The organism is Cohnella abietis (assembly GCF_004295585.1).
In the GTDB taxonomy this organism is placed as follows: Bacteria; Bacillota; Bacilli; order Paenibacillales; family Paenibacillaceae; genus Cohnella; species Cohnella abietis.
Window position 1 is genome coordinate 3,966,446 of sequence record NZ_AP019400.1, and the last position, 115,343, is coordinate 4,081,788.

The 115,343-nt window shown below is 44.1% G+C and carries 105 protein-coding genes, 2 riboswitches and 1 other annotated feature (2 of these 108 running past the window's edge); of the genes, 18 read left to right on the forward strand and 87 right to left on the reverse strand.

Annotation, left to right across the window (positions count from 1 at the left end; genetic code table 11):
* Nucleotides 1–683, forward strand: partial view of an arsenic transporter gene (locus KCTCHS21_RS17240; protein WP_130610936.1) — the 3' portion only. It extends 658 nt beyond the left edge of the window; only the last 683 of its 1,341 coding nucleotides appear in the window; the start codon falls outside the window, past its left edge; it ends in the stop codon at nt 681–683.
* 469 nt (nt 684–1,152) lie between these two features.
* Here the strand turns inward: KCTCHS21_RS17240 and KCTCHS21_RS17245 are convergent, their stop codons facing one another.
* The 18 genes from KCTCHS21_RS17245 to KCTCHS21_RS17330 form a co-directional block, all read right to left on the reverse strand.
* Complete coding sequence (locus KCTCHS21_RS17245) at nt 1,153–1,794, reverse strand: hypothetical protein (protein WP_130610939.1); 642 nt, start codon at nt 1,792–1,794, stop codon at nt 1,153–1,155.
* Entirely contained in the window at nt 1,787–2,338 is a 552-nt protein-coding gene (locus tag KCTCHS21_RS17250) for an RNA polymerase sigma factor (protein ID WP_232057864.1), read from the reverse strand. Before KCTCHS21_RS17250 ends, KCTCHS21_RS17245 begins: the two co-directional genes overlap by 8 nt.
* 332 nt (nt 2,339–2,670) lie before the next feature.
* On the reverse strand, nt 2,671–3,084 hold the full coding sequence (locus KCTCHS21_RS17255; protein WP_130610942.1) for a hypothetical protein: 414 nt from the start codon (nt 3,082–3,084) through the stop codon (nt 2,671–2,673).
* A 144-nt stretch (nt 3,085–3,228) separates the two neighbouring features.
* Nucleotides 3,229–4,599, reverse strand: coding sequence for an alkaline phosphatase (locus KCTCHS21_RS17260; RefSeq protein ID WP_130610945.1), 1,371 nt, complete (start codon nt 4,597–4,599; stop codon nt 3,229–3,231).
* Nucleotides 4,600–4,738: 139 nt separating this feature from the next.
* Nucleotides 4,739–5,209, reverse strand: a complete 471-nt coding sequence (locus KCTCHS21_RS17265) for a GlcG/HbpS family heme-binding protein (protein ID WP_130610948.1) — start codon at nt 5,207–5,209, stop codon at nt 4,739–4,741.
* Nucleotides 5,210–5,283: 74 nt separating this feature from the next.
* A complete protein-coding gene (locus KCTCHS21_RS17270) occupies nt 5,284–6,399 on the reverse strand; it encodes a Ger(x)C family spore germination protein (protein ID WP_269472714.1) in 1,116 nt (371 codons plus the stop codon).
* The gene (locus tag KCTCHS21_RS17275) at nt 6,396–7,496 is read right to left on the reverse strand and encodes a GerAB/ArcD/ProY family transporter (RefSeq protein WP_130610954.1); all 1,101 of its coding nucleotides are present in this window, start codon (nt 7,494–7,496) and stop codon (nt 6,396–6,398) included. Before KCTCHS21_RS17275 ends, KCTCHS21_RS17270 begins: the two co-directional genes overlap by 4 nt.
* Complete coding sequence (locus tag KCTCHS21_RS17280; RefSeq protein WP_130610957.1) at nt 7,493–9,052, reverse strand: spore germination protein; 1,560 nt, start codon at nt 9,050–9,052, stop codon at nt 7,493–7,495. The genes KCTCHS21_RS17275 and KCTCHS21_RS17280 overlap by 4 nt, the downstream gene beginning before the upstream one ends.
* Before the next feature lie 170 nt (nt 9,053–9,222).
* Nucleotides 9,223–9,852, reverse strand: coding sequence for a YkoP family protein (locus tag KCTCHS21_RS17285; RefSeq protein ID WP_232057865.1), 630 nt, complete (start codon nt 9,850–9,852; stop codon nt 9,223–9,225).
* A 249-nt stretch (nt 9,853–10,101) separates the two neighbouring features.
* The gene (locus KCTCHS21_RS17290) at nt 10,102–10,431 is read right to left on the reverse strand and encodes a rhodanese-like domain-containing protein (protein ID WP_179952619.1); all 330 of its coding nucleotides are present in this window, start codon (nt 10,429–10,431) and stop codon (nt 10,102–10,104) included.
* Nucleotides 10,432–10,450: 19 nt separating this feature from the next.
* Entirely contained in the window at nt 10,451–10,732 is a 282-nt protein-coding gene (locus KCTCHS21_RS17295) for a YciI family protein (protein ID WP_130610960.1), read from the reverse strand.
* Nucleotides 10,733–10,765: 33 nt separating this feature from the next.
* Nucleotides 10,766–12,133, reverse strand: a complete 1,368-nt coding sequence (locus tag KCTCHS21_RS17300) for an LLM class flavin-dependent oxidoreductase (RefSeq protein WP_130610963.1) — start codon at nt 12,131–12,133, stop codon at nt 10,766–10,768.
* On the reverse strand, nt 12,130–13,524 hold the full coding sequence (locus KCTCHS21_RS17305; RefSeq protein WP_130610966.1) for an LLM class flavin-dependent oxidoreductase: 1,395 nt from the start codon (nt 13,522–13,524) through the stop codon (nt 12,130–12,132). The genes KCTCHS21_RS17300 and KCTCHS21_RS17305 overlap by 4 nt, the downstream gene beginning before the upstream one ends.
* Before the next feature lie 52 nt (nt 13,525–13,576).
* Nucleotides 13,577–14,647, reverse strand: coding sequence for an ABC transporter substrate-binding protein (locus KCTCHS21_RS17310; protein ID WP_130610969.1), 1,071 nt, complete (start codon nt 14,645–14,647; stop codon nt 13,577–13,579).
* A gap of 56 nt (nt 14,648–14,703) precedes the next feature.
* Entirely contained in the window at nt 14,704–15,492 is a 789-nt protein-coding gene (locus KCTCHS21_RS17315; RefSeq protein ID WP_232057866.1) for an ABC transporter permease, read from the reverse strand.
* 1 nt (nt 15,493) lies between these two features.
* Nucleotides 15,494–16,249: an ABC transporter ATP-binding protein gene (locus KCTCHS21_RS17320; protein WP_130616560.1), complete on the reverse strand. Its 756-nt coding sequence runs from the start codon at nt 16,247–16,249 to the stop codon at nt 15,494–15,496.
* Nucleotides 16,250–16,533: 284 nt separating this feature from the next.
* On the reverse strand, nt 16,534–17,175 hold the full coding sequence (locus KCTCHS21_RS17325) for a TetR/AcrR family transcriptional regulator (protein WP_130610975.1): 642 nt from the start codon (nt 17,173–17,175) through the stop codon (nt 16,534–16,536).
* A 153-nt stretch (nt 17,176–17,328) separates the two neighbouring features.
* Nucleotides 17,329–17,760 (reverse strand): universal stress protein, encoded by a 432-nt coding sequence (locus KCTCHS21_RS17330; RefSeq protein ID WP_130610978.1) that lies wholly within the window; start codon nt 17,758–17,760, stop codon nt 17,329–17,331.
* Between the two features lie 126 nt (nt 17,761–17,886).
* On the opposite strand from KCTCHS21_RS17330, the gene KCTCHS21_RS17335 reads away from it, so the two are divergent.
* The gene (locus KCTCHS21_RS17335) at nt 17,887–19,173 is read left to right on the forward strand and encodes a class II aldolase/adducin family protein (protein ID WP_130610981.1); all 1,287 of its coding nucleotides are present in this window, start codon (nt 17,887–17,889) and stop codon (nt 19,171–19,173) included.
* On the opposite strand, the gene pflA is transcribed toward KCTCHS21_RS17335, so the two are convergent.
* From pflA to pdaA, 8 genes are all read right to left on the reverse strand, one after another.
* Entirely contained in the window at nt 19,163–19,894 is a 732-nt protein-coding gene (gene pflA, locus KCTCHS21_RS17340; protein ID WP_130610984.1) for a pyruvate formate-lyase-activating protein, read from the reverse strand. The two genes, KCTCHS21_RS17335 and pflA, sit on opposite strands and share 11 nt — an antisense overlap.
* A 30-nt stretch (nt 19,895–19,924) precedes the next feature.
* Nucleotides 19,925–22,201 (reverse strand): formate C-acetyltransferase, encoded by a 2,277-nt coding sequence (pflB, locus tag KCTCHS21_RS17345; RefSeq protein ID WP_130610987.1) that lies wholly within the window; start codon nt 22,199–22,201, stop codon nt 19,925–19,927.
* 32 nt (nt 22,202–22,233) lie between these two features.
* A complete protein-coding gene (gene adhE, locus KCTCHS21_RS17350; RefSeq protein WP_130610991.1) occupies nt 22,234–24,843 on the reverse strand; it encodes a bifunctional acetaldehyde-CoA/alcohol dehydrogenase in 2,610 nt (869 codons plus the stop codon).
* A gap of 1,208 nt (nt 24,844–26,051) precedes the next feature.
* On the reverse strand, nt 26,052–26,615 hold the full coding sequence (locus KCTCHS21_RS17355; RefSeq protein WP_130610994.1) for a hypothetical protein: 564 nt from the start codon (nt 26,613–26,615) through the stop codon (nt 26,052–26,054).
* Nucleotides 26,616–26,683: 68 nt separating this feature from the next.
* Complete coding sequence (locus tag KCTCHS21_RS17360; protein ID WP_130610997.1) at nt 26,684–27,361, reverse strand: hypothetical protein; 678 nt, start codon at nt 27,359–27,361, stop codon at nt 26,684–26,686.
* 122 nt (nt 27,362–27,483) lie between these two features.
* Nucleotides 27,484–27,813, reverse strand: coding sequence for a hypothetical protein (locus tag KCTCHS21_RS17365; RefSeq protein ID WP_130611000.1), 330 nt, complete (start codon nt 27,811–27,813; stop codon nt 27,484–27,486).
* Nucleotides 27,814–27,981: 168 nt separating this feature from the next.
* Nucleotides 27,982–28,719 carry a spermidine synthase gene (locus KCTCHS21_RS17370; protein WP_130611003.1) on the reverse strand — a complete coding sequence of 246 codons (738 nt, stop codon included), beginning with the start codon at nt 28,717–28,719 and terminating at the stop codon, nt 27,982–27,984.
* Nucleotides 28,720–28,893: 174 nt separating this feature from the next.
* Nucleotides 28,894–29,682: a delta-lactam-biosynthetic de-N-acetylase gene (gene pdaA / locus KCTCHS21_RS17375; RefSeq protein WP_130611006.1), complete on the reverse strand. Its 789-nt coding sequence runs from the start codon at nt 29,680–29,682 to the stop codon at nt 28,894–28,896.
* Nucleotides 29,683–29,860: 178 nt separating this feature from the next.
* On the opposite strand from pdaA, the gene KCTCHS21_RS17380 reads away from it, so the two are divergent.
* A complete protein-coding gene (locus KCTCHS21_RS17380) occupies nt 29,861–30,415 on the forward strand; it encodes a superoxide dismutase family protein (protein ID WP_130611010.1) in 555 nt (184 codons plus the stop codon).
* Between the two features lie 1,064 nt (nt 30,416–31,479).
* Here KCTCHS21_RS17380 and KCTCHS21_RS17385 read toward each other — a convergent pair.
* Together KCTCHS21_RS17385 and KCTCHS21_RS17390 are read right to left on the reverse strand one after the other, a co-directional pair.
* Nucleotides 31,480–31,896, reverse strand: a complete 417-nt coding sequence (locus tag KCTCHS21_RS17385; RefSeq protein WP_130611014.1) for a VOC family protein — start codon at nt 31,894–31,896, stop codon at nt 31,480–31,482.
* Nucleotides 31,897–31,918: 22 nt separating this feature from the next.
* Entirely contained in the window at nt 31,919–32,320 is a 402-nt protein-coding gene (locus tag KCTCHS21_RS17390) for a VOC family protein (protein ID WP_130616561.1), read from the reverse strand.
* A gap of 246 nt (nt 32,321–32,566) precedes the next feature.
* On the opposite strand from KCTCHS21_RS17390, the gene KCTCHS21_RS17395 reads away from it, so the two are divergent.
* Nucleotides 32,567–33,199 (forward strand): rhomboid family intramembrane serine protease, encoded by a 633-nt coding sequence (locus tag KCTCHS21_RS17395; protein WP_130611017.1) that lies wholly within the window; start codon nt 32,567–32,569, stop codon nt 33,197–33,199.
* An 86-nt stretch (nt 33,200–33,285) separates the two neighbouring features.
* On the opposite strand, the gene KCTCHS21_RS17400 is transcribed toward KCTCHS21_RS17395, so the two are convergent.
* Complete coding sequence (locus KCTCHS21_RS17400) at nt 33,286–34,227, reverse strand: DMT family transporter (RefSeq protein WP_130611020.1); 942 nt, start codon at nt 34,225–34,227, stop codon at nt 33,286–33,288.
* A gap of 143 nt (nt 34,228–34,370) precedes the next feature.
* Here KCTCHS21_RS17400 and KCTCHS21_RS17405 point away from each other — a divergent pair, with 143 nt between their 5' ends.
* Nucleotides 34,371–35,714 (forward strand): aminotransferase-like domain-containing protein, encoded by a 1,344-nt coding sequence (locus KCTCHS21_RS17405; protein ID WP_130611023.1) that lies wholly within the window; start codon nt 34,371–34,373, stop codon nt 35,712–35,714.
* Between the two features lie 18 nt (nt 35,715–35,732).
* On the opposite strand, the gene srtB is transcribed toward KCTCHS21_RS17405, so the two are convergent.
* From srtB to KCTCHS21_RS17470, 13 genes are all read right to left on the reverse strand, one after another.
* Complete coding sequence (srtB, locus tag KCTCHS21_RS17410; RefSeq protein WP_130611026.1) at nt 35,733–36,575, reverse strand: class B sortase; 843 nt, start codon at nt 36,573–36,575, stop codon at nt 35,733–35,735.
* 84 nt (nt 36,576–36,659) lie between these two features.
* Nucleotides 36,660–37,448: an LPXTG cell wall anchor domain-containing protein gene (locus tag KCTCHS21_RS17415; RefSeq protein WP_130611029.1), complete on the reverse strand. Its 789-nt coding sequence runs from the start codon at nt 37,446–37,448 to the stop codon at nt 36,660–36,662.
* Nucleotides 37,449–37,764: 316 nt separating this feature from the next.
* Nucleotides 37,765–38,094: a hypothetical protein gene (locus KCTCHS21_RS31175; protein WP_130611032.1), complete on the reverse strand. Its 330-nt coding sequence runs from the start codon at nt 38,092–38,094 to the stop codon at nt 37,765–37,767.
* Nucleotides 38,075–38,533, reverse strand: a complete 459-nt coding sequence (locus tag KCTCHS21_RS17425) for an SRPBCC family protein (protein ID WP_130611035.1) — start codon at nt 38,531–38,533, stop codon at nt 38,075–38,077. Before KCTCHS21_RS17425 ends, KCTCHS21_RS31175 begins: the two co-directional genes overlap by 20 nt.
* A gap of 125 nt (nt 38,534–38,658) precedes the next feature.
* Entirely contained in the window at nt 38,659–39,351 is a 693-nt protein-coding gene (locus tag KCTCHS21_RS17430; protein ID WP_157994069.1) for a thioredoxin-like domain-containing protein, read from the reverse strand.
* Nucleotides 39,352–39,384: 33 nt separating this feature from the next.
* Nucleotides 39,385–40,245 carry a M56 family metallopeptidase gene (locus tag KCTCHS21_RS17435; RefSeq protein ID WP_130611041.1) on the reverse strand — a complete coding sequence of 287 codons (861 nt, stop codon included), beginning with the start codon at nt 40,243–40,245 and terminating at the stop codon, nt 39,385–39,387.
* The gene (locus tag KCTCHS21_RS17440; protein WP_130611044.1) at nt 40,242–40,664 is read right to left on the reverse strand and encodes a BlaI/MecI/CopY family transcriptional regulator; all 423 of its coding nucleotides are present in this window, start codon (nt 40,662–40,664) and stop codon (nt 40,242–40,244) included. Before KCTCHS21_RS17440 ends, KCTCHS21_RS17435 begins: the two co-directional genes overlap by 4 nt.
* Before the next feature lie 136 nt (nt 40,665–40,800).
* Nucleotides 40,801–41,253 (reverse strand): hypothetical protein, encoded by a 453-nt coding sequence (locus tag KCTCHS21_RS17445; protein WP_130611047.1) that lies wholly within the window; start codon nt 41,251–41,253, stop codon nt 40,801–40,803.
* Nucleotides 41,254–41,311: 58 nt separating this feature from the next.
* A complete protein-coding gene (locus KCTCHS21_RS17450; RefSeq protein WP_130611050.1) occupies nt 41,312–41,764 on the reverse strand; it encodes a hypothetical protein in 453 nt (150 codons plus the stop codon).
* Nucleotides 41,765–41,788: 24 nt separating this feature from the next.
* The gene (locus tag KCTCHS21_RS17455; protein ID WP_130611053.1) at nt 41,789–42,310 is read right to left on the reverse strand and encodes a hypothetical protein; all 522 of its coding nucleotides are present in this window, start codon (nt 42,308–42,310) and stop codon (nt 41,789–41,791) included.
* Between the two features lie 19 nt (nt 42,311–42,329).
* Nucleotides 42,330–42,527, reverse strand: coding sequence for a hypothetical protein (locus tag KCTCHS21_RS17460; protein ID WP_130611056.1), 198 nt, complete (start codon nt 42,525–42,527; stop codon nt 42,330–42,332).
* Nucleotides 42,528–43,350: 823 nt separating this feature from the next.
* Nucleotides 43,351–44,115 carry a MerR family transcriptional regulator gene (locus KCTCHS21_RS17465; protein WP_130611059.1) on the reverse strand — a complete coding sequence of 255 codons (765 nt, stop codon included), beginning with the start codon at nt 44,113–44,115 and terminating at the stop codon, nt 43,351–43,353.
* Nucleotides 44,116–44,415: 300 nt separating this feature from the next.
* Nucleotides 44,416–45,072 carry a hypothetical protein gene (locus KCTCHS21_RS17470; protein WP_130611062.1) on the reverse strand — a complete coding sequence of 219 codons (657 nt, stop codon included), beginning with the start codon at nt 45,070–45,072 and terminating at the stop codon, nt 44,416–44,418.
* A gap of 150 nt (nt 45,073–45,222) precedes the next feature.
* Nucleotides 45,223–45,363, reverse strand: a riboswitch (cyclic di-AMP (ydaO/yuaA leader).
* Between the two features lie 164 nt (nt 45,364–45,527).
* On the opposite strand from KCTCHS21_RS17470, the gene KCTCHS21_RS17475 reads away from it, so the two are divergent.
* Nucleotides 45,528–46,691 (forward strand): AI-2E family transporter, encoded by a 1,164-nt coding sequence (locus KCTCHS21_RS17475; protein ID WP_130611065.1) that lies wholly within the window; start codon nt 45,528–45,530, stop codon nt 46,689–46,691.
* 167 nt (nt 46,692–46,858) lie between these two features.
* Nucleotides 46,859–47,266 carry a FixH family protein gene (locus KCTCHS21_RS17480; RefSeq protein WP_130611068.1) on the forward strand — a complete coding sequence of 136 codons (408 nt, stop codon included), beginning with the start codon at nt 46,859–46,861 and terminating at the stop codon, nt 47,264–47,266.
* Nucleotides 47,267–47,286: 20 nt separating this feature from the next.
* Here KCTCHS21_RS17480 and KCTCHS21_RS17485 read toward each other — a convergent pair whose 3' ends face one another.
* From KCTCHS21_RS17485 to KCTCHS21_RS17525, 9 genes are all read right to left on the reverse strand, one after another.
* A complete protein-coding gene (locus KCTCHS21_RS17485; protein ID WP_232057867.1) occupies nt 47,287–47,970 on the reverse strand; it encodes a sulfite exporter TauE/SafE family protein in 684 nt (227 codons plus the stop codon).
* Nucleotide 47,971: 1 nt separating this feature from the next.
* The gene (locus tag KCTCHS21_RS17490; RefSeq protein WP_232058250.1) at nt 47,972–50,155 is read right to left on the reverse strand and encodes a heavy metal translocating P-type ATPase; all 2,184 of its coding nucleotides are present in this window, start codon (nt 50,153–50,155) and stop codon (nt 47,972–47,974) included.
* A 196-nt stretch (nt 50,156–50,351) separates the two neighbouring features.
* On the reverse strand, nt 50,352–50,552 hold the full coding sequence (locus KCTCHS21_RS17495; RefSeq protein ID WP_130611074.1) for a twin-arginine translocase TatA/TatE family subunit: 201 nt from the start codon (nt 50,550–50,552) through the stop codon (nt 50,352–50,354).
* 32 nt (nt 50,553–50,584) lie between these two features.
* Nucleotides 50,585–51,349 (reverse strand): twin-arginine translocase subunit TatC, encoded by a 765-nt coding sequence (tatC, locus tag KCTCHS21_RS17500; protein ID WP_130611077.1) that lies wholly within the window; start codon nt 51,347–51,349, stop codon nt 50,585–50,587.
* Complete coding sequence (locus KCTCHS21_RS17505; protein ID WP_130611081.1) at nt 51,346–53,067, reverse strand: GMC family oxidoreductase; 1,722 nt, start codon at nt 53,065–53,067, stop codon at nt 51,346–51,348. Before KCTCHS21_RS17505 ends, tatC begins: the two co-directional genes overlap by 4 nt.
* Nucleotides 53,068–53,079: 12 nt before the next feature.
* The gene (locus tag KCTCHS21_RS17510) at nt 53,080–53,853 is read right to left on the reverse strand and encodes a gluconate 2-dehydrogenase subunit 3 family protein (RefSeq protein WP_130611084.1); all 774 of its coding nucleotides are present in this window, start codon (nt 53,851–53,853) and stop codon (nt 53,080–53,082) included.
* 161 nt (nt 53,854–54,014) lie between these two features.
* Nucleotides 54,015–54,650, reverse strand: a complete 636-nt coding sequence (locus KCTCHS21_RS17515; protein WP_130611087.1) for a DedA family protein — start codon at nt 54,648–54,650, stop codon at nt 54,015–54,017.
* A gap of 483 nt (nt 54,651–55,133) precedes the next feature.
* Nucleotides 55,134–56,444: an FtsW/RodA/SpoVE family cell cycle protein gene (locus tag KCTCHS21_RS17520; RefSeq protein ID WP_130611090.1), complete on the reverse strand. Its 1,311-nt coding sequence runs from the start codon at nt 56,442–56,444 to the stop codon at nt 55,134–55,136.
* Nucleotides 56,441–56,773 (reverse strand): PadR family transcriptional regulator, encoded by a 333-nt coding sequence (locus tag KCTCHS21_RS17525; RefSeq protein WP_130611093.1) that lies wholly within the window; start codon nt 56,771–56,773, stop codon nt 56,441–56,443. The genes KCTCHS21_RS17520 and KCTCHS21_RS17525 overlap by 4 nt, the downstream gene beginning before the upstream one ends.
* 290 nt (nt 56,774–57,063) lie before the next feature.
* Here KCTCHS21_RS17525 and gdhA point away from each other — a divergent pair, with 290 nt between their 5' ends.
* Nucleotides 57,064–58,437, forward strand: coding sequence for an NADP-specific glutamate dehydrogenase (gene gdhA, locus KCTCHS21_RS17530; RefSeq protein WP_408621711.1), 1,374 nt, complete (start codon nt 57,064–57,066; stop codon nt 58,435–58,437).
* 73 nt (nt 58,438–58,510) lie between these two features.
* Here gdhA and KCTCHS21_RS17535 read toward each other — a convergent pair whose 3' ends face one another.
* From KCTCHS21_RS17535 to lepB, 10 genes are all read right to left on the reverse strand, one after another.
* Nucleotides 58,511–59,581, reverse strand: coding sequence for an acyltransferase family protein (locus KCTCHS21_RS17535; protein WP_130611099.1), 1,071 nt, complete (start codon nt 59,579–59,581; stop codon nt 58,511–58,513).
* Nucleotides 59,582–59,602: 21 nt separating this feature from the next.
* Nucleotides 59,603–60,172 carry a TetR/AcrR family transcriptional regulator gene (locus tag KCTCHS21_RS17540; RefSeq protein ID WP_130611102.1) on the reverse strand — a complete coding sequence of 190 codons (570 nt, stop codon included), beginning with the start codon at nt 60,170–60,172 and terminating at the stop codon, nt 59,603–59,605.
* Nucleotides 60,173–60,380: 208 nt separating this feature from the next.
* Nucleotides 60,381–60,905 (reverse strand): hypothetical protein, encoded by a 525-nt coding sequence (locus KCTCHS21_RS31180; protein WP_162309346.1) that lies wholly within the window; start codon nt 60,903–60,905, stop codon nt 60,381–60,383.
* A 125-nt stretch (nt 60,906–61,030) separates the two neighbouring features.
* Nucleotides 61,031–61,753, reverse strand: coding sequence for a hypothetical protein (locus KCTCHS21_RS17550; RefSeq protein ID WP_130611108.1), 723 nt, complete (start codon nt 61,751–61,753; stop codon nt 61,031–61,033).
* A 97-nt stretch (nt 61,754–61,850) separates the two neighbouring features.
* Nucleotides 61,851–63,038: an aminotransferase class I/II-fold pyridoxal phosphate-dependent enzyme gene (locus tag KCTCHS21_RS17555; RefSeq protein WP_269472715.1), complete on the reverse strand. Its 1,188-nt coding sequence runs from the start codon at nt 63,036–63,038 to the stop codon at nt 61,851–61,853.
* Between the two features lie 39 nt (nt 63,039–63,077).
* Nucleotides 63,078–63,318, reverse strand: a binding site (T-box leader).
* 191 nt (nt 63,319–63,509) lie between these two features.
* A complete protein-coding gene (locus tag KCTCHS21_RS31950; protein ID WP_269472716.1) occupies nt 63,510–63,644 on the reverse strand; it encodes a hypothetical protein in 135 nt (44 codons plus the stop codon).
* Nucleotides 63,645–63,752: 108 nt separating this feature from the next.
* Entirely contained in the window at nt 63,753–63,899 is a 147-nt protein-coding gene (locus tag KCTCHS21_RS30925; RefSeq protein WP_157994070.1) for a hypothetical protein, read from the reverse strand.
* 136 nt (nt 63,900–64,035) lie between these two features.
* Nucleotides 64,036–64,977: an EamA family transporter gene (locus KCTCHS21_RS17560; protein WP_130611111.1), complete on the reverse strand. Its 942-nt coding sequence runs from the start codon at nt 64,975–64,977 to the stop codon at nt 64,036–64,038.
* A 77-nt stretch (nt 64,978–65,054) separates the two neighbouring features.
* Nucleotides 65,055–65,154: riboswitch (purine riboswitch) on the reverse strand.
* A gap of 66 nt (nt 65,155–65,220) precedes the next feature.
* Nucleotides 65,221–65,919, reverse strand: a complete 699-nt coding sequence (locus tag KCTCHS21_RS17565) for a cupin domain-containing protein (protein WP_170211431.1) — start codon at nt 65,917–65,919, stop codon at nt 65,221–65,223.
* 137 nt (nt 65,920–66,056) lie between these two features.
* Nucleotides 66,057–67,826 (reverse strand): signal peptidase I, encoded by a 1,770-nt coding sequence (gene lepB, locus KCTCHS21_RS17570; protein WP_130611114.1) that lies wholly within the window; start codon nt 67,824–67,826, stop codon nt 66,057–66,059.
* 1,685 nt (nt 67,827–69,511) lie between these two features.
* Here lepB and KCTCHS21_RS17575 point away from each other — a divergent pair.
* Entirely contained in the window at nt 69,512–69,721 is a 210-nt protein-coding gene (locus tag KCTCHS21_RS17575; RefSeq protein WP_232057868.1) for a DUF6199 family natural product biosynthesis protein, read from the forward strand.
* A 19-nt stretch (nt 69,722–69,740) separates the two neighbouring features.
* Here the strand turns inward: KCTCHS21_RS17575 and KCTCHS21_RS17580 are convergent, their stop codons facing one another.
* From KCTCHS21_RS17580 to KCTCHS21_RS17605, 6 genes are all read right to left on the reverse strand, one after another.
* The gene (locus KCTCHS21_RS17580; protein ID WP_130611117.1) at nt 69,741–71,924 is read right to left on the reverse strand and encodes a YhgE/Pip family protein; all 2,184 of its coding nucleotides are present in this window, start codon (nt 71,922–71,924) and stop codon (nt 69,741–69,743) included.
* A gap of 127 nt (nt 71,925–72,051) precedes the next feature.
* A complete protein-coding gene (locus KCTCHS21_RS17585; RefSeq protein WP_162309347.1) occupies nt 72,052–73,914 on the reverse strand; it encodes a patatin-like phospholipase family protein in 1,863 nt (620 codons plus the stop codon).
* Nucleotides 73,915–74,069: 155 nt separating this feature from the next.
* Nucleotides 74,070–74,696, reverse strand: a complete 627-nt coding sequence (locus KCTCHS21_RS17590; RefSeq protein WP_130611123.1) for an FMN-dependent NADH-azoreductase — start codon at nt 74,694–74,696, stop codon at nt 74,070–74,072.
* Between the two features lie 172 nt (nt 74,697–74,868).
* Nucleotides 74,869–75,528 carry a response regulator gene (locus KCTCHS21_RS17595; RefSeq protein WP_130611126.1) on the reverse strand — a complete coding sequence of 220 codons (660 nt, stop codon included), beginning with the start codon at nt 75,526–75,528 and terminating at the stop codon, nt 74,869–74,871.
* A complete protein-coding gene (locus KCTCHS21_RS17600) occupies nt 75,525–77,186 on the reverse strand; it encodes a sensor histidine kinase (RefSeq protein WP_130611129.1) in 1,662 nt (553 codons plus the stop codon). Before KCTCHS21_RS17600 ends, KCTCHS21_RS17595 begins: the two co-directional genes overlap by 4 nt.
* A gap of 57 nt (nt 77,187–77,243) precedes the next feature.
* Nucleotides 77,244–78,149: a VanW family protein gene (locus tag KCTCHS21_RS17605; RefSeq protein ID WP_130616566.1), complete on the reverse strand. Its 906-nt coding sequence runs from the start codon at nt 78,147–78,149 to the stop codon at nt 77,244–77,246.
* Nucleotides 78,150–78,341: 192 nt separating this feature from the next.
* Between KCTCHS21_RS17605 and KCTCHS21_RS17610 the strand changes: the two genes are divergently transcribed.
* Nucleotides 78,342–79,505, forward strand: a complete 1,164-nt coding sequence (locus KCTCHS21_RS17610) for a hypothetical protein (RefSeq protein WP_130611132.1) — start codon at nt 78,342–78,344, stop codon at nt 79,503–79,505.
* Between the two features lie 9 nt (nt 79,506–79,514).
* Here the strand turns inward: KCTCHS21_RS17610 and KCTCHS21_RS17615 are convergent, their stop codons facing one another.
* The 6 genes from KCTCHS21_RS17615 to KCTCHS21_RS17640 form a co-directional block, all read right to left on the reverse strand.
* A complete protein-coding gene (locus tag KCTCHS21_RS17615; protein WP_130611135.1) occupies nt 79,515–81,005 on the reverse strand; it encodes an outer membrane protein assembly factor BamB family protein in 1,491 nt (496 codons plus the stop codon).
* 433 nt (nt 81,006–81,438) lie between these two features.
* A complete protein-coding gene (locus tag KCTCHS21_RS17620) occupies nt 81,439–83,157 on the reverse strand; it encodes an ABC transporter ATP-binding protein (protein ID WP_130611138.1) in 1,719 nt (572 codons plus the stop codon).
* A 293-nt stretch (nt 83,158–83,450) separates the two neighbouring features.
* A complete protein-coding gene (locus KCTCHS21_RS17625) occupies nt 83,451–84,326 on the reverse strand; it encodes a DUF8832 domain-containing protein (protein WP_130611141.1) in 876 nt (291 codons plus the stop codon).
* A gap of 19 nt (nt 84,327–84,345) precedes the next feature.
* Entirely contained in the window at nt 84,346–86,580 is a 2,235-nt protein-coding gene (locus KCTCHS21_RS17630; protein ID WP_130611144.1) for a heavy metal translocating P-type ATPase, read from the reverse strand.
* An 85-nt stretch (nt 86,581–86,665) separates the two neighbouring features.
* Entirely contained in the window at nt 86,666–86,866 is a 201-nt protein-coding gene (locus tag KCTCHS21_RS17635; RefSeq protein ID WP_130611147.1) for a copper ion binding protein, read from the reverse strand.
* Between the two features lie 21 nt (nt 86,867–86,887).
* Nucleotides 86,888–87,247, reverse strand: a complete 360-nt coding sequence (locus KCTCHS21_RS17640) for a metal-sensitive transcriptional regulator (protein ID WP_130611150.1) — start codon at nt 87,245–87,247, stop codon at nt 86,888–86,890.
* 275 nt (nt 87,248–87,522) lie between these two features.
* Here KCTCHS21_RS17640 and trhO point away from each other — a divergent pair, with 275 nt between their 5' ends.
* Both trhO and KCTCHS21_RS17650 read left to right on the forward strand, forming a co-directional pair.
* Complete coding sequence (gene trhO, locus KCTCHS21_RS17645) at nt 87,523–88,428, forward strand: oxygen-dependent tRNA uridine(34) hydroxylase TrhO (RefSeq protein WP_130611153.1); 906 nt, start codon at nt 87,523–87,525, stop codon at nt 88,426–88,428.
* Nucleotides 88,429–88,458: 30 nt separating this feature from the next.
* Nucleotides 88,459–89,085: a helix-turn-helix transcriptional regulator gene (locus tag KCTCHS21_RS17650; RefSeq protein ID WP_130611156.1), complete on the forward strand. Its 627-nt coding sequence runs from the start codon at nt 88,459–88,461 to the stop codon at nt 89,083–89,085.
* A gap of 79 nt (nt 89,086–89,164) precedes the next feature.
* Here the strand turns inward: KCTCHS21_RS17650 and KCTCHS21_RS17655 are convergent, their stop codons facing one another.
* Nucleotides 89,165–91,438: an ATP-binding protein gene (locus tag KCTCHS21_RS17655; protein WP_232057869.1), complete on the reverse strand. Its 2,274-nt coding sequence runs from the start codon at nt 91,436–91,438 to the stop codon at nt 89,165–89,167.
* A gap of 228 nt (nt 91,439–91,666) precedes the next feature.
* Between KCTCHS21_RS17655 and KCTCHS21_RS17660 the strand changes: the two genes are divergently transcribed.
* The 3 genes from KCTCHS21_RS17660 (at nt 91,667) to KCTCHS21_RS17670 (ending at nt 94,573) form a co-directional block, all read left to right on the forward strand.
* Nucleotides 91,667–92,731 carry a Delta(5) desaturase DesA gene (locus KCTCHS21_RS17660; protein WP_130611161.1) on the forward strand — a complete coding sequence of 355 codons (1,065 nt, stop codon included), beginning with the start codon at nt 91,667–91,669 and terminating at the stop codon, nt 92,729–92,731.
* Nucleotides 92,732–92,825: 94 nt separating this feature from the next.
* Nucleotides 92,826–93,971, forward strand: coding sequence for a sensor histidine kinase (locus KCTCHS21_RS17665; protein ID WP_130611164.1), 1,146 nt, complete (start codon nt 92,826–92,828; stop codon nt 93,969–93,971).
* On the forward strand, nt 93,968–94,573 hold the full coding sequence (locus KCTCHS21_RS17670; RefSeq protein ID WP_130611167.1) for a response regulator transcription factor: 606 nt from the start codon (nt 93,968–93,970) through the stop codon (nt 94,571–94,573). The genes KCTCHS21_RS17665 and KCTCHS21_RS17670 overlap by 4 nt, the downstream gene beginning before the upstream one ends.
* Nucleotides 94,574–94,587: 14 nt before the next feature.
* Here the strand turns inward: KCTCHS21_RS17670 and KCTCHS21_RS17675 are convergent, their stop codons facing one another.
* Entirely contained in the window at nt 94,588–95,616 is a 1,029-nt protein-coding gene (locus tag KCTCHS21_RS17675; protein ID WP_130611170.1) for a glucosaminidase domain-containing protein, read from the reverse strand.
* A 348-nt stretch (nt 95,617–95,964) separates the two neighbouring features.
* Between KCTCHS21_RS17675 and KCTCHS21_RS17680 the strand changes: the two genes are divergently transcribed.
* On the forward strand, nt 95,965–96,612 hold the full coding sequence (locus KCTCHS21_RS17680) for a metal-dependent hydrolase (RefSeq protein WP_130611173.1): 648 nt from the start codon (nt 95,965–95,967) through the stop codon (nt 96,610–96,612).
* Between the two features lie 513 nt (nt 96,613–97,125).
* On the forward strand, nt 97,126–97,782 hold the full coding sequence (locus tag KCTCHS21_RS17685) for a transposase (protein ID WP_130611176.1): 657 nt from the start codon (nt 97,126–97,128) through the stop codon (nt 97,780–97,782).
* An 86-nt stretch (nt 97,783–97,868) separates the two neighbouring features.
* Here the strand turns inward: KCTCHS21_RS17685 and KCTCHS21_RS17690 are convergent, their stop codons facing one another.
* The 10 genes from KCTCHS21_RS17690 to KCTCHS21_RS17740 form a co-directional block, all read right to left on the reverse strand.
* The gene (locus tag KCTCHS21_RS17690; RefSeq protein ID WP_130611179.1) at nt 97,869–98,222 is read right to left on the reverse strand and encodes a PH domain-containing protein; all 354 of its coding nucleotides are present in this window, start codon (nt 98,220–98,222) and stop codon (nt 97,869–97,871) included.
* Nucleotides 98,223–98,314: 92 nt separating this feature from the next.
* Nucleotides 98,315–102,775, reverse strand: coding sequence for a DEAD/DEAH box helicase (locus KCTCHS21_RS17695; RefSeq protein WP_130611182.1), 4,461 nt, complete (start codon nt 102,773–102,775; stop codon nt 98,315–98,317).
* Between the two features lie 16 nt (nt 102,776–102,791).
* Nucleotides 102,792–104,531, reverse strand: a complete 1,740-nt coding sequence (locus tag KCTCHS21_RS17700; protein ID WP_130611185.1) for an ABC transporter ATP-binding protein — start codon at nt 104,529–104,531, stop codon at nt 102,792–102,794.
* A 108-nt stretch (nt 104,532–104,639) separates the two neighbouring features.
* Nucleotides 104,640–105,152, reverse strand: coding sequence for a GNAT family N-acetyltransferase (locus tag KCTCHS21_RS17705; RefSeq protein ID WP_130611188.1), 513 nt, complete (start codon nt 105,150–105,152; stop codon nt 104,640–104,642).
* Between the two features lie 49 nt (nt 105,153–105,201).
* Nucleotides 105,202–106,062: a M15 family metallopeptidase gene (locus KCTCHS21_RS17710; protein ID WP_197726475.1), complete on the reverse strand. Its 861-nt coding sequence runs from the start codon at nt 106,060–106,062 to the stop codon at nt 105,202–105,204.
* A 277-nt stretch (nt 106,063–106,339) separates the two neighbouring features.
* Nucleotides 106,340–106,612, reverse strand: coding sequence for a YqkE family protein (locus KCTCHS21_RS17720; protein WP_130611195.1), 273 nt, complete (start codon nt 106,610–106,612; stop codon nt 106,340–106,342).
* A 49-nt stretch (nt 106,613–106,661) separates the two neighbouring features.
* Nucleotides 106,662–107,567, reverse strand: a complete 906-nt coding sequence (locus KCTCHS21_RS17725; protein ID WP_130611198.1) for a glycerophosphodiester phosphodiesterase — start codon at nt 107,565–107,567, stop codon at nt 106,662–106,664.
* 918 nt (nt 107,568–108,485) lie between these two features.
* Nucleotides 108,486–109,649, reverse strand: coding sequence for an alanine racemase (alr, locus tag KCTCHS21_RS17730; protein ID WP_232057870.1), 1,164 nt, complete (start codon nt 109,647–109,649; stop codon nt 108,486–108,488).
* 23 nt (nt 109,650–109,672) lie between these two features.
* Complete coding sequence (locus KCTCHS21_RS17735) at nt 109,673–111,070, reverse strand: UDP-N-acetylmuramoyl-tripeptide--D-alanyl-D-alanine ligase (RefSeq protein ID WP_130611204.1); 1,398 nt, start codon at nt 111,068–111,070, stop codon at nt 109,673–109,675.
* 9 nt (nt 111,071–111,079) lie between these two features.
* Nucleotides 111,080–112,156, reverse strand: a complete 1,077-nt coding sequence (locus KCTCHS21_RS17740) for a D-alanine--D-alanine ligase (protein WP_130611207.1) — start codon at nt 112,154–112,156, stop codon at nt 111,080–111,082.
* A 210-nt stretch (nt 112,157–112,366) separates the two neighbouring features.
* Here KCTCHS21_RS17740 and KCTCHS21_RS17745 point away from each other — a divergent pair, with 210 nt between their 5' ends.
* Nucleotides 112,367–113,095: a DUF421 domain-containing protein gene (locus KCTCHS21_RS17745; protein WP_170211432.1), complete on the forward strand. Its 729-nt coding sequence runs from the start codon at nt 112,367–112,369 to the stop codon at nt 113,093–113,095.
* Between the two features lie 91 nt (nt 113,096–113,186).
* Here KCTCHS21_RS17745 and KCTCHS21_RS17750 read toward each other — a convergent pair whose 3' ends face one another.
* Complete coding sequence (locus tag KCTCHS21_RS17750) at nt 113,187–113,732, reverse strand: NADPH-dependent FMN reductase (protein ID WP_408621713.1); 546 nt, start codon at nt 113,730–113,732, stop codon at nt 113,187–113,189.
* A gap of 61 nt (nt 113,733–113,793) precedes the next feature.
* Nucleotides 113,794–115,343, reverse strand: the 3' portion of a protein-coding gene (locus tag KCTCHS21_RS17755; RefSeq protein WP_130611210.1) for an ATP-dependent DNA helicase. 397 nt of this gene lie beyond the right edge of the window; only the last 1,550 of its 1,947 coding nucleotides appear in the window; its start codon lies beyond the right edge, outside the window — the gene reads right to left on this strand; its stop codon occupies nt 113,794–113,796.

Sequence of the window (115,343 nt, forward strand, 5' to 3'; positions counted from 1 at the left end):
ACAAAAGTCATCCGCTTAAAGAAGAAAGCTCGATCATTCCTAAAGAAAAGCAATCGAAATTCATGCGCAATATTCTAATCTTCGTTTTTGGTGTACGTCTCAGCCTATTCGCTGCTTCTTATATCCATTTTCCAGTCCCATTAATGGCTGTTATCGGCTCTTCCTTCCTGCTAGCATGGCGTTGGTATTTCTTAAGGATTTCTCCTCTTGATATGGTGAAAAAGACGCCTTGGTATATTCTTATTTTTGCCTTTAGTATGTATGTAATCATTTATGGCTTGCACAATATCGGTTTAACAGAAATGCTTATCCATTTTATACAGCCAATAATATCCGGTAGCTTGCTTCATGCGAGTATCATTATGGGCGTACTTCTATCTGTTTTATCGAATCTCTTCAATAATCATCCTGCACTAATGGTTGGCACTCTGACTTTAACAAATATGGGGCTCGATCCACTTACCTTGAAAATTTCATATCTCGCTAGCGTTATTGGCAGCGATGTTGGCTCACTCCTACTGCCGATTGGGACGCTTGCTACTCTAATGTGGATGCATATCCTTAAAAAAGGAAATGTAAGATTTACTTGGTCTGACTATCTGAAGGTAACTTCAATAGTTATCCCAATTACAGTGCTGTTCACCTTAGTCATCCTCTCCTTCTGGGTTTATTGGGTATTCTAAAGAGAAAAGAAAAACGACCCTCGAAAGATGAAGGTCGCTCGAAAAAGGTTGATTTATGCGCAAGAGAGCACACCATAATTTATGTAATAAAGGTTTGAAAGGTTTGGATAAATACCCCCACTCTGCGAATACGAAAAAAAATCAGGTTCCTTGAGAAAACCATTTAGGAACCTGATTTTACATAACGGATAATGCTAATGCGTTCATAACCATGCCGAGATAAATTAACTCTTAGCAGCCAAGCAACGTTATCGGACTTTCCGCTTACGAACTCAGTAACTCTTATTTGATCAAAATCTAATGGTTTTATTTTGTAATGAACTCCAGACACCTTATATCCACCAAAGTAACTCCGTTCCTCCTGAATATTACACTATAACACCTCTGGAAATCGTTAGACTAAAAAAGAAGCCATTTTATCGGTAATAAGCTCAATACGGTTTGTTAGCACAACAAAGGTTCTACATCCTTACTCCCCGTCCTGAACATTCAGAACGACCTCACCGAATGGTGCGCCATCAAGCTCCATCTGAAACAGCCATTTTCCGGCCAAAGGCATAGCCATTTCAGATACAAATTGAGTCTTCGTAACCGCACCACCCACTGACACAACTAGTCTGTTGATTTCAATCGCCGTATGCTCAGTTATGATCATCTCTGGAAGCTCCTCCAGTACCATCCCGGTATCTTGATGGTAAGCCACAATTTTTACTTTATGATCTAGTAATTCCGCAATCGGTTTGTTAATTAGCCATCTAGCACCTGCGGGCTTACCCGCGATCAAGTGATCTCCCCCAGGGAATACCTCCCATTGTACAACGCCATTGATTGAATAATCATTGTGAGCATTCCAAGACTGGTCTTCTCGAATTCCGATATTGTTTGTATTTTCTCCTGGTCGAGTCAACACTACAATTACAATAATTAATGATGTTAATAACGTTAAAGAAGCTAGCTGTATTGATAAACGCCGGATTTTCCGACCTGTTCGAATGGGATGACTAAAGCTTCTCAATAAATCACTACCCTGCTGCTCGATAGACCACTGAGGACGTCCAAATGGCTGCTTTGATAGCTCATCATACCAACTCGGCTTTGAATCTTTATTCATATTCAAGGCACTCCTTCTCATCGTTAAGCATGATTTCCATTTTTGCACGAGCTCTGTGCAAGCGAGATTTGACTGTTCCTTCCGATACTTTAAGCAACTGGGCCATCTCTATGTAGGAAAGCTCATAATGGGCATCTAAAACTAACACTTCTCTTTGCTTGGCAGGTAGCTTCATAACCGAATGCCAGATTGATCTTATTCCCATCTGCTCCAAGACTTCCTGTTCAGCCGATCTATGCGTGTCTTTATGAAAGCTAAATCCAACCAATATGACCCGCTTGATGAAGGATGATTTGAGCCAATTAAGTGATGAATGACGAGCTATCGTTAATAGCCAGGTTCTATGTGAGCTCCTGCCTTCAAATCCTTTAAGACCTCTATAGGCGTTATAAAATACATCCTGAGTAATGTCATCAGCTGCATCACGGTTTTTAACCATCATAAAGGTGTAATTCCATACGTCATTCCCATAGGCGGTCATCAGATCCGCGATAATAGAATTCACGTTGTTATCTGTAACGATGACACTTTTCAGGTACTCCAATCCGATCACCTCATGATATTAGACAACCAACACCCTATTTTGTTCCATTTTCCACTAAAAATAAGGGTATTCCTTTCGATTATAGTTTTTGCGGGGAAATATCTCCTTCCGGTTGTTGGTTGAGATCGTGAAATCTGAATGAGTAAGCTCTTAACAAGGAGATTTCACAATCTCAAAGACAAACGCTTCGCTCCTACAGGAGATACTTCCCCTCTTTTCTCATCGATTACGGTTAGTAAAAATACAAAAAACCACTCTTTGTAAAATGGAAGTGTTGAACAACCATCTAAAAAGAAAGTGGCTATGAGATCAAGTATTGTCCTTATCGAAAATCAATCGTTCTTTCTTGAATCAGCACTCGTCTTTTTGAAACCAGCAAGATGATATTGAACTGATCCAGTATCATTTTTTATATACAATTCAACCGATTCACCGTCAGGTCTACACAACCCGATTGTTATTTCAAAATACTTTGCTCCATGTATGGCACCGACAGGTCTTGCTTTATTATTTCTATTTTTAATAGCTACCCGCTCATTAATTGATAATATCCTTTCGCAACTAAATTGAGAGTACTTTTCATTGTAAATACTTCTCAGGGAAGACAAAATAACGGGATGCAATTGTTGCAATAATGCCCCCTCCAGTTGATTTTCTCTTGGCTTAGAATGAACTACCGCTTTGGGACTTGTTATTAGAATGCACAGCAAAATCATTAAGAAATTGACAGCAAATTTTCTGTTCAAGTTATCTCACCATCTCCATTTCAGACTATCATCCCCTAGATTGGTAAAATTAATTAATTATAAAAAACAAAAAGGCATTGGCACAGGAACGACTCCTGAACCAACACCTTTTCGTTTGTACGTCATTTTGATAAAAGTGAACTATTACTTCTGAGCTTTGTTGCCATTAATAATACTGAAGATTATCTTGGCATGATCTGTGTTATCAAGCAAACCTGCGAATCTTTCTTTACCAGGTCCGAAAGCATATACAGGTACATCTTCACCCGTATGACCACCGGTTGTCCAGCCTGTGAAAGAGCGAACATTAAAGATGTTCTCAATGGCGTTATCGATTTTCGTTAAATCCTTCTCAACGGCTGCGTCCTTAACGGATTGAACTTCTTCAGCAGTTAATTGTAGATCGATATATTTTTTCAAGGTTTCCTCAACGCCTGCACCTTGAACGATTTGGGCTGCCATGTAATCTGGAGTGCGTTTAGCAGCTTTAATTGGAGCAACATCGAAGTTATAAATTCCGTTCGTACCTACCGATAAGCCACCTGTTGAATGGTCGGCAGTAGCAACAACCAGCGTATGTCCATCTTTTTTGGCAAAATCGATTGCTTCTTTGAAAGCTTTCTCGAAATCTGACATTTCACTCATTGCAGCAACAATGTCGTTATCATGTCCGGCCCAATCAATCTGGCTTCCCTCAACCATCAGGAAAAATCCGTTCTTATTCGTACTTAGGCGCTGAATAGCTGCTTTCGTCATCTCTTGCAATGATGGTGTTTGGTCATTGCGATCAATCATTTTATCCATGCCACCTGTAGCAAACAAACCAAGAATTTGTTTATTCGTATCCTTCAATAAATCTGCGCGATTGGTCACATAGCTGTAGCCGTCTTTCTTAAATTCATTCGTCAGGTTGCGATCCTTACGTACAAAATTGTTCAAACCGCCGCCAAGCAGTACATCGATCTTGTGCTTTTTGTTAATTTTCTCGTCAAAATAATCATCTGCAATCGCGTCCATGTTTTTACGGTTAACGTCATGAGCACCATAGGCTGCAGGAGTAGCATGAGTAATCTCAGAGGTTGCAACCAATCCTGTTGACTTCCCCTTTTCCTTGGCGAGCTCTAGCACTGTTTTAACCTCAGAAAAATCATTATCAACGGCAATGGCAGCATTGTATGTTTTAACACCAGCAGACATGGCAGTAGCGGCAGAAGCTGAATCTGTTATGTTCTGATGCTCGTCCTCTGGATAGGTTGTCTGATTTCCTACCAAATACTTATCGAATTCCGTCTTTTCCATAAGTGGTGTTTTAGGATTATCTTTCATATAACGGTATGCTGTCGTGTAAGAAACTCCCATCCCATCACCAATTAGAAATATTACATTTTTAATTTGAGGACTCTTGTCTTGTTGACCCTTTGCAAAAGCTGGTGTAAACCCAGATGACAATGCAGCAATCGCTAATGAAGAAACAAGTGCAACCGGGATAACCTTCTTAATCAACTTCTTATTCATAATCATCCTCCTTAGTTACTTCCTAAGGAATACTATAGACCTGTGTTGTTAAAAGAAATCGCTCGGAATATTAAGTGCAAGTTAATTTAAGTGTATAAGCACAACATTTAGCCTGCCGCTCAGCGCGACAGGCCATTCATTATCTAATAGACTGAATCGATCCTATTCGAGCTGTAGCTAATGCTGGTTCTCCCGCTCCCCGCATGCTTTCGAAGGCTTGGATAGCCGCATTGGCAACTTCAATATCCTGGGCGCTTGAGCCACCGCTTACCCCGATACCCCCGATAATTCTACCGTCACTTACGATCGGAATACCGCCACCAAGAATAACAAGCCTGCCATGATTAGTTGTGTTTATTCCGAAAGTGGGACCGCCAGGAAGTGCCGATTGCGCAAGATTGGACGTTGGCATCTGCATAGCTACACTCGTCCAAGCTTTATTTTGTGAAATATCAATGCCAGCGATTCGAGCATTATCCATGCGATAGAATGCAATGAGATTTCCACCCTCATCAACAATTGCAATATCACTGGAAAGTCCCATCTGCCGGGCCTTCTGCTCCGCTGCGGCTAGCATTCTTTTGGCAGTCTCCAAAGTAAGCTTGTTCATTTGTCCACTCCTTAGTATACCGATCCCTATAGGATATGGTCATTCCCCTAGAACGGTGACGGTCATACCCCCTTCTATCTGATAGCCCCCATCGACATGATTCTAATATTCACCTTTACCTTCACATCTGCCTTGGATAAAGCTTCCCCCCATTGATCCTTCACTTCCTTCCAATGCTTATACTGTCTAGCCCGAGCATATAGACCGAGACCTATAGGATCTATTTTAGCTTCCTGTATTTTTGCTATTAGCTGCTCATATTGGTCCTCAAGCTGCTGCCCTATTTCCTTCTCCAATTTATCCGCATTTTTCTCTACATTGAAGCGAAAGAGCTGTTCGGATAAATTAATCCTCATTTTTACATTAATATCAAAGCGGAATCTATCCTCTACATACTTCACTTTAGTTTTAGTTGAAATATCTGTTGCCGTGAAGCTTAATTTATTGAGTTTAAAGAAGCTGCTTTTCGATTGAGAAGGAAGCTTGACAGTGAACGGAAATTCTCCTTTACGGTGAGGATTTAATATGCTGAGAATTTTGTTGTCTGCAGGATCAATAGTGAAAGCGTAGCGACCATCTTTTCTCAATAAAGCTGTTCCCATTACCCTTAAATCATCTTCTCTGCGCAATTCCGTAATACTCGGGGTCATTCCCTTCTCAAGCATATGTCTGTGTAACTGTTGTAGCGTTGTATTCACAGTTATATTCCTGCGATGAGCAGTAATGAGCAGCTGAGATAAATAGGTGGGAAGACGCGGCTTATCATCTGGCGCAAAATTAATAATATCAGACACTTTACCGTCCACTTCGACCACGAACGGAAGTACTGTATTTTTGTTATCACGATAAAAAACATCCAGAAGGTCAAACCATTTTTTGTGCTGAAGAACTCGTTTTCCAAGGAGGATCGCCTGTACTTTCCCCCCTACGGTCATGGCCACCACACTCCGATCGAACTCTTCTCTAGACAGCCTCATCGAATTTGTTCGGACTGTGACCTCCTCCTCCTTCTTCTTAGCCTCTTTGCTAAATACAGGACTTGATACAGAGTAAAGAAGCCGATCCTCATCATCCAGATCGATTCCAATGAGTAGAGAGAAGGTGACATCTTCAACGCTAGTGCGGTCACTACAGCCCATAAGAAATACAGCTAATATAAGCACTAAGCTGCTTATTTTTCTATAACTCAATGTGCATCCCCCTTGCGAACTCTTACATACACCTGAATGGATGCCCACAGCATTATAGGAAGTAAAAAAACAATTCCAATTGCATAATAATTCAGCCACTTCTGCCATTCATTCGTCTGATTCCATGAAGGATGAATGAAGAACACCATCAGTAGGAATACAACGATTAGCACCATCACATAGGGACTATGATCTTGTTTACGCAGCAATTGGCTTACACCGAATGCCGCAAAAAACATATAAGGAATCCATGTTGACGAAAGCATGAATAAAAAGATAGCCAAAAAGATAAGGTCGAATCGCACCAAAAAACGGAACTGAATTACTTTAAGCAAGCTTAGCAAGGGTTGGTTATAACCAGTAATTTCGTCAGGACTAAAAAAAGCGAAACAAATGATGGTAACGAGAAGATAAGCGAGTATCGTTAGCGAATTAGCTACAACGATTCCGAGTACTGCCTTTTGTTTGTTCTTTAAGAACGGATACAGTAAAAACGTCGTTTCAAATCCAACAGTAAAAAATACCGTCGTTCCCACGCCTTTAAACACTGGCATAATCCCTTCCTTTAAGAAAGGTAGGAAATGTATCCAGTGGCAGTCATTTAGAACAAGCAAGAGAATGGCTGGCATCCAGACTGTCATATAAAAAATGAGCTCGCTGTATCTTCCCACTACTCTTAAACCATTTCGAGCAAGCATAAAGGTCGGGATGGAAAACAAAAGAAACACGATATAATCGGGGCTTTGTGGTAAAAACCATGCTTTGATATACTGAATCGATTCGATGAGAACGAGCCAAGCACAGAAAATATAATAGAGCGCAAGTGGTATTGAGAAAATAAGAGATAGCCATTTGCCAAAAAGTCGCTTGAGCAAATCATACGCCGTATCATCTGGAAAACGCTTGAACACTTGAATAATCACTAAACTTACCAACACATTGATTACCCAAGTGATAATGAACGACATCCAGCCATCCGTTCCTGCTTTTCCTGCCAGCTCTCTCGGAAGAGAAATAATTCCCGCCCCAACCTGAACCCCGTGAATAATGAAAATAAACTGCATCAGTGTAATTTCGTTCAGGGCATATTTCCTCATGGTTTGTCCCCATTTCCCCGATTGTCCCCTGCACGCCTTGGTTGGATTGCTCGCGAGCTTTTCGGTCGATTAACCATTGACCAAATAGGCAACCGCACGAACGCATCCTTCATATCTGCCCAGCGGAATGGCGCCAGAGGACTGCCGTAAGGGGTACCTAGAGACTCAAGCGCAACAAGATGCGCAAGCAATATCATAATGCCAATAACAATACCTACTATTCCGAACATAAAGGCGATAATCATCATCGGAAATCTCAGCAGCCGAATAGCCGTCCCCATGTCATAATTAGGAATAATAAAGGAAGCAATGGCAGTCGAAGCAACAACAATGACCATAATATTACTAACGATTCCTGCCTGTACGGCAGTCTGTCCGATAATAATCCCGCCGACAATTCCAACAGTTTGCCCTACTGGTGCAGGCAATCGGATTCCCGATTCTCGCATCATTTCGAGCGTTATTTCCATTAGCATAGCTTCAAGCAGCGGTGGGAAGGGTACAAGCGTTCTCGACTCAGCAATGGATAACAAGAGTTGAATCGGAAGGACCTCATAATTAAAGGAAATAAGTGCGATATATATCGCAGGTAATAGTAATGCAATAGAAAATGCCAAAAAGCGAAGTAGTCGAATAAACGAAGCAATCATCCACCGCGTACTGTAATCATCTATGCTTTGGAAAAAAGAGATAAACGTAGTAGGGGCAACTAGAACACTCGGAGAACCGTCTACTACTACAGCAAATCTTCCCTGAAGAAGCTGGGACACGGTGGAATCCGGACGTTCTGTGAGTATGAATTGGGGAAAAGGAGAATAGGGATTGTCCTCGATGTATTCGACCAATTCACCAGTATTAATAATGGAATCAACGTTGATTGAAGTTAGCCGTGTTTCTAGCTCTTTCAGCACTTCAGGATGAGCCACATCAGCTAGATAAAGAATCCACACTTTGGTCTTTCCCCGAGTTCCGATGGATAGCTGTTTGATTTTAAGCTCACGGTCTGGAATATACCTGCGAATTAAAGCAATATTCTGTGTTCCCGTCTCCAGGAAGCCTTGATGGGCACCTTTAAGAGAGGTTTCAATCTGCGGGTCCTCAATTGTCCTCTGCGGCCACCCTTTAGTATCCAGAATGAAAGCTTCTGCTCGTCCATCTATGAGAATTACAGTATCTCCTCCAAGAATAGCCGTTTCTACCTGACTCCATTGTGTACCCTTACGGATATCACCCACATTGACTATGAACGGAATATTAGCAGGATAAGTAGAAACCTCGTTCATAAGTGGTGTTATTATATCGTTATTAATGGTTGACTTATCAGTCAGACCATCCAAGTATACGAGAACAGCCTCTTCTCCTTTAACATGAATCCGCAAATGACGGACAATTAAGTCAGGTGTTAATTGAAAGAGCTTATGCATCTCTGCTAAATTAGTGGATAATTGGCTATCGAGCTTTTTATCTGCTGTTGGTTCCTTACGCCCATTCGTTTGTGCAGATTTAGGGGGGTTAGAATATTGATTTCTTCTAAGAAACTTGCGATAAAAAACCATTCGACACCCATCCCTGCTACAATGACTTTCCCTATATTTTGGCTTTTTTCCAGAAATTTATCCTGTTCTCGTAATGATCAAGTAAAATGGTTAAAAAAAAGCCCTCCCTGATCAAAAAACGATCTAGAAGGCTTTATCAATCATAAAATTATGCAATCCATTCCCTAACGTCAAAAGGAAGCCCTTTGCAGCGATTCTCTCGTATAGATGAGCATCAATGGAGTAAGCTTATTCTTGCAGTGTTCAACACGTTTAAGACCATCAGGATGCATAAAACGTAATAGCAGCCTTAAATAGATCGTTGACAGCTTCTCAAAACGCTTCGAGGGAAGCTTGTGTAATTCAAAGCCTAATCCATGTATAAGGCCCCTGTGCAGCAGCGTAACTCCGACCAAAGCTTTAACCTGAGCCAGCTCTATATGTGTATCTAGCGCTTCCTTGATTTCCTTTAACGAAGCTCGTATTAAGCGCGCAGTTTTAATAGCTGCCCGATTCGCACCGACTTCCCGAGTTAACTTCTGCAAAGTCCGATTGTTCAAATGCAGCTCGCCGATTCGGTCGCCCTTCTCAATCCAAGTGCCATCCTTGCATAAAATAGGGTTTCCCGTATGCCTCTTGACCATCAACTTGAAGATTCCGAATTCCAATGTGTATTCACTCCGGATTGCCATCATCCAGCCTATGACATTTTCCCAGCCAAGCCACAAGGTTTGTCCTAGCGTACTCCCACTTCGCTTCTGCTTGGGTACGGAATTTCCTACTCTATGAGCTACAGCCACTGCATCCTGTTTGCTAACCACCGTCAATTCCCACCTCATCCTCATCTGCCAATTCCGTTCTCAATTCCACCAGCTTTGTTCTATTTTCATTGTATCCCAGCACACTTCTCATGCCCATCGCTTCGCGTCGGGTTCGACGATTATCTTAAGTCTAGTTATTAATAGACTTAAGTCTTGGTTGGAAAGTTGAAAAAAGGACTATTCCACGGGTTTTTAGGTAACCCGGAAATAGTCCTTGGAATAATAGCGTTTATTGATGAGGATATTGATTTAGACAGTAGGCCGTTCATCTTCCGGCAGCAAATCTGCCCACTCACGCATGCCCCCGGTTAGGTTGACCAGCTTCTTATAGCCTTGATCTGCTAGAAATTCGCATGCCTTTAAGCTGCGACTGCCGCCGCGACAAACGAGAATAAGCTCTTCATTTTTCGGCAGCTCCTCGAAACGAGCAGGTAAATCTCCCAGCCGTATATGGATCGCTCCCGGAATAATTCCTCCAGCTACTTCGTCGTCCTCGCGCACGTCGACTATGAATGGCGTTTCGCCTTCGTCCAGCCTAGCTTTCAAATTTTCCGGAGCAAGCACTTGAATCAAGCTCATCGTTGACCCTCCCCTAGTTCTAGCTAATCGTCACGTTCGGCGCCCACTTCGCATCCCATTCAAATATCTCATAGCTGCGCACTTCATGTATGACGAACGGATCCTGCTTAACGAGCTCAAGCACTTCATCCAGATTAGAACCTCGAAACAGAACGATTCCGCCCCAGCCCTCGAGTAAGCGACCGTTAGCAAGTACTTTTCCCTCTGCACGCAGGCCAGATAAGTAATCGATGTGCGCTTGTAGATGCTCTTGAGCGTGCTCCTGATTTTGATTCCTCAAAAATACGGCAAAAAGCTTCATATAAATCCCCTCCCCAACTTCACATCATTAAATTTACTCCGGAATCTGAATGTTCGCTCCCGGGTGATCCGACAATAAGTGCGGACCCTGCCCGAACAGCTTGTCCCTATACGTGCCTTCGCCATACTCAGACTGAACGAGTCCCCTGCGTTGTAATTCTGGAACGACCAAATCAACGAAATCGCTAATCGTTCCTGGCTGAACAATTTGCCCAACACTGAAGCCATCGACGCCAGTTGCGTCCACGAACTGCTCCATCTGCTCCGCAATCTGCTGAGGGGTACCGATAGATAAGGAGCTGGTGCCGAATGCGCAGAAGTTGGCGAGCTCTGTCTCCGTCCATTTGTGTCCCGGGTCCTGAGCCTCCGCTTCAGCCATCACTCCGCGTGTATCGAACTTCTTCACGAACTCTTTAAGCTTATCCGGGCCAGCCTTCGCAAAGTCGATACCCGACCAGGCTCCGAACAGAGCGAGAACGCCTTCCGTGCTAGAATAACGCAAGTAGCTCTCATACTTACTTTGCGCCTCTGTCTCCGTGTTCGCTACGATTGGCGTCAGCTTCGGATAGAAGAGAATATGGCTTGGATCGCGTCCATAACGTTCGGCCCGCTCACGAATGTCCTTAACAAGTGCACGAGTCGCTTCTATTGTAGGTGTATTAATGTAGATGCTTTCCGCATGCTTGGCTGCGAACTCGCGCCCACGTTCGGAGTTGCCCGCTTGGAATAACACTGGTGTCCGCTGTGGCGAAGGCTCGCTCGAATGAATGCCCGGCACTCGGAAATGCTTTCCTTCATGCCGAATATCGTGTACCTTCGACGGGTCGATATAGATTCCATTTTCCCGGTCCTGCACTACCGCGTCCTCTTCCCAGCTACGCTGCCAAAGCTTGTAGACGACCTCCATATATTCATCTGCACGGTTGTATCTCTCTACTTTATCGATTTGCTCATCCAAACCGAAGTTAAGGGCGGCACTCTCTAAAGCGGAGGTAACGATATTCCAGCCGACACGCCCCTTGGTCAAATGATCAAGTGTAGAAAACTTCCGTGCCAAAGCATATGGATTCTCGTAAGTCGTCGAATAAGTTACTGCAAAGCCTAGATTTTTAGTAACTGCTGCCATCGCAGGAATGAGATACCCGGGATCGTTAAGCGGGATTTGAATCGCTTGGCGAATTGCCGCATCGCGTTTTCCTTGATACACATCAGGTACGCCAAGCATGTCCGCGAGGAACAAAGCGTCAAAGTGGCCCCGCTCCAATGTTTTGGCAAGCTCCGTCCAATAGCTAAGACTTGTATACTGACTGCCTCGATCATCCGGATGTGCCCACATTCCCGGAGCAGGAGCGACGCCATTAATTGTAATCGCATTTAGAAATATTCTTTTGCGTTTGCTCATGATGATGGATTCTCCCCCCGTGTTACACGTGATCCCGGATGCTCCGGCGGCAAACGATCTCCTTGGCCAAACAGCTTATTCCGGAAAGTGCCCTCGCCATATTCCGTTTGCACTCTACCCCGACGTTGAAGCTCTGGCACAACCTTATCGATAAATTCTTCGAACGTTCCTGGACGCGTAATATATGCGATATTAAAGCCGTCCACTCCCGTATTGTCCATAAATTGCTCCAGCTTGTCCGCAATTTGGGTCGGTGTACCGACCACAAGAGAGCCGACTCCTCCGAAAGCGAAAAATTTGGCCAAATCCTCAATGCGCCATTCCTTGTTCGGCTCGTTCCGGGCGAAAAACTCCAGCAAATAATTCGTTCCGCTGCGTTTCTCCCCCTTCTGAATAAATTCGAGCAGCTCTTGAGCGCTAAACTTGGAGAAGTCGGTTCCGATCCATACGGAAAGCAAAGATAGCGCACCTTCTGGGCTTGAGTAGGACAAGTAGCTTTCCAGCTTCGCTAGTGCATCTTCCTCCGTAATTCCGATGACTGGATTCAGCTTCGGAAAGAACAGCACATCCTCTGGCTTGCGTCCGTAACGAACTGCACGCTCACGAATGTCGCTTACCAAAAATTTGGTTTCCTCCTCGGTCATCGCATTGAGGAAAATGCACTCCGCATGCTGAGCCGCAAACTCCCTACCCCGGTCAGATGAGCCCGCTTGAAACAACACAGGCGTGCGTTGGAGCGACGGCTCAGATAGATGAACTCCAGGCACTCGGAAATACTTGCCTTCATGCCCGATGTCATGAACCTTGGCCGGGTCCGCGTAAACGCGATTAGCCGCATCCTTCACGACCGCGTCTTCCTCCCAACTCGTCTGCCAAAGCTTATAGACGACATCAAGGTATTCGTCGCCCCGATCATATCTCTCGTCATGATCGAGCTGATGCTCACGCCCATAATTGCGAGCTGCGCTCTCCAGGTTGGACATGACCATATTCCAGCCAATTCGGCCATCGGTCAAATGGTCCAGTGTTGACATTTTACGAGCAAGCGCATAAGGATGCTCATACGATACCGACGCCGTCAGCGCAAATCCCAAATGCTTGGTGACGGCAGCCATCGCAGGAATTGCAAACGACGGATCGTTGCTCGGCGAATACATACCCTCACGTAAAGCTGTGTCGCGACTCCCCCGATAGACATCATAAACACCTAGAATGTCAGCGAAAAATACCGAGTCAAACCTTCCACGTTCCAGTAGCTTTGCGAGCTCAATCCAATAATCCAAATCCTTATAGCGATCTACTTTGTTATCTGGGTATCTCCACAAACCCGCATTATCCTGAACGGGATTGGCCATCTCGACTGCATTTAAGCGAATTCTTTTCTTACTCATGGCAATCTCCTATCCAGCGCTCTGTTACCCAGCAAGCGCTTCTCGTTGTGAATTATTTAGGCAAATATTCTGTAGTAAATACTTGATTAACGTCGAGGTCCTTCTTCAGAACATTAAGCTGACGCAATTGATCATACAGCTTCGTCCAGCGCTCATTGCTCATGTACCCGAAGCCGTTTGTAGCGGCATCTCCGCCAAAAATAAAGTCCTTCAGCGCATTACCCGAATAATCAAGCTCGTCCAGCTTAGCATCCTGAATATTTTCAGCTAGCACCTTGTCGACTTCGCCCACATTGTCCTTAAAGTAATTCCAGCCTTTCGCGCTTGCCTTCAGGTATGCCTTGACCACTTCTGGGTGTTCCTTCAAATAAGATTCAGTCGTAAAAATAATCGTATAGTACGGCTCGTAGCCAGAATCGGCGACTAGCAAATGATCAACATCTACGTTCTGCTTTTCAAATGTATAAACATCGCTTGTAGCATAACCTTGAATAACAGCGTTTTTATCGTTGAGGAAGTTGGCATATTGGCCGTTGTACTGCATCTCCTTCACCTTATCAAGCTTGTATGCGTCCTTCAAATAAGTCCAATAAGGAGAAGTCAGCGCGGCTTGTACGGTATGACCGTTCAGATCAGCAAAATCCTTAATGTTTGCGCCTTTATGGAAAAAGAGTGCATTCGGTGCTTTTTGCAGCGTAGCAGCAAGACCTACAACAGGAATGCCTTGCTCTCTAGCAAGAAGCAGTGCATCAGCGCTCTCCACACCGAAATTCGCTTTACCGGAAGCCACGATTTGAATAGCAGATACTTGTGGGCCTCCTGCTTCGATACTAACTTCTAAATTTTCATCTTTATAAAAGCCTTGCGACTGAGCCGCGTAAAATCCTGCATGAGTGGAGCCTGGAAACCAATCAAGTGCTTGTGTAATCTTTGTGAGCTCGATCGGCTTCTCCGGCTCAGTGCTAGCGGAAGATGAAGGCGACTCGGAAGCTGTAGCTGATGAGGTCTCCGAAGGTGTGGCAGGCGAAGTGTTGTTATCTTTACCGCAAGCAGCTAGAACTTGAGAAAGCAGAATAAGCATGCTTAAAGTCACAATTGTTTTACGAGAAAATAGTTTCAACATAGTTAATTCCTCCAGGTGTAGGTTTGTAGATGAAAATGTAAGTTTATAGATAAGTTTTATTTCTCCACTTTCATTTCCGACTCATGCCATGAGCCGAGCAGGCGCTTAGATAACGCGTTTACGATTAGAAAAAATACGATACCAAGCACGGAAGCCGCTAGTCCGCAGGCGAATAGATACGGCGTCTGTAGACGCATAGCTGCGAAAGTAATCGCGTAGCCGAGCCCACCTTTACCTCCCCCAACTCCAGCGACATATTCACCGACAATGGAGCCAATAACCGACAGCGTACAGGAGATTTTCAATCCCGCGACGATGTAGGGAAAGGCGGCAGGAATGCGCAACGACCACATTGTCTGCCAGGGTGATGCGGAATACAGATGAAACAAGTTTTTCAAGCCCTGATCCGTTGAATTAAGGCCAATTAATGTGTTGGACAAAATAGGAAAAAAACAGACGAGAAACGTAATACAGACGATCGCGTTCATCCCAGACCCAAACCAGATGACGATAAGGGGGGCAATGGCGACGATTGGAACGGTTTGCAGGACGATAGCATAAGGATAGACACTCTTCTCAATCGGCTTGGATAAAGCAAGCACAATCGCTCCCAGCACGCCGACAACGATACTTAACAGGAAACCGAGTACTGATTCGATAGCTGTTGTGGTAACAGACTCTAGCAAAGCTGGACCGTTTTCTGTTGCCGCTTTAAACACGTCGGTTGGCTTCGGAAATAGATACGCAGGAGTACCGAGCAGCGCTATGCCAAACTGCCAAAGGCTAATGACAACTACAAAAGCAATGACCGGTGGCAAAATGGAGCTTCTCCATTTGATTGTCATCTTATAGCGCCCTCCTGTCAGTGCCATGCAGCGCTGTTGAGACTTGCCGGACGTAATCGCCGAAATCCGCTGTTGCGCGAAACTCCTCTTGCCTCGGATAAGAAAACGGCACATCTACAAGCTGCGAAATTCCTCCTGGGCTTGGCGTCATTACTGCGATTCGAGTCGAAAGGTATACGGCCTCGAACACATTGTGCGTGACGAACAGTACGGTCATATCCTTTTCCCGTTGCCATATCGTTAACAGCTCTTCCTGCAGCGTCTGACGAGTCATCTCGTCAAGAGCCCCGAACGGCTCGTCCATCAATAGCAGCTTAGGTTGGGCTACAAGTGCACGGGCGATGGATGCCCTCATCTTCATTCCGCCCGATAACTGGCGAGGCAACGCCTTGGCGTAATCTTGGAGACCAACCAATTCAAGTGCCTTGCTTCCTTCCAGCTGTCTTAGCTTAGCGGGCACTCCCTTAAGCTTCAAGGGAAGGGTCACGTTATCCATAACACTGCTCCATGGCATTAACGTAGCATCCTGAAAAACGAAGGAAACCAAGTTGCTCTCTCTTGCTTGCAGGGATGTTCCGCCTAACACCTCGATGCTGCCTTCGCTTGGTCGCGTCAGGCCAGCTATCATTCGGAACACCGTCGACTTCCCGCAGCCTGAAGGACCTACGAAGGAGATGAACTCTCCTTGGCGAATGTCCAAATTCACGTCCCCGACTGCTATTTTGCCATTTTCATAAGCCTTGCTCACATCGGACATCTTGACGACAATCGGCGCATTTGTCGGTTTCAGCTGGGGGGATATTCCAAGCTGCTGCTTATCTGGAACGCTCAAGTCTGACACTCTCCTTCGCAGGGAAATACTCTAGTAGCACATATCCCTAGTAAATCACTATGAATATATGCTATTAGAATAAGACTAGTGTCGATGGATGTCAACAAAAAATTAAACATACGTTTGTTTATGTAAATATATGTATTAAAAATAAATACGATTGACATACAAAACAGACGCTATCAAGACTTAGCAGTGGCTTGAAAAAGCTAATTGGATAGAGGAATTTGGGGAACTGTATTCGAGTGAATTGAGGATTGTTGCACGCCTAAGCCCCTTAACACATAAGCAGTCAAATCTCTCAACAGCTCTTCATAAGTGGGCTGCCCTTCTTCAGTCGCTATCAGAGCAATCTGGCTACGGCTCGAATGGGCAAAAATAGAGGCCATAACGAAGAGAAGAATCGTATCGAGGGATTCAAAATGAAAAACATTTGCTGCTCTCCCACGCTGAAGAACACCTTGAATTTTGGCGTACATAGGCAAAATATGGCGCTGTACAATTTCGTAGCGCACAGTCCGTAAATTCATTTCATGGCGAAGAATGTTAATAATCTCAGGGTCCTTAAGTCGAAACTCTAGCATGTCCCCCATCAGCAAGCGAAGCTCCTCGGCAGGCTCATCTTGCTGAGAGACCCCCATTTTATCCACACGATCAAGAGGCATAAAGGTCTCAAACAACGCTTCAAAAATTTGATCTTTTCCTCCGAAGTAGTAAGAAATCATCGCCAAATTAGTTCCGGCTTCCTTACTGATCTCCCGGACGCTCGTTCCATCATAGCCTTGCTTGGCAAACAGCTTCTTGGCTGTTACCAGAATACGTAATCTAGCATCCATTAAAGTTAAATTCATTTTGAACTCCTTAACATATCCCGACAAAAGGGGGATGAATAGCTACTCTTTTTATTCAGTATACAGGATGTCCTAACTTTATGCCCTATCCAAATAATAAGAACCTGAAACCTTCTTTGCAGAAGAGCTCCAGGTTCTTATCGTTTGTTAATGCTACTTGATAATGAGCACGGGAATTTTCGCTTGCTGTACGACCTCATGACTGACGCTTCCGAGCATCCATTCCCGGATAGGACCGAGACCACGGTTGCCTATGATGATCAGATCACAGTTGTTCTCGGTCGCATGCTCAAGAATAGCTGTAGCTGCATTACCCTTTAATACAGCGATGCTAGCATAAGGCAAGGATTCGATTTTGTCCGTCATCTGCTGAAGCAGTGTGTTCTCATATTCCTGTATTTTCTCCTGAATGCCGTCCGTCAATACCAAGCCATAGCCTGCAAGAGAATAAGGAAGACGAGTTACAACGTGCGCAACCGTCAACCTGCTACCCGGATGGCTTCCTACGATTTTAACGGCATGAGTTAAAGCTTTCTCAGAAGCCTTAGAACCATCGTACGCTGCTAAAATATGATGATAATTCATCCTGACTCCTCCAATTCGTTGATAGCTTTACTTTAACGCTAATTTACATTGTTCGATGTGAAAACCCTCACAGTTAGCCGCAGTCATATGTGGTAAAGTAAGGAAAAATAACAAGGAGCTGAGACAATGAAGGTGGAATTATTGCATCCGGCAGACCAAATTCTGCTCATGATGGAACGAATTTATGGATACGGCATGACGACGACCTCTGGCGGAAATTTATCCGTCATGGATGCGTCCGGGGATATTTGGATTACACCAGCAGGCATTGATAAAGGTACACTTACAAGAGGAGACATCGTTTGCGTCAAAGCAGATGGGACTGTAGTTGGTCATCATAAGCCTTCCAGTGAATATCCCTTCCATCGTTTAATATATGATTGCAGGCCTGATCTGAAGGCTGTTGTTCATGCTCACCCTCCAGCTCTCGTATCCTTCAGCATCGTCAGAAGGATTCCGGATACAAGGCTATTGCCAAATGAACGCCACATTTGCGGTGATATTGCTGTAGCTGATTATGCATTGCCAGGCAGTCAGGAGCTAGGGGAAAACATTGCAACCGTTTTCAAACGTGGCATCAATGCTGTCATGATGGAAAATCACGGTGTCGTTGTAGGTGGGTTAGACCTCTTCAAAGCTTTCCAATGCTTCGAAACACTTGATTTTTGTGCGCGTCTTGAGATAAAAGCTAATCGGATCGGAATCCCTTCGCTCATTACCGATGAGCAATTTGTAGCTGCACAAGTGGCGGATACCGTTCATTTGGACGAATATGTCGCCACTGAAGTAGATACCCAAGAACGCGGAATCCGGAGAGATATGTGTACATTTATCAAAAGAGCCTATGACCAGCGTTTGTTTACAAGCACGCAAGGTACATTCTCGCAACGACTTTCAGATGATACCTTTATCATCACACCTTATGGCCTAGATCGTAAATATATGGAGCCAGAGGATTTAGTCACAATTAAGAATGGAGCTGTCGAAGCCGGGAAAGCACCAAGCCGTTCCTTCCTGCTGCACCAGAGCATTTACAAGCTTCATCCGCATATTAACAGTGTCATCATCGCACATCCGCCTAACATTATGGCATTTGCAGTAACTGACAATGAGCTGGATTCAAGAACGATTCCCGAGAGCTACATCCTCATGCGCCAAACACCAAAGCTTCCCTTCAACTCGGTATATAACAACATTGAAGGTACAGCAGCTAAGTTTACTAAGGATACGCCGATCGCCATCGTTGAGAACAACTGTGTCATTGTCACTGGCCAAAGCTTGCTAAATACCTTTGACAGATTAGAGGTTGCGGAATATAGCGCCAAGGCAATCATCTCTACCGAAAGCCTTGGCGCAATCATTCATATCGACGATCAGAAAATACGCGATATTGAAACGGCATTTAAGCTGTAACAGTACGTCCTTGATTGATCAGACGGTAGGCTCGGGTCACCTCCTCCGGGCTCGGCTCGGCAATCCCATCCAGCGGATAGGGAATGCCGAGCTGCTGCCATTTGAACACACCCATTCGGTGGTAGGGGAGCACCTCTATCTTCTCTACCCCCATTAGCTCATTTACGAAGCTCCCCATTGCCATTAAGTCCTCTACGCCATCTGTCCAAGAAGGTACGAGCACCCGACGAATCCACATTCTGGACCCCCGAGCAGATACATACTTCGCGAATGCCAATATACGATCATTCGGCTGACCTGTCAGCTCTCGGTGGCCTTCACGGTCCATTAGCTTTAAGTCCAATAACACCAGATCGGTTACGTCTAACAAGGCACCGGCATGCTCAGGATCACAGAAGCCAGATGAATCCAATGCCGTATGAAGCCCCCATTTTTCTTTGCAGGCACGAAATAGCTCTGTCACGAAATTCGCTTGAAGCGTTGGTTCTCCGCCAGTAACGGTAATACCTCCACCTGATCGCAAATAGTATTCGACATAGGGCTCAATCTCTCGTAGAATATCGTCAACACTTTTCAGGCTCCCGTTCTGGGGGTTCCACGAATCTGGGTTGTGACAGTAACGGCATTGTAATGCACAGCCCTGCATGAACAAGACGAACCGGATACCCGGTCCGTCAACTGTTCCAAATGTTTCAAGAGAGTGGATTCTCCCTGTATGCATAATCCTCTCACTCCCTTCGACTTGCCGGCATTATACAGCGCCGTGAAACGTACGATTGATGACATCAAGCTGTTGCTCGCGAGTCAGCTTAATGAAGTTAACGGCATAGCCCGATACGCGAATGGTTAGCTGAGGATACTGCTCAGGATGCTCCATGGCATCTAGAAGCTGCTCCCTGTTGAATACATTAATATTCAAGTGATGCCCTTTGTTTGCAACATAACCGTCCAACAGTGATACCAAATTTAGAACTCGGGTATCCGCCTCTCTGCCAAGCGCCTTGGGAATGATGGAGAAGGTGTTCGATATTCCGTCCAAGCAGCTATCGTAAGGAAGCTTGGCGACGGAAGTCAGTGAGGCAAGCGCCCCTTTCCGATCCCTTCCGTGCATCGGGTTTGCGCCTGGTGCGAATGGCTCTCCTGATTTCCGACCATCTGGTGTACTGCCCGTCTTTTTCCCATACACGACATTAGAAGTAATCGTAAGCACAGACAGAGTTGGAATGGCCGCGCGGTAGGTCTTATGCTTGCGCAGCTTGCTAATGAACGTTTCCGTTAGCATAACGGCAATGTCATCCACACTTGCATCATTGTTACCGAATTGCGGATATGGACCTTCAATTTCGAAGTCAATTGCAAGTCCTCGCTCGTTGCGGATTGGACGAACCCTGGTATGCTTAATGGCACTTAGCGAATCGGCCACAACAGACAATCCAGCTATCCCACACGCCATCGTTCTTACAATGTCTGTATCATGAAGCGCCATCTCAATCCGTTCGTAGCTATATTTATCATGCATATAGTGGATGACGTTCAGCGTGTTCATATATAACTTAGCCAACCACTCCAGCATTTCGTCAAAGCGCTTCATGACTTCTGCATAATCGAGAATGTCACCTGTCAGTGGCGCAATCGTGGGTCCGACCTGAATGTTGAGCTTCTCGTCCACTCCGCCGTTAATGGCATACAGCAACGCTTTGGCCAGATTGGCGCGTGCTCCGAAGAACTGCATCTGCTTACCAATACGCATGGCAGACACACAGCACGCGATTCCATAATCTTCTCCGAAGAGAGGGCGCATAAGATCATCGTTCTCATACTGAATGGAGCTCGTATCAATGGACACCTTAGCACAATATTCCTTAAAGCCTGTCGGCAGCCTTGTCGACCAGAGCACCGTTAGATTAGGCTCCGGAGCTGGGCCTAGATTGTATAGGGTGTGCAAGAAGCGGAACGAGCTTCTCGTTACCCTTGTGGAGCCATTATTGTCCATTCCACCGATTGATTCGGTTACCCATGTCGGATCTCCACTGAACAGCTCATTGTAATCTGGAGTCCGCAGGAATTTAACAAGTCTAAGCTTCATGACTAGATGATCCACCAGCTCCTGCGCCTGTATCTCAGTCAAGACTCCTTCTTTCAAATCTCGTTCAATATAGATGTCTAGGAAGCTAGATATACGCCCGATGCTCATAGCCGCGCCATTCTGCTCTTTAATTGCTGCCAAGTAGGCGAAGTATAGCCATTGAACAGCTTCACTGGCGGATGTTGCAGGACCGGAGATATCATAACCATACGTTGCAGCCATTTTCTTCAGCTCATTAAGGCTGCGTATTTGCTCTGCAAGCTCCTCGCGTGTTCTTATTACGTCCTCAGTAATCACATTCAAATCCATTTGAACGAGATCTGTTTTTTTGGCAGTGACCAGAAAATCCACGCCATAGAGAGCCACCCTACGGTAGTCGCCGATAATTCGTCCACGTCCATAGGCATCTGGTAGCCCCGTAATAATGGCAGCCTTACGTGCTAGCTTCATCTCACTCGTGTACCCATCAAACACACCTTCATTATGTGTCTTCCGGATATCCGTGAACACTTTTTGAATATCATCGGAAAGCTTATAACCATAGGCTTCACAAGCATCAATTACCATACGAATGCCACCAAATGGCTGTACAGAACGTTTAAGCGGCGCATCCGTCTGCAGTCCGACTACCTTTTCCAATCCTTTATCTATATAACCTGGCTTATGGGACGTAATCGTCGATACCGTATGGGTATCGATATCGAGTACACCACCACTTTCACGTTCCTTCTTCATCAGCTCAAGAACGACATCCCATAACTGCTTCGTTTCGTCAGTAGGACTTGCTAGAAAAGCCTCGTCCCCTTCATAGGGCGTCAGGTTCAGCCCTAGAAAATCATTGACGTCAATGTGCCGCTGCCATCTTCCTGGTTGGAATTCTCTCCAGCCAAGTGATTGGCCAGAGAGGGGTGTGTTCTGTAGATCATTTTCGGTTGTTGCCATCGTGTGTGCCTCCCAGCTATGCTACGTTTTTGTTATTCGAATTTCCCATAGAATGCATTACGATAGACATCCGCTAGCTCTGTTACTAATGGCATGCGAGGATTAGCCGTTGTACATTGGTCTTCGAAGGCACGATCTGCCAAATGATCAACCTTTGCCTCGAAATCTTTAGCGTCAAAGCCAAGTGCTTGGAACGATTCTGGAATTTCGAGCGAACGATTGAGCTTACGAATAGCTTCAATAAGGCTATTCACTCCCTCCTCTGCCGTCCGGCAAGGCAGCCCTAACAGTCTAGCGATATCTGCATAGCGTTTGTCCGCGATGAAATGATCGTATTTAGGAAACGAAGCAAATTTCGTTGGCTTACTCGCATTGTAGCGGATGACGTGCGGTAGCAAAATCGCATTCGTCCGACCGTGAGCGGTATGATATTGTCCGCCCCACTTGTGCGCTAGACTGTGGTTAATACCTAGAAAAGCATTGGCGAATGCCATACCAGCAATGGTCGAAGCATTGTGCATTTTCTCCCGGGCCTTCGGATCCTGCTGGTGGTACGAGGCTTCTAGATGCTCGAAAACAAGCTGGATAGCTTTAAGTGCAAGGCCATCTGTATAATCATTAGCCATAACAGAAACATAAGCTTCGATGGCGTGGGTAAGGACGTCCATCCCCGTATCGGCAACTGCCGTCTTAGGTAAGCTGTACACGTAATCCGGATCGATGATGGCAACGTCTGGCGTCAGCTCGTAATCCGCAAGGGGATACTTTGTATTACCCTTGTTCTTGTCGGTAATAACGGCGAAAGACGTCACTTCCGAGCCCGTGCCAGATGTAGTCGGAATAGCAACAAATTTCGCCTTCTGACCTAGTCGCGGATATTTGTAAATCCGCTTGCGGATGTCGAGAAACTTCATTTTCAGAGAGTCGAAGCTCGTCTCCGGATATTCATAGAACAGCCACATTGCTTTAGCGGCATCCATCGGAGACCCCCCACCTAGCGCGATAATACAGTCCGGCTTAAACTGAGCCATAATACGAGTTCCGCGCTCCACTGTATCTGTCGAAGGGTCCGGCTCCACATCAGAGAAAATCTCAATAGCGACAGCAGATTTCCGTTTGCGAAGATAGTACTCTACCTTCTCAGCGTACCCAAGCTTCACCATAGCAGCATCTGTAACGATCATCACCCGGCTAATATCGGGCATTTTCTCAAGATACTGAGTGGAGCCCCGTTCGAAGTAAATTTTCGGTGGAACCTTGAACCATTGCATATTTAGTGTTCTGTAAGCTACCCGCTTTATATTAATCAGGTTCACCGCAGTAACATTTGATGTCGTAGAATTATGTCCGTAAGAGCCGCAGCCTAGCGTGAGTGAAGGAAGATTAGTATTATAAATGTCCCCTATCGCCCCATGCGTGGAAGGTGCGTTGACGATAATACGTCCTGTTTGCAACCGTGCGGAAAATGCGGCAATAATCGCCTGATCGTTGGAATGAATGACAGAGGAGTGACCCATGCCGCCATATGCAACGACTTGTGCTGCACGTTCGATGCCTTGCTCTGCATTCTTAACCTTATAGCAAGCCAGAACTGGACTTAGCTTCTCGGCCGACAGCGGATATTTCTCGCCTACGCCTGCAAGCTCTGCTATGAGAATTTTCGTACCCTTCGGAACCGAGATACCAGCCATGGCTGCGATTTGGTCGGCTGATTGACCAACGATAACCGCGTTAACAGCGCATTTTTCTGGATTAATAACGAGTCCTGATACCTTCTCGGTTTCCTCCTTGGTCAAGAAATAACAGCCGTGATGAATGAGCAGCTTCTTCACCGCATCATAGATCGGTTCTTCCAGGATAACAGCCTGCTCAGATGCGCAAATCATGCCATTGTCGAATGTTTTAGATAGAATGAGGTCCGTTACAGCCTGATCCAGATCTGCTGTGCGCTCTATGAAGCATGGAACGTTACCTGGGCCAACTCCTAGCGCTGGTTTACCGGTGCTGTAAGCAGCCTTAACCATTGCGGAGCCGCCTGTTGCAAGCACTAGTGCCACATCTTTGTGGTTCATAAGCAATTGAGTAGCTTCCACGGATGGATTCTCGACCCACTGAATACAATTTTCCGGTGCTCCTGCTGCTACTGCTGCCTCTTGTAATGTCTTTGCCGCTGCTAGGCTGGAGCGTTGAGCGGATGGATGGAAAGCAAAGATAATCGGATTTCGTGTCTTGGCAGCAATCAATGCCTTGAACATCGTCGTAGATGTTGGATTGGTGACGGGAGTAATTCCCGCAATAATACCGACAGGCTCGGCGACCATCTGATAGCTCTCGTAGGCATTGTCTTCTATAACACCAACCGTTTTCTCGTTCTTTATACTGTGATAGATGTACTCCGTCGCAAACAGGTTTTTCGTAATTTTGTCCTCGTACACGCCTCTTCCTGTTTCCTCCACAGCCAGCTTAGCTAGTGACATATGTTGATCCAGACCAGCTAAAGCCATTTGCTTAACGATATGATCTACGCTCTCTTGGTCCAGCTTGAGATAAGCATCCTGTGCTTTCCTAGCTCGCTCTGCAAGACCGTTCACTTCATTTTGCGCGGTAACAAATTTTTGTTGCTCTTGTTCTTTTGCTGCCATAGGGATAAGCCTCCTTTTTTATATGAAACACAATCTTCAATCTCGTCGATTAGCCGTTCTTCCTCCCCAATCGTTTCTAATTGCGTTTAAGCTTGGCTCACTTCAGTCCGGATGATGGACGATTCGAGCATCAATTGGTTTATGCCGGCTCCTGGTGGAATATTACTCTCATTAGGGACATGTGACTTCATCATGTAATCACTCCATCTCTTGTTTGTTGAGTTAAGCATAACGCCGCAGCTGGAAATTTACTGTGAAAAATATCACAAAATAACAGCCGATTGGATGAGCATTTTTCAGGTGGATTGGATGGTTACATATTGATGAGGTGGCCTTACATTGGAGGTAATGGGGATTCGCGATTCCCAACTAACCAGAGAGGGAGGCGCTCAACATGTTCTACTTCACTTTTTTGTTTCTCCTCATGATCCTTGGGGTTGTCCTTGTCTTGCTATGTGGCAAAAGTATTATTAGTTCGGAGGAATAAGCTTTAAATTGGGATTTATTTAACCATATTAATAATATTTTTGGGTACAAGCATAAACGTTGAACGCCGTCCTTCGCGGCTTTCAACGTTTATGTCGGAGATTCTTCAGAAATGGATTGCGTGACTTATAATTGCGAGACTATGGCTTGCGTGACTTCTGCTTGGCTTGCGGGACTTCTACTTGGCTTGCATGGCTTATGGCTTGCGGGACTACGGCTTACGAACTCAGCAACTCTTATTTGATCAAAATCTAATGGTTTTTTATTTTAACGAATTCCACACATCTTAAATCCAATAAAGTAGCGCCTTTCCTCGTATATTTTCCTCAATAGCGCCACTGGAGTTCGTAAGAATAAATAAGTAGTCAATTTATCAGTAATAAACACAATTCGGTTCGTTAGCTCGGACACACATTGCCCTCTTGCATGCTCTAAGCCGCAGGCGAGATCGTAATCGGTTGGCGGAATGTTGCAGGATGCGATATGGCGTAAGCGGTATATGGATTATAGTGGGATGCGTGAGGGTCGTAAGCGAGTTTGTAATCGGTAGACGAATTGTAGTGGATTGTGAGATGCCGCAAGCGAGGCTGTGTAATTGGTAGGCGAATTGTAGTGAGAACCGTCCCCCCGCGCGGTTTCGCGGAGCACCGTCATCAAACAACAAGAGAAACATGTTTTCTACAGTAACAGACCTGCTGATTAAATAATTATATGACGTAGCTTCAACTAATTTCATCTAAATTAATTTCTAAATCAATTACTTTCTTTTCATCATTACTTGTGAAAAATGCCTGAGTGTAAAGAATTTTATCTTTGGACCCAATTTCAAAAACCCTCTCCTTACCATCACTATAAACTTGATTTTTCTCTAATGTCCCCGAAGTTCCTACAAAACTATATATGATATCTGGACGAGTAATACCATCTCCAAGAGCTGCACCCACTAGTGGGTCTGAATGAACAAACTTAATGGATTTATCGCCTTTATACACCAATTCTGAAGAAACTCTGATTTGTGATTTTTCTATTTGTTCTATCTTTACTCGAAGTGTAAATAATTCGGACGACACTTCCTTTACGTAAGGCTTATTTTCCTTGCTTTGACATCCCATCATCAAAATGATTAAAAAACATAAAATTATTACATTCCTCATCTTGATACACCCTTTCATAATAAGGATAATGAGACTCTGATAAACATAGCCTTTATTTTCTGAGATTATCGGACTAAATTTAACAAAATCAGTTAACATAAAGGGTTCTACATATTGATACGAGGAACCCATTATATCTATCCTCCCTTATCCTATTTCGCCTCTGCCCTTCCGATATTCGAGAGTTTGTTGTCGTTGCACTATCGTTCCCCATTAAAACATCCAGTTTTAATAAGGATCCCTTCCTTATCAAGCCTTTTATGACTAAAAGGAATATGACTTAATTTTTTATATTTTTCATTCCATATAATATCTATAAAATGTGATGGTTCTTTAAGAAAATGGTCAGGAGACACGTTCTCGTAACGATAATTTTCGTTAGGGAATGTTTCGTTAGAGTTAAATAAGTCAAGAACATCTTTTTCAATTGCAATTCCACCAACTTTATACTCATAAGCTAAAAATAACTCATTTAGAAAATCTGTAAAGTCCTTAATTTCATCCTCTTTTATTCCAATTTGGTCCCATTCTGGGGCATCAAACACAGAGCCAAAAAACCAGAAATTTACCATTAGCGCATTAGAAGAAGCCTTCTCTATTTGTAATGTCACCTTTCGTTTCCTTGTTAAACAAACAAATAATCTTAATTGTAAAGAGTGTAAGTAAAATGATTTTGGGTCTCCTTCATCATAAGGGTAACCTCTTTCGAAAAAATCAAAAATTTCATCAATATTTTTGTCAACAATTTCTATTTTATATGTGATTTTAGATAACTTAGTAATAATATCTTGAATAGTTTTCTTTCTCTCTTCTTTAATTTCCATCAAAAAACTAACTTCAAGGAAAGGACCGCCTTGCAGCCATTGTGACCACTCCATCAATGATTCCTCCAAAGTTGTTGGATAATAAACTATAAATTCGATATCCAGCTTAAATAACCTGCCCGTTCAAAAGGCTACCGATTATCGGTAGCCTTTTGGTGTTGTGCAATCATTCCTCGTTAGCGCAATCTTCTCTTCAAAATCATACCATCAAAATCAAAAACAACAGGCGTTCCTTTTACTTGTGGGGTCCACCCTTGATCGAGCGCCTGACAAATAAAGTATTCAACATCTCTAGGTCTTATAATTTTCATATTCAGATGTTCTGTATTAGGGAAGTTTACCCAAGCGCTGTCGATATCAGAAATAACATAAACTTCAAGGTGCATCCCTCTAATGATTTCATGTTCGGCTATCATGACGATATATCCGCTTCCTGGAGAAACAGTCCATATATAATTGTCATTTCTAACCGATATTCTTCTGGTGCTCTTTTTGTTTATTGTCATTCGTTTCTCCCTTAATTAAAGCATCATTTCAGCAAGAGTGTTTTGAATGAAAGGTGTTTTCTTCAAATGCCATCCCTTCTACCTTCGCCACCGAGAAGTCTGTACAACTGAGTTACCAATTAATACAGCATTGTAAAACTGCCCGTTGAGTAAGGCTGATTAATTAACCTACTTAAATTCATTCGGCCTACTGTCCCTGATGATATGCCCTTCCGCTAAATCAAGCTCATATAGCCCTTCCATCTCCCGCACATCGAATTCGATAGCAGCATTGCTTGCCATAACAATTATATTTCTTATTTCTGCCTCACTTGTTGCTGGACATGAAAAAACTTTAGTGAACATATAGGATTCCCTGAGCGTCGTATGTATGGCATTCATTAGCCTGTCATTTTTACTCTTCCCCATTAGATTCATAATGAGGGCTCCTCTTGGAGCGAGCTTTTCACTTGCCATCCGGAAAAATTCTCTCGTTGTTAAATGAAGTGGAGTACCCTTGCTGTTGAAAGCATCCAAGATAATATAATCGTATGTACTCTCGTCTGATTGGCTGAGAATTTGGCGCCCATCTCCAATCACAACATCGTCCTTGCTGTAGTTAAAATAAAGCTTGCTTAGCTCCACGATCTTCTCATCGATTTCGGCTACCTTAAATTGCTTATCTCCGTAATGGCTAGAAAATGTTCCAACCCCGTGTCCGATCACAAATACGTGCTTAAACGACGGTTTATTTAACTCCATTAAATAAATGATTGCCCGTTGATACACTAGTAAAATGCGTTTTCGATCCTTCAAATCTACCGCACCTTGTATACTATCATCGGCAAACTGTAAGCACCGAAATCTCCCCATTTCACCATATAGCTCGGATGTATCGTAAACCGTTATTTCATTAAATGCACTCATTTCCTTAGCAAGGATATGCAAGTAGTCGATCTCCCTCGTAGCTTATTCCAATTAGCTTTTTTATCACATTGTCCCTATTCTATCGATATGCAGGTGGAAAATGCAATAAGGGACCAGAAGCAAGTCATTAACGACTTGATCTAGTCCCTTGCCCTACTCGACTACTATTCTTCTTTACCTGTATTGTTTCATTTCCATCTGGTTCAAGCTCTTGAATTCATATCCTTGTAGCCTTGCATCAACTATAATTTTCTTAAGCGCCTCTGCATTATCTTTGGAAACGGAATGGAGCAAAAGTACCGCGCCTGGATGCAGCTGCTCCATGACATTAACGTAGGCATAGTTCCAGCCTTTCTGCTGTTTGGGCTCCCAATCTCTATAAGCAATGGACCAAAACACGTTTATATAACCAAGCTCATTACAAACACCCAACATGCGATCACTGAATATTCCCCGGGGTGCTCGTACAAAACGCATTTCTTGTTGACCCGTAAGCTTCTCCACTTCTACCCTTACCTTCTCGAGCTCATCTTTGATTTGTATTTTCGATACTTGCGACATATCGGGGTGACTCCAGGAATGGTTTCCGACGAGATGACCTTCTGCAACCATTCTCTTCACTAATTCCGGTTGATCCTTAACGAAATGACCCGTGACAAAGAAAATCGCAGGAACCTTCAATTCCTTTAGATCATCTAAGATTTTTGCTGTATACCCATTCTCATACCCATTGTCAAAAGTAAGATATAACTCCTTTTGCCCCGTATTCCCCAGGAAAATGGCATTTTGCTTTTGCAGTATACCCATAAAACCTTCTTCGGCTATAGACGGAAGCTTGCCTCCCTTGCTTTTCTTAAAGCCAAAATGAAAAGGCTGGTTCCCTTGAGCGCTTGCGGGAATAGAGGTACATAAGAAACTAATTAATATGGTTAATGAAATAACCGACTTGATTGTTAGCTTCATAATCGCTCACTCCTAGGTTGTAATTAAGAATATCCTTCCACAATTGCAGATAAGCTACTCATCATTATTTGTACTGGCTAGTCTTTTCAGTTTTATGTAAGGGCACATGTTTTCTTTTTCTAGAAAAGGGTGATCCTATACAGGAACGAAAAACAGTACATACATCTAGGAGGACAAAATGGAAATGAAAAAATTGTTCAAGTTAGTTTGTTTGGGTGCTCTTGGTTTTCTTCTGTTAGGTGGGATCGTATTCGTTAATACAGACGCAGATGCAAGATCCCCAAAGCAGCAAGCTTCGGTGAAGATCATTAATTCGAAGGGTGAAGAAATTGGAACAGCACGAATTACCCAAAAGCCCGATTCTGTCCATATCCATATAGAAGCGAAGGATCTGCCTCCAGGCATACATGGCATTCACTTTCATGAAACAGGCAAATGTGAAGCACCTGATTTTACTTCAGCAGGAGCGCATTTAAATCCCCAAGGAAAGCAGCATGGGTTTAACAATCCGCAAGGCTTTCATGCTGGTGATTTACTTAACATCCAGGTCGGGCAAGATGGAACCGTCAAAGCGGATTTGGAAAGCAAAAGCGTCACTTTGGTGACCGGCTTATCCAATTCTTTGCGGAAGCCCGGTGGAACAGCAATTGTTATTCACGAAAAAGAGGATGATTACGTAACAGATCCTTCCGGAAACTCAGGGAACCGTATTGCCTGTGGACCTATCCTATAATAGGCTTAGCTACTTATAGTTCAGAGTCTAGAAACCCGGTGTACAATGAATTCACGAAAATGGTGACCAAATCGGTTGCCATTTTTTTGTTGAGCTTGTACATTAGTCGGCAACTCCGACTATTTACCTCCACCGGTGGCTGTTTCACGAGGAGTTAGGCGGCAGCTCCGACTATCTACCTCCACCAGCGTTGCTTCGCGGGGAGTTAGTCGACATCACCGGTTATCTATCTCCATCAGCGGCTGTTTCGCGGGGAGTTAGGCGGCTTCTCCGACTATCTATCTCCACCGGTGGCTGCTTCGCGGGGAGTTAGGCGGCAGCTCCGACTATTTACCTGCACCGACGACTGTTTCGCTAGGAATTAGGCGGCTTCTCCGACTAATTTTTCTCCACCAGCGCTGTTTCGCGGGGAGTTAGGCGGCAGTTCCAACTATTCCTTCCAAGGAGAGTCACGTTTAAGGGGCGTTACAAGATATTTTCGTACGGCGAGGGTGCGGTAAAGCCGTCTTTGGAAGGCAGTACTCGTTTTGTTCGTACTACGGGGGCACGGAGGAACGCACTCAGCAGGAGACACTCGATTTTTTCGTACTACGGGAGGCACGGAGGAACGCAATTGGCAGGACTTACTCGATTTGTTCGTACTACGAGGCCACGGAGGACCGCACTCGGCAGGAGATACTCGATTTGTTCGTACTACGGAGGCACGGAGGAACGCACTCGGCAGGAGATACTCGATTTGTTCTTACTACGGGGGCACGGAGGACCGCACTCGGCAGGAGATACTCGATTTGTTCGCACTACGGGGGCACGGTGGAACGCACTCGGCAGGAGATACTCGACTTTTTCGAACTACGAGGGCACGGTGGAACGCAATTGGCAAGAGATACTCGATTTGTTCGTACTACGGGGGTTAAGCACAGTTGCGCGACAAGTTAAACCGCATATCCGACTTAATCCCGTCCTGCCCTGTCACCTACCAAGGGTCAAGACGACATTAAAAAAAGGCACAGCGGGTTCCAATGCAATCAATCGCATTGAAACCCACCATGCCATTTTAGACGATGTTAGCCTTGGTTAACTGCGCTCTCATCCATGTGCATAAGCTCCCACAGATGATTGTCAACATCTTGAAAGCTCCAAGTGTACATAAAGCCGTGATCAATAGGATCATTAAAAGGCTTACCGCCAGCTGCAAGAGCTTTATTAACAAGATTATCTACTTCAGCCTTGCTGCTCACAGATAAGGCTACAATAACCTCTGTACTAGTTGTAGAATCCACAATTTCCTTCTTAGTGAAGGTCTTGAAGAAATCTTCAACCAACAGCATAGCGTATATACTCTCGCTAATAATCATACAGGTTGCATTCTCATCGGTATATTGAGGATTGAACTCAAAACCCACTGCAGTAAAAAAATCGATGGATTTCTGCAAATCTTTAACGGGCAAGTTAACAAAAATTTTATCCGCTTTAGCTACCATTATCTATCACCCCATCGTTATATTAGCTCTGTTTCGACTCATTACCAATCATCCACGCTATGCCATATTTGTCTTCAATTTGTCCGAACAGGCCGCCCCAAAATGCGGGCCCTAACGGATGCTTAATCGTTCCGCCAACAGCTAGCTTATCGAACGCTTCTCGGGCTTCCTCTTCCGTCGCAAACTCAAGACTTAGATTTATACTGCTTCCTCGGTCAACTGGATCAAAAATATCACACATAAGAAAGGTAATTCCCCCGGCAACAAGACTAAGGTGCATGACCTTGTCCTTAATCTCTTCAGCAGCATCCGGGCGCTGACCATGTGTCATAACAGATAGGATTTCCCCTCCAAGCGCATGTGTATAGAACTCAGCTTGAGCTCTTGCGTCCTCGGAGAAAATGTAAGGCGTAAGCTTTGCCAACATTCAACATCCCTTTCATCCTAAGTTTGGTATCCAGCCTTGTCATTCAAAATCCATACTCAACTCAAAGAACATTTGTTCCCATTCATTTTAACCCAATTACATTGAAAAAGAAACAACAATCTTATCATCCTAATTGTACCCTAAGTTAAATACAAAAACCCCGCAACTCACGCGAGGTTAAACAGACTGCTTCCTCCCGATAAGTCTGATATACTAAGGAGAAGCATATTTGGAGGGATAGTCATGATATTCATACGGTACGAAAATTTCCGGAGCTACATCCGCATGTATCCAGTAACGACACTCATTCTTGCGATCAACTTGATCGTTTTTTTAGCTGATTTGTTATTAGACGGTAGGTTAACGATTGAGGGCGTTTTCTATCAGCACCCTGATTTTAGCAAGTATGGATTATTCGAGCCTTGGCGGTATGTAACATCCATTGTTCTGCACGCAGGCTGGGATCATTTATTATTTAACTGTTTCTCAATTCTCGTATTTGCTCCCCCATTGGAAAGATTGGTCGGGCACTTCCGATATTTCATCCTATACTTATTAGCTGGTATTGCAGGTAATGCGTTAAGTGCTATCGTACATGCTGGTTCCGTATATCTCTCAGTAGGAGCGTCGGGAGCGATCTATGGTATATTCGGCGCATTCCTCTATTTAGCTGTTTTCCGTAAAGCTGATTTAGACGAAGGGTCTCGTAAAACGATATACAGCATGCTGATCTTTGGATTGATTTATTCTTTAATACTTCCAAACATTAATATTTGGGCTCATGTTGGCGGTGCTATTGCAGGTTTGGCCATAATGGGAATATGGGTTAAAACGAACCTGGCTAAAAAGCTGCAAATGCATAACCAGAACTCTTAAGCTTGAAATATACCCGCCATAATGATGAAATTTTTGATCTCATTCTGCAAGTGAACTTTTTCATCATTATGGCATTGGGTATTTGATTACGAGTCTGTTCTCACCCCGGCATCGACCTTATTATTTATTTTTTTACTCCCCCGATAATTAACCCCTACTACACCAATAATAATCAATGCTGCACCGATAAGATGATAATAACCAAGCTGCTCATTCAAGAAAATGACCCCTGCCAATATGGAAATGAGATTACCCAGATTAACGAATACACTCATCGTAGTCGCCTCAATTTTGGACAAAATATAATTAGATAACAATGATGACACTAGTGAAGACAATATTGCTATATACAAAATGGAAAGAATAAAATGCGGCTCAGCTAACGGTTTAATCAAATCGTGCATTGTTCCGCCAACAGCATGCTTAGTAATCGATATAGCGTTGAAGCTAATACATCCGAAAAGCATCATCACATAAGTCATCTGAATCGCGGTAAAGCCATCCCTTAAGTAACGGGCAATTACGCCATATAATGAAAGTAACAATGCCGATAAGAGCAATAAAAATATGCCTAAAGCGCTTGTGCCCTCTACCGAAGCTCCTCCCATTGCAATAATGAAGACCACTCCACCTACCGAACACAGTACGGACAATTTTTGAATCCAAGTTGTTCTTTCTTTCAAAAATAACGAAGCAAGAACCAGTGTGAAAATGGGGGAAGAAGCGGAAATAATACCTCCAATGGACGATGCAGCATGCGCAAGGCCGAAAGCTTGGAATCCGAAGAATGCTGTAGGATACACTAATCCAAGGGGCAATAATTTTAGCCAATTGCGACCTTTTATTTTTATTTTGATCCATCCAAACATGACGGGTATAGCTAAAGCGACAAACGAAACAGTAAACCGATAAGCAATCGTGTCAATAGGATCTGCGAATTCCAAAGCCATCTTCGTGAATAAAAAGGAAAACCCGATAATAAATGCGTATAATAGAGCCAATAGATAAACTTTTTTTTGCTCCAGCATTTTTAATTCCCACCTTTCAAATCTTCTAGTTGCTCTAGCCGGCAAGCAAGCTCATGTGTTAAAGCATACGGTTTAGCGAGCATCTCTACAACACTAATATGAGCTATCTGTACCGGTACAGATAGCTGTCAGGAGCATAACACTTGAAGGAATATGCTAAAGTTATGATCGATATCGAGCGGCAGATCGAAGAAGGGTTAATCCGTGGAGGCCAGAAGCTCCCGTCCATTCGTGAATTGTCCCTTCATTATTCCTGCAGTAAAAGCACGATTATTCGTGCCTATACAGAGCTCGAAAAACGCCATTTCATATACTCCATCCCACAAAGCGGATATTATGCAGTACTCAAGAAGGTGCAGCCGGAGCATGGTCCTGATCCCTCCGTTATCGATTTTTCATCTGCTTCACCTGACGCTGATCTGTTCCCTTATTTGGATTTTCAGCACTGTCTCAACAAAGCGATAGATATGTACAGAAGCCATTTGTTTACTTATGGAACACCGCAAGGTCTTCCATCACTGCTTAATGTCCTAAGCAAGCACCTCACTAGTCACCAGGTATTCACTTCGCCAGACAATATTATGATTACATCGGGTGTGCAGCAGGCTTTAGCGATTCTATGTACGATGCCTTTTCCCAACGGAAAAAGTACGGTGCTCATAGAACAGCCAAGCTATCATCTTATTATCCAATTGCTCGAGTGCCACGGCATTCCGGTTAAAGGAATAACGAGATCTGAAAGCGGCATTGATCTTGATGAGCTGGAGCATTTATTCCGTACGGGGGATATTAAGCTGTTCTACACGATCCCGCGCTTCCATAATCCACTAGGAACTTCTTATTCGGAAAAAACAAAAAAAGCGATCGGCGAGTTAGCCAAACGCTATGACGTGTACGTTGTAGAGGACGATTATTTAGCTGATTTAGAGTCGGACACCAAATCCGATCCTATCTTTGCTTATGAGTCGTCACATGTCGTTTACTTAAAAAGCTACTCCAAAATTTTATTCCCAGGACTCAGGGTAGGAGTTGCCGTCCTCCCTCCAGTCCTTCAAGAAACCTTTAGCACGTACAAGCGTTTGTCTGATATCGATAGCTCCATGCTGTCGCAGGCTGCATTAGAAATCTATATCCAAAACGGAATGTTCGAGCGAAGGAAGCAAAAAATAAAGACCAGCTATCATAATCGAATGCAAAAGCTAAACCGAGCATTGGACGCCTACAATGATACCGAGGACATCCATCATGCCCGTTTGACATTAGGTGTCCACACGCACCTCGTATTGCCAGATCGCATGCACGTCCCAACCTTGCTAAATAAGTTAAGTAAAAAACGAGTTGTCGTAAAAGAAATAGAGCCCTCTTATTTGCCTTTGTTCGAGCAGCAGCAATCCCTACTTAAGCTGAGTATCACTAAAGTTTCAGAGGATGATATTGATGAAGGAATAAGCATCCTCTTCTCAGAAATTAAGAAAATGCGACGTTAAAATTGACTAACCGCTACACTATTCATGTATTGAGGGGCTTATCAATCTCGCATGTACGACAAACCTTGCGTCATCGTGCGAATTCGAACAAGTGGAAAGCGTTAGAATAGGATCATTTTCATGCAATATTACATCTGTCTTGTGCAGGGATTTGCTTTGCAGACTAACCGCGAAGTCTTTGAATTGTTCATCGGTTTTGAAATCTGTCTTAAGGTAATCGTCCTTAGCGTCTGTATAATAAGCTGAGAAAACCTGCCACTTCTGATTTCCGTATAAGGTGTCGAACTGTATAATTGAATGGTGGTCAAAATACCATCTGCTCTCGTAATTTAATAATGCCATGAACATCGACTTATTTTTCATATTATGGCCATACAGGATCAGGTGTTTATCCTCTTTATCAATAGCATTCCGATAGTCCATGAAAATACTGCCGTTTACGTTATTCTTGCCGTGCAAATCCCTTGTGAGATAATAGCTATTGTCATCAGATTGAACAACTGGATAATCAATATTGGAATCATCAATTTTGACCCAGCCAATAATATCTTTGTTGATTTCGAGCAAAGGTTTAAAATGATCTTGAATAAGCAGCTGAGCTGGCTTTTTGTCCACTAAGGGAACAATATGGGGAGTCGCAGCAGTCTGGGTTACCGATCCGATCTCATTAAGAGGAGTTACTTGCGGTATAATATTTCTATCGTTATTCGGAACAGGGTGATATAGCTCCCTTGCTTCTTTTATTTGTTCGTTACTCTGACGGGCATCTAAGAAATATAAGGTTAATTTAACAGCAGAAAACATAAAAACAGCAATCGCCGTTGTCAGTATGCCACAGTAAGCCCATTTTCTCCAGTTCAACCTTACTCCTCCGTTCACCAAAGGATTAGAAACCGCATAGACCCCTGTGGGACTATGCGGTTTCTGATTACGACACTCATTTAATTACGATTTTGCTCTTCTCAATTTAATAGCGAAGGCTAGAGCAGCTCCACCGGAAAGCAATGCAATTAAACCATACAAGGTCACATTCATTGTATCGCCAGTTTTAGGATTGGCTTCAGCACCGGCACCATCGGTAGCAGCTGGTTCTGACTTTTCTCCATCATCTTTCTTTGGTTCTTCTTTCTTAGGCTCTTCTTTCTTCGGTTCTACTTTAGCAGGCTCGGCTTTCTTTCCATTCGAATTTGTGAAAGAAATGTCATCGATCCAGATTGTGCCGCTTTTGCCGTCTTGGAAATTAAAATGAAGCGCTTGGATGCCCTTGTCGATCTTATTAGCAGCCAGGTCAATGTAAATGTCCTTATAGTCCTTCGTTATAGCTACACCAGAAAGATCCGCAAAGTTTTTACCAATTGTTTTAACAGTTTCGCCAACTGCATAGTTTAGGTCGAAATCCGCACCTTCACCACCAGATGCTCCTTTAATCGTAATCTTCAGGTATTTGTATTCGCTAGCATCGATTCCGCCACCAGTACCAAACCAGCCTTTGCTAGCGTATTCAAGCTTAAGTGCATTGTCTTCGATCGTTGCACTTTTACCTGCATCGCCGCCAGTCCATTGTGCGCCTACTTTGGCGCCTGCGAAATCCGATAATGTTGCACGATTATAATTGTCAAATACAAGGTTGTCAGATGCAGCCATAGCGGTCAGTCCCGTAACGAACAATAAATTAAGAGCAACTAGCAAAGATAGCGACAATTTGAAAGACTTTTTCTTTAACAAGCTTGTCATAGAAAACCTGCCTCCTCTAATTTTTGAACATTTTCGGCATTACTATTTCTTGACCTAAACCACTTCTGACACCACCTCTTGATCTACATATATTGGAAGTTATTCACACTTCTGATATTAAGTCTTAACTGTATACAAAGTGAGTTGTATTATTACGTAAATCGTGCGCGTTACTATGCAACGTAGGCATAAACAGCTTCCACTGTCTTTTGGAAAGCTTAGATAATTTGAATAACGAAAAAACCCGCTGCTTATGCGAGCGAGTTCATTCATCGAATACGACTACTTTATATGACTTCATTTCTTTTTAGCAGAATCATAGCTCGTCATAGTCGCGTTTTGCTACTTTCAGCTGGACCGAGCGCCTCTTTCGCACACCATAGTCGCGTTTTGCTACTTTGAGCAGACCCGAGCGCCTCTTGGGCTCGCCATAGTCGCGTTTTGCTACTTTGAACAGGCCCGATCCCCTTTTCGGCTCGCCATAGTCGCATTTTGCTACTTTGAGCGGGGTCGAGTGCCTTTTTCGCTCACCATTGTCGCGTTTTGCTACTTTGAGCGGGGCCCAGCTCCTCTTCGACTCGCCATAGTCGCGTTTTGCTACTTTAAGCGGGGGGTGGATGTATTGTTCATCCCCTACCTTCAGCAAATAGCTTTAATTGATGGTTTCGATGCTCCAAAAATCTCTTCATGTAGCGCTTAAGTATAACTCTCTCCGTGATCCACCCAATAATTCCGAATGGAGCTTCAAAGGTTAGCGTATCTTTCATAAGTGTCTTCCCCTGCTGCTCTTCAAATGTGTGTTCATGTCTAAGACTCTTAAATGCGCCTTTCACCATCTCGTCAACAAAATAAAAAGGCCTGTTATAGGATACAATTTGAGACTTCAGCTTCTGTCTGATGAGGAAATGAGTTGCCTGAAAGGTTACGAATTCCCCTCCACTAATCATGCCTTTAGTTGTACCTTCTATTGCTCTTTCTTTCGTATGCTTCCACACGGTTTGAGTATGTACTTCAATATCCCTAGCTAAGTCAAAGCAATGTTCCAGTGGAGCATCAATGAGCACTTCGGTTGTCACAATAACCACACGATCACCTCGTTAAGAGAGATTAATATGTTCTATTTGATATGTTCTATCTGGTATGGTTCTATTCTAACCCATACCGAAAGAACCGACCTCTATAGGCCGGTTCTCTCCCCAATTTATTTTAGTTACATTGTACCGCCACCAAGCCGGATATTAGCTGGAATTTTCTCTGGTCCTTGGTTAATATGCTGGTAAATGAATGCGCCAGCCTTTAAGTCATCATAAGTTGTAAGCTCCATCGTTTTCGTCCAAGCGTTCAGCACTACCTCTTTACCCTCGGGAATATCCTCACTAGGCACGGCCAATACACCCGCTCCTGCTTTCGTGAAATGCGATAAATTTTTAACCGCATCGATGATGTCAGCACTTGCATCTGGACGATAGTATATCAGAATGTCACCATGCTCCAAGTTGTGAACAAGAAGCTCAGTTGCCGGCTTTTTCTCATAAAATCCAAACTTCAAATCATGCGGACTATGCGTACCAGAGGTCGGGAGCTTCATCTCGTACTGAACTGGCATCTCTGAATGCCCTCCACCATAATCCTTATCATTAGTTACCTCAAGAGCAACATCATGATTAAGGCTTTCTATATTGTAATTATTCGAATTATTCAGTATTAAAGCAGCTAACAGAAGAATGATCCCGCCCCCAAGCATCGTGTGAGCGATTAAGCTCATCTTGCGGCTTTTTTGTTTTAATGCTGCTTTCATTTCCTTCTTCAGCTGGCTTGTGTTTCCTTTATTGATTTTATAAGCATAACTATAACCCATAATAGCGAGTATAAATAAAATAACCCCAACTAAGCCCAAAATCATAGTCGTATCTCCCATCCATTTTCAATATTTAACTTAAGCTCCTGTTAGCAAAATCATCCCCATCAAAATAATCAGCACTAAAACAGAAATCATAAGCGACTTGGAATCTAACCTCACTGGAATAGCACGCCGCGGATTCACTAGCTGACTCAATCTATAATTAATAGAAACATCGGCAAAATGAACAAGAACCGGCATTTCATTTTTACTAGTATCTAATTTAATCATCTTCAACAACGCGCTGCCTAAACTGATCTCATTCCCCATTGTACGAATGGCATGATCATCGGCGGACAATTCACTTATAATCCGATAATTGTGATAAGACCATTTGGTTACTGGAATAAACCACAAAGCTTGTGAAATCATCTGCAGTAAAAAAATTTTCGCCGCGTCATGGTTTAATTGATGGTACGATTCATGCTCTACAACTGCTTTAAGCTCCTGCTCGTCCAACAAATCCAGCAAGCCGGTTGAAAGAACGATACGCGGTTTGCGGAAGCCCATTGTGAGTGCAAGTAATTGATCATTCCTAACAACTATAATGTCTTGCTTCGCACGGCGGAACTTGTCATTCATTTGAGCAGTTAATGGTTTGTGTACTAACATGGAAAGCCTGACCCTGAATTTTCTGATTAAGTAAAATTGCTGTATGCTTCTAAACAAACCAATCGCAAGCGTGTAAGCCACAAGTAGATTCAAGAGAACAGAGATCAAATAATAGGAAAGCGGATTGGAACGGAATAAACTTGCACAAATATCAAAAAGATTGCGATGAAGCTTAACTCCTAGAAGAAGATGAGCTTCATACATTGCCATTTGACTCAATACCAGCACCGCAACTACAACGCTCACAGCCATCACAACAGAGGATTGCTTTCTCCATTGGATCATTCGGAGTCCCTCTTTAATTGTTGTATTTTGTTCGCCAGCTGATTCAGTAAGTCTTGATCCACGTCTTTAAGAACATCAATCATATGGTTGACGACAAGCCCACCAAACTCCTCGTAAAGATTCTCGGTCAATTTCTTGGATTGCTCATCAATAAACCGCTCCTTAGACTGGTTCGGCCGATATAATGAGTGCCTAGCTTCCGTTCTCTTGACTAACATTCCCTTATCCACCAAGCGGTTCATCACGGTCATGACGGTGTTGAAGTTAAGAGGCTTGTCTTGCTCGAGCTTCAACTGAACCTCCTTGATACTCATCTCTTCTATTTCCTCTTCCCATAATAGCTCCATAATTTTAGCTTCCAGGGTTCCGAAGAAACGATTAAGCCCAACCTCATTGTACTTAAAATTTTTAATATTCAATGGCTCTCACCTTCCACTACACATTATAGTGTAACTACCGATACGTGACAACTGTTTTCCAAGTCAAACGTGTATCGCCATCCTCGGGACGGCGATACGTTTGTATAGAGTGGTCAAAAGATGTAAAAGAACTATTTTATAGACTATCAATAACTTTACTTAATTCACTCGTTGCTTCTGTATCTGCAGGATTTACATTTAGCTTCACAAAAATTTCTCTAATTGTTACAGCATTGTGGATTACATTCTCTTTCTTATCCGAATTCAACATAGCTCTATATAAACTATCAAGCGCCAAATCTATTAGATCATTGTCGTCCTCATAGGATGATAGATTAGCTACGGAGGAAGCTGCCGCTACAGAAGCAACACAGTTTTCATAATCACTGTTATCATCGTTTGAAAGATCCCTACCAAAGCTTGAAGCAGCCTCACCTAACTGATACACAAATGTCTTATCAATCCTATCTTGAATAGCTTCTGCTTTGTTATCGCTACTTACTTTTGAATTTATACAAAAGCCGAGTAAAACCATTAATATTATGATGATAGCAATTAATGATGCCGTTCCTCTTCTTGAATTGTTCATCAAAATGCCCCTTTGTATCAAGTTACTGTGGTTGTGCAAAAAGCAGCAAATTAAACGCTTAGTCCCAATTATTGAATACAATTTCTTCGATCGTCCGTGGCTTCCAGTACTCTGCCTGTTTTATTTCCATCTCATCCAATTGCTCGATTTCATCCCTCAATATCTCTTCCTCAAGATCTTCCTTACCTAATACTTGATAATTATATTGACTCAGTTTAGGGAACAGCTCCTCTAACTCAACTGCCGTCAAATAGCCAAATTCACTCTTAGGTGATTCAATTCGGATAGCAACAAGTGGAAAATAGGCGTTCAAGAAAAAGCTGATTTGCTGCTGGTCAGTCGAAACAAGGATCCAGTAGTAGTTTTTACCGACAATATCAACGTCCTTCCACTCCACCTGCCCCTTTACTATGGCATGAATAAAGCTAAGAAAACTTTTTACATCTTGAGGGTCAACGCCATTCTGCTCAGTAGCAAAACCGGTAATTCCTCTTTTTATTAAGCCCTTCATTAACATGTGCCCCCTTAGCGGTAGTTAAATTTGTTTAAGTTCATCTATATGTCTTTGTGCTTCGATATTAAGAGCCTTTTTGTCCTTCAGGTTGAACTGCTCTAGCTCATGACCGGGGTCTAAAATGAGTGGTTTGGCAATCGTATCTTCTAAAAGGTTTAATGTACTTGTGTAGGCTTTGCGGAGAACCTCGACTGAGACTTCCTTCTTGAATAATTTAATCAATTTGATCATTTTCTCTGCATAGATAAGTTTAACCACGCTATCTGCACTCATGAGATGGCGGGAGGCGAAAGTAGCTACATTTTCAAGTATTGTTGGGTTTGGATAGCTTCTTGCCAATGATTCCAATCCAACTACCCCAGTCCAGCTCATAATCGATAATTGCTTAGTAAACTCATTAACCATCTCATCGAGCCACTCGGTTTCCTTCTCTTTAGCAATTTCAAATCCCTTATACTCGTCGAGAACGCCTTCACGATACATATGTATAAAGCTACCCTGATAAAATGTAAATAACTCCTTGGCTCTTTCCCAATCTGCCATGCTCTACCCACTTCCTTGCCTATATATCAAACTGATCGAATATATAATTAGTAACGACTCTCATAGCTGTAAACATCAATAAATACAAAATAAATGCTTTCCAGTTAGCTTTTATATTTTTAGAGAAGAAAATAACGAAAGTAATCGTCATTAACATAACCCATATTCCATCTTTAATAATCTCTTCCTTAATCATCGAGCCAACCTCTTTCTGCACATCGTACTTAAAACACACACAATCCTTAGCGATGAAAATGCGGGCACTGTCGGTAAACGGTGGAACGAATTAGTCGGACCACTTTGCGCTTATCTTCTAGCAAATTTGCACTGGTAGCCGCTCCGACATGAAGCCGGTTCGCCCCCCCTAAATCCGTAGAGTGTCGTGGGATTACTTTAACATGCACTGTCATCTGCTAACAAGCATAAATGGCTGCGGTCAAGTCGTTACGACAACCGGTTTTCCATCAAATTAGTCCGTTCTCAGCGGCTTGCAACTCACCGACACCAAGTTTTCCACCATTTAGTCCGCCCACAGCGGTCTACAGCGCACCTACACCCGGTTTCCCACCATTTAGTCCGTTCTCAGCGGTCTACAGCTCACAGAAACTCGGTTTTCCGCCAATTAGTACGCCCACAGCGGTCTACAGCTCAACAACTCCCGGTTTCCCACCAATTAGTCCGTTCTCAGCGGTCTACAGCTCAACAACTCCCGGTTTTCCACCATTTAGTCCGTTCTCAGCGGTCTACAGCTCAACAACTCCCGGTTTTCCGCCATTTAGTCCGCCCACAGCGGTCTAAAGCACACCTAAACTCGGTTTTCCGCCATTTAGTCCGTTCTCAGCGGTCTACAGCTCAACAACTCCCGGTTTTCCGCCAATTAGTCCGTTCTCAGTGGTCTACAGCTCACAGAAACTCGGTTTCCCACCATTTAGTCCGCCCACAGCGGCCGAAAGATATACTTCCCAGAAAATACTTCCCTGAAAAAGTAAAGAAGCTGCCCATAATTTAGCTTATGGAACAGCCTCCCACTATTATAAGCTTTACTTGTTCTGACCTGTATAGATGTGGATCGCATCTCTTAGAAATTGTGCTGAGCCTGGCTGAGCAGCGTCATAGTATGCGCGGAATCGTTCGTCATCCACGTACCCTTGGGCAAGTCCCGCATGGGCTTCTTTACTGTATTCGCTCCAATAATACATCAACCATTTTTTGTGCAGATCTGCGGCCATCTGAGCAATATCACTAGCAGGGTCACCCGTCTTGTATGCCTCTGCCAAAGTAGCATGCACTTCCTCGGTAAGGCGTGTGTGCTCATCGTGCTCCTGCTGCGTCATGTCCAGCTGCTTCTTATTCGACCTGTTAACAGTATCATCACCATACCGCTTGCGAATTTCTGTGCCATACAATGTCTCATTGTCATTAATGAGCTTCTGCTTAAACCCTTCAAATCTTTCTTCATCTGACATAGTAAGTCTCCCCTCGTTCAGAGCTATTGTCTTTTCCACGTTGGCAATTAGCTGATCCAGTTGTTTTCTCTTGTCGAGAAGCTGCTCGCGATGTTCTAGAAGGGCTTTAGCACCGTCGAAAGAAGAGTCATTAACGATCTCTCTGATGCTGTCCAGGCTGATCCCCAGCTCCCTGTGAAAAAGGATTTGCTGCAGCCTTTCCACTTCAGATTGACCGTAGATTCGATAACCTGATGAGCTCATTCTTGCCGGCTTAAGAATGCCAATCTCATCATAGTAACGAAGTGTTCGCGTACTGACCCCCGCCAATCGACCTAGCTTTTGCACCGTATATTCCATGCGGTCACCTCCTGACAACATAACTGTACAGCTTTACGTAACGTCAAAGTCAACAGCTTTGTTTGAAAAGGGAGTTTCCTAAGAGCTTTGATGTGCGAACCTTTAATTTGCTTACCTTTGATTTGCTCGCCTTGGTTACGTGAATTCCCTATCTAGTTGCGCATTCATCCACTTAACCGCGACGCCATGCGACAAATGGATCCCAATTTCCCCACCCATACTGCGCAATCATCCACTTAGCCGAGAAATCCTACAACAAATGGATGCCCATTCACCAACCCAAGCCGCGCAACCAACCACTTACCCATTACGCCCGACAACAAATTGATAACCTACCCACTCGTGCTTACGGTATGGAAGAAGCTGCACTTCCAAATCAGCATAGGAACGCTCCAAGTTGTCTTTGATCATTTTATCGACGATTACTAGGCCGTTCGACATGCTTGCATACTCCATAGCACTCTTAATTCCCTCACCGTAGTAAAGGCTTTGAACAGGAGATTCTAATCCCGTCTGAATACCCTGCACGGACCCCAAGCTAATGCCAACAGCGCAGCGATACTGCGAATCTATTCCTTCACGTTCAAAAGACGGAAGAATAACATTATTAATAGCATTGATGATCTGCACTCCACAAATGCAGCTATGAAGACTCGAATCCGGCTTCGATAAGGGGAAGATTGCTGTATACGCATGATGGTTGCCCTCAATAAGTAAGCCGCCCCACCCTATAACAATTTGAGAAATAACGGAAATAAATCGGTATACTGCTGTTTGCGTATGGGCAAAATCATAATCTTGCGACTCTCTATTCGTATTTTGAATAATTAGGTGCAAGACAGCATATCTCTCCTCATTAGGATCTAACGCGGGGTTCGATACGTTCTGTTGAACGATTAACTGTGACTGCTCCATCAGACTATTGTAATTACTTTTTACTGAAAGGGCTTGATCCATAACACTCACCTCCATTAATTTCTTGTCGGGTGACAAATACAAAAAAGAACCTCAAGCTAAGGAACGCAAATACGTTCCAGCAGTTAGGGTTCAAAAATAACAAAAAGAACCCCGTTACAGGGTCCGAAGGTTTCTCCAAATGAAGTTAGAAACAGACCCATCTACTGCTGACGAGGTTAGCTGACGGACTTGGGTAAGATGGTACCCTACATTCTTAACGAATGATTCGCCCCACTAGACTGGTTCCCCCGCTTTTCGAAACGTAATTCGAAAATTAAGCGTATTATAATTTTAGGCTTAATAAATTGGAATGTCAACGTCTCTTAATAAGTCTCTTTACAGCTTGATTTGAATACACATGTGCGGAAACGTTATGATCAGTACATAGTGACAACCAACGGCCTTATTTTCACGAATAATTCTCCACATTTTTACCAGAATTAGGAGGAAGAGATATGCAACAGTCTCGTAAATGGTCAGATCGATTCAAATGGATGGTTCTAAATCAGAAGCTCATCCTGTTTCTCGTTATTGTTCTCTTACTTACGCTTAACATCTTTGTCATTAACAAAATTTCTTACGTGTTCCACCCGTTTATTGTCATCTTAGAAACTGTATTTCTGCCTTTCCTGCTCACTGGAGTCGCCTTCTATTTGTTAAATCCTATTGTTGATTTCTTTGAACGAAAGAGATTTCCACGAGTGTATTCCATTGTCATATTGTATCTGATCATTATCGGGATTATTACATTAGTCGTTATGATTGTGTTTCCGTTACTTCGCGATCAGATTTTTAGCTTAATTGAAAACTTTCCGGCCTATAGCCGAGTTGCACAGGAAAAATCCGAGGAGCTTATCGGCAGTGAGTTTTTCAGTCAGCTTCAGCACACGATCGGTTTCGATTCCACAAAGCTAGCCGATGATTTCTCATCTCGAGCATCAAGTTTACTTAGTAACACTTGGTCAGGACTAGGAAGCTTGCTCGGTAGAATAACTGAAACGGTTCTTGCAGTCGTTACCGTACCTTTCATCTTGTTCTATCTGCTCAAGGATCGTAGGAAATTAACTCCTTTCGTTCTTGGGTTTGTACCTACACCCCTGCGTAAACGTTCATTCCGGGTCTTGCTTGAAATGAACCATCAAATCAGCTCCTATATACGTGGGCAAATTATCGTAAGCTTCTGTATAGGGTTTCTACTGTACATCGGTTACCTCATAATCGGGTTGGATTATTCCCTCGTACTGGCCGTAATCGCAGCTTGCACGAGTATTGTTCCTTACTTAGGACCTGCAATTGCTATTACTCCAGCATTGATCGTAGCTATGGTTACCTCGCCTGTCATGCTTCTGAAAATGATTGTGATTTGGACAATCGTCCAGCTTATAGAGGGGAAATTTATTTCTCCTCAAATCATGGGAAGATCCATGCATATTCATCCTGTGACGATAATCTTTGTTATTCTTACTGCTGGCAACCTATTTGGTATTCTCGGGATTATACTAGCCGTACCTGGATATGCCATTCTGAAGGTAATAGGTACTCATTTATTTAAATGGTTTAAGGAAAAAACACAATTGTACGAACCAGCACTGGAACAGGATGAAAATTCGCAAGCATAAACAGTTTTCTCATGTCTTTGGATTAGCGAAAGAATGCTTTTGTCGGAGGTTATTTGAAAATAAAGAAGCAGGTCAATCCTCCTATAATGGCGGGCTGACCTGCTTCTTTTCTTTCCTTTGCCCTCATACACTTGAGAGCAGCATACGCAGAGGAAGGAAGGGTGAGAATGAAAAAGATTGTCTACTCCCTTGTCATTTTGTGCGCATTTCTTGGAGCCTGGATGTATCTTCCTTCATCTACAAATCAAGCCGCATTAAACACAAAGTTTAGTGACGAAAATATACGAATGGAGATCGTCTCCAACCAACAAGTGGCTAAGGTCATGCATGAAAATTCCTTCTCACTCACCCTCACCGACCTCGCAGGGAAGCCACTTGACCAACCCGATATGAAGGTTAGCTTGGAGATGCCTAGTATGTTCTGCGGTGTAATCCCCACGACTTTGAATGAGGTTGAGCCGGGTAAGTACAATATCATAGGAATTCCTGTGATGTCAGGCAAGTGGGAGGCTACAGTTACTCTCGTTACACCAACCGAAACTTTACATGTAAAGCATCCTTTTATATCAAAATAAATCTCGGCTACAGTTCTACCTCACCAAATCCACGGATGAATGCTCGGCACCCAGCCATTCGCCGCTAAGCCCTTCATAATAGACAGAAAGCCCATCAGATAAGCTAACGACGCTCCAGCATTTCGCATGCCCTTTCGCCATTTCTTACGAATGCTTCCAGCAAACAAAGCAACAAGCAGCAATATCGGCATAGTTGAAATTCCGAACACCAGCATGATCACCCAACCATCAAACCAAGATCCGGATGCTGCGGCGTTCATCTGCATCGCATAGGTCAAACCACAGGGAAGAAAACCAAGCATAATCCCTGTCAGAAATACACCCGTTAATTCGTATTTTTGCCGAAGGACGGATATTCGTGCGTTCATTTTACGACTACCCGGTATAAAATGATGAGGAATCGGCAACGTATAACGCCAATAGGTCCATATTAAAATAAAAGCTCCTCCTACAAAGCTTGCAATACTTTGAACGCCTACAAAATCTCCTGCAACGTTGATGAAAGATCCCACCAGCCCCATGAAAAGGCCCGTAAGCGAGTAAGTTGTGATTCGGCCTGCATTATAGGCAAGAACGGAACGAATAGGCTCTCCCTTGGCGTTCATGGCGAATGAGGATGAAATACCTCCACACATAATCAAACAATGAGGCGCTCCCATAATTCCAGACAGAGCAACAAGCGCAAGGGCGTTAGCGGAAATCAATTTAAGATCCACTCCTTATCGGATTCCGTTGGAGCCTTAATGCATTAGTTACCACGATGACAGAGCTTGCTGCCATACCTAAACACGCGATTCTTGGATCTAAATAACCCATCGCTGCAAAAGGTACTGCTACGGAATTATAGACCAATGCGAAGGTTAAATTTTGTTTAATATTACGCATCGTTCGCTTGCTAAGCTCTATCGCGTCTAATACCCCTGTTATTTGACTGCGCGATAAAACAATATCTCCGGTTTGCATAGCAATATTAGCTCCGCCCCCCATCGCTATTCCCACATCCGCAGCGGCTAACGCAGCAGCATCATTAATTCCATCGCCTACAAAAGCAACTATGTGCCCTTCCTGCCTTAATTCACTAACCATCAACGCCTTATTTTCTGGAGAGCATTGTGAGTGAACCACTTCAATACCTACTTGCTCCGCTACAACACGAGCAGGCTCCAGTTGATCCCCGGTAACCATCCAAACTTTGGCATATTCTCTTAATTGTCGAACAGTTGCTGAGGCATCATCCCTTAGCTGGTCAGAAAAGATGAAGCCACCTGCCGCCTGTCGTTCTAAAGATAGATAAAGCACATTTCCCGTATTTTCCACTGCGGTGTTTATAGGCAAACTCCCCTTTAGGAGAATACCCTCAGACTGAATCCACGCTGAATGCCCGACATGAACCAGCTTCCCTTCTACTATCCCCTTCATTCCACCGCCTGGTATTTCCAAAAGGCCTGACGCCTCAGGTATAAGTAATCGCTGCTGCTGGGCTGCCTCCGTAATCGCGTGAGCTAGAGGGTGGGATGAATACTTCTCAACGGCAGCCGCCATGCGAAGGAGATAGGAGCTTGGATGCCTTGGCGATTGAATCGTTTTTAGTCGAGGTTTCCCTTCGGTCAATGTTCCAGTTTTATCGAACAATATTCGATTGACCCGGTGAAGGGTTTCGAGTGAGTTTCCGTGCTTGAAAAGGATCCCTTTTTTCGCAGATAAGGCGGTTGCCACAAGGATTGACACAGGAGTAGCCAAACCGAGCGCGCATGGGCATGCAATTAGCATCACGGTTAAAGCGTAACGAATGGCTAATTCAGATGAGTCATCAGCCGAAGAAAAGTACCATGCAGCATACGTAATAAGTGCACATGCAATCATGAAAGGAACGAACATCGCGGCCACTCTGTCAACTTTTCGCGCTATCGCTGGTTTGTTAGTTTGTGCCTCCTCTACCATGGCGATCATGCGTGACAGACGCGATTCATGTGTTTCACAGGTCGCTTTAATATGCAAGATTCCGTTCAAGCATCGGGTTCCACTATAAGCATATTCGTTAGTGGATTTCAGGATAGGCAAGCCCTCACCCGTCAACAATGACTCATCAACTTCGGCGCAGCCAGATTCGATGATTCCATCAGCAGAAATCCACTCTCCAGCTTGAATAACAACAATATCGCCAACTCTCAGCTTATCTGCTGGAATCCATTCTTCAGCCTTCCTATGCATCACTCTAATTAATCGAATGCGATGATCGTGAAGCTCGCTTAAATCCTTTAAAGCCTTACCCTTGGCGATGGATTCTAGAAGCTTGCCGAGCAGAATAACCGTTATAATCATGGCAATGGTATCAAAATAAAGATGGATATGCTGGTTGGATGAGTCAGAGCGGAACATTAAATAATGGCTATAGAAATAAGCTACAGTCGTACTAAGAACGACGAGAACATCCATGTTGGCTGTTCGCTGTTTCAAAGCTTGGAAGGCACCATAGTAAAAAGGATAGCCAACGTAAAATAGCAACACCGAAGCCAGCCCCCACTGTAAGTAAAAGGACTGTAACAAAGCGGGTACCCATACGAATGAAAACCCTGGTAAGTGAGCCAGCATAGCCCATAACAGAGGAATCGAGAGTAACAGCGCAAGTAAGAACCTGTTCCGATAGGAACGAATTTCAGCCTCGTTAGCCTTCTTCGGATTTGTCAGCCCCTCTTCTACCCCATAGCCTAATTGATCAATTCTTTTAAATACAGTTGCTGGGGTAAGCTTGGTAGGATCGTATTGGATAACGGATTGAGCAGTAGCTAAATTCACAGAAACCTGCTCAACCCCTTCTAATCGTTGCAGCCCTTTCTCGATGCGGGAAGAACAAGCGGCACAAGTCATCCCGGTTATGTATACGCGCATTGTTTTCAATATATTGGCCCCATTCCTGCACGAAGTCGTATGGAACACATGTCCCATATACTTTATGAAGGTTGAGCTAGGATAAGAATAGTCGGTTTCCAATCATTCAAAACAGTCAAAAAGCCAAGCAAAATTCGCTTGGCTTCTTTGAATGCAATATCCGCCTCACTAACCCCAACCATACCACTACGGCCAGCTAGCTTTTTCCTTTTTCCAGCTCAACGATAGTCACTTTTTCATCCAGATCTTCGTCAACGATGCCTTTGGTGGAATTGCGGAATTCTCTTAATGTGTCACCGAAAGCACGGCCTAGCTGTGGCAGCTTCGCTGGTCCGAAGACAATTAATGCGATGGCCAGAATAATAATGAGCCCAGATACCCCAATATTGTTAAACATGACAGCACCTCCCTTCTTCTACTTTTTTTCCGTTAAGTTGGACGAACAGCAAGATAAGCCCGTCTACGATGGTATCGAGTGGAAATAAACGCGCTAATCTCAAATAAAATCAGCAGTGGTACAGTGACTGACAGATGGGATACGAAATCCGGCGGTGAAATGAGTGTGCCGAGAATCGCCAAGCCAACATAGGCGTATTTGCGGATAAATTTTAGCTTTTCCGGAGTCAACAGACCGAGACGCGTAAGAAACATCATCACTAGCGGCATTTCAAAAGCAACTCCCATTGGCAGTAAGAAGCTAATCAGAAACGACACATAATGCTGAATACCGTATACCTCCATCGCTCCGATGCCCTGATTGAGCTTGATCATAAACCGAATCATCATCGGTAAAGCAACCGTGTAGCCGAAGCTGACTCCGAATAGGAAAAGCACAAACGAAAGCGGCACATATAACAATGTGTTCTTGGCTTCTGAATCGGTCATGCCGGGTCGAGCGAATGCCCACAAGTGATAGAGCAATACCGGAAGCGTCAATACGACTCCCACCATAAGGGCACATTTCATGTATACAAGGAGCCCGTCCGATAAAGCGAAGACGCTCCACTGCACTTGCACTGAACCCAAGTGATCCTTAACAAAAGCCAAGATTTTCGGTGAGAGATAGAGCCCGAAGCTTAGAGCAACAAGAAAGTATGCAGCGACATAAATAAGACGCTTGCGGAGCTCAGACAGGTGTATCACGACATCTCTTTCGAATGTCTCAGCTCCTTGGCCTTTACCGCTGCCGCTCAAACAAGCGACCCGCCTTTTTGCAAATACTTAATTACACCCTCAGCTGTCCGGTAGGATAGTGCCCCAACCGTTGCTGTCGGATTATAACCGCTATTGTGGGCGAAGTTTGAGGCGCCGCATATAAACACATTTTCCGCATCCCACATTTGCAAATAGTTGTTCACGACAGAGGTTTTAGGATCACTGCCCATGATCGTACCGCCCGTATTATGCGTGGATTGATAGGGTACGATGTTATACTGCCTAATCACGTTATGCATTTCTGTCTTCGTAGCTCCCATGCCGTCTGCGATATCCTTCGTTTTCTGGGCGATAAACTTCACAAGCTCCTTATCCTGATCTTCGAAATCGAAGGTCATCCGAATAAGGGGTAAGCCTAACGCATCCTTATACTCTGGATCCAGATCGAGATAGTGATGACGATACGGCATACTAGCCCCTTGTCCAGAAACCGCAAGCACACGGTTCGCATTATGTATGGTCGCTTGCTTGAAGCCTTTTCCCCATTTAGGTGTGTCCGCAGGCAGCGCCTGGTATTGTATGGGCCTTAGTCCAGTCTGGGTAAATCGGATATTCGCCCCATGTATAAAGTTTAATGAGCTGTGGTCAAAGTTGTCGCCGTTAAAGTCATCGAAGCTACTACCAAGAGCACCCGCACCCATCGCCAAATTAAACTCCCTGTCCTCATAGAAAGCAGCAGTACTAGCCCCATTGACCTGATAGGCATAGTTGCGGCCAACTGACCCGGTATCCGTCTTCGGGTCATAAGGCTTCCCAAGCTTAGACAGAAGCAACAACCGTACATTCGTGAAAACATACCCAGACAAAATGACGACATCCGCAGTCTGAATGAACTCCTCCCCTGTCGGAGTATTCACATACTTAACTCCAGATGCTTTCTTGCCATCATGGATAATACCCGTGACATTCGCATGGGTACGCAATTCAAATTTCCCGGATTTCTGGGCAACGGGCATAACCGTCACCACTGGATCTGCTTTCGCCCCATACTCGCATCCGAAACGCTCGCAATAGCCGCAATACTGGCAGGCTGCACGTTCAATTCCGTCTGGATTCGTATAGTCTTGAGTCAGATTGGCAGATGGAATAACGTAAGGGTGGTAACCAAGCTTAGTAGCCGATTCTTCGAACAGCTTCATGCCTGGCGTTTTTTTCATAGGTGGAGTCGCGTAGGGCACCGACATTTTACCGATATTGTCTGGAAGCTGTTTATCTCCGGAAATACCAGACATTTGCTCATATTTGACGAAATACGGCTCAAGCTGGTCATACGTAATTCCCCAATCCCTTATGGCCATTCCCTCGGGTATTTTGCTTTTACCATAACGTTCAACTGTTTTACTATAGATTTCAAAATCATAGGGCAGAAATCTGTAGTACTGTCCATTCCAGTGAACACCGGCCCCTCCTAACCCATCTCCTAGTAGGAATGAACCGTAGGAGCGCATCGGCAGAGCCCGGATTTTTTCCGTATTGCGGAAGGTAACCGTCTCCTTAGATAGATCCTGCATCAATTCATATCGAGCGGCATACCGTAATTCATCATGGACATGGTAGTAATCCTGAGTGCCACGGCTCTTACCTCGCTCAAGTCCAACAACAGTATGGCCCGCTTTGGTCAGCTCAGCTGCTAGGATGCCGCCTACCCAGCCCATTCCTACAATTACGACATCTACCTTCGGTAATGTTGTAGCCATCCTCATTCCTCCTTAGCCAAGCTCAAGATGATCGTGCAAGCTGAGCGGCTCCATTTTAATAAACTCATCCTTCTCAATAACATCTAGGAAGCTCATCTGGTTGCCAGGGTAATTACGCATTCTCCATCCGTCCATATTGCGATTGCCCCCGTAGAGTGGGTCAGAATAGACACCTTCAAGCGTCAGGTTCTGGAGCATAACGAAAAATGTAGAGGCCGGCACACCCTTCAGCTTCACTTCGTCACTCTCGAAGGCAGTCAGCACCAAGTCCTGTTCCTCAGGTGTTAAGTCAACAAAAGCCTTCTTGTTCTTATCTGCGCTGTATTCGTCCAGTGCTTCAAGACCAAGCGTTAGAAGCTCTCTTCGCTTAAAGCTAAGCTGATAGCCTTGCGACGTCTCGGCCTTATAGAAGGGTGGCATCATATAATCGCGCCCATTAATGCCATAGGCACTGGCCATCTGATGATCAATAAAGAACGCAACACCTAACTGCTTGGCGCCCGGGCCCAGATCATCCTTAGGAAAAATCCGCTCGGTAGCTGCTTCTGTAATTAGGAAATGGTCCTGCGAGAAGAACATTAAAGCTTGGTTATAGTCTTTTTCTGGCTTAGCGATAGGCGTCTCCGGCTTTGTCGGTTGTTCCTCTGTCAGCGTCTTTTTCTTGCTAGAGCCGATTATTCCGCCAATGACTCCACCAACGACAACGCCGCCAATCGCTGTTCCCGAATACTTGAGAAACCTTCTTCGCGATTCATCCTGGGGCTTCTGTGAATCTTCTTTGGCCATATTAGAATCTCCCTCTCTTCCTCAACTCGGAAAGGATATACGCGAAGTGTTTCCCTAAATATGGTTTTCCATCCAAGAAAAACGACACAAGAAAAGGACAGCCTGAGAGAGGGTTCTCCCGCTGGCTGTCCTTTTGCTTAATTAAAGTCTTTTTCTGTTATTTATTTTTCAGAGCTAGATATTTTTTCTCGGGGCATTCTTTTGGCTAAAAAGATTGTTGTGTATTTTTTGATTAAATAGACGAGCAATACCACCACTACAATACACAATACGAATCTCATCGAATATTTAGAAATCATATTTATTAATTTTTCAAACTGATCGCTGAAGACGCGGCCAATCATCACATAAGTCAGCACCCACAATAAGGCTCCTAAATGATTAAAAAATAAAAATGAACGTAAACGGATGCCTGACATCCCTGCGAAATAGCCTGTAAAATGACGAAATCCCGGGATGAAATAGCTGATCAATAACAGCTTGCTTCCGTACTTTTCAAACCACATCATTAGCTTTTCTAGTCGTTTAGCATTTAATAAAATGTACTTTCCGTATTTCGTAAAGAAGGGCATTCCCAGCTTCTTTCCCAAATAATAAGTAATCGTCGTACCTACCGTAGCACCAAGAAACGCACAAGCAATAACGATTATTAGATTAAAATGACCAATGGCTGCCCAGTGCCCTGAAAAAGCCATCGCGAGCTCCCCAGGAAAAGGGAGTGCTAGTGATTCCGTAAACAAACCGAGAAACAACACCAAATACCCATATTGCTCAAAAATATGATTAATCCATTCCATTCTAATGCTCCTTGATGCTGAGTATTTGCTCACTGATTTGGTGACAACGAAATCTCCTTTGAGTCTTTTCCATTGTAACCGAAGATGGGGTTCAATCCCAATTGATCCTCGTCGGGGAAACTGTCGAGCTTATGTCTAGTTTTTACTAGACTTAAGTCTAGGTTGCCGTGAATCTCACAAGCATACTAGGTAGTCTATCTCCAGCATTTAATTGTGGTCGGCGGGAAACAGCACTATCCAACATACGGCTAACGAACTCAGCAACTCTTATATGCGCAAAATATAATAGTTTTATTTTGTAACGAACTCCGGACACGTTAAATCGAGCAAATCAGCTCCATTCCTCCTGCAAACCACACTATAGCTCCACTGGAGTTTAGACCAAATAAGAAGCCATTTTATCGGTAATAAACACGATACAGTTCGTTAAAAAGACCGGCACCCACTCACAGGTATCCGGTCTTTTGCTGCTTACTCATTTTGTTATATAGGCTTTGTCGACCAGCCAGTTGGAATCATATCACGTCGGCGATAGATGCCAAGCAGTATACCGATTAATGCATAAGGGAACACAACACTTGTACCACCGTAGCTTAAGAAAGGCAATGTTAATCCAACAAAAGGAGCGTATCCGAATATCATCATGACCGACCAAATGAATTGGATAGCGAACAGAGTACCAATCGCTGCTGAAAGGCGTTTGCCGTAGTCCTCTTTTAAACCAGAGGTTGTTACCATGGCCTTCCAAATAAAGCTAAATATGATGATGAGAACAGCTATCCCAGCTATCCATCCAAAGCAATATATGAAATAGGGAAACATACCTTCGTTATAGATGAACGGAAGAGTCCTATTCGTTGCCCCTAGCCCTTGCCCCCACCAGCCTCCTGCTTGCATTGCATCCCTTGCACGGAGCAGCATATATCCAGCACCATGCGGATCGTTCCACGGCCACAGAAAACCCATCATCCTCTCTTTAGCTCTAGCGGCAAATATACCTATGAGCACCAAGCTTCCAGTCCCTAAGATCGTAAGCTGCAGCAGGCTCCGTCTAATCATCCACATCTGAATGATGAATATGGCTAAATAAACGGCACCGAAGATTAAAGTATTCATTTTCGCAAGTAATATGAGGGGTAAAAGACCTCTGTAGATATGCTGAAAGAGACTGACTTGCCATGACCAGGTCCTCGAAGGTTTAATTCCTGCCATTCCAATCATCAATAGCAGTATAGCCACCGTAGGAATGTGAAGCGTTAGTGGCCCCATGGGGATCCAAGCAGAGGTTCCGTTCATCGTATTACTTTCACTTGGACCAAACATGAGAAACCCGATCCCGAGGGCAAACAATATTTCCGAATACTTCTTTATTTTCCGATAATCCAAAGCCCATAGCAGCCCCATAACAACGAACCCGATAACTGTGAGAGCTATTTTTTGTTCAAAAAGGTTAGCAGCATTCATGGGATTCGATTCTGACGAATTTATGCTATACATAGCAAGGATGCCACCAGCAGACAGGAGAACAATTAACAAGAGCATAACCCAATCGGTGCGTGGACGATGTGCCTTATTTAAGCCTTTACCAATCCGCTTCGGCTCCCCCATATTGGCAATCGCGAGCTCCAGCGCTTCTTTCTCTGGGACGCCATTAGCAATATGATTGTCCACCTGCTCTTCTAAATGTGCTGTAAGCTCCTCTTTAATTTCCATATGAAGCTCTCTGGCTCTAATCTGTCGGCAAACGGTGTCAAGAAACCGATGAACGAGGGCTTGCTCCTTCACACTTTTCATGAGCCACCCTCCCCAATGACACGATCAACGGCTGTACGAAACAAGCTCCATTCCCGTTTTCTTTCCTGTAGCTTGGATTTGCCAGCATTCGTTATCCGATAATATTTGCGCTTGCGACCTTCATGTATTTGCCAGTAGGATTGCACCCACTCTTCAGCTTCAAGTGTATGTAGAATCGGATATAAAGTCCCTTCCTTAAGAACAAATACACCGCCAGATTGGTGCTCCATATCTTTAATCATTTCATAGCCGTACCGATCCTGTCGCTCCAGCATCGTTAAGATAAGCACAACTGTACTTCCCTTTAAGAGCTCCTTGCTTATCTTCATATCGATTTCCCTTTCTTTTCCTACTTTTACCCTTATAAAGAACTTCGATACATAGATTATCTATGTATAAATGTAATTGAATTATTTTTACTTAGCAACCACAATCTTCATGCCTGAACTAGAAAATAACCCTTTCTGGACAACATTCGTTCACTTTTTTGAAATATAGTAGTCCTCTATGAAAATATTTTTATTTACTAAAGGATAGTGTATAATCTACAATCATTAAGTAGAAAAATACATGCTTTAATACAAAAAATACAATATATCTGAAGGAGTGTTATTAGATAGTGACAACGATAACGACTGAACAATTAACAACTGCACAGCAATACGTACAATCCGTCTATGAAGCTGTAATTAAACGCAATCCTCACGAGAGCGAGTTTCACCAAGCCGTTAAAGAAATCCTCGACTCCCTCACACCTGTATTTGCTAAGCATCCTAAATACATGAAGAATGGAATTCTTGAGCGCATTGTAGAGCCTGAACGTGTTGTTTCATTCCGAGTGCCTTGGGTTGATGACAATGGCAAAACTCAAGTAAACCGTGGTTTCCGCGTACAATTCAACAGCGCAATTGGTCCTTACAAAGGCGGTCTTCGCTTCCACCCTTCCGTTAACGCAAGTATCATTAAATTCCTCGGCTTTGAACAAATTTTCAAAAACTCTTTGACTGGTCAACCTATTGGCGGCGGTAAAGGTGGATCCGATTTCGATCCTAAGGGCAAGTCCGACAATGAAGTTATGAAATTTACACAAAGCTTCATGACCGAGCTGTACAAATATATTGGACCAGACACAGATGTTCCTGCTGGAGACATTGGTGTAGGCGGAAGAGAAATCGGTTATATGTTTGGTCAATACAAACGTATTAGAGGCGGCCATGAAGGTGGCGTTCTTACGGGTAAAGGCATCATCTACGGAGGAAGTCTTACTCGGACTGAAGCAACTGGATACGGCTGCGTATACTTTGTAAACGAAATGCTTGAATCCAAAGGCTTAAGCTTCCAAGACAGCACTGTTGTTATCTCCGGATCGGGTAACGTATCCATCTATGCTATCGATAAAGCGAACCAGCTTGGTGCTAAAGTCGTTGCTTGTAGCGACTCCAATGGATACATCTATGATCCAAAGGGTATCAATCTGCAAACGGTAAAACGTCTCAAAGAAGTTGAACGCAAACGTATTAGCGAATATGTTGATGAGCATCCTCATGCTGTATACACTGAAGGCTGCGAAGGCATTTGGTCTATCCCATGTGATATCGCTCTTCCGTGCGCTACACAGAACGAAATTGACGAAGAAGCTGCTAAAACACTAGTTGCTAACGGAGTTAAAGCAATCGGTGAAGGAGCTAACATGCCTTCTACTTTGGAAGCTATCGAAGTATTCCTTGGCAACAACGTTCTCTTCGGACCAGCAAAAGCAGCAAACGCTGGTGGAGTTGCAGTATCCGCATTAGAAATGTCACAAAACAGCATGAGACTTTCTTGGACTTTCGAAGAGGTTGATGCTAAATTGCATGGCATTATGAAAAATATTTATCAAAACAGCGTAAGAGCTGCTGAAGTATACGGACATTCCGGCAACTTGGTAGTTGGTGCTAATATTGCAGGCTTTATCCGCGTAGCTGACGCTATGTTAGCTCAAGGCGTAGTATAAAATAGTAGTTGATTACAAAAGGGATGCCTCATTAGATCTTTATGATCTAGTGGGGCATCCCTCTTGTTTCTTATTATTTGATCTTAATACGGCGATTTTTGTAAGTATATGCTAGTAAATCGCTGGCAATAGTAATGCCTACAAATAGTAAGAAATAATAGCTTACATTCAATGTGTTATGCCCAGTAAACATAACTATCCAGCCAATAAGAATCCATTGTATGAAGTAAATCTCAGTAAGATTATTACTCCATCTTTTAATCGTGTTAGATACAGTCTTCGGAATTACTGACGTTAGAAAGAATAGTAAGCTAATCCAACTGACCACAAACGCCGTAAACTCGATATTGCCTATTAAGTTATGGTGATAATAGCGGGTCTGATCTGATAAACCAAGATCATATTTAAAAATAAAAACGATAATGATTGTAGCTATGATGAATAGCGTTATGGATGCTAAAAAAAGATAAAAATAAAATTTTCTTTTGTCGGAGCATCTCATTAAATACCAGCCAAAAAGGTAACCCGCAGCCGGATAAACGATCCAGGATAGAAAAGGGAAAAATGATATTTCACTTGATCCCCATATCAATCCAGTAAAGGCAGAAAAGATGAAATGATTAGTTTCTATCGTTAGAGCAAATAAGTTGATTACTCCAAAAGCTGCAGTTAACAAAATTATTGTAATCTTCTTTAATTTCAAAACCCTAACTAATGCAAAGAACAGGAAAGCTAACCCTGCAAATTGTAGGATATCTACGGCTATGAGCTCATCTAGCGCTTTTTCATAAAAAGAGTACTGTCCATTTTTCCAGTACAAAATGAGGTTGGGCAGTGTTCCTCGGATAAAATTCAACAAATAACCGCCTAAAAGCAGAATCAGTCCTCTATTTAATAAATTTCTTGCTGTGCTTTTCTTAGAATAGATGATGCCAATTCCTAATAAGAACATGAAGACCGGAGCTGCCGGCGGACCACCTAGAAACTCTACAAGCCAACCTATGTTCGATTCCATAACAGAAGCCGTAGAGAAAGCTTCCAGCACGTGTACAGCTATCATAAAGAGGACTGCTAGCCCTTTAGCAATATCTAGCTCAGGCTGCCTCCCTTTATTCAAGAGCTTGTCATCATACCATTTAACCACTGTTACTTCCCCCGATTTTTTTCACTTGTGAGTAGCAAATCCATAGAGTAATGTCTTTACTAATATTTGTGCTGCATCATTTTTAGCCATATTTCCAGCATGAACACTCTGCCAAGTCGTAAACAGAAGAGAATAGATGACATTGATGACCCATTCACTATTCATATCTGACCGGAGCTTCCCTTTGCTTTGCCAAGCTATGATTGCACCCAAGATTGGCGCTTGTATCTTTGTTTCGGCAGCTGTCACCTCCGGATGACCATACAGAGAGGCATCGGTCCATAAGAAATACATTTTATTACCTAGAGGGATTAAAGCTTCTAAGATAGCTGTTAGTGATTTCTCCACTTCAACTTCATCAACTTCAAGTCCCTCCAACGCTTCCTCAACTAAATGAATAGCTCTAAATGCAAGCTCAAGCATCATAGTATCCCTGCTATCGAAGTATCTGTGTAAGGTTGCGATTCCAATATGTGCAGCATCCGCTATCTCCTGCATCGTTGCGGTTGGTTTCAGTGCCAACAGCTCCGTTGCTGCATCAAGAATAGCAAGACGTTTAGTATCCTTATGTGAATTTAATCTTGCTTTCATTTTATCCCTCCGGATTAGGTAATGAATTTAATTTCATTTATTTGATAGTTTTTTCTATCATTTAATATAATAATGTATCATGTGACTGTAAACGTCAAGGCTCATCCATGGCCAGAATTAGTCAGTGATGCCTCTTAACTACTTTCAAATCTGCGCCGCTGGCTGGAATTAGTCTCAGAGAGAGCGACTATGGGAGGAGATGAGATAATTAAGGCTTGCCTATTGCTGCGGTTTGCGACTTTGGTGGGAACTTCGTCGCTTTCCCTTCGCTCATTGTAGCGTTTTGCGACTTTGGTGGGGATTCCGCGGCTTTTCCTTGGCTCATTGTAGCGTTTTGCGACTTTGGTGGGGATTCCGCGGCTTTTCCTTGGCTCATTGTAGCGTTTTGCGACTTTGGTGGGGATTCCGCGGCTTTTCCTTGGCTCATTGTAGCGTTTTGCGACTTTGATGGGGACTCCACGGCTTTCTCTTGGCTCATTGTAGCGATTTGCGACTTTGGTGGGGATTCCGCGGCTTTTCCTTCGCTCATTGTAGTGTTTTGCGACTTTGGTGGGGATTCCGCGGCTTTTCCTTCGCTCATTGTAGTGTTTTGCGACTTTGGTGGGGATTCTGAGGCTTTCCCTTGGCTCATTGTAGCGTTTTGCGACTTTGGTGGGGACTCCACGGCTTTCTCTTGGCTCATTGTAGCGTTTTGCGACTTTGGTGGGAACTCCGTGGCTTTCCCTTGGCTCATTGTAGTGTTTTGAGACTATGGCATACCTACATCCAAAATAACCCCAATCAGCTGCAGCTTTTGCAGGTTGATTGGGGTTTCGCTAATTTACCGCTTGTTCATACTGCAGACGGTGAGCGGGCTAGTTACACTTTTGTAATTTTGGAAGGATTGTTTACTTTGTAGATGATTTCTTTATTAAACTTCTTGTCTACAACTTTTCCTTCGAATGCTAAGGAATTGCCCTCTTCCAGTCCAAGTGCCTTGAGTGTGTTACTGTATCCGCACCAAGCATCGCCTAGCACAAGCGGAACCTCAGTCAATACAACAACATCCTCAAGTAAAATGACCTCATCATCGTTATCGGAGAATGGATTAGGCTTTGTAGCAAACTCTTTTACCTTGGCCGTAAATTTGACTTTTTCTAGTGGTAATTCGAGTTTTTCTTTTTTCTCTTTTTGTTTTTTCGGAGCTGATTTGGACGCAGCCTTTGCTTTAACGGGCGCATCTGGGTTCGCTTCTTCCAATTCCCCAGCCTGTGAACCAACAGCCTCTAACTCATCCTCAACCAGTTGGACTTTACCGAAGCTGCCGCTCTGCATTTCCTTCAAGTAGGAAGGATGTATGCACGTTAAATTCCCATCCTCAAATTCAACCACCAGGACACACAGATTTTTATATTCCTCGTACCCTTTAAGAGTTACTTGGCTCTGAGAAGTCGCATTTTTATACCAAAATTGCTGCTTAGGCGCTTTACCGAACAGCCCCCAGCTTCTTCCTTTTTCCGCGTAGTCATCCTCATCAGTAAAAGCAGTATAGTCACCCTGCGGTGGGTAATATTTAATCCCGTTAATAATAGTCGCCTCCATTCAAGCCACTCATCCTTCTCCATTTGTGATTTAGGTTGGCATACCTATAATCCCCTTACTCTTGTTAGTATAACGAATGATGCTGAATCTTTCTAGCTCAGAGTGTAACAGCGAGACGATTTAGAAACCCCTGAATCCGATCCAAAGCTTCATCCAATTGTACTTGCGAGGAGGCATAAGAGCAACGAATAAATCCTTCTCCACCTGAGCCAAAAGCATGTCCAGGAACCGTAACTACATTCGCTTCTTGTAGCAGGCTCTGGGCGAATTGCTCTGAGCTTATTCCAGTATGAGCAATCGAAGGAAAAGCATAGAAGGCTCCTAGTGGCTCATGACAAGGCAGCCCAATCTGCCTTAAGCCTTGAACAAAAGCGCGTCTGCGTTGGTTGTAGGATTTAATCATGTGGTCCTTCTCATCCATCCCTACCTGAAGCGAAGCAAGAGCAGCGACCTGACCAATAATGGGGGCACACATGACCGTATATTGATGGATTTTCAGCATGGCCGAGATGAGCTCTCTATGTCCACACACATAACCTACCCTCCAGCCCGTCATAGCAAAAGCTTTGGAAAACCCGCTCACTAAAAGCGTTCTTTCCTTCATTCCCGGCATCGCGGCAAAGCTTACATGTTTCTCACCTGAATAAGTAAGCTCAGCATAAATCTCATCTGATATAACTACAAGGTTATGCTCTTCTACAATTTTAGCAATCGGAAGCCAATCCTCATATGTCATAATGGCTCCCGTAGGATTGTTTGGATAGCAAAGAACAAGAATCTTAGAACGTGGCGTTAGCTTTGCCAATATCGCATCTGCCGTTAATTTGAACTGATCTTCCGCGAATGTGTGTACAGGAACAGGCTTCCCCCCGCCCAGAAAAGCTATAGGTGAATAGGAAATGTAACACGGCTCCGGAATCAGTATCTCATCACCATCTGTAATTAATGCACGTAGCGCAAGGTCGAGAGCTTCACTGCTGCCAACAGTCACCAGCACCTCGTTAGAGGGCTCATAAGTCACATTAAAGCTAGTAGACAAGTATTCCGCAATACCTTCTCTAAGCTCGAGCAAGCCTGAGTTAGGTGTGTAAGAGGTCCTGCCCTTATCCAAAGCGGCTATGCACGCATCTCTTACTACTTGTGGCGTGACAAAATCCGGTTCACCTACACCAAGCGAAATCACGCCTTTCATTCCCGATGTATAGTCGAAAAACTTACGTATGCCAGATGGTGGCATTTCACGTACTTGTGGCGATAAAAGCTCTCCCATAGAAAACGAACCCATTTTTCTTCCTCCCTTTTTAAACACAAAAAAACCCATCCCATAAGGGACGAGTTATATTTACCCGTGTTACCACCCTAGTTCCGCCCCAACTGGAGCGACACTCTGCAACGTATCCAACAATACGTGTTCCCGCTAACGCTGGAAATGCGGCAGAACCTACTCAAATTTCAGCCTGCTTCTCGGAGATGGCTTTCGGTTACCGCCTGAATGTTGGTTTTCACCTACCCCAACTCTCTGTGAATCAGCCAAATAACGTACTCTTTCTCTTCAACGAATTACATATTTTATTCTACCTGCTTGGGGCTATTATAATCATATCCCATAATGAAAGCAACACAAATCTTATAAATTCTGCAGCTTACTGCTAAGCGAAACCTGGTTTCCCGGCATTTAGTACGCTCTCAGCGGCTTGCAGCACACCAAAACCCGGTTTTCCACCATTTAGTACGCTCTCAGCGGCTTACAACACACCTAAACCCGTTTTCCACCAATTAGTCCGTTCACAGCGGCTTGCAGTACACCGAAACCCGCTTTCCAGGCATTTAGTCCGTTCACAGCGGCTTGCAGCACACCAAAACCCGGTTTTCCACCATTTAGTCCGTCCACAGCGGCTTACAGCTTTCCGACCTCCGGTTTTCCACCATTTAGTCCGTTAACAGCGGCTTACAGCTCTCCGAAACCCGCTTTCCCGGCATTTAGTCCGTTCACAGCGGCTTACAGCTCTCCGAAACCTGGTTTCCCGGCATTTAGTCCGTCCACAGCTGCTTGCAGCTCTCCGAAACCCGGTTTCCCACCATTTAGTACGTCCACAGCGGCTTGCAGCACACCAAAACCCGGTTTTCCACCATTTAATCCGTCCACAGCGGCTTACAGTTCTCCGACCTCCGGTTTTCCACCATTTAGTCCGCTCTCAACGGCTCACACACAAATCTAATAGATCCCTGACCTGCACACTATATCAACCGATTGCACGTCGGCATCATAGCATTATCACACCTCAAGCTTGGACAGGCCTCCGCCGCATCATCTTAAATACTTCGGGCAAAGCCACGCCAAGAAGCACCAAGACAACTCCCACCCACTGAAGCAGGCTTACATCCTCGTGAAGTACGATTGCTGATAGCATAACTGCCACAGGAAGCTCGGAAGCCCCTAGAATGCTCGTCATACCTTCCCCTATATGTGGAACCCCTATCGCAAACAACACCGGAGGAAGGAATGCGCCAAAGAAGCCAAGCAGAATACCGAAAATCAATAAATTTTCCAATAGGAGTCCATTCACTAAAAAGTGAGGTGGGAACAAAATGAACACAAGAAGCATTCCCCCAGTAATCATCCAACCGCTGCGATAAGCCGGGTGAACCGAAGGGACAGCCTTTCCACTAAACACAATGAATAACGAATAGCTCACAGCTGCCAGCAAACCTAACATGACGCCAGTCCAGTTAAAATTATCGACTCCTTGCTGAACAACACCCGCTGCTAGCAATGTACCTCCGAACAGAATGACTAACGTCAGTAACATAATTCCATCTGGCCGCTTCCGTTGTCCAATTGCATGAATAAGTACGCCCATCCAAGTAAATTGAAATAGAAGTAAAATGGCTAGAGAATTAGGAATATAGCGCAACGATTCGTAGTATAGTAACCCCGTAATCGCTTGTGGGGTGCCGGCTGCCATCAGGATCAGCCTCATTTTCCAAGTTACTTTTACCGTTGGCGTCTTTACTGAGTCTGGGTTCGAGATGTGAGATTGCTTCTTACGCCGCTCACGCCATTGAATGACATACACAAGTGCCCATGACATTAGAAATCCAGTGAACAGCTGACTACCTACGACTTCGCCCAACGAATATCCTTGATCATATGCTTTTACAACGATGGTAGATAAAATGCCATAGCATATTGCTCCCACTAGAACGGCTAATCTGTATTTCATTCCTACGATGACCCCCACTTTTTCTAATGATTCCGAATGTAAAACCAAAAAAATCCTACTAGAAATATAGAATCATCAACACATGATTCTATATTCGTAGTAAGGAAGTTAAGGCTTCCCGTAGAGACCCCCACCCTTAATTCGTGAGGTTATACGAAAGAAATATGAATTTTAATTAAGCAACAGGTCGATTATTGCATGCTGATTTAGCTGTTGTCAACAGAAGTTTCCTTTGGAGCTCATTCAATATTGAGGATTGGGATATGGCTGAGGATAGTAACCATAAGGGTACTCCCCATTGGCTTGTTGATAGTAGGCTTGATTGTGATATAGCTGCCGGGCATACATTTGTTGAGGTTGCTGTGGCTGCTGCTGTGGCACTACCGTCATTGTTCCTTGAACCTGGGTTTTATTACAGTCGGTAGGCGGACCTATGAAAACAGTGCTTTTGATGGGAGACAGAGTATCCTTGACCTTCGCTTCGTCTAGACAATAAGTGTGCGCCAAAATATTGGCAGGTGTTAATCTCAAAATGTCGGAGCCTAAAATAACCTCTGGTATTGGCGCATCGAAGATGGACAGAAAATGTGTGTTATCAACCGTTGCTACGATATAATGCCACCAACCTTGCGGTACATTGGCTACTTGACCTGGCTTTAGGGGGAAATGTAGCAGGACATTCGTAAACGGATTAATGACGGAAATAACTGCAGCTCCTGAAATACAATAGACTAGTTCAGCGGCATTCTGATGATAATGAGGTTCTATGACGTTCCCTGTGCTGAGGAAAATATCTAACAACGATGTATTTTCTAAAGTATTGAGCTGCTTGATGGACAACACATTGATATAATTCTGTGCGTTCTTCTTGAAAAGGGTGTTATTGTTCAAATCATAGGTGAACTGCGTCGTTGATGCTGTGTAATCCATATAGGAAGTCAAACCTATTTCCTGCCCTTCTGTATTTGAAATCTATCCGTCACTTTACCTCGATAGAATATGCATATGCCCATCCGCAAGTGCGGATTTTATCGTAAAAAAGCATTCCAGAGGTTTAAGGGATGCTCATTAGTAAAATATTATTGGGGAAAATCCGGAACATACTCATCCCTTATTCCCATAAGCCCGTCTCCGAAGATAATGTTTATTTGATGCTTTACCTTCTTGCTGTCTTTAATGATATACGTAAACCAGCTCTCATAATGAACCGAGGCGCTGTCCAAATCCATGCTCTCTTTATATTTCTTGATCGTTTTCTCGGCAACCTCTATCGGAACTTCAAGATCATCTGAATTCAAGAAAGCAGCTAACTCCTGTGCTTTATTAGCCTTAATAAGCTTTAAGTATTCCTGGGCCATGCTCTCCGAAAATGGAAAATAAGTAACAAAGGAATTATCAATTTTTAAGTGTCCACTGGAATCGTATATAATAACCAAAATTTGCGTTTCCCTGTGCTTTTCCAGTTGTTGAGCATTGTTTCCGTTGTCGGTTATTCTAAATACATATTGCCCATGCTCAGGGCGCGTGCCATTCTCACTTAGATCAATCTTTTCCTCTAAAGTAGCCAGATCGAAGTTTTTCTCAAAACCTTTAATGATTTCTTTGGCTTGCTTCAATTGAGTGACATACGAATTAGTATTGGACAATAGCTTTAGCAAGCCTTCAGCATCCCGGGCTTTGAGTAATTTAAGGAATACCGCCGCTTCTTGTATCGCTTGGTCCATTTCTTTATCGCCAATAAGCTCAGCTTCATTTTCAGTCGCATATTTCTCCAGTTCCGGAAGCAGAAGTTTTATGGTACTTTTATCAACAATATCCATAGTGTCACTTTCCAATAACACCCTAGTCTCGTCAATTATTTGATTGATATTATGATTGCTGCAGTAATAAGCAATGAGGGGTGCTACAGCATAGATATATTTATTTTCTATACCTGATAAGGATTTGATCGTTCGTTGCTTGTGAGTGATGAACAGTTCGCCAACAATAGCCGAAAAGGATTCTGTTAAGGCACCGTCCAAATTCGTTGTGGCCTTCATTATTTGTGCCGTCCCAGTTCCATCAACAAGACTGATATTAGCGAAAATAAAATCAAGCAGCTGAGTTGGATTATCTGGATATGTAGCTAAGTACCTTTTCCAATCAATGTGGTTAATTTGAGTGAAAATATCGTTTATTTTCGCTTTATTGGATTTTTTACTATTTAAGGCCGTCCAGATCTCCTCGTTGTAATTAACTGTGGTTAAATCAGTTCGTTCAGCCTTGGGCATCCAGCCTACAACCTTACCCATAATCTGATCGTGTGAAAGCGGCCCATTGTTGATACTATTGTTGAAGCTTCGCCACCAAACATCTCCCATTACATAGTATTGTTTAGGGGGAATAACTAGATCAATGTCAAACTCGGATAAAAACTTCCTATCCGTCGCCACGGCTCCATTTCCATAAAAGGTGTCTAGCTTACGGTCATTGATATAGATTTGCCCCTTTGTTATTCGTAGAGCTTCTCCAGGAAGAGCAATAACTCTTGCAACGGCATACTCTTGCTGGCTTACCTGATCAGTTCCTTCTTGATTCGCAGTTATTGTGTAACAAATGAAATCTCCTCGTGCGACCTCATGATTCAGATAATAGGAAGCATCCACGACTAACCGTGAACCAATACCGTACTGCATGGAAATAGCCATACTATCGTCATCGATCTTATGTATGAACTGGTTGTCCGTGATTTTCTTTATCACTGGTAAATCATATACGGTAAATTCGTCCTTCATCACTGGCTCATCTTTGCAGCCTGACAAGATCAGCAACGCAGCCAAAGTAATGAATGCCACAACATATTTCTTCATTCACAGCATCTCCCAGCCAGTTACAATAATGTTCCTCTACAACTTAAACGCTAGTAAGACCATATTTGTTCCTAAAAAATACCTAAAAACCCATAATTGACACATCTTCAGGATGGGGGACACTGTGAGGGACTATCGTAAGCTCCAATCATGACCAGTCGCTGACCCGTTACTCGATAATTTCGTATACCTCACTCCAATCAAGCCTCCTCTCAGACCCGTTACTCGACTTTTTCGAGCATCTCCCTCCATTTGAGCCCCTTCGTAGACCCGTTACTCGATAATTTCGTATACCTCACTCCAATCAAGCCTCCTCTCAGACCCGTTACTCGACTTTTTCGAGCATCTCCCTCCATTTGTGCCCCTTCGCTGACCTATTACTCGAAAATCGTACAACTCTCCCCAATCGTGCATCACACAATACCCAGTTACACGACTTTTTCGAGCATCTCCCTCCATACGTGCCCTTTCGCTGACCAGTTACTCGAAAAATTCGTACACCTCACTCCATTCGTGACCCTTCACAGACCCGTTATTCGAAAAATTCGTATACCTCCGTCAAATCATGCCTCCTCCCAGACCCGTTACACGACTTTTTCGAGCATCTCCCTCCATTTGCGCCCCTTCGTAGACCCGTTACTCGAATATTTCGTATACCTCACTCCAATCAAGCCTCCTCTCAGACCCATTACTCGACTTTTTCGAGCATCTCCCTCCATTTGTGCCCCTTCGCTGACCTGTTACTCGAAAATTTCGTACAACTCTCCCCAATCGTGCATCCCACTAGACCAGTTACTCGACTTTTTCGAGCATCTTCCTCCATACGTGCCCCTTCGTAGACCCGTTATTCGAAAATTTCGTATACCTCACTCCAATCAAGCCTCCTCACAGACCCGTTACTCGACTTTTTCGAGCATCTCCCTCCATTTTTGCCCCTTCACAGACCCGTTATTCGAAAATTCGTATACCTCCGTCAAATCATGCCTCCTCCCAGACCCGTTACACGACTTTTTCGAGCATCTCCCTCCATTTGCGCCCCTTCGCTGACCTATTACTCGAAAATATCGTACAACTCTCCCCAATCGTGCATCACACAAGACCAGTTACTCGACTTTTTCGAGCATCTCCCTCCATTCGTGCCACTTAGCTGACCTATTACTCGAAAATATCGTACAACTCTCCCCAATCGTGCATCCTCACAGACCATTTACTCGACTTTTTCGAGCATCTCCCTCCATACGTGCCCTTTCGCTGACCTGTTACTCGAAAATTTCGTACACCTCACTCCATTCGTGACCCTTCGCGGGCCTGTTACTCGAAAATTTCGTACACCTCACTCCATTCGTGTTGCATCACAGCGCCATTAATCGATTCTTTCGAGCATCTCCCTCCAATCTCATCTTTCGACAGACAGCGTCGTTTGTTAATTTCCAGCAACAAAAAACCAGGACTGAGCAGGTAGTTAACCTTGTCTCAGCCCTGGTTTCAAAACCTCTATATATCTTCATGGCGCAGCGAATTTATTAATCCCATATTTACCATAGTGAATTATCACCTGAACTATCAATGGATCAATATCAAAGGATAACAAAAATGTGTACACCAGCATAAAATTGGATTATATTGGAATTTAACGAAGGTGTAACTCGCCTTGTCACATACTATATATAGGAGGCTGAATACGCATGTTCATGTTCAAATTGCTTCCAGTCCTTTTTATTATATTAGGAGCTGTTGGAGTTTTCTTTCCGAGAATTTCCTGGTACCTAGGTATCGGTTGGCAATTCAAAAATGCTGAACCGAGCACAGCAGCCCTTGTTTCAGCTCGAATAAGTGGCATCTTAGCTATCGCTGCAGGTGTTTTCCTTCTTACTTCAGGTATTCTTCCTAATTGACTTATCCAGTCAGCCCAACCTAAAGCTTCACCGGCATAAGCTGCTCTTCCTCCACTTTCCCCTTACCTCTGCTAATGAAATACACAAAGGTCAGAATGAGAGAGACGAGCAGATAAGGTGCAAATCGGGCAACCTGGCTCCACATATCATTATAATTCCCGCTAGATATGACATCTCTAAATCCACGGATCGTATAGGTCATGGGCAGCCAAGGATTCATCGCCTTAGCCCAGCCGGGAAGAAGCTCAAGTGGGAATGTGCCTGCGCTAGACGCAAGCTGAAAAATCATTATTAGCAGCACAACAAATCGGCCAGGCAAATCCAACCACGTCACAATGGCTTGGACCATGAACATAAACGTAAAGCCCGCCAAAGCGGTATACAAATAGAAGAGCGGAACACTCTGAACTTTAAGCCCCAGTATATAGACAAGAATTGTTACTGCAATTAGGGACTGGGCTAAGCTAATGCAAGCGAAGGTTAGTGTTTTGCTAACAAATACAGAAATTCCGGATGCCCCGTCAACGATACTGCTTCGGGCAGATATGATCGTCGTAAACACAAGTGCACCCGCAAATAAAGCCATAGAAATAAAGTACGGCGCTATACCGTTACCATATATCGTCACCTTCCGCTCGTTACTCGATATCATCGCGACGGGTTGGGCAAGCATTTGGATCATTTTATCATTGGCTTTAATCATTGAAGTCTTATCCGCAGCTTCAGTTAATTTACTAGCCAATTCATGCGCACCATTGACAAGCTTTCCTGCTCCTTCACCTAACGGCGCAGTTGCAGCATTCAGCTGCGAAGCCCCACTAGCGACCTTACCTACTCCCCCTACCATTTGCCCTAGTCCAGTATGTAGCTTCGTTGCTCCTACATTTAATTGTTTCGCACCTTCGGCTAGCTTGCTGCTGCCCGTTGTGATTTGATTAAATTTAGAGTTATATTCCTTTAATCCTTCATAGATCTGTTTTTGACCTGTTTGCAGTTCCGTTACCCCTCGAAGCATTGAATCCTGTCCTGTGCTCAGCTTTTGGCTGCCAGCTAGCAGCTTCTGCTGTCCAGAATAAAGAGCCCCACTCGCAGCTTGAAGTTTTTTCTGTCCGCTTAGCAGTTCCTTGGTGCCCTTAGCAACCTCTTGGCTAGCTGCTAACAGCTTCTGCAGCTGAGGGTCGGAAGCAAGACTCTCATTGGAATCCATCGCCTTCTGTAGCCCTGTAGCAACCTGTGCGCTCCCAGTAGACAGCTCATCAATAGATGACAACGATGATCCCAGTCCATCATTCAGCTGCCCGCTTCCGGTCACCGTGCTTTGCAGGCCAGCCGTTAGTTGATCAGCTGCAGCCTTAGAAGACTTTATTCCGGCAGTAATAGCCGTTGACCCCTGCTCGGTCTTCAATGCGCCTTCCTGTAACCCTATTCCAGCAGCAGCAAGCTTCTTGGCTCCCAACGACAGCTCAGAAGCCCCGTTATTTAATTGAATGACTCCCGTTTGCAATGCACCCGCTCCATCTTTTAACAACCCTACGCTACTATCCAGAGTGCCCGCACCCTTCGCAAGCTCAGCGAGACTGGAGCTGAACTTTACTATGCCATCGTTGAGCTGAACGGCACCTGTATTCAAGTCATTCGAGCCTTTACTGGCTAAGGAAAGTCCGCTGCTTAACGACTCAAACTGTGTAAATATACTGCGCGAGTATGCCTCGGTAACATTATGAGAAAGCCTTTCTTTAAGCTCCTTCGATACATTTTCACTAATCTGTCCAGCCACGAAATTGTAATAGCTATTCGATTCAAAAAGGATAGATGCCTGTTTCGGATTATCACTCGACAATGTAGCAATATCCTGAGAGAAATTAGCCGGGATCGTAATAGAAGCATAATAATGATTACCCTTCATTCCTTGGTCGGCTTCTTCCTTGTTGACGAAGCTCCAAGCAAAGCTGTTGTTATTCGATAACTCGTCAACAAAGTCTTTACCAACGTTTAAGCTTTTTCCTTCATAGCTTGCTCCCTGATCCATATTAACGATAGCAACCGGGAGATTGCTGAGCTGTCCATAAGGATTCCAAGTCCCTCTAATCAAGAATCCACTATATAGGGTGGGTATAAAGGCAACTGCAATAAAGCTAATGACAAGCATCGGCTTATGTATGAAGTAACGGAAGGATTGCTTGAATACGTGAAAGGGATGCATAGAGTACCTCCGATTTTGTAAAAAAGTTCAGTGGTAGTATGTAACCTTTACCTTCCCAATATTCAGCTTTAACCGATCTATCTGTGCACAAAAAAACCGCCCCCCTCATCGAGAAGGTACGGTTTTGTTATTTAGACAGAGGAGTAAGCTTTTGTTTAATCCGACTAACTGCTTCTCTTGTGATGGCTTCTCCAGCAGCGATACAAATAGCTGAATCTTTGAAGCTAAGCTGGTTGTAACCAAGATCAGGGCGTAATATGACATCCGCTAGCTGTAATTCTTCCTTTACAATCCTCGAGCTCATCATATCAATAGTATTCATAAGTGAATCTATAAAATTTCTAGCTGTCCCCTTAGCAAAAGACTCCGCGCAAATATTTACAGCAATAACGATATCAGCACCCATACTTTTTACGAGAGCCGCCGGTACGGGATGAATGACCCCTCCATCGACAAGAGTCTTTCCTTCATAGCTCACAGGACGCATAATCGCAGGAATGGCTGTACTTGCAGCAATCGCATTGGCAAGTAAACCTTTTTGCATAATATGGGCTTCTCCTGTTGAGGCATCCGAAGCTACAGCGGCAAAGGGAATAGGTAGATCCTCAATAAGCCTCTTGCCTAAATGCTGTTCAATAAAACCAATCATAGGTGTATTGTGCACAAACGAGCGCTTAGGGAAGGTCGGTCGAAGCAACTGGCCCCATCGCATTTTTGATAGAACACGAATACAGTCCTCCACAGGCATCCCGGCCGCATAAGCACCGCCTACTAATGAGCCAACACTAGTGCCCGCAATTCTATCAATAGGAATACCCTCTTGCTTCAACACCTTTAGTACACCTAGATGAGCCATTCCTCTGATTGAACCACTACCTAAAGCTAATCCAATGATTGGTCTTTCGCCTGGTTTACGTATTCGCCCAAAGCGCAGATGGCTACTATAGATCGTGCGACCCCCACTTAGAACATAAGCTTTCTTCACTATTCCTTGTAATTCCTGCACATTATTAGTTAAGTAGGGAAAGAGACTAAGTACTCGAAGTGCATCCTCCGAGATTATCGTTTCTTCTTCCTTAGCTCCCTCTTTTCTCACAAAATATGTCGCCAGCAGCGGAATATCCTCTACTCGTTCGCGAAGAGGTGGAACATGTAACGTATATACGCCAGGAATATCTAAGGATTCAGTACTGGTCAATACGATACGTGTCTGGGTATCCGTTTCTATAATTTGTTTTAAGATAGGCACTGTTAATTGCTCAGCATGTTCAACAACAATTGTACCTCCTTTAGCCGCACGTACTCTCGAATCCCAAGTAAGTAAGTCAAACTTATTTCCATTGAGGGTCAGAATCGGATAATGGCCTTGTGATCCTGTTTGATGAAGCTTTCTGGCGATACTCATCTTGCCCGTACCCGCTTCGCCTACAATAAGAACGTGTTCTTTTCTTACAGCTAGACGTTCTATATTCTGAAGTAGCTCTTGCATAGACGGACTCACACCGATGAGCACGCCGTAACGTTCCTGCTCCTCCGTTTCCTGCTGCTTCATAATGATTTGACTCTTTGCATGCTCCTCTAACACGCGCTCATTGGAGCTCTGAATTCGCTTAATCATAGCTTCAACAATTTGTTTGCGGAAATCGGCATTACTATCCATTAACAGTAGCATCCCTTTACGAGAAACGGTGAGCGTATGGACATCATCAACGGCTTCGACATGAGCACTGACAGGATCTCCTGTCAAACAAGACATTTCTCCAAAAAAATGCCCTCTTTGTAAAATAGCTAATTCAACTTTGCTTTCCTGCTTTAGATATACTCGTGCTTGGCCTGACACGATAATATGGACACGGTCGCTAACCTCACCTTGCTGCATAACAAGCTGTCCGGACAAATATCGTTGTTCCTGCATCTCTATATTTAACTGCTCTAGTTCTTCGGCAGATAATTGCTCCAAAATCGGATAGGCCTGATAGGGATGTTGCAATACTTCTACCTCCTTACGACTATAAGCACAATTAGATTTCCTTATTATTCCTCTATTGTGGTGTCTTTGCGTATAGATTGCAAGCAACATTTAAATGCACAAAAGCTGACTTCGCATAATTGCGAAAGTCAGCTTTTGATTCATATATTTGCGAATTAGAATCTTACTGCAGCATTCTTAGCGTTCTCTATACCTTGTGCAACAATTGCTTCCGCTTGATCTGGCAATTGATTGTGGCCTTCAACAATAACATTTTCGAAGTTAGTAACACCGAAAAATGCCATAATATTGCGAATGTAATTGAAGGACATTTCTGCAGCAGCTGCAGGACCTTCAGAATAAATACCGCCACGTGCATTCAAGAGAGCAACTTTCTTATCAGGAATTAAACCTACAGGACCTTGTGCTGTATAGGAAAAAGTTTTGCCTGCTTCATAAATATAGTCAATGTACGTATGAAGAACAGCTGGAATTGTAAGATTCCAAAGCGGGAATCCAAATACAACTTTATCAGCTGCAAGGAATTGCTCAAGATATTTGCTTGAAACATCAGTTGCTGCTTTTTCTTCTGCTGTAAGATCAAAACCGCGAGCCGCTTTGAATTTACCATTAATCATGTCTGCATTCAAATATGGCAATGTTTCTTTGAACAAGTCCAGCTCGATGACAGTATCTTCTGGATGGCTTGCTTTGTAGCTGTCCAAGAATGCTTGATATAGCTTAACACTAACTGCTTGCTCAATTGCACGATCGTTTGCTTTGACGAATAATACAGTACTCATATGAATAACCTCTTTTCATGTTTTGGTTAGTTAATAACTTAAAGTAACTACCATTACTATATACAGTTTTTCTTCCGCTCACATCAGCAATTAGGCTGAATCCAAGCATAAAAAAACCGCCATTAGGCGGAGGTCGAGTCTTAAGACTTTAGATGTAGATCAATGGACAATGCTATTCAGTAGGTTGGAAAAGGTGGACTGCAAATAGTGCCGCCTGTGTACGGTCCGTAAAATTAAGTTTGCTAAGAATGCTGCTTACGTGTGTTTTTACCGTTTTCTCAGCTACGACGAGTTCTTGGGCAATTTCCTTGTTGCTATGTCCCTTAGTAAGCTGCTCCAGCACTTCGAGCTCTCTAGGAGTCAAGGACTCGATCGCTTCACCTCTTGGAAGCTTCTTTGGCTCACTCTGCTGTGGAATCAGCTGGCTAAGAAGCGCATTCGAGATATCGGGGTGAAGCTGGATATTCCCTTTGAATGCACTGCGAATGGCTTCTACTAATTGATCCGGATCGACTTCCTTAAGCATGTAACCGATCGCGCCCGTTTGAAGGGCAGGAACGATATGACTTCGATCGGAAAAGCTTGTCAGCACAAGAACTTTCACATTCGGATGCTGCTCAGCTATTAGTGCACTTGCCTCTATTCCATCCATAATGGGCATATTCAAATCCATGAGCACGATATCCGGCTGTAATTGTGCTGTCAGTTCAACTGCTTCCTGCCCATTATGAGCTTCTCCAACAATTTCGAAATCTGGTTGCGTGCTTAGAAAGAAAGAAATTCCCTTCAAAACAATCTGATGATCATCTGCTAGTAATATTTTTATTTTCAAAGCTGTTCCTTCTCCTCGTTGCAAATTTCCTCTACCTGTGTCATAGGAATAGTTACTTTGACGATCGACGGTTTTCCCTTGCCGCTAGTAATCGTTAATTCGCCCCCTAACGATTCAGCTCTTTCCCGCATAGACGTCATTCCCAGCGTGAACTTCCCTTTCTTCTTCTCGATTGAGAAGCCCCTACCCTGGTCAGAAATAATAAGACTAGCGTCCGTATCTGATTTAACCAATCGAATATGGGCCGTGTTCGTGCCAGCATGCTTCTTTACGTTATTGAGCGCTTCTTGACCGATTCTCCAGAAGGCTTCTTCAATCGCACGAGGTAATTCCTTAATTCCCTCTGCCTGCTCATAGACAAACAGATTGATGTCTTGCCCATATTGCTTCAATGCTGGAAGTAATCCGTTCTCTAAGCCCGCTGGACGCAGCTGCCAGATGAGAGATCGCATTTCCTTTAGTACCTCTTGCGACACACGGCTTATTTCCTGCAACGATTGTTCGGCAACAGGCTCTCTTCCAGCCAGCAGTGCTTCAGCCCCCTTCGCTAGGAAGGATAAGGAAAACACCTTCTGAATAACGGAATCGTGCAAGTCACGCGCCATTCTGTTCCGCTCTTCCAATAAGGCAAGCTCGCTTCGCTGCTCGTAAACCCTTAGATTTTCGATACTTAACGTAAAATGGTCCCCGAGGGAATACATGAAATCCTCATAATACTCGTCAAAATGCTTGCTATTGGGGCTACTAATAAGTAAAACACCTATTGGATGACTCCGAGTACGAAGCGGAATCGCAATAGCTGAACCGTAAGTAGGTATGCCTATGGCCGACAAAGAACTCCCAGCATTATGCTTACACGAATCAATAACCAGTCGATTTTCCCTAAAAGCAATTCCAACTAGGCCAGCCTCGTCCAGAGGGATGGACTCCCATGTATTGGTGACAAGCTTGTCCTTGTATTGGGCGCTTAAAGATAGCTCGTTGTTCCGATGAATAAACAGGGATACATGTTCCCAGTCGAAGGCATCCCCAATAATGCTGACCGCTTTAAGAGGTAGCTTATGAATATCCGGTATGGAGTTAATCTGTTGTATTACATCACCGAGCTTGGCATATAAGATTGCGCTCTGCTCTTGTGCTTCATAAAGTCGAATCCGCTTTATCGCTGTTCCGATTTGCAAGGCCACTGCCTGTAGCAATGCCAGCTCATCCTCAGAATAATGTAATTTCCCTACTGATGCGACATTTAATAAGCCGAAACGGTCCTTACCCGCATTAAGCTCAACGGTGGCGTGATGAGAAATACCTTCCGTATCGCCCACATTGTGCATCTCGGCATATTTAATCCTTCTGCACTCTACAATGCTGACAGCAGCATCCAGCTCATTCTGGCGATAGCTTGCAATGCATGCACATTCCTCACCGCACATTACAGCATAAGCTCCAGACGTTAGTGCAGGCGGGAGATTCTGTGAAGCAAGGCACTGGTTGCCTGGTAGTTCATCTAATAGAAAAATCCAACCAATAGATAAGCCCGTAACTTGAAGCAGCTTGTTTAGAACGGCATCCAGCATCGGGTCCATTTCATTGGTAGAATTCAGCATCTCCGCGATTTCTTTGAGCGCCTTTAGCTCATATGTACGAATTTCTCGGGACATCAGTCTCCCCTCCTACTCATGCCCCATTATACACCGCTAACATCTACCTTGCATGATTCATGGCGAAATTCCATTCACATTTTGATCATCAGGTACCTCCTGTGGCAATTGCTTGGATGCGCTTGGAACCTCACGTTTTTTCGCATTAATCGATTCAGAGGCATAGATAATAACGGATACCTGTCCTCCTTGAGAGATGGCACGTATGAGTATTGGCTGATTGTATTTATTCTGAAAAACAAAGTCAGGACCATACCAGCTAACAGTGGCATCGCGTCCTGGGGGCACATAGGGAACCCGACGGCTGTGGGAATATCGCTGGACGATCTGCAGCCCGGCGCGATCTACAGCATTGTACAGCGTAGATGAGGTTTGGCAAATCCCGCCCCCAATACCTTCAGAAATCTCACCTCTTACAATAATTTTTGCACGCAAATACCCTTTCTGCTCTGTTCTGTTACCGACAACCTGATTAAATGAGAATGACTCTCCGGGAAAAACGAATTGGTTGTTAATGGCTTGAGCAGCTAGGAGAATGTTATGCGCGCGGTTTTTATTGTTCGAATTAAAGTAGGTTGTATATTGGCCAATAGGCTTCTCCTTTACGGACTCAAGTAATTCGCTATCTACCTTGGGATACACTTTATTCTGCGGTACTTCTAGATTAGACGAAGTTCCCTCGATCATAAAGCTGTAGAATTGCTCGGCAAATGCGCGACGATCCAGCTTATACCCAAATTGCCCTGGAAAAATACGCCCCCAGCCGTCTAATCCAGCATTAACAGGAGCTCGATACGAGAGCTTGTCTAACTCATCCATCAGCTTACTTAATTTGTCATCATTTACTATCGGTAAACCAGAGAAAGGAAGCACGTATTCCGAGCGTTGAATACTGGCAATGGATTTCCCTTGTTGAGTAACAGTTAGGCTCTCTGGATGAAGAGCTTGTTGAACTAGCATCATAATGCCAACAATTGCGTGCAGCCCCACATTACCTACCACCTATTCACGTTATAGTCAGAGGAATGACTATAACGTGTGTTAAACATTGGCTTATTATCCTACATAAATCTCCCTGTGTTCGCCCACAATATAATTTGACGATCGGAGTGAAGCAGACGATGAAGCGAAAATAAGACGATCGGAGTGGAGCAGATGATGAAGCGAATAAGTCGCGTCGGTTTAGCGCTATTATCAATGGTCATGATGTATACTCTCCTGTCGGATAGTTCAACTTCCTTTGCCGCAAAGGAACCCACAATAGCGAAACCTCTGCTCATTCTCACCGTTCGGTCAAGTCTTAACGCGACATCATACAGTACGCTTAAGATTAATAGTCCTGACTTAGTCAGAGCTCTATCTCGTCCCAAGAAGGAAAAGCTGAATGACGCTTCCCTTTTGCCGGATTTGCAGATCAGCTTGCTGCTGGGTCAAGAGGGAGTGCAGCTGCGCATGGAACGTTCGGGAAATCTGTGGAATGAGGCGACAAGGGAACATTATTTGCTCCCTCAAGTTACGGTAAATCGATTAAGGAATTATGCTGCAGCATTGAGGAATAGTCACTACGGAAGATTAACGCGGTGGGATGACGCGAAAAATATAGTAAACCGCAAAAGCATGTTCTCCGTTACGGATTTAGAAACGGGGTTAACCTTCAAGGTTCAACGCCGAGCTGGGAGCAGTCATGCGGATGTTCAGCCTTTAACCAAGGAAGATACGGCGATCATGAAACAAATCTATAATGGGCGTTGGAGCTGGAAGCGGAAACCGATTATCGTTCACTCTAGTCAAGGAAGATTAGCGGCGTCGATGAATGGCATGCCCCATGGTGGTGACGGAATACCAGACAACGACTTTTCGGGCCACTTCTGCATACATTTTCAAGACAGCACATCCCATAAATCAAATACCCCCGATCCAGCGCATCAATTAATGATCCACAAGGCCGCGGGTAATCTTCGTTCCTATTTAGATGCTGCTTCTCCCGACATATTGGCAGAAAGCTTCATTGAGGCTATGTATCAGCAGGATGAAGAGCTACTTAGCCAAGTTTGGGTAGATGCACCGAAAGATAAGCTGGCTGGTTTCATCCGAGAACTGCAATCTCTTACGTCCATTCGCATTCGCAAGCCAAGCAAAAAAAGTGGTCAAGCGGATCAAGAGAATAATCAGGTCACAGATGATCGTTTATTAGCTGAAATAAAGCTTCCTGTCGCCATCAATGTGCCCGGCAAGCCAGAGCGGAACAGCACCTATACCTTCAGGATCACAAGAGAAAGCCCGCAATTACCTTGGCGCATAGTGGATGTTCGGAGTTGAATGTTTATTCTACTCCAGCTTGATTCCGTATATTTTGCCTCCTCGGGAGGCCATAACAGCATAATTGTTGAAAATAGCCGGAGAAGCTTCGATGTTCGTCCCGATGTTTAAGCTACCAAGCACCTTACCGCTGCTAGCGGAGATAACGGATACGATGCCTACCGAATTTGCTTGTATGAGATAGGCTTTGCCTGCATTGTCGTAAACGTCCACAGGAGAGGACCAAGCGTAGTTTTTCATCTGCAATCTCCACACTTCTTTGCCGGTTTCTTTGTCCAGCGCCACCATCAATCCCCCACTGAAAGTACCATAGCGGGCAATCGTAAAGATGACTAGGTTGCTGATTTCCTTTTTCCCCAATACTGGAGTTGCTAGCAACCCACCATTCACCGGATGAGCGCCTAATAGCGAGAAGCAAGGGTATTTATTCTGCCAAATCACTATGCCCGTCAACCCATCAATTTTCCGAATATAGGAACTCCCTGACTTCCCTTGCTTATCAACCTCTGTCCCCGTATATAAATAGGGCACTCCGTGCTCTTGCTCAATGACTATCGAGGCATCTGTATCATCGATTGGAGGAAGCGACCACTCTGGCTTGCTCGTTTTTAGATTCAGGGCTAGAATACTACCACCATTATCACCAAAGTACGCTACATCGTTGTACATTGCTAAGGAATTTTCTATTCCTTGATAATTGTTCCCTGCGACTTTGTAACGGTATTTGCTAATGACTGGTGCAATCTTAATCGATTTCTTGCTTCGGTCGAACACCGTATTGAGCTTTATATGATAGACTAATCCGTTTTCTCCGCCGACGATAAGGGTATCTTCCAAGCGATTGAATACCGCTGAGCTGTCAAAGGCCCCCCAAGTCCGATAGGCAAATGGGTCTCTCCCGTTCACACGAAGAAGTTTTTTCTGATCGATTAGGCTGTATAAGTTAAAACCGATAGTACCATTCTCGGGAATTCCCTCTCCCACATAGAGCAACGGATAGCCGCGAGCATCTACCGAGACACTCCCTTTAATGGGATTGCCCACCTTAATGGGACTTCGTGTTTCCTCACCGGATTCCAGCTCCATGAAGTAGACATATCCGTCTAAAGAGGCATAGATCACCTCGGTAAAATCAGGCTTTGTAAGAAATTTGGCCTTCACGTTCATCGTACGTAAAATATCTGGAGCCCATTTTACGATGGCGGGCTGACCTGTCCAGCCGGCTCCGCCTCCCCAAGAGCTCAATTTCGTTTTCTTTGTCCACGCGATCTTAGGCTGAAACAGACTCATATCTGTCGTGCCAAAGGAAGGAGCACTTCTCTCGTTCGTGCCTCGAAAGGTCAATATCCCCTCTACTTCTGTATATTTTTCCGGGAAAGCTTGCTGTTGAATGGGGGTTTGCTCCCACTGATAGGAAAAAAGACTTTTGGCTTGGGCGATTCCCTGGTACGTACAAATGAGGATGATTGCTAGAATCAAGGTCTTTTTTCCGAAGTACATCTCTATCTATTCCCTCCCTAAAATCAGAATCAAATAGAGTGTACCTATTCACCGCCGAGAAGCTTGTCAAACGGTCTGCGTGAATTACAGGATTGTTTGTCGGATTAACAGCAATGTCATCGGAATTCTGCGGGCAGCGGTTTGTAACGGAATAGCCGATGGTAGAGAGGGTAGCTATAACATGTATGCTTACCTCGATCCAGACCACATCGCACGGAAAAATAACCATAAAATGTATGTCTAATGTCTCCCAAACCGCATCGCATGGACCAGTAACTATACAAAGTATGCTTATTGCGACCCGAATGGATGTACTGCGGAATTTGAGATAGTATATATTCATAAAACTACAGAAAAAGCCACCTCGCGGTGGCTTTCTCTACTTCTTGTCCTTAGTTATTCACTCTAATATTTACCTTACTCACACTCAACCTCAAGCATTCTGATACTGAGCCTGATGAAGCCTGCTATATATTCCACCAGATGCGATTAGCTCCTGATGTCCGCCTTCTTCGGCGATGCCGCTCTCATCGACAACGATAATTCTATCTGCATTTTTGATTGTTGTTAGACGGTGGGCGATGACTAGTGTTGTGCGTCCGATAGAAAGCTCTGCTAGAGATTTCTGAATAGCTGCTTCTGTCTCGGTATCTAGCGCTGAAGTTGCTTCATCCAGAATGAGAATCGGAGGGTTTTTCAGGAACATTCTGGCGATCGACATCCGCTGCTTCTGTCCTCCAGATAGCTTGACGCCCCGTTCACCAATAATGGTGTCCATACCTTCCGGCAGCTGAAGAATCATCTCCTCTAGGGACGCCCTTCTCGCTGCATTCCATATTTGCTCTTCTGTAGCGTTCAAATCCCCGTAAGCAATATTTTCTCTAATTGTACCCGCAAATAGGAAAACATCCTGTTGAACGATACCGATATGCTTTCGCAAAGACTGCAGCTTCATCTTACGGATATCGATGCCATCTACAGTAATCGTCCCCTCATCTACATCATAGAAGCGAGGCAGCAGGCTGCAAATCGTTGTTTTCCCCGCTCCAGACGGACCAACGAATGCTATCGTCTCTCCTGCTTTAATATTTAGGCTAATGTTACTGAGAATGCTCCTGCCAGGCTCGTAGCCGAATGAGACTCCTTGGAAGCTAATGTTTCCCTGCAAAGAATCAACAGCAATGGCATCCTTAGCGTCCGCAATGTCCGGCTCCGTATCGATGATCTCAATGTATCTCTTGAATCCAGCGATGCCCTTTGGATAGCTCTCAATAACAGCATTGATCTTCTCAATAGGACGGAAAAAGATATTAGATAAGAGCAAGAACGCCATAAACTCTCCAAGCTCCAGCTTGCCTTGAATGAAAAACCATGCTCCGCAAATCATAACGAATACCGTAATCAGGCGCATCATCATATAACTGACAGATATACTTTTAGCCATAGTTTTGTAGGCCAACAGCTTGGTCTCGCGGAAGCTCTTATTATCTTTAGCAAATAGTTTCTTCTCATGCTCCTCATTAGCGAACGATTGAACAACACGAATACCGCCAACGTTTTCTTCAATTCTAGCATTGAAATTGCCGACATCACCGAACAATCTCCGGTAAGTCGTCGTCATTTTGCCGCCGAACACAATGATAAGCCATGTCATGATCGGAATAATAATAAACGTAAGCAAAGCGAGCTCTAGATTGATGTGAGCCATAAGCGCGAAAGAGCCCGCAAGCGTCATGATCGCGATGAAAACATCCTCGGGACCGTGGTGGGCAACCTCCCCAATTTCATTCAGATCGTTAGTTACCCTTCCTACCAGATGCCCCGTCTTATGATTATCGAAGAAGCGGAACGACAGCTTCTGTATATGCTCGAACATTTTCCGCCGCATATCCGTCTCGATGTTAATCCCGAGCATATGTCCCCAATAAGTTACGACGTAGTTAAGCACCGTATTCAGCGCGTATATACCCAACAGGGCTACGCAAGCAAGCACGATCATCGGCCAATTTTCTCCAGGCAGCAGATCATCAATGAAGTTTCTAACCGCGAGTGGGAATGCTAGCTCCAGTAATCCGGCGATAATAGCACAAGTAAAATCGAGCACAAACAAGCCTTTATATGGGCGATAATAGGAAAAAAATCTGCGTATCATTGTTCATCTCACTCTCCTGTTCCCGAGCAACCAGTTGTCTTTACACTTACATGATTTTAAGAGATTATTAATCTTTATGTCAATTAAACGTATGATAGACAAGAAAAAAAGCACCTCCAAACCCCGCAGTATCGTCGCTGGGGTTGGAGGTCTTTTTCACATTCCTCTTACATTAAGCAAACATCCCGTTAAAGTTAGACTGATAGGATAGAGTTTAGGAGGTGAAGCTAACATGTATTATGATGAGGATCGCGTACCGTTCGAAGATTCTGAAGAGGAATCCCAAAATTAGATTAAGGAACCTTCACGACAAAAGAAACAATAAAAGGCTTGTCATTACGCTGAAATTGTCCCCAGATTTTATAGACCCCACTCGTTGGAAAGCTAGTCCTAAACTGCGCGTCTGGCCCCTTAGCACTCTCATCCGTAGGATGAACGTGAAGATATTGCTCCGCATCCGAACTGAGGATAACGACATGACCGACAGCTCCCAAGTATGGCTGAAGGTCTTTAATCGGTTTTCCCGTATGGACATCGATCATATTAAAGTTTAAGTTCACGTCCATATTGGCCATTAACTGATCAAAGGAAAGTGTGACTTCAATATCACCGACCTTTTTTACAAGACTAGACTCCGGATTTATCCCCTCTTGCACAGAATATTTTCCTTCCACCGTAACCCAATGACTCTGTGAAGTAGCGCCGCTTCCCGTCGGGATATAATCTGCAATTAGCTTGTAGCTACCGGCACTTGGGAGCTTTGTCTGAACAACAAAGGTCCCCTCTTCCTTATACTCCGGGTGGATATGGTCGAAATAAGACAAATCCTTGCTCACAACAATTAAATGCATCTTCTTCTCATGATTAATATCGAAGGATTTAACTGCTTTGCCTTCCTTGTCTTGAATTTGTATAGTGACCTCGGTAATCTCCCCAGCTGTCAGCTTACTGGTTGAGAATGTCCAGGAAGCCGTTGTGGTGTCCTTATGCTCCGAACCATCCGCTCCTCCATGAGCGCCATGTCCTGTAAATGTTTCATGAGCCCCATGTCCCGTAGATGTTTCTTGAGCGCCATGGCCCATAGCGTTATGATTGGATTTTTTGGTGCAGGCAGTCATAACCATTAACACCATTGCAATGGTTACCAGCATTAACAATACTCGCTTCATGAAGGATTCCTCCGATAGTTTAAAGCTTTACCCTCTGTAATCTAAGCGCATTAAGCACGACGGATACTGAGCTCAGGGCCATAGCCGCTCCGGCCAGCCAAGGAGCAAGAAATCCACTGGCTGCTATTGGAATACCAATGACATTGTAGGCTAAAGCCCAAAATAGGTTTTGCTTAATGTTTGACATCGTTTTGCGACTCATCGCAATGGCATCAGGAATGCTGTTCAAGTCTCCACGCATCAGGGTAACATCAGCAGCTTCCATTGCAACGTCTGTTCCCGTACCGATGGCCATTCCGATATCAGCTGTAGCCAGCGCTGGAGCATCGTTAATGCCATCCCCAACCATGGCGACCTTCTTGCCGCTAGCTTGCAATTTCTTCACTTCATTCGCTTTGCCCTCAGGTAGCACCTCAGCAAATACTTCCTGTATGCCCGCTTGAAGTGCAATTGCATGGGCAGTCCGCTCATTGTCACCTGTTATCATCACAACCTGAATCCCCAAATCTTTTAGTCTTGCTACAGCCTGCTTGGAGGACTCCTTAATTGTATCTGCGACTGCAATCAGTCCGGCGTATGATCCATTAATAGCGACAAGCATAGCCGTTTTTCCTTCACCTTCAAGACTGCCCATTCGCTCCAGCGCAATTTCAATATTAACGCCATTTTCTGCCATTAGCTTACGGGTACCAATCAGTAGCTCTTGACCCTCGATGACGGCTTTCACACCGTGCCCGGGAATGGCTTCGAACGAATCTGTCATTAGTAGCTCGATTCCGCGCTCTTGAATACCGTTCACAACAGCTTCGGCCAGGGGATGCTCCGAATTTTTCTCGGCAGATGCTATCCATGCTAAAATTTTATCGTCATTTTTCAAGCTAGGCAGCACTTCAATGTCCGTCAGCTCAGGCTTACCCTTCGTTACTGTTCCCGTCTTGTCCAGCAGTATCGTGTCAATTCGATGAGTCGACTCAAGATGCTCCCCACCTTTGAACAGGATTCCTAGCTCAGCCGCCCGACCTGATCCCGCCATAATAGACGTCGGCGTAGCTAATCCCAGCGCACAAGGGCATGCAATAACTAGAACAGCTATTGCCTTCTCCAACGCACCTGAGAAGTTACCGCTCTCCACTGCAAAATACCAAACCAAGAACGTCACAACTGCAATCCCCACAACTATTGGAACGAAGATGCCTGAGATAACATCCGCTACGCGCTGTATAGGTGCCTTTGACCCCTGTGCTTCTTCAACGACTTTAATAATTTGGGATAGAGCCGTTTCCTTCCCTACCTTAGTCGCCCTTACCTTTAATACCCCGTTCTTATTTAAGGTAGCCCCGATTACTGTATCTCCCCCACGTTTCTCAGCAGGAAGACTCTCTCCGGTAAGCATGGACTCATCCACAGCAGACAACCCTTCAATGACTATTCCGTCGACGGGAATTTTAACCCCTGGTTTAACTAAGAATACATCCCCAGCTACAACCTCTTCGACCGGGATATTTACTTCTTGGCCGTCACGTATAACGAGAGCAGTCTTTGCCTGCAATCCCATTAGTGTTTTGATTGCTTCGGACGAACGTCCTTTTGCCAACGATTCGAATAATTTACCCATCAGAATCAATGTAATTAACACAGAGCTTGTCTCGTAATACATGTCGACTTGATGATGATGGCTACCTATGGATTGTATCGTTAAGTAAAGACTGTAGAAATAAGCAGCAGAAGTTCCTAGAGCAACAAGAACATCCATATTCGCACTTCCATTACGCAAAGCTTTATAGGCTCCAACATAAAACTGCCAGCCTATAATGAACTGAACAGGAGTAGCAAGCGTCAGCTGAAACCAAGGATTCATGAATAATTCTGGTACCCAAATCCATGATGTAAAAGAGAAGTGACCAACCATCGCCCACAGTAGCGGAAGAGACAAGAGAACCGAAACCAGTAGCTTAAGCTGCTGCCTGCGTACCTCTTTCTTCCTATCTGCGCCAATGTCCCTCTGCTCCTCCTTCTCTTTGGCGTGATAGCCTAGCTGCTCCACCTTCTTAATTAAATCGGGAAGTGAAACAGATGAAGCACTATATTGTACTTGAGCAGTTTCAAGCGCCAAATTTACTGTAGCCAGGGAAACCCCCTCAAGCTTGTTTAACCCTTTCTCAATCCGATTCGCACAAGCGGCACAAGTCATTCCAGTAATCTGCAGAGAAGCTTGCTGTCCGCTATTTGAAGAATTCATTGTGTCTGTACTCATAATGATCAGCCTCGCTCACTTCATACCCACTAGGGGTATATTTTATTGTAAAAAAAGAGGCCATCAACGATGACCCCGAATGTAATTAGACAATATCGTACCCTTGATCCTCGATAGCCTCTTTAATCGCTTCTACAGTTGTTGTAGCTTCGTCGTAGCTAATCGAGACAGAACCTTTGGAAAGATCCACTTTAGCCTCTGCACCTAGGTTTTTCATCGCACCTTCTACTGAGCTTACGCAATGACCACAGGACATTCCTTGTACGTTTAATGTAATATTTGACATCTATTATCCCTCCAAAATGTATTATTTCATTAATTTATTAACCGTAATCAGCAATTCATCAATGACCTCGTGATCACCAGACTGGATTCTATCGACAACGCAGCTTTTCATGTGACCTTCAAGCAGTAGCTTTCCAACGCTATTAAGCGCTGACTGGGCAGCGGCAATCTGATTCAGTACGTCATCACAATAAGTATCCTTTTCAATAAGTCCTTTAATCCCGCGAATCTGTCCTTCAACCCGATTCAATCTTGAAATGAGATTCGACTTCATTTTATCCGAATGATGGCTTTTTCTTTCCTGATCCTTATCATTCGAATTGGCAGAACAATGATCATCGTGAGCATTTTGAACATTGTCTACTTTGTGCTCTTCAGCCATATGTGACCACCTCACAATCCCATTCTAATATACCCCCACGGGGTATGTCAAGTGGCGAAAAACTAATATCCTGCTTTTAGCCTACGCTCTCATTAATTGATTTCTCACTATTATGTCACACATTGTAAACTTGTATGTTGACTATGTATGCGCAACACTCTAAAATATAAAAATAAAGCGATAAATGACAACGTGCCTAGAAACACGGCGGAAGAGAAAGGAACCTCTTTTTCTTCCGCCCTTCTGTGTTCCAAATCAATTTTTGAAAGGTGAATATGATTATGAACCAATACCAAATTCTACTCTTCTATAAATATGTACCCATTACAGATGCCGAGATTTTCGCCGCAGAGCATCTTCAATATTGCAAAGAGCTTGGAATTAAAGGGCGTATATTAATAGCTGACGAAGGAATCAACGGAACGTTATCGGGAACGATTGAACAAACCGAGCGTTATATGGCAGACATTCAGAAGAATCCTCTTTTCTCTGATATTGTCTTTAAAATAGATCCGTCTGAAGGTCACTCATTTAAGAAGCTATTCGTACGCTACAAGCAAGAATTAGTCACACTTCGATACCACAAGAAGCTTAATCCAAATACCGACGGTGGTGGAAGACTTAAACCGAAGGAATTTCACGAGTATATGCAAAGAGACGATGTTATTATTCTGGATGGAAGAAGCGATTATGAATATGACCTCGGCCATTTCCGTAATGCGATCAAGCCGGATGTAGATTCATTCCGTGAATTCCCTGAATGGATTCGTGAAAATTTTGCCGAGCATAAGGATAAGCAGATTCTAACCTACTGTACAGGCGGCATCCGATGCGAAATGCTCACTGCTGTTCTCATCAATGAAGGATTTAAAGATGTTTTCCAGCTGGATGGCGGCATTGTAACGTATGGTCAAGACCCTGAAGTTCAGGGCAAAGGCTTTGACGGCAATTTGTACGTCTTTGATGAGCGGGTTTCCGTGCGGATTAATCAGACCGATGAGCATATTCTTGTTGGGGAATGTCATCATTGTGCTAAGCCAACAGATCGATATATTAATTGCGAAGACGATACCTGCCATCTACAGCATCTCGTTTGTGAAGAGTGTGAGACGACAAAGCTTGGTTATTGCTCAACAGATTGTGAAGAACATGATAGAGCAGCAGTTGCCTCATCGAGTTAATAACATTGGTAGAATCAGGTGGTGGTAGAAGTGAATGCTGAGCAGGATTTGTCTACCCGAGAGAGAATTATGCAGATGCTCAAAACGATGGGCGAGCTAAGCACGAAGGATATTACCGCCCAGCTAGGGATAACAGGTATGGCCGTTCGACGTCATATTTCCGCTCTGGAGCGAGACGAGCTTATTGAATCCACAACAGTTAGGCTGCCGATGGGTAGACCTACAGCTGTCTATCGCTTATCTGCGAAGGCAGAGGATTTTTTTCCGAAAAAATACCACGCGGTTGCACTCGACCTCCTCTCAGAGCTTGAAGGCGACTCAGGCCAAGAGATGGTTAATCGGTTGTTTGATCTTAGGAAAATATCTTTGTTGAAGAAGCTGGAAAATAAAATGCAGGGTCGCGATCTTGAAGGTAAGGTAGCTATGCTTTCCGATATTCAGAACGAGAACGGGTATATGGCTTCTTGGGAGAAGAGCGGTCATGAGGAGTATATTCTAACTGAATATAATTGTCCGATCTATCAAGTTGCCAACAAGTATAATCATGCCTGTAGCTGCGAGCTAAGCCTGTTCAAATCTCTGCTCGATGCCAAGGTGGAACGATCTGATTGTTTGGCCAAAGGCGGCAGCAAGTGTGTTTACCACATTCGGGCGTAAGCATATAAAAAAGCATTCCAAAAGTGATCAACTTCTGGAATGCTTTTTTTATATCGATTGAGCACACACCCTAAGCCCTTTAGCTTCTATTTACCTTCAGTCTAATCTCCACGCATGTTCCTTCCCCAAGCTTGCTGCTGATAACTATTGTCCCTTTGTGGTTGGCGATAATACGTTGACTTACCATAAGTCCGAGACCGTTGCCGGAAGGCTTAGTCGTAAAGAACGGCTCACCCAAGCGAGGCATCTCCTCAGTGGAAATTCCGCGACCTTGATCGATGATCCTAATGACAACAGCTTCATCCGACTGAACATAATGCAGCTTAACAGTAATTATTCCACCAGTAGGCATCGCTTCTATAGCATTCTTAAAAATATTAAGAAATACCTGCTTTAATTGATTCACTTCACAAGCAATTAGCGGAATATCTTGCTCGAACGATGTTTCGAAATGAACATTGATAAAGCTTGCATGCGAATCGAGCAACGAAATCATATCATTAAGTATGTTTCGAATATCGGCTTGTTCATATTCGCTGACTTGTGGTTTAGCTAGCACTAAAAACTCGCTAACGATAAAGTTAATTCTATCCAGCTCAGATAACATAATATCTAAATGAGTATCTGATAAAGAGCCTTGCTGTTTGTTTAGCTGTACGAACCCCCTTAATGTTGTCAGCGGATTGCGAATTTCATGAGCGACTCCGGCTGCAAGCTGTCCAACAACAGATAGCTTCTCCGATCGGCGTATAACCTCTTCCGTTTGTTTACGCGCCGTTATGTTTCTTGAAATTTCAGCTACAGCTACGATTACCCCTTTCACATCGTGAATCGGGGATACCGTTATACTGACTTCTATAGATTCACCGCTTTTTATATGACGAATGGTTTCATAATCTGCTACTGATTTCCCTTGACCTATACTCTCTAGTATGTCCTCATACTCCTTGAGCTGCGCTTCCGGAATGTGTGACAGAACCCTGCCCAGAACCTCAGAGGTATGCCAGCCATACATCTTCTCGAAAGCATTGTTAACCCGGCCCACATTCCCTTGTAGATCCGTAACAAGGATGGCATCAGAGGTTTGGTTGACGAAGGATTCCAAATATTCTTTCGTGCTTCTTAGCTCCTCAGCTGAATCCTGAAGTCTTCCCATATAGGTTTGCAGGTTATCTCCCATTGCATTCACTCGAGAGGATAACAACCCAAGCTCATCATGGCTGCGAATAGCAATTTTGCTAATAAACCTTCCTTCAGCGATTTCGTTAACATTGGCCAAAATATGACGAAGCGGTCGTATGAGCAAGCCTGCTATGAAATAACTCGCGAACCAAGAGACGATAATCAAGCATATCGAAATGGTCGAATGAATGAATAGCTGACGGTTTAAGGCTTTCTTAATCGCACTATAGTCGAAGTTCACACCGATAATGATAGGATTTCCATCTCTTAATGGGATAAAGCTCTTAATGATACTTTTGCCATCCATTTTCTCCGTACTTGTGATCATTCTACCAGATCGTGAAGCCCGCTTAACATGAAACGCGTCTTTGCTTCCGACTATATTTGTATATTGTCCGAATGGAATCGCTCGAACATCCAAGTTATGAATTAACCTTCCCTTTTTTAACTTCAATATTTCCGGCTTACCAAAAAACTCTGGGTCAAAACCGTTTATCCCAACAATATTGGGATTGTCCTGCAGCAAATTGCGGATTAGCGCAGTAGTACCCGTATTGTTCTCATAATCGATAAAAACCTGTGCATTGACATACGGGTTGATCATGTAATCGGTCGTTCCGTCATAATAATATCCCCATTTGTTGACATGAGAAGGATCAGAAGACGCATATTGGTAAGGTCCAGACCAATAATTGAGCAGCTTTTGCCCCTGGGGGATGGTCACATTGTGGTCATCGAATAATTGATTAAAGGCCTTGTACCAGTAGTCCCAGGTTTTGGAGTTCGTATTTACCTCTTCTGGCTCGGATGATTTAAGCACAACGATATTGTCGCCTGTTCTTTTCCAAAGCGAAATATGATCCACTTCCATCTTATGGCTAAGCGCAACGAGCTGCTCGTTGGTTACGTTATCGATTTGAGGATCAAGCTCGCTCTTAACAGCAACAGCAACAGCGCGCAGCTTCTCACCCAGCATATCCTCCATATACTTCTTGGACTTCTCCGCCGCTTCTAAGCTTGTCCCAACCTGCTTAGCAATCGTAAGCATTTCCTGCTTTGTATTCGCTTGAAGCTCTGATTTCGAGGAATAATAGTAAATAGATATATTCAATGTAAGAATAATCGTTACGATTAATGAGATTAACAGGGAAAGCTTTGTTTTAATGGACACGATACTTTCCTCCGAAATCAATCTAGGTTGTTATAGTATATTTATTAGACAAAATCCGACCAAATCCTCTATTTATGCCTCCGCGATCATTCCATATGACATTTGTCATATGGAACAACTGACACTTATGACTAATCATCATTCTCTTTAACCTGTACAATGTGTATTACAGTAGTTACTCTCTGCTGTCTAACTAGACTACGCTAACATTTCGAGGAGGGAACTACAATGTCCAATCCTAACCATGCACAGTTAAAAAAAGGAGTCTCTCCTTACGAAAAATCTAATACTAAATCGAGTATCCGACAACTAATTAATACACTGCCACCCTTTTTCATTCTATGGGCTGCAGCTTATCTCAGCTTATCAGTTTCTTATTGGCTAGCTCTACCTTTCATCATCCTTGCTTCCGGATTTGTGATCCGGACTTTTATCGTGTTTCACGATTGCTGTCATGGTTCCTTCTTCAAGAGTCGTAAGGCTAATGATATTCTCGGTACCATTACTGGAATTCTCACTTTGTTCCCTTACCAGCAATGGAAACATAGCCATGCGATCCACCACTCGACTAGTAGCAATCTAGATAAACGCGGAATTGGTGACATGTGGTTATTGACTGTCGATGAGTATCTCGAAACCTCATTTTGGAAACGCGTTTACTATCGCCTTTATCGGAGTCCCTTTGTCATGTTCGGCATTGGTCCTATTGCGATTTTCTGTATCAATTACCGCTTTAACGTCAAAGGCGCCAAACGTGCGGAGCGCATCAATACTTGGATTACTAACGCAGGAATTATTGTCCTATACGGTCTGTTATGTTGGGCACTCGGCTGGCAGAACTTCCTGCTTATCCAGGCACCTATCTTCTGGTTTTCGGGAGCACTTGGCATTTGGTTGTTCTATGTTCAGCATCAATTCGAGGATTCTTATTTTGAGAACGAAGAGGAATGGAGCTATGTGAAAGCAGCTGTCGAAGGCAGCTCCTACTACAAGCTTCCTAAATTGCTACAATGGATGACAGGTAACATTGGATTTCACCATGTTCATCATTTGAGCCCTAGAGTTCCTAACTACAATCTGGAGCAGGCCCATAACGCTGTCCCTCCGCTGCAGCATGCAACTACAATTACTTTTGGAACGAGTCTCAAAGCACTTAACTTCCGTCTGTGGGATGAAGATAATAAAGCATTCGTTAGCTTCAAACAAATCAAGCATCTGCTAGGCAAGAATGGGGCAGCCGCTGCGCTAGCTCGGGCAAAAAATAAACCACCAGCTGGTGGAGAAGTAGCCTAGAAGTATTGTTGTTGATTTGTGCATTAAGCATGACAAGTTAGAGTTTATGATAAAATAAAGAAAAAGTCTGTGAACCACATTAGGAGCGCTACTGATGACTAAGAGGTTAAATAAGCTTCAGGGTTTTCTAAAAAGCTCCGGCATTAGCCCTTACGTTTTTCTCATGTTTAGTATATTGCCTTTTTACTTCATATTCCGGGCATCAAGTGATCTTGAGATAGTGTCCGGAATACTGATGATCATATTGTTCTTCTACTGCTATCGGCTGACCTTGAATGCGAAGGGTTGGCCCGTTTATGTAGGAACAAGCATTCAAATTCTTATTTCCATCGCCATGACCCTTGTGTTCGGCTACGCGTATTTTTCTTTTTTTCTAGCTTTCTTTATTGGAAACATTCAGAACAAGGCTGGATTTATTACGTTGTATACGATTCATATTGTGACCAGCTTTATTACCGTCAATCTAGGCTTCATTTTACAGGACAAATTTTTTCTTACACAAACACCTTTTATCTTAATAAGCCTGCTCGCAGTCATTCTCATCCCTTTAGGTAACTACAGCCGCAACAAAAGGGGCGAGCTTCAGGAGCAGCTTAAAGATGCTAATATCCGTATATCCGAGCTTGTGAAGATTGAAGAACGGCAACGTATAGCCCGTGACCTTCACGATACTCTTGGACAGAAGTTATCGCTTATTGGACTTAAGAGTGATCTGGCCCACAAGCTTATTCTCAAAAATCCAGATCGAGCTCGTTCAGAGATTAAGGATGTGCAGCAAACCGCCCGAACTGCTTTGAAGGAAGTCCGGCTGTTAGTCTCACGGATGCGTGGTACAAGACTTGAGGATGAAATCATCCATATTAAACAAATTCTTAAAGCAGCTCAAATTGAGTTTTTTATAGAAGGAGACCAGTCGTTGCCCAATGTCTCTCTCCTGTCTGAAAATGTGCTAAGCATGTGCCTGAAGGAAGCCGTAAATAATGTGGTCAAGCATAGCGGAGCTTCTTGTTGCACCTTAACTTTGGAGCAGACGAAAACAGAAATGATTATGAAGGTTCAAGACAATGGGATGGGAAATGCGGATGAGCTGAATTTCAAGCAAGGACATGGCCTTCAAGGGATGAAGGAGCGATTGGAATTCGTTAATGGTACGCTTGAGATTTCTTTGACGGAGGGTACGACAATTCTAACAAGAATTCCCCGAAACATTAATCGGCCCGATAAGGAGGACATCACATGATTCGCATCGTAATCGCTGAAGATCAGCGTATGCTTCTGGGAGCTCTCGGATCGTTACTGGATTTGGAAGATGACATGGAGGTTGTGGGAAAAGCCTCTGATGGCGAGAAAGCCTTACAGCTTGTGAACCTATATAATCCCGACATTTGCATAATGGATATTGAAATGCCGGGAAAGAGCGGCCTTGAGGCCGCCGAAGAATTGAAGGATCATCCTTGTAAGGTCATCATCTTGACAACCTTTGCACGTACTGGGTATTTCGATCGTGCCATTAAGGCCGGTGTCAGTGGCTATTTGTTGAAGGACAGCCCGAGCGACGAGCTTGCCAGTACCATTCGCAGCGTGCTAGCCGGTAAGCGTGTTTACGCTCCAGAGTTAGTTGACGAAGCCTTTGGCGGCGAGAGTGGCAATCCTCTTACAGACAGAGAGCAAGAGGTTCTAGGCCTGATCGCCGATGGGAAAAACACGAAGGAAATTGCTAACGAGCTGTATCTAACAACCGGGACAATCCGCAATTACATCTCGATCATATTGGACAAGCTTAACGTGAGCAACCGCGTTGAAGCCATTAAGCGCTCTAACGAAAAGGGCTGGTTCAAATAACCCCCTGCTCTGATTCAAATAACACCCAGCTTGCCGTAATCCTTTTGCATAATATTTTTAACTAGGCCAGACCATTTCGAATTCACGGGACAGTATTTCGTTGCAATCTTCTCTACAGTCGTGTACCCTTTACCGACGTAGTTTTTGGAAAGCAGCTGCCCAAACTTACGTACGCTGTCCCCTTTTGTTTCAAAGCTATAGGCATTTTTGTGTGCATTATCTCCCGATGCATTCAGTCCAAATAAATTGTTTTTGTTTTTAGCTAGCCGACTGCTTCCGTTGCCGCTTTCGAGCTTCATTACCGCAATAGTAAAGAAGGCATTGATGCCATACTGCTCCTCCACCTCTAGTATTGTTTCTTCGAGTCCATTTCCCGCCAGGGCCGTTCCATCGAAAATAAGCGCAATATCTGCCTCACTTAATCCCGATTCTGTTCTGACAGCCGAAGTAGGCTGATCCGGCTCTTGGGAACCAGAGGACTCAATTGTATCCACAATCTCAGTAGGCGCTATTACCTGCAGATCCTCAGCATTCTGATCTACGATCGGCTCCGGTGCGATTGCCTTAGCATAGTCACCGTGAACATATCCCCCACCCTTAATTCTTAGCCACCCATTCTTGGTCGTTTCCGTAATCTCAAGTAATGTTCCTTTTTTAATAACGTTGATAATTTTCGATTTATTATAAGCATTCGCACGTACATTTAAGTAGTAGGACGTAACCTCATATGTATTTGCAACTTTAGGCACCGCAGCGATATGTACTTCGTTAACCTGCTTCGGCTTTGGCGTTGATGCAGATTGCGGTTCAGCTAGTATTTCCCCTACTACTTGGGTTCCTTTCATTACATCAGCAATTTTTCCTGACTTTGGTGAGAGAATGAATCTCGTGCTTATTGGCGATAACGATTGTTGTAAATAGAGGTCTTGGGTTGAAGGGCTGTCATCTTTAGTGCTTGAGACTTGAAATCGCAAGCCTAATGTCAACAGCACAGCTACACCTAACAAATAAACAAACACTCGCGGCATGAGTTTTTTACGCATCACGACACCTCTTTCTTGGAATAGTGAAGGCTAATCGCAGTTATATAGGCTTGATTGTACATATATGCGAATGAAATGCTTGTCATTCTTTAAGTGAATATTAATTGTTAATTTGTCGTATCTCCGAGAGACCTATAACTGTCCAGTTACTAGGAATAAACCCGCTAGCAGTGCGGTTTTGAGACCTTCCTTTTCACCGCGTTACCTTCATTAACTTTTTCTCATAATGCACTTAAGCTGTCGACCATGGTACAAATGAATGTATAATACAAAAGCAAACATACGTTTGTATAACCTGTAATTTAGCAGCATAAGAATGATCATCACGTTCAGTCAGTGGAGGGAATTATGAAAGGAAAGACTCATCTTGCTATTGGCGGGGCCATTGGGGCTGCCGCATGTTTGATTTACCCGTTTAATTTGAACAATGACCTGTTGTACCTTTCCATCGCTAGCTTTTCGGCATTAAGTGCTGATCTCGATGGACCTAGTCTATTGAGCGGCAAATTGAGTAAGCTGTCCAAGCTGTTGCGTAACCTCGTGATGTTTGCAGGTGTAGGCCTCGTTGCCATCTTATCTTACATGTACATCGCTCAAGAGAAGCTCTATCCGGTGTTCACCACTATCTCCGTTGCCATGTTCATTCTAGGACTCGTCACTAAAGAAGGAACCATCCGGAATGCTTTAGTCAGCGTGGTAGGTTTAACCCTTCTATATGCAGGCTGGGATTCCCAGCAGAATTGGCTTATAGGGTTTGGATTGTTCATCGCATGGGCTCCTTGGTTAAAGCATCGGGGAATGACTCATACCCTATGGGCTCTTGGCGCATGGGGAGCTATAGGCTTGGGGCTAGAGAATCAGCTTCAGATTGATGGCATTATGTTTGTTTCCGTTGCAGGATATGCGTCTCATCTCATTGCAGATACCCTAACTCCGAATGGAGTCAAGTGGCTTTATCCGATTTATAAGCGGTCTATCAAGATTCGTCTGTTCTAGTTTACTCATTTTACCTTTTTTTACCCGCCTAAATTTTCACGCGCGAGAGCCCCTCTTCTCCCCGGGCTTCCTGAGTGAACTACACATACCTCTCTGCCAACCAACCCGTATGTGTAGTTCCTTCACTAACCCCTCTCCGCCCCCCAGGCTTCCTGAGTAAACTACACATATCCGTCTACCACCAACCTATATGTGTAGCTCGTTCACGTGGCCCTCTCCTCTTCGAACTTCCTAAGTGAACTACACATATCCGTCTACCACCAACCTATATGTATAGCTCGTTCACGCTGCCCTCTCCTCTTCGGACTTCCTGAGTGAACTACACATACCTGTCTGCCAACCCATATGTGTAGCTCGTTCACGTGCCCCTCTCCTCTTCGGACTTCCTGAGTGAACTACACATACCTGTCTGCCAATTTTTCACCTAAAACTTCCAAAAAATCAATTTACGAACATATGTTCCTTGTGGTAAAATGAAAACAAACGTTCCCACTAGTTGCGGAGGTATGTAAAATGCGTGCAATGTCCATTCGAAGGTTTATGGAGCAATTCCCGGATGAGCAAGCCTGTCGCGACTATCTCTTTCAGGTTCGTTGGCCGCGTGGTTTCATTTGTACGAAATGCGGAGAAAACCAATATACCCTCATTCTAACTCGTCATTTGTATGAGTGTTCTAATTGTAGGACTCAAATTTCTATTACAGCCAATACGGTTATGCACCGTACGAAGCTGCCGCTCAGCTATTGGCTGCTCACCTTCTACTGGGTTGCCTCTGGTGAACAATGCTCAGCTCGCAAAATAGCCAAAACACTTCAAGTCCAATATCGCACCGCGCTTCGCTTGCTGGATCAAGTCCGATACGCCATGTTCCGAGCTGAATATGATGCTTTATTTTCCTTTTGGTTGCCTAACGACAAGCATGCTACTCCTTATGTCGTTAAGAAAGGAAAGCATAAAATGGTTAATAAAGCAGGGTTGTTCATAAAAAGGCATTACCGGCACGTCTCCCCAACGAGTAAACATAAATACTTCTATGAATATCGCTTCCGTAGTATCAACCAATATGATCCAGCAGCGGCTATCGACAAACTGATTAACAGTGGCTCCTCGACTATTTACTCACTTAATGAATACCATAGAAAAACAATTTCTAAGAAAGCAACGGTTTGACGTTAATGTGGGTTTGTTTCATTTGGTACTTGTCTAATTTAAATAAAAAAAGACAGACCGCATGAAGAATACGGACTGTCGATGAATTATTGAACTTGAATTTCAGTAAGCTCCTGAGCTCTGTTTTTTACTCTAGCATTCTCAGCTGCCTGGCCCAGAAGGTCTGTTACATTTATGCTGTCCCGAATGTTTCTTAACATATACGTTGGTGTTGTAGTGTCCGTAGAATATATCGTAATGTCTCCAAATTTCAATATTCTCTCTAGCAAATTCCGTTTCAAGGTTATGTCCCGTATACGATACAATTGAATTTCTTCTCGCCTCTTAGTGAAGATACCTTTCTCCACGATGACTCTTCGCTCAGTGATCTGATAACGAGTAAAGCTTGGAATCCCGTAGTTAAAAGGCTTACCCTCCCAAAGCACATTCTCGTTTAACATCTCAACATCTCCCTAAAATGGATGATTTCTAGTCCTATTGTACACTAGAAAAACATCCCTGGTCCCATAAATCGTATTAGGATTTAGATAAATTAGGTGGACCAGAATACAAGTGAGCGTAAATCGCGTTCTGCTTCCTGCTTCATAAGAGCTTTGCCCATTTCCGTGTCAATAATCGGTTCGCCGTTCCACATTTCCACCTTGAGCTTAACGATCTTTCTCCTTTGAATGATCGTCTGAAAAGCCGATTGTAAAAGCTTCACCAGATGATCAATTGGAACATCCTTCTCATTCTCGTCAGCTGTAGAAACCTGATATACTTTTCTCCCATTGTTTTCAATCCATAATACCCATTGATTGTCCTTCAACAGCAAGAAGTTTCCCGGCTTACGAGAGAACGATATAGCGGGGGTTCCGGATGCTCCCTGTGCTCCCTGTGCTCCCTGAGGCCAGTCTATCATTAGACCGTAAGGGTTAGCTGGATCTGCTGAGCATAAGATTGTTGCGCGGTTGTCTGATATATCGGGTAGCGGCTGTCTCACGGAATCGTTTAGCTCGCGTGTTGTAAACTGGAGAGAAGGTATTCCTCGAATGAAAGCCCCCCTTGTCAGGACGCCCCATTCCTCTAGCCTTTTTAGAACAGGGTAACAAGTGTCCCAAGTAAAGGGCGAGGCTCTAGCGATCAGCTCTTTGTTAATTAATCCGTACACTTTAAGCAAATGATGTGTCCATATTAGCACTGGAGAATCTTTTTCTGCTGAGTCCGATGTCTTATTGCTATCTGAAGCAGCCGTATCCTCTTGAAGAGAACTCGTTGCATACCATCGTCCAAGTCCAGAGCCTGTTTTAGCCCAATTGGCTTGCTTCTTGTTGATCTGAAGTCGAAGAGGTGCAAACTGGTCATTGGAAACTCTGCCTTCCCAAACGAGCTCCAGCAGATCCGCGAGCAATTCCGTAGGTGGTTTGTCCATCTCTCTACTCAGTCGAGTTAAGAAGGTGGCACCACTCACTTCTAGAAGCTCTAACAATCGTGGATGCTTGCATGGAGCTAGTTCTGCGCTTGTCTGATTAATGAAAGGAGCATACAAAGGCTTAGACTCCGTGAGGAAGAAAGCAACCTTCCCCTCCTTGTCCCCTTCCTCCTTACGTCCCATCCAGAGGACCTCACCGGACGCGCATAACGTATCCAGGTGCTCCTTACGATACGGTGATACCCTCGATGGGAATATGATAGACTCCCAGTGAGACAAGGGTAGAAATAAGCCCTGCAGCCGCTCAATAACCGTCAAAAGGCCCTCACTGCCTTGTTGCTGAGTCCCTTGGAGAGCATGCTGCATAAAGGCGATCTGGCTGCACCATCTTGCTGGCTCGACTGGATCTGCCCGATTGCGGGCATGACGAATAGACAATCGAACGAGACGTGATGCAACCTTGGAGCTCGTCCATAACCGTTCATCCTCTGTTGCAGCGTGCGGAGCCCGCTCGATCATTCCGTTTTCGAGCATTTGCTCGACTGCTTTCTTCGCGGAATTGAGCGTTAACGAAGGATAGCGTTCACAAAGCTCGGCTTCTGTGAATGAAATCAAGTAATCAACATATCTACCGATGACAAATGTAATAGCGGTCGCTGTTTCCGGAAAATCGGCATATACTTCTCGCTCGTCAGACGAAATCCAACGAAATTCACCGTCTCCAGTAAGATTCAACGAGATAGCCCGTCCCTGTTCATGTAGTAGCTGAAGCCAGCTAAGGGCCGATTCCCCTGCTAGCTTAACGATCTCATTCGCAGTTAAGTCCCCTCTGCGCTTAAGAAGTGTTGCCAATTCATCGGTATTCCGCGGAGAAAGCTCAGGCTCATTCATTGCACGATTTTGTTCCTCTATTACCTCATCGTTAATGGCATTTCCTGTTGAGCTGATGTCAAATAACTGACCCGCCAGCTCCTTACTCACGTTTAGCAATTGTAGACGAATGGTCTCGTCCAATCCGTCTCCTTCGTAAATTCTCATATTGACATAATCGGCTAAAAATTGTGCAGCAAAAGGAGAAGGAAATGGTGTCTCGCGTACGACTATGGACATTTCTCCCGTTACCAGCTTCTCAAGCTGGTATTTCAATTCTTCATAGCCTAAGTAGTCATGAAGACATTCCGACATCGCTTCCCTTAAATAGGGAAAGTGCTCTGCATAGGGCAACGCCCCTCTGAGTAGCTCTTCGCTGCGCAGCCGCTTTTGCCACATCGGTGTGCGGGTAAAGCTTCGGGAAAGCAGTAGCGATGTCTCTGCAATCCTACGGAACGCGATACCGAGCAAAGGAGAACCTGTTATCGCTTCAGTAAGCAATTGCTCAAGGTTAGCAGGTGTCACCTGATTGATCATCTGTAGCCATGACGCATCCCACTCAGGAATGACGAGCTCGATGCCATTATCCTTTGCATTCCCATACAGCTTATAAGGCAGTAGCTGCTCGAATTTCCTTTCAATAGCTAATAGCCACGCACGATTAACCGTTCTGCCACAATGATTATGAATGATAACGTGCGTTTGATTCATTACATCGCGATAATACTCAATGACAATTTGCTTATCCGTAGGGAGTGCGCATGCTCTGTGTTGGGAACGAACAAGCGCTAGCATTTCTTCTGAGGAGACTCTATCCATCCCATAGCTTGTCTGTAGCCATTCATAGATCTCATCGTTATACTCCGCTTCGCTATCTTTTTCCACTCCTTCATCGTTCGTAAGCACCATCCGGTCGGAAAGTGTTCTTAAGAACTCACCAATCTTCCTCCCCAATTCGTACGAACGGCTTCCTGCCTCATTTCGCCAAAATGGAATCTCGCTAAACCGATTACCCGCTTCAGACACATAAACCCGATCATTGCGGATATCCCGAATCATCCAAGAGCTTGTCCCTAATTGAAAAACATCCCCGACGCGGCTTTCCTGTATAAACTCTTCGTCAAGCTCACCGAGATGTGCTCTGCTCTCTAGATGATGAACAGGATATCCACCACTCTGAGGTATCGTACCCGCGCCCGTTATGGATGCCATTGCTGTATTGCTTCGTTTTCTTAGCTGGTTCGTATCGCGTTCCCACTCAATAAGAGGTCTTACGAAAGGATAAAATCCCCCTAAAACCTGTAGCATCTCCTCGTAACGTGCCAGCGAATAATCATGGTAGCTATCACTATGTAAAATAAGGCGATGCAATGCGTGTGTGTCCCAGTCATCCATTGCGACCATCGCTACTACCTGTTGGGATAGAACGTCCATCGGACCATGAGGAATACGAATATCCTCAATTTGGCGAAGAGCAATCTGTCTGCCTAGCACCGCTAATTCGGGCAGCACAGCTTTCTGCCGAGCTATGATTACACCCTGACTAGCTTCCCCCACCGCATGTCCTGCACGACCGATACGTTGGATCCCGCGTGCAGCCTCCTGAGGCGAATCGATCTGAATGACCAGATCAATATGACCTACATCTATGCCAAGCTCTAACGATGAGGTAGCGACGATGCAGCGCAGGCTTCCCTCCTTAAGCATGCTCTCCACCTCTAGGCGACGCTCACGAGAGATGCTTCCATGGTGGGACCTGGCCATTTCATAACCAACGTGATCGTTCAAGCGCAAGCAAAGCCGCTCGCATAGCCGCCTACTATTAACAAAAATAAGCACCGACCGGCAGCCTTCAATCGCTTGCACGATTCTGTCTAGAAGCGGCAGCCACACTGCCTCTCTAGTGGCCGCAGGCCTGCTCTGATCAGGCATCGTAATGAGCACACTAATACTCTTGCTCATTGTACTCTCCACGATCTTTACTGGACGTGGACGCATAGCTCTGCCATCCACCGCTCCAGCAATGCTCTCAACCATAGCGACAGGCTCTTCCGCCAGCTCCCAGCCTCCAAGAAAACGGGCAACTCGCTCAAGCGGCTTTTGCGTCGCCGAAACGCCAATACGTTGAAGCGGTCTCGCACAACGATAAGCTAACCTCTCCAACGTTAAAGAAAGATGGGAGCCCCGCTTGTCTGCTGCTAAATCGTGTATCTCGTCAACAATAACCTGCTCCACATTTTCTAGAATTGCCCGTCCTTTAACCGATGTGAGCAGCAAAAACAAAGATTCAGGCGTCGTAATAAGTAAATCAGGTGGATTACGCAAGATAGAAGCACGCTTACTCTGACTAGTATCACCTGTCCGAACCTCACAGCGAATTCCCGGCCATTGAGCACCTTGCTGCATAGCTAGAGCGTCCAATTGCTCGACAAATTGTAGCGCGTGATGATGAATATCATTATTCAATGCTTTAAGTGGTGTCAGATAGAGAATCCGAACGCCTCCTGGCGATTTCGAACGCACTAGATTATCCAAGCAGGGAAGTAGGGCAGCCAATGTCTTTCCTGATCCGGTAGGAGCCGCAATGAGAGTATGTTGACCTGCCATAATGGACTCCCAGGCTCGGAGCTGAACATCGGTCGGATCCCCGAACGACCCAGTAAACCACGAAGAAATGACGGGATGGAATGGCAATGTATTCGAGCCCTTCACACAATCGACTCCTTAGCTATAAATTCTGAACATTATATAGCCTTGCGTATGCTCCACCTAGCTCCATGAGATAATCATGCGTGCCTCTTTCCACAATCTCGCCTCGTTCAATAACAATGATCTGGTCTGCATGAGTAATAGTTGAAAGTCTATGAGCAACAACAAGTGTCGTGCGGTTATCTGAAAGAGCTTGGAGCGATTCCTGAATGAGGTGCTCCGATTCCAGATCCAGCGCAGACGTCGCTTCGTCGAGCACTAATATAGCTGGGTCTTTAAGAAATACTCTGGCAATCGCAATTCGTTGCTTCTGTCCCCCAGAAAGCTTAACGCCCCGTTCCCCAATTTCGGTCTCATAGCCCTGCGGCAAGCTCATAATGAAATCATGCGCATTCGCCCGTAACGCCGCATTCTGCATCGCATGTTCTGTTTCATGGGGATTTCCTAGCATAATATTTTCACGTACGCTGCCACTAAACAGAATGTTATCCTGGAGCACCATTCCGATCTGAGAGCGCAAGCTAAGCTGTGTGACTTCAGATATATTCTGGCCATCAATACGGATTACACCTTGCTGAACATCGTAAAATCTCGGAAGCAGGCTAATAAGAGAAGACTTCCCTCCACCACTCATTCCAACGAAAGCAACCGTTTGTCCTGGCTCAATCGTTAACTCAATGTCTCGTAATACATAATCCGTCTCTTCACGGTAGCGAAAGGACACCTGCTGAAATTCAATTCGACCAACCACTTTAGAGAGCGGCAGCGCTTTGGGATCGTCTTTAATATCCACTGGCTCATTCAGTAGCTCCATTATTCTCTCTAAAGATGCGGACGCTTGAGTCAGCTCATTAGAAGCACTCACTAGTCTGCGAAGAGGCGTGTATAAACGATCGAGAAAGCCGAAGAAGGCAACGAATCCTCCTAGCGTTAATCTTTCTGTAATGACGAGATAACCGCCTCCAAGTAACACTAACAGCGGTGCAATTTCCGTAAGCGTATTAATAATGGCATTAGTCAAAGCGTTCCAACGCGTTAAGGCGAGCGCCCTTTTCAGAAATTCCCCATTTTTAATTCCAAATTGCTCTTTCTCATGCTGCTCCAACGTGAAGCTTTTTACTACTGGTATGCCCACAACATGCTCACTCAAATACCCTTGCATGTCCGCAAGAGCAGCCGAACGGGATCGGGCAAAGGCTTTTAATCTGCGATACATTTTCACGACTGCTATGGCATAGAAAGGCAAAACTAGAATGGCAACCAATGTCAATGTAGCATTCATAGTCAGCATAATGATTAACGCAATTGTGAGAGTGAACATGTCCAACCAAATATTCATCATACCCGTCTCAACAATCGCTTTCGTCTGCTCAGCATCGTTAATCATCCGCGAAATGATTTCCCCAGATTTACGTTCCTGATAGAACCGTAACGATAGTCGCTGCAGATGCGCGTACAGCTTATTACGTAAATCAAATAGAATTTTACTAGTTGTAAGCTGCGCAAAATACTGCCGGAAGTATTCGATGGGATAACGAACAATAACGAATAGGACGAAGGAAACCGCGATTAGCTCCAGAAGACGCGATATTTTATCATCCTTAGGTAGGTCAGCTAGCAAAATATTATCAACAGCATATTGCAGAAATAGGGGTACAGCCAGGGGAATTGCGAACTTAAACATCCCGATCAGTAGCGTAAATGCAACGAGCCACCGATAGGGCTTAACGAACCTCAAATACATGCGAAATTCTTTCATGGTTATCTCCTTCAATCTCTAGGTGTATCCTCATCTTTCTGATCAAGCATAAACAGCCATGCAAAAAGCCTAACCCTTGTTCGGATCAGGCTTTTCATACAGGAAGAGCTATATTTTTTTCTCAAATTTACTAAATTCCCCGTACTCATTGACCGCTAGACCTTTAAAATCATAGCCGAGCTCTCTATAGAACGCATTAAGTATTGTGTTGTTAGAAGCACAATCAAGCTTTATTGTGTTTTTGCCTGGATAGGGAATACCCGAGTTCACCCAAAGCATCATCTGCTTACCTATACCCTTGCCCGCGAATTTACGATTAATCGCCAAGCGATGCAAATAGACAGAGGATTTGTCAGTTTCTTCACCCCATAGCTCCCGATCCCACTTGCTCTGTTCCTTTTGGAGCATAAACATACCTACGAGCTGTGTATCTTGCTTAAAAATAAATACTTCACCTTGCTCGATTGCTTCTGGAGTATTATGTGAATCCTCTCCCCTAAGCAATGCGTTCCATTGAGAGGAGCCTTTACTTAACAGCCACTCCGCTGTATTGACAAGCAACCTCATAATCGCTTGAGTATCTTCCGGTTCAGCTTGCTTTACACTTGTGAAGAATGACATATAAACGCCCCCTAAATTTATTCAAAAAATTGGCTTACTGAAACCCTAGTTATTCTACATCGAAATCAAAGTATTTATTAGGAAACGGCTCTTTATTGAGCGTGTAGTGCCACCACTCTTTGGAATAGAGCCTAAATCCGTGCTTAACCATCGCATTCTTAAGGATGTTGCGATTCGCAGTTTGCTCGGATGTAATCAGCTTTGTGCCATGACTAGAAATATCACCGAAGAAATCATATGGGCTCCCCATATCGACAATCTCTCCTGTTTTCTTGTCTATAATAGTTAAATCTACCGTACCTCCACGAGAATGTCCAGATTTTGAAGCAACGTAGCCAAGTTTAAACACTTTTGTTTTATCAACCGCGGGATAAAAAATGTCCTTCATCTTCGTATCCTTGGAATCCTTAGCCCATCGAATAAAGTGATTAACGGCTTTCTGTGGACGGTACGCGTCGTAAATGAGCAAGGTATATCCCTTTTTCTCAACCTCATCACTAACAGCCTTTAATGCCTTAGCTGCGTCGCTAGCTAGAATAGCAATAGGTGCTTTATAGCCGTCAATACGCTTCCCTACAAAATTGTAGTCCGAGTAATATCGAATTTCTGATTTGGCTGCCGGAATGACTTCATCCATGTAAACAAAGCCTTTAGGAAGCTTTCGCTTCTTCTCAATTATATCCTCTTTAATAGGATCTGTGGGAGTGTCTATCACTTCCTTAGATTCTACTTCTTTGCTCACAACAGTACTATTAGCCAAAGTACTACTTGGAGCTTGTTCGTGAATAACAGGCTGACTTGTCGTAGATGTTACATTCTTAGCTTCACTTTCACTACATCCGCCAAGAAGGAAGGCTGACGTTAACGCCATAAGAATAGGTAAAACTTTCCTAGCAAAAATTTTTTTCATGTGCATCGAACCTCTCTATGAAACAGGAAGAATAAGATAAGGTATAATAAATCTACTAATAAGCAAGCAATGAGGGATAAATATGCTAGACAATCAACAAGTAGATTGCATGAAATGTCGCCATTTTTATGTGACATGGGACCCGAAATTTCCTAAAGGATGCAGAGCCTTCGGATTCAAATCAGCACTGATGCCAAGCACGAATGTCCTATCCTCTTCTGGAAAAGCCTGCATGAACTTTACGCTTAAAGACCATTCTTCTCAGGGTAGAAAATGATTAATTGTATTTTCTGCCCACCGTGCCACTATTGTTCAATAAATACTCGAAATCCTTCTCCTTGAGCTTCTGCTCCGCTTGTCGTGCAGCTTCAGCAGCCACTCGCTCATTATCCTTACGCTGAGCTTCTTCTTGCTTAAGGTCCTCCGCCTGCTGCTTCAGCTTAGCTATCGTTCCTGCGCCGAGTAAATCCTTCAAGGTAACGGGTTTATCCGCTTGCTCAGACGATGTAGCTGGCTGGTGCCTTTGTTGTTTCTTCTTATTGTTCGCCATAATAATTGTCCTCCATTAATTGTTCTCTAGAAAGCTACTCAATCCCTTTTTACACATTCGGATGAGAGAATTCATCGATGACTTCATTAAAGCGATCCGGGTAATCGGTATGAACGCCGTCTGCTCCCCATTCCAGCGCTTTACTCATGTTAATCTGATAATTAACGGTGTACGGATACATCAGCAAGCCAGCATTTTTGACTTTATGCACGTAATTCTCATTAATTCGCAGGAAATTAGCGCCGATCCCGTTCGCATAGGTACTTATTTCTTTAAGTGAAGCCTCTGAGATATGTGCTGGCCTGCTATACCACATAAGCTGAAATAGGGGCACATCCTTATCCCATTCACGAATTTTCTTCAAACTGTCCTTACTGAATGATTGTACCGCGATATGGTCAACTAAATCGAATTGCTCGACTAAAGCCCACATTTTCTCCTCTAAACCGGGATTATCCTCAGGCGATTTAACCTCCAGCATATAGCTCGTATTTTTGCCCAGAGCTTCGAACACTTCTCTCAAGGTCGGTACTTTCTCGTACACGTACTCTTCCCTAGCGTACATGGGATGCTTTTTATTAAACCAAGAGCCAGCATCTAACACTTTGATTTCGGCTAAAGTCAGGTTCATAACCTTGCCTCTACCATCCGTAGTGCGATTGACAGTCTCATCGTGCATGACGACGATTTCCCCATCAGCGGTTAGCTGCAAATCCATTTCGATATAGTCGGCATTCATCCGAACTGCCAGCTGATAAGAAGCGAGCGTGCTCTCCGGAGCATAGCCTGATGCACCTCTATGGGCAACGGTTGCGATCTTTAAGCTTGGATTAAACATTTTATTAATAGCTACTGATTTACCAAGCAAGCCCATGATTATCCCTGTTAAAGATAAGATCAGAAGCGCATGAATAACGAACACATACAATCTAGGGACTTCCATCTTCCTTAACATGAGGGCCTCCTGATGTGCACACCTGCGCTATCCTTTCCGCGAGGTGAATTATAATGATACCACTTTTAATATACCCTTTGTAAGTCAAAAAATAGTGAGCATCCTTTCGCCGTAGACTGCTACCCAATGATAATGCTCTGAATTATGGATAATTATGCAAAAAGACACTCGGAAGGGCTATCCATTAGGTGAATTATGGGAACTTGTTTTAAATGCACAAAGAAACCTCATCTTTAAATGGCTGCTCGACACTTCCATTTGACCAAAGAGTGCGGCTAAACGTGTGGATTGGCGGCTCAAAGTGCACGCCCAGTACCCTATTTCGGAAGAAAGCGGGGATTGGCGACCTATAGTGAACGTTCGGTACCTTATTTCGCAAGAAAGCGGGGATTGGCGATTCATAGTGAACGCTCGGTACTCTATTTCGGAAGAAAGCGGGGATTGGCGACCTATAGTGAACGCTCGGTACCTTATTTCGGAAGAAAGCGGGGATTGGCGACCCATAGTGAACGCTCAGAGGCTGTCGATTAACTGAGGACAAAAACTCTTCGTACATACGCTATTTGCCTCATATCGGGCGAAAAGTAGCATAATAATGCCCTAGTGCTCACTAACCGTCAAGCACTCATTTTGAAGTTGAGCCTGTTTTTCTGGCTTAAATCGATAATAAAAAGAGGGGATGTATCTCCTGTAGGAGCGAAGCGTTTGCCTTTGAGATCGTGAAATCTCCTTGTAATGTTTTACCCATTCAGATTTCACGATCTCAACCCGGGGTCCCCGTAAAGTATTCGGAAATAACTACAAAGCTTATCTTCACTTTACGGGGTGGAGCCAGCAACCGGAAGGAGATACTTCCCCGCAAAAACTATGATCGATAGATATTCCAAGAAGTTGCCCGTTAGTATTATTCTATATCACTCAGCACAAGGCAATAGGATGCTGTTCGTAATTAATAATCTCTTCTCCCTTATTGATCCTCATGATTCTAGCTGACAATGCCGTAGAAATCTCTTGCGGAACGCCGTCTATGGAGGCAGCCAGCTGAGCGCACGTTATTTGGTCATTGCCTTGCTTTCCAATGATTGTGACCTGTGTATTAACGGGATAGTGCTGCGGCAATCGGATCATTAGCTGGTCCATACCGATCTTTCCAACCACTGTTGCACGCTGTCCACCTATGAGCATCTCAGAGCTTTGAAAGACTTGCGACCAGCCATCCGCATAACCGATAGGTACCGTTCCGATCCACTCTGCCTCAGAGGTCTGGTAGCTATTATCGTATCCAATGGATTGTCCCTCGCTCACCCTTTTCACATGGATAAGCCGACTGTGCAAGCTCAATGCTGGCTCTAATTCCAGATCAGGCACAAGCTCCTTAGAATAGAAGCCATACATAGCCGCTCCTACTCTCACTTTATCCATTGCCAATTCGGGATATCGTAAAGCAATCGCACTATTCGCGCAATGATAATGCCTGATATCTACACCAGATTGGTCGATCCAGCCCTTCATTTTGTCAAAGTTTTTCAGCTGCTGCTCCAAATAACGAGTATCAGTGCTGCCCGCAGTTGCAAAGTGGGTATACGCTCCCTCCACCTCAACATCGGCTTGCTTAAGCCAAGGAACCATCGCTTCCCATTCTTCCTTTTCCCTAATACCGATTCTACCCAGCCCGGAGTCAAATTTAACGTGTACTATTAGCTTTAGCTTGGGATATATGTTTCTGTAGGCCATGGCCTGTTCAAACCATTGTGCGGAAGTAACGGTCAGTTGAATACGATGCTTGATCGCCATAGGTACATCCTGAGGTTGAATAGGTGTCAGAACAAGGATTGGGACAGTAATGCCTTGTCTCCGGAGCTGGATGGCTTCACTTAAGTAGGCAACCGCCAGACTGTCAGCCCCTGATTGAACCGCAGTATGAGCAGATTGTATATCTCCATGCCCATACCCTCCCGCTTTAACAACTGCCATAAATTCTGTTGCAGCTGGCAAACGGGATTTGATCGCTCGAACATTACGACTGATACAAGACAAATCTACTTCCGCCCAAGTGTCCCTAACATTTTCTGACGGCCTCACTATTCTCCACCTCCTCCGTAAACTTATTGCTGCAATTCCTTTTCTCCAACTAGCTCCTCAACGATTTCCTCTAATTTCATCGCTCTTGAGGCTTTAATAAGAATTACCGCGTTGGATTCCAAGATCGATTGAATTTGGTAGCTCATTTGCTGTTTATCTTCATAATGAAATACTCGCTCCGCTGACATCGTTCGCCTCGCATGATCTGCCGTATGAACGGATAGCGGACCGAAAGTAAACAGATAATCTAGCTTTTCCGCATCGACGAACGAACCGACATGGTGATGCAGTGAAACATCTTGCTCACCCAAATCCTGCATATCCCCAAGCACAGCAATTTTCTGTAGATGGGCAGGCCACAAGTACAATGCTTCTAGAGCAGCGATCGCACTCGATGGATTAGATTTATAAGTATCATTAATAATCGTATATTTATCGGTTTGGGTGATCTCGTTACGCATGCTGGTTATCCGTACATAAGCTAGGCCGGCTTGAATGCGGCTTTTATCCATTCCTACTTCCGTAGCAGCTGCAATGACCGTTAAGGCATTAACAATTTGGTGCTTACCGCCAAGAGGTATTTTATAGAGAATGGTTGGGTCATTTGCAATAGTGAAGGATGAGCCATAGGGGTCCATTTCCTCAATAACCGGATGATAGGCATTCAGCGTTTCCAAGCCAAAGGCAAGCTTCTTAATTTCCTCGTCTACAGCCTCTACTGCACCAGCTAGAAGCACATGATCTCCGTTGTATATTAACGTTCCATTCTTCTGTAAGCCTGATATAATTTCTAACTTCGCCTGAACAATATTGCGGATGCTCCCTAAATCACCTAGATGTGCTTCTCCAATATTCGTAATAATGGCGATATCAGGCTTAGCCATTTTCGATAACAATTCGATTTCTCCAAGATCTGACATTCCCATCTCCACAACGGCCATCTCCGTATCCTCCTCAAGACCGAGCAAGGTCAAGGGGACTCCTAGATGATTGTTGAGGTTGCCCTGTGTTTTCTGCGTCTTGAATTGCTTCGATAGACATTCAGCAAGCATATCCTTCGTAGAGGTTTTGCCATTGCTTCCCGTAATGCCGATGACAGTCACGTTCAATTGAAGGCGGTAATTCGCAGCTAACGATTGAATTGCCAGCAATGTGTCATCTACAATAAGGACTGGAATTTGACCTAATGGTGGATTAGGCTCATTCCGCTTCCATAATACCGCCGCAGCTCCTTTTTCTATCGCAAGCTGAACAAATTGATGTCCATTAAAACGGTCACCGACGATTGGAACATACAGATTACCTTTATTCAACGTGCGAGTATCAATAGATACTCCTGAGATTTCTATCTTCTGTTGATCTTTCGTTGGAAAAGAAGATTCGCACATAGTCGAAACCTGCAGCAATGTTCTTCTAATCATAAAATCGGATCACCTCGTATATGAAATGGATTGCTTATCCGCATGACGTGTAAACGCATAGTCAATTAGCTTCTCAATGAGCTCCGAATACGTCGTTCCATCCGTTCTTTCCCACATAACAGGATACATGCTGAATTTCGTAAACCCAGGAAGCGTGTTGATCTCATTCAGATATACTCGCCCCTCTTGGTCGACGAAGAAATCCACGCGGGCCAAGCCAGCGCAATTCAAAATTTGGTAAGCACGCTTCGCCGTGTCCTGAATTTCAAGCGTCAGAGCTGTAGGGATTTCCGCTGGAATGGACATTATTAATTTGCCGTCCACGTACTTAGCGTTAAAGTCGAAAAATGCTTTATCTTGAATAAATTCCCCCGGAACCGATACTTGAGGGTGATCATTACCCCTGACTGCAACCTGGATTTCTCTACCCACGACTTCCTTCTCTACTACGATTTTGCGGTCATATCTGAATGCAGTATTGACTGCTTCACGCAGCTCAGCTTCATTCATACATCTGCTGATTCCGATGCTGGAGCCTAGGGACGATGGCTTGACGTAGCAAGGATAGCCGATATTATTTTCAATGCTTGCAATCAAGTTCTTAAGATCATTAATCCACTGAACATAGGTGAAGGTCCGATATTCGGCTTGTGATATTCCCGCATGGGACAACAGCTCCTTGGATACAGCCTTATCTATTGCGACGGCGGAGGAAAGAACACCATTGCCGACGTAAGGAATGTCCAGCAGCTCCAGCAAGCCTTGAATCGTTCCGTCTTCACCGTTGGAGCCATGAAGCAGAGGCAACGCAACCTTCTTACCCTCTAAAGAGAATAGCTGGGTCATTATGCTGCCTAAGGAAGCCGAGGCTTGTCCATAGGAGGGCTGAATGATGAGATCAGAGATATCGGTAAGCGTCGTGCTGTGCTTTCCATTGGAGCACCACTTTCCCTCTTGTGTAATGTAAATGGGATATACCTCGAATTTATTAAGATCTATCGATTGAATGACGGTGTACGCTGTTTTCAATGAAATTTCATGCTCAACCGATTTGCCACCATACAGAATATACAATAAGGTTTTCATAGTATTGGAACACTCTCCTTAAGCCATTTGCTTGTCTCCTATTAAGATAACGAATAAAGCTAAGGACACCCGTAATAATTACTTAATTAAAGCTTAAGAATTCTAAATTATTTATTTAGCTGTGAGCCTCATTAATGAAAAAGTATACGAAATCCGCATAACGTCGATGCTAGAAAATAACACTTCAACTACCGAAATGAGGCTCAACTTTTGAACATTTCCCTCGAAATCGTGCTCCGTACGTTAATTTCTTTTATTTTGGTCTTGACCATCGCGAAAATTCTCGGAAAACATACGCTCGCACAAATGACTTATTATGACTTTGTCTCATCTATTACGTTAGGATCAATTACAGGAAATCTCGCCTTCAACTACGCTCTCAAGACAACGCAGCTTACCATTGCTTTACTCACCTTTGGTGGAATTTCCTACATTGTCGCGCTAATTACACTTAAAAATAGGAAGCTCCGAAAATCGCTCTCAGGTAAACCTACAATCGTCATTGAGAATGGCAAGATTATGGAGGAAAACCTAAAGAAATTACAGTTCTCACTTGATACTTTGGATCAGGAGCTGCGGGAAAAGGATATTTTCGATATTCAGGAGGTGGAATATGCCGTTCTAGAGTTAAACGGGAAGCTTTCTGTATTAAAAAAGTTCGAGTATCGGCAAATTACCCAAAAAGACTTCATGTTCCTAAGTGGTGCAAAGGCTAAAAGAAGCCAATTCCCAATTGAGCTCATTATGGATGGGGAAATTATTAAAGATAACTTCGTACATGACGGAATTAGCCTCGAGTGGTTATCTCAGCAATTAAATGAGAGAAGCTTGAACGCAGCAGATGTTTTCTATGCGGTCAAAGGAACGAACGGTAGCTTGTATTTCGATCTCTACAAAGATAATCTTAGACATCCTGTAGATTCGAATACCAAGCACTAACACAAAAAAGGCCTCTCCTTGATTCCTATAGGAACCAAACAAAGACCTTCAATTCAAGTATATAGGTATGAGAACTTCGAGCAATAGTTACCTACCGTGCAAAATCAATAAATTTATCTACGACTCTGTCAATAAAACGGAGAGTGGATTCGTCAACCAATCTACCCGTGCTTTCATCAAACTTAAGTCCTGCGGAGCTTATATATATCTCGTTGCCGGCAGGAGGTAATAGCTTAGCCAGAATGCCTGGGCTTGCTAGAATTTCTCTTAGATGCAGCTGTGCACGGATTGTTCCCATCATGCCCGGGGATACTCCAGCAGTCATAACAGGTTTGCCGATAAGCACCTTATCTACTCGCGACAACCAATCGAGCGCGTTCTTAAGTACACCGGGTACTGACCAATTGTATTCCGGGGTAATAATGAGTACTCCGTCTGCCGAAACGATTTTGCGTAACAGCTCTTTAACAGCTTGAGGTGGATTTAATTCGATGTCCTGATCGAAAAATGGTAGAGATCGAATGTCCGCGATTTCAAAATCAATCTTGTTAATATAACGTTCCTTCATGGTGTTGGCCAATTGTAAGTTGTAGGAACCTTGTCGAAGACTTCCGATAAGAACGGCTACTTTCAACATTTGATCGCTACCTCCCATGTTGTATTCCCCTTGTATCTATGAATCTCTATCTATCATACGATTACTCTTCCTTAAGATCAACGCCCTTTGGTAACAAGCCTTGGACTTGCGAGCGTAAATCTGCATCCTTATGAATCTCTTCACTTAGAATAGCAATTATGCCGGAGTCCTCACGGGTCCGAATTAAGCGACCAATTCCTTGCTTAAGACGCAGGAGCATGTAAGGCAAATCGACTTCCTCATAAGGTGATGTTGCTTCCTCACGTTTGGCCATAAACACAGGATCCTGCGGGGGAAAAGGAAGAGACCATACGATTACGTTCGACAGAGATGGCCCTGGAATGTCTAAGCCCTCCCACAAGGTAACCGCACAGAGAATGCTCTGCTCATCAAGCTGGAACTCCGATATGAGCTGACTAATCTCACTATCCCCTTCGAAACCGAAGCGCATCCCATTACATTCAGGGAACGATGGAATCGCCTCTTTGAAAAGCCGCAGCTCCTCCTTAGAAGGAAATAAAATTAAAGCTCTCCCTTCTGTACGCTGAAGCAACCTTGCAGTTGTCTTCATTTTCCCATCGAAAGAAGCAATGTCCTCTCGCTTAGGCAGTAATACTTCCATCCTGTTCTCATAATCGTATGGGGAATCCACACTAAAGGACAAGTATTTATCGATCCCAAGACTGTAAGCCAAGTAGTCAAACGAGCCATTCGTAGACAAGGTGGCCGATGAGAAAATGAGGGGCATATTCAAAGCGAATACGCGCTCACGTAGAACCTCTTTAACCGCTTTCGGCATTACGACGAGTGTGAGACCAGTGGTGCTTTCCGTCGCCCAGCAGATGAGTGAGCTTGAGCCCTGGAACAGACTTAACGCTTTCTGCATCATCTCCAGATGCTCTTCCACAATACGGAGCTGATAGTCATCTAAGGTGTACAGTTCGCTTTCAAAGACAAGCTCCTCCTCGATTCCATCAATAACTTTACGTAATTGGTTGACCTGTTGAATTAGCTTATCATTCAAGTGAATCCGCCGGCGATCGGAGCCCGGAATAGATTCGCTTTGACGTTCCAGCAGCTCGAATAAAGCTTCACTGCGCTCAATCGCTTCATCAATAAGCACCGCTAAGGATTCGCGAATTTCATTTTTCAAAAGTCTAGTAATTAACTCTTCGAATAGATCGTGCTTAATTCGATAGGTCAGCGCCTTCTGAGCGGCTGATTCTAATAGATGGCCTTCATCGAAGACAACTGTGCAATGATCTGGCAGCAGTGGAAGCTGTCCTTCCCTCTTGCGACCTTCATAGGTCCATACATGCTCCATATAGAAATCATGAGAGCAAATGATGAGATCCGTAGATTGCCGATAATGCTCACGTGATAACGTTTGTCCACAGCGATGCCTTTGATCACACACGAAGCAATCCTGGAACGGATCCCAATTAATTCGCTCCCATTGCTCGTCGTTCAAATGAGGATACTGCTTACGATCTCCATACGCGTAGAAGGATTGCATGCCCTCACTCTTATGGACGAAAGAAGGTAACTCTTCATATAAACCTTTATACAAATCCAAATCCTCATAGCCTGATCTTGCATTATCGAGCTTTT

What these genes read in the sequence shown, in the direction of transcription:
- KCTCHS21_RS17245 (WP_130610939.1), bottom strand. Translation starts at nt 1,794, where the DNA reads ATGAATAAAGATTCAAAGCCGAGTTGGTATGATGAGCTATCAAAGCAG.
- KCTCHS21_RS17260 (WP_130610945.1), bottom strand. Translation starts at nt 4,599, where the DNA reads ATGAATAAGAAGTTGATTAAGAAGGTTATCCCGGTTGCACTTGTTTCT.
- KCTCHS21_RS17265 (WP_130610948.1), bottom strand. Translation starts at nt 5,209, where the DNA reads ATGAACAAGCTTACTTTGGAGACTGCCAAAAGAATGCTAGCCGCAGCG.
- KCTCHS21_RS17275 (WP_130610954.1), bottom strand. Translation starts at nt 7,496, where the DNA reads ATGAGGAAATATGCCCTGAACGAAATTACACTGATGCAGTTTATTTTC.
- KCTCHS21_RS17280 (WP_130610957.1), bottom strand. Translation starts at nt 9,052, where the DNA reads ATGGTTTTTTATCGCAAGTTTCTTAGAAGAAATCAATATTCTAACCCC.
- KCTCHS21_RS17290 (WP_179952619.1), bottom strand. Translation starts at nt 10,431, where the DNA reads ATGAGCTTGATTCAAGTGCTTGCTCCGGAAAATTTGAAAGCTAGGCTG.
- KCTCHS21_RS17295 (WP_130610960.1), bottom strand. Translation starts at nt 10,732, where the DNA reads ATGAAGCTTTTTGCCGTATTTTTGAGGAATCAAAATCAGGAGCACGCT.
- KCTCHS21_RS17300 (WP_130610963.1), bottom strand. Translation starts at nt 12,133, where the DNA reads ATGAGCAAACGCAAAAGAATATTTCTAAATGCGATTACAATTAATGGC.
- KCTCHS21_RS17305 (WP_130610966.1), bottom strand. Translation starts at nt 13,524, where the DNA reads ATGAGTAAGAAAAGAATTCGCTTAAATGCAGTCGAGATGGCCAATCCC.
- KCTCHS21_RS17310 (WP_130610969.1), bottom strand. Translation starts at nt 14,647, where the DNA reads ATGTTGAAACTATTTTCTCGTAAAACAATTGTGACTTTAAGCATGCTT.
- KCTCHS21_RS17315 (WP_232057866.1), bottom strand. Translation starts at nt 15,492, where the DNA reads ATGACAATCAAATGGAGAAGCTCCATTTTGCCACCGGTCATTGCTTTT.
- KCTCHS21_RS17320 (WP_130616560.1), bottom strand. Translation starts at nt 16,249, where the DNA reads ATGTCCGATGTGAGCAAGGCTTATGAAAATGGCAAAATAGCAGTCGGG.
- KCTCHS21_RS17325 (WP_130610975.1), bottom strand. Translation starts at nt 17,175, where the DNA reads ATGAATTTAACTTTAATGGATGCTAGATTACGTATTCTGGTAACAGCC.
- KCTCHS21_RS17330 (WP_130610978.1), bottom strand. Translation starts at nt 17,760, where the DNA reads ATGAATTATCATCATATTTTAGCAGCGTACGATGGTTCTAAGGCTTCT.
- KCTCHS21_RS17335 (WP_130610981.1), top strand. Translation starts at nt 17,887, where the DNA reads ATGAAGGTGGAATTATTGCATCCGGCAGACCAAATTCTGCTCATGATG.
- pflA (WP_130610984.1), bottom strand. Translation starts at nt 19,894, where the DNA reads ATGCATACAGGGAGAATCCACTCTCTTGAAACATTTGGAACAGTTGAC.
- pflB (WP_130610987.1), bottom strand. Translation starts at nt 22,201, where the DNA reads ATGGCAACAACCGAAAATGATCTACAGAACACACCCCTCTCTGGCCAA.
- adhE (WP_130610991.1), bottom strand. Translation starts at nt 24,843, where the DNA reads ATGGCAGCAAAAGAACAAGAGCAACAAAAATTTGTTACCGCGCAAAAT.
- KCTCHS21_RS17355 (WP_130610994.1), bottom strand. Translation starts at nt 26,615, where the DNA reads ATGGGTTCCTCGTATCAATATGTAGAACCCTTTATGTTAACTGATTTT.
- KCTCHS21_RS17360 (WP_130610997.1), bottom strand. Translation starts at nt 27,361, where the DNA reads ATGGAGTGGTCACAATGGCTGCAAGGCGGTCCTTTCCTTGAAGTTAGT.
- KCTCHS21_RS17365 (WP_130611000.1), bottom strand. Translation starts at nt 27,813, where the DNA reads ATGACAATAAACAAAAAGAGCACCAGAAGAATATCGGTTAGAAATGAC.
- KCTCHS21_RS17370 (WP_130611003.1), bottom strand. Translation starts at nt 28,719, where the DNA reads ATGAGTGCATTTAATGAAATAACGGTTTACGATACATCCGAGCTATAT.
- pdaA (WP_130611006.1), bottom strand. Translation starts at nt 29,682, where the DNA reads ATGAAGCTAACAATCAAGTCGGTTATTTCATTAACCATATTAATTAGT.
- KCTCHS21_RS17380 (WP_130611010.1), top strand. Translation starts at nt 29,861, where the DNA reads ATGGAAATGAAAAAATTGTTCAAGTTAGTTTGTTTGGGTGCTCTTGGT.
- KCTCHS21_RS17385 (WP_130611014.1), bottom strand. Translation starts at nt 31,896, where the DNA reads ATGGTAGCTAAAGCGGATAAAATTTTTGTTAACTTGCCCGTTAAAGAT.
- KCTCHS21_RS17395 (WP_130611017.1), top strand. Translation starts at nt 32,567, where the DNA reads ATGATATTCATACGGTACGAAAATTTCCGGAGCTACATCCGCATGTAT.
- KCTCHS21_RS17400 (WP_130611020.1), bottom strand. Translation starts at nt 34,227, where the DNA reads ATGCTGGAGCAAAAAAAAGTTTATCTATTGGCTCTATTATACGCATTT.
- KCTCHS21_RS17415 (WP_130611029.1), bottom strand. Translation starts at nt 37,448, where the DNA reads ATGACAAGCTTGTTAAAGAAAAAGTCTTTCAAATTGTCGCTATCTTTG.
- KCTCHS21_RS17430 (WP_157994069.1), bottom strand. Translation starts at nt 39,351, where the DNA reads ATGATTTTGGGCTTAGTTGGGGTTATTTTATTTATACTCGCTATTATG.
- KCTCHS21_RS17435 (WP_130611041.1), bottom strand. Translation starts at nt 40,245, where the DNA reads ATGATCCAATGGAGAAAGCAATCCTCTGTTGTGATGGCTGTGAGCGTT.
- KCTCHS21_RS17445 (WP_130611047.1), bottom strand. Translation starts at nt 41,253, where the DNA reads ATGAACAATTCAAGAAGAGGAACGGCATCATTAATTGCTATCATCATA.
- KCTCHS21_RS17450 (WP_130611050.1), bottom strand. Translation starts at nt 41,764, where the DNA reads ATGAAGGGCTTAATAAAAAGAGGAATTACCGGTTTTGCTACTGAGCAG.
- KCTCHS21_RS17455 (WP_130611053.1), bottom strand. Translation starts at nt 42,310, where the DNA reads ATGGCAGATTGGGAAAGAGCCAAGGAGTTATTTACATTTTATCAGGGT.
- KCTCHS21_RS17465 (WP_130611059.1), bottom strand. Translation starts at nt 44,115, where the DNA reads ATGGAATATACGGTGCAAAAGCTAGGTCGATTGGCGGGGGTCAGTACG.
- KCTCHS21_RS17470 (WP_130611062.1), bottom strand. Translation starts at nt 45,072, where the DNA reads ATGGATCAAGCCCTTTCAGTAAAAAGTAATTACAATAGTCTGATGGAG.
- KCTCHS21_RS17475 (WP_130611065.1), top strand. Translation starts at nt 45,528, where the DNA reads ATGCAACAGTCTCGTAAATGGTCAGATCGATTCAAATGGATGGTTCTA.
- KCTCHS21_RS17480 (WP_130611068.1), top strand. Translation starts at nt 46,859, where the DNA reads ATGAAAAAGATTGTCTACTCCCTTGTCATTTTGTGCGCATTTCTTGGA.
- KCTCHS21_RS17490 (WP_232058250.1), bottom strand. Translation starts at nt 50,155, where the DNA reads ATGCGCGTATACATAACCGGGATGACTTGTGCCGCTTGTTCTTCCCGC.
- KCTCHS21_RS17495 (WP_130611074.1), bottom strand. Translation starts at nt 50,552, where the DNA reads ATGTTTAACAATATTGGGGTATCTGGGCTCATTATTATTCTGGCCATC.
- KCTCHS21_RS17505 (WP_130611081.1), bottom strand. Translation starts at nt 53,067, where the DNA reads ATGGCTACAACATTACCGAAGGTAGATGTCGTAATTGTAGGAATGGGC.
- KCTCHS21_RS17510 (WP_130611084.1), bottom strand. Translation starts at nt 53,853, where the DNA reads ATGGCCAAAGAAGATTCACAGAAGCCCCAGGATGAATCGCGAAGAAGG.
- KCTCHS21_RS17515 (WP_130611087.1), bottom strand. Translation starts at nt 54,650, where the DNA reads ATGGAATGGATTAATCATATTTTTGAGCAATATGGGTATTTGGTGTTG.
- KCTCHS21_RS17520 (WP_130611090.1), bottom strand. Translation starts at nt 56,444, where the DNA reads ATGAAAAGTGTGAAGGAGCAAGCCCTCGTTCATCGGTTTCTTGACACC.
- KCTCHS21_RS17525 (WP_130611093.1), bottom strand. Translation starts at nt 56,773, where the DNA reads ATGAAGATAAGCAAGGAGCTCTTAAAGGGAAGTACAGTTGTGCTTATC.
- KCTCHS21_RS17540 (WP_130611102.1), bottom strand. Translation starts at nt 60,172, where the DNA reads ATGAAAGCAAGATTAAATTCACATAAGGATACTAAACGTCTTGCTATT.
- KCTCHS21_RS31180 (WP_162309346.1), bottom strand. Translation starts at nt 60,905, where the DNA reads ATGAGCCAAGGGAAAGCCACGGAGTTCCCACCAAAGTCGCAAAACGCT.
- KCTCHS21_RS17550 (WP_130611108.1), bottom strand. Translation starts at nt 61,753, where the DNA reads ATGGAGGCGACTATTATTAACGGGATTAAATATTACCCACCGCAGGGT.
- KCTCHS21_RS17555 (WP_269472715.1), bottom strand. Translation starts at nt 63,038, where the DNA reads ATGGGTTCGTTTTCTATGGGAGAGCTTTTATCGCCACAAGTACGTGAA.
- KCTCHS21_RS17560 (WP_130611111.1), bottom strand. Translation starts at nt 64,977, where the DNA reads ATGAAATACAGATTAGCCGTTCTAGTGGGAGCAATATGCTATGGCATT.
- lepB (WP_130611114.1), bottom strand. Translation starts at nt 67,826, where the DNA reads ATGAAGAAATATGTTGTGGCATTCATTACTTTGGCTGCGTTGCTGATC.
- KCTCHS21_RS17575 (WP_232057868.1), top strand. Translation starts at nt 69,512, where the DNA reads ATGTTCATGTTCAAATTGCTTCCAGTCCTTTTTATTATATTAGGAGCT.
- KCTCHS21_RS17580 (WP_130611117.1), bottom strand. Translation starts at nt 71,924, where the DNA reads ATGCATCCCTTTCACGTATTCAAGCAATCCTTCCGTTACTTCATACAT.
- KCTCHS21_RS17590 (WP_130611123.1), bottom strand. Translation starts at nt 74,696, where the DNA reads ATGAGTACTGTATTATTCGTCAAAGCAAACGATCGTGCAATTGAGCAA.
- KCTCHS21_RS17600 (WP_130611129.1), bottom strand. Translation starts at nt 77,186, where the DNA reads ATGTCCCGAGAAATTCGTACATATGAGCTAAAGGCGCTCAAAGAAATC.
- KCTCHS21_RS17605 (WP_130616566.1), bottom strand. Translation starts at nt 78,149, where the DNA reads ATGATGCTAGTTCAACAAGCTCTTCATCCAGAGAGCCTAACTGTTACT.
- KCTCHS21_RS17610 (WP_130611132.1), top strand. Translation starts at nt 78,342, where the DNA reads ATGATGAAGCGAATAAGTCGCGTCGGTTTAGCGCTATTATCAATGGTC.
- KCTCHS21_RS17615 (WP_130611135.1), bottom strand. Translation starts at nt 81,005, where the DNA reads ATGTACTTCGGAAAAAAGACCTTGATTCTAGCAATCATCCTCATTTGT.
- KCTCHS21_RS17620 (WP_130611138.1), bottom strand. Translation starts at nt 83,157, where the DNA reads ATGATACGCAGATTTTTTTCCTATTATCGCCCATATAAAGGCTTGTTT.
- KCTCHS21_RS17625 (WP_130611141.1), bottom strand. Translation starts at nt 84,326, where the DNA reads ATGAAGCGAGTATTGTTAATGCTGGTAACCATTGCAATGGTGTTAATG.
- KCTCHS21_RS17630 (WP_130611144.1), bottom strand. Translation starts at nt 86,580, where the DNA reads ATGAGTACAGACACAATGAATTCTTCAAATAGCGGACAGCAAGCTTCT.
- KCTCHS21_RS17635 (WP_130611147.1), bottom strand. Translation starts at nt 86,866, where the DNA reads ATGTCAAATATTACATTAAACGTACAAGGAATGTCCTGTGGTCATTGC.
- KCTCHS21_RS17640 (WP_130611150.1), bottom strand. Translation starts at nt 87,247, where the DNA reads ATGGCTGAAGAGCACAAAGTAGACAATGTTCAAAATGCTCACGATGAT.
- trhO (WP_130611153.1), top strand. Translation starts at nt 87,523, where the DNA reads ATGATTATGAACCAATACCAAATTCTACTCTTCTATAAATATGTACCC.
- KCTCHS21_RS17660 (WP_130611161.1), top strand. Translation starts at nt 91,667, where the DNA reads ATGTCCAATCCTAACCATGCACAGTTAAAAAAAGGAGTCTCTCCTTAC.
- KCTCHS21_RS17665 (WP_130611164.1), top strand. Translation starts at nt 92,826, where the DNA reads ATGACTAAGAGGTTAAATAAGCTTCAGGGTTTTCTAAAAAGCTCCGGC.
- KCTCHS21_RS17670 (WP_130611167.1), top strand. Translation starts at nt 93,968, where the DNA reads ATGATTCGCATCGTAATCGCTGAAGATCAGCGTATGCTTCTGGGAGCT.
- KCTCHS21_RS17675 (WP_130611170.1), bottom strand. Translation starts at nt 95,616, where the DNA reads ATGCGTAAAAAACTCATGCCGCGAGTGTTTGTTTATTTGTTAGGTGTA.
- KCTCHS21_RS17680 (WP_130611173.1), top strand. Translation starts at nt 95,965, where the DNA reads ATGAAAGGAAAGACTCATCTTGCTATTGGCGGGGCCATTGGGGCTGCC.
- KCTCHS21_RS17685 (WP_130611176.1), top strand. Translation starts at nt 97,126, where the DNA reads ATGCGTGCAATGTCCATTCGAAGGTTTATGGAGCAATTCCCGGATGAG.
- KCTCHS21_RS17690 (WP_130611179.1), bottom strand. Translation starts at nt 98,222, where the DNA reads ATGTTAAACGAGAATGTGCTTTGGGAGGGTAAGCCTTTTAACTACGGG.
- KCTCHS21_RS17700 (WP_130611185.1), bottom strand. Translation starts at nt 104,531, where the DNA reads ATGAAAGAATTTCGCATGTATTTGAGGTTCGTTAAGCCCTATCGGTGG.
- KCTCHS21_RS17705 (WP_130611188.1), bottom strand. Translation starts at nt 105,152, where the DNA reads ATGTCATTCTTCACAAGTGTAAAGCAAGCTGAACCGGAAGATACTCAA.
- KCTCHS21_RS17710 (WP_197726475.1), bottom strand. Translation starts at nt 106,062, where the DNA reads ATGAAAAAAATTTTTGCTAGGAAAGTTTTACCTATTCTTATGGCGTTA.
- KCTCHS21_RS17720 (WP_130611195.1), bottom strand. Translation starts at nt 106,612, where the DNA reads ATGGCGAACAATAAGAAGAAACAACAAAGGCACCAGCCAGCTACATCG.
- KCTCHS21_RS17725 (WP_130611198.1), bottom strand. Translation starts at nt 107,567, where the DNA reads ATGTTAAGGAAGATGGAAGTCCCTAGATTGTATGTGTTCGTTATTCAT.
- KCTCHS21_RS17735 (WP_130611204.1), bottom strand. Translation starts at nt 111,070, where the DNA reads ATGATTAGAAGAACATTGCTGCAGGTTTCGACTATGTGCGAATCTTCT.
- KCTCHS21_RS17740 (WP_130611207.1), bottom strand. Translation starts at nt 112,156, where the DNA reads ATGAAAACCTTATTGTATATTCTGTATGGTGGCAAATCGGTTGAGCAT.
- KCTCHS21_RS17750 (WP_408621713.1), bottom strand. Translation starts at nt 113,732, where the DNA reads ATGTTGAAAGTAGCCGTTCTTATCGGAAGTCTTCGACAAGGTTCCTAC.